85 protein-coding genes (2 of these 85 cut by a window edge) are annotated in these 115,343 nt (G+C 72.3%); 40 read left to right on the top strand and 45 right to left on the bottom strand.

The window, feature by feature from the left end:
- The 5 genes from OV090_RS08140 to OV090_RS08120 all read left to right on the top strand — a co-directional run.
- Positions 1 to 663: the 3' portion of a hypothetical protein gene (locus OV090_RS08140; protein ID WP_267702953.1), read on the top strand. Its footprint begins 213 nt before the window's first position; 663 of the gene's 876 nt are visible here — the last part of the coding sequence; its start codon lies beyond the left edge, outside the window; its stop codon occupies positions 661 to 663.
- 462 nt (positions 664 to 1,125) lie between these two features.
- Positions 1,126 to 2,103: an Ldh family oxidoreductase gene (locus OV090_RS08135; protein WP_267702952.1), complete on the top strand. Its 978-nt coding sequence runs from the start codon at positions 1,126 to 1,128 to the stop codon at positions 2,101 to 2,103.
- Positions 2,100 to 4,505, top strand: coding sequence for an AMP-binding protein (locus OV090_RS08130; RefSeq protein ID WP_267702951.1), 2,406 nt, complete (start codon positions 2,100 to 2,102; stop codon positions 4,503 to 4,505). The genes OV090_RS08135 and OV090_RS08130 overlap by 4 nt, the downstream gene beginning before the upstream one ends.
- Positions 4,502 to 4,750: an acyl carrier protein gene (locus OV090_RS08125; RefSeq protein ID WP_267702950.1), complete on the top strand. Its 249-nt coding sequence runs from the start codon at positions 4,502 to 4,504 to the stop codon at positions 4,748 to 4,750. Before OV090_RS08130 ends, OV090_RS08125 begins: the two co-directional genes overlap by 4 nt.
- 6 nt (positions 4,751 to 4,756) lie before the next feature.
- Positions 4,757 to 6,472: a hypothetical protein gene (locus OV090_RS08120; protein ID WP_267702949.1), complete on the top strand. Its 1,716-nt coding sequence runs from the start codon at positions 4,757 to 4,759 to the stop codon at positions 6,470 to 6,472.
- A 65-nt stretch (positions 6,473 to 6,537) separates the two neighbouring features.
- On the opposite strand, the gene OV090_RS08115 is transcribed toward OV090_RS08120, so the two are convergent.
- From OV090_RS08115 to uvrA, 4 genes are all read right to left on the bottom strand, one after another.
- Entirely contained in the window at positions 6,538 to 6,873 is a 336-nt protein-coding gene (locus OV090_RS08115) for an STAS domain-containing protein (protein WP_267702948.1), read from the bottom strand.
- 31 nt (positions 6,874 to 6,904) lie between these two features.
- The gene (locus OV090_RS08110) at positions 6,905 to 7,339 is read right to left on the bottom strand and encodes an ATP-binding protein (protein ID WP_267702946.1); all 435 of its coding nucleotides are present in this window, start codon (positions 7,337 to 7,339) and stop codon (positions 6,905 to 6,907) included.
- 338 nt (positions 7,340 to 7,677) lie between these two features.
- The gene (locus tag OV090_RS08105) at positions 7,678 to 8,397 is read right to left on the bottom strand and encodes a hypothetical protein (RefSeq protein WP_267702945.1); all 720 of its coding nucleotides are present in this window, start codon (positions 8,395 to 8,397) and stop codon (positions 7,678 to 7,680) included.
- A gap of 304 nt (positions 8,398 to 8,701) precedes the next feature.
- Positions 8,702 to 11,359: an excinuclease ABC subunit UvrA gene (gene uvrA / locus OV090_RS08100; protein ID WP_267702944.1), complete on the bottom strand. Its 2,658-nt coding sequence runs from the start codon at positions 11,357 to 11,359 to the stop codon at positions 8,702 to 8,704.
- A gap of 884 nt (positions 11,360 to 12,243) precedes the next feature.
- On the opposite strand from uvrA, the gene OV090_RS08095 reads away from it, so the two are divergent.
- The 3 genes from OV090_RS08095 to OV090_RS08085 are packed head-to-tail and all read left to right on the top strand — an operon-like array spanning position 12,244 to position 14,752.
- Positions 12,244 to 13,371: a hypothetical protein gene (locus tag OV090_RS08095; protein ID WP_267702943.1), complete on the top strand. Its 1,128-nt coding sequence runs from the start codon at positions 12,244 to 12,246 to the stop codon at positions 13,369 to 13,371.
- 7 nt (positions 13,372 to 13,378) lie between these two features.
- Positions 13,379 to 13,759 (top strand): hypothetical protein, encoded by a 381-nt coding sequence (locus tag OV090_RS08090; RefSeq protein ID WP_267702942.1) that lies wholly within the window; start codon positions 13,379 to 13,381, stop codon positions 13,757 to 13,759.
- 18 nt (positions 13,760 to 13,777) lie between these two features.
- The gene (locus tag OV090_RS08085) at positions 13,778 to 14,752 is read left to right on the top strand and encodes a hypothetical protein (RefSeq protein ID WP_267702941.1); all 975 of its coding nucleotides are present in this window, start codon (positions 13,778 to 13,780) and stop codon (positions 14,750 to 14,752) included.
- A gap of 136 nt (positions 14,753 to 14,888) precedes the next feature.
- On the opposite strand, the gene OV090_RS08080 is transcribed toward OV090_RS08085, so the two are convergent.
- Together OV090_RS08080 and OV090_RS08075 are read right to left on the bottom strand one after the other, a co-directional pair.
- On the bottom strand, positions 14,889 to 15,257 hold the full coding sequence (locus tag OV090_RS08080; RefSeq protein ID WP_267702940.1) for a hypothetical protein: 369 nt from the start codon (positions 15,255 to 15,257) through the stop codon (positions 14,889 to 14,891).
- Between the two features lie 317 nt (positions 15,258 to 15,574).
- Positions 15,575 to 16,384, bottom strand: a complete 810-nt coding sequence (locus OV090_RS08075) for a peptidylprolyl isomerase (RefSeq protein WP_267702939.1) — start codon at positions 16,382 to 16,384, stop codon at positions 15,575 to 15,577.
- A gap of 207 nt (positions 16,385 to 16,591) precedes the next feature.
- Here OV090_RS08075 and OV090_RS08070 point away from each other — a divergent pair, with 207 nt between their 5' ends.
- From OV090_RS08070 to OV090_RS08055, 4 genes are all read left to right on the top strand, one after another.
- Entirely contained in the window at positions 16,592 to 16,963 is a 372-nt protein-coding gene (locus OV090_RS08070) for a hypothetical protein (RefSeq protein WP_267702937.1), read from the top strand.
- Positions 16,964 to 17,153: 190 nt separating this feature from the next.
- Positions 17,154 to 18,362, top strand: a complete 1,209-nt coding sequence (locus OV090_RS08065) for an MFS transporter (protein WP_267702936.1) — start codon at positions 17,154 to 17,156, stop codon at positions 18,360 to 18,362.
- Positions 18,331 to 19,644 carry a glycosyltransferase gene (locus OV090_RS08060; protein WP_267702935.1) on the top strand — a complete coding sequence of 438 codons (1,314 nt, stop codon included), beginning with the start codon at positions 18,331 to 18,333 and terminating at the stop codon, positions 19,642 to 19,644. Before OV090_RS08065 ends, OV090_RS08060 begins: the two co-directional genes overlap by 32 nt.
- Positions 19,645 to 19,711: 67 nt before the next feature.
- Positions 19,712 to 20,776, top strand: coding sequence for an ABC transporter substrate-binding protein (locus OV090_RS08055; protein ID WP_267702934.1), 1,065 nt, complete (start codon positions 19,712 to 19,714; stop codon positions 20,774 to 20,776).
- 58 nt (positions 20,777 to 20,834) lie between these two features.
- Here the strand turns inward: OV090_RS08055 and OV090_RS08050 are convergent, their stop codons facing one another.
- The 9 genes from OV090_RS08050 to OV090_RS08010 form a co-directional block, all read right to left on the bottom strand.
- The gene (locus OV090_RS08050; RefSeq protein ID WP_267702933.1) at positions 20,835 to 23,630 is read right to left on the bottom strand and encodes an ADP-ribosylation factor-like protein; all 2,796 of its coding nucleotides are present in this window, start codon (positions 23,628 to 23,630) and stop codon (positions 20,835 to 20,837) included.
- 37 nt (positions 23,631 to 23,667) lie between these two features.
- Positions 23,668 to 24,801, bottom strand: coding sequence for a response regulator (locus tag OV090_RS08045; RefSeq protein WP_267702932.1), 1,134 nt, complete (start codon positions 24,799 to 24,801; stop codon positions 23,668 to 23,670).
- A 67-nt stretch (positions 24,802 to 24,868) separates the two neighbouring features.
- Positions 24,869 to 25,234 carry a hypothetical protein gene (locus tag OV090_RS08040; RefSeq protein WP_267702931.1) on the bottom strand — a complete coding sequence of 122 codons (366 nt, stop codon included), beginning with the start codon at positions 25,232 to 25,234 and terminating at the stop codon, positions 24,869 to 24,871.
- Positions 25,235 to 26,206: 972 nt separating this feature from the next.
- Positions 26,207 to 28,024, bottom strand: coding sequence for a hypothetical protein (locus OV090_RS08035; RefSeq protein WP_267702930.1), 1,818 nt, complete (start codon positions 28,022 to 28,024; stop codon positions 26,207 to 26,209).
- Positions 28,021 to 29,136 (bottom strand): class I SAM-dependent methyltransferase, encoded by a 1,116-nt coding sequence (locus OV090_RS08030; RefSeq protein WP_267702929.1) that lies wholly within the window; start codon positions 29,134 to 29,136, stop codon positions 28,021 to 28,023. Before OV090_RS08030 ends, OV090_RS08035 begins: the two co-directional genes overlap by 4 nt.
- A gap of 91 nt (positions 29,137 to 29,227) precedes the next feature.
- A complete protein-coding gene (locus OV090_RS08025) occupies positions 29,228 to 30,274 on the bottom strand; it encodes a methyltransferase (protein ID WP_267702928.1) in 1,047 nt (348 codons plus the stop codon).
- Complete coding sequence (locus OV090_RS08020; RefSeq protein ID WP_267702927.1) at positions 30,255 to 31,211, bottom strand: iron-containing redox enzyme family protein; 957 nt, start codon at positions 31,209 to 31,211, stop codon at positions 30,255 to 30,257. Before OV090_RS08020 ends, OV090_RS08025 begins: the two co-directional genes overlap by 20 nt.
- A complete protein-coding gene (locus OV090_RS08015; RefSeq protein WP_267702926.1) occupies positions 31,208 to 32,101 on the bottom strand; it encodes an aminotransferase class IV in 894 nt (297 codons plus the stop codon). Before OV090_RS08015 ends, OV090_RS08020 begins: the two co-directional genes overlap by 4 nt.
- A 180-nt stretch (positions 32,102 to 32,281) precedes the next feature.
- The gene (locus OV090_RS08010) at positions 32,282 to 33,382 is read right to left on the bottom strand and encodes a Glu/Leu/Phe/Val dehydrogenase dimerization domain-containing protein (protein ID WP_267702925.1); all 1,101 of its coding nucleotides are present in this window, start codon (positions 33,380 to 33,382) and stop codon (positions 32,282 to 32,284) included.
- A 213-nt stretch (positions 33,383 to 33,595) separates the two neighbouring features.
- Between OV090_RS08010 and OV090_RS08005 the strand changes: the two genes are divergently transcribed.
- Positions 33,596 to 34,798, top strand: a complete 1,203-nt coding sequence (locus OV090_RS08005) for a pyridoxal-phosphate dependent enzyme (RefSeq protein ID WP_267702924.1) — start codon at positions 33,596 to 33,598, stop codon at positions 34,796 to 34,798.
- Here the strand turns inward: OV090_RS08005 and OV090_RS08000 are convergent.
- Positions 34,773 to 35,207: a VOC family protein gene (locus tag OV090_RS08000; protein ID WP_267702923.1), complete on the bottom strand. Its 435-nt coding sequence runs from the start codon at positions 35,205 to 35,207 to the stop codon at positions 34,773 to 34,775. The genes OV090_RS08005 and OV090_RS08000 overlap by 26 nt on opposite strands.
- 227 nt (positions 35,208 to 35,434) lie before the next feature.
- Positions 35,435 to 40,606, bottom strand: a complete 5,172-nt coding sequence (locus OV090_RS07995) for an AAA family ATPase (protein WP_267702922.1) — start codon at positions 40,604 to 40,606, stop codon at positions 35,435 to 35,437.
- A gap of 107 nt (positions 40,607 to 40,713) precedes the next feature.
- On the opposite strand from OV090_RS07995, the gene OV090_RS07990 reads away from it, so the two are divergent.
- Positions 40,714 to 41,433 carry a gamma-glutamylcyclotransferase family protein gene (locus OV090_RS07990; RefSeq protein ID WP_267702921.1) on the top strand — a complete coding sequence of 240 codons (720 nt, stop codon included), beginning with the start codon at positions 40,714 to 40,716 and terminating at the stop codon, positions 41,431 to 41,433.
- A 178-nt stretch (positions 41,434 to 41,611) separates the two neighbouring features.
- Positions 41,612 to 42,529: a hypothetical protein gene (locus OV090_RS07985; RefSeq protein WP_267702920.1), complete on the top strand. Its 918-nt coding sequence runs from the start codon at positions 41,612 to 41,614 to the stop codon at positions 42,527 to 42,529.
- Positions 42,530 to 42,568: 39 nt separating this feature from the next.
- On the opposite strand, the gene OV090_RS07980 is transcribed toward OV090_RS07985, so the two are convergent.
- From OV090_RS07980 to surE, 3 genes are all read right to left on the bottom strand, one after another.
- Positions 42,569 to 43,678 carry a pectin acetylesterase-family hydrolase gene (locus OV090_RS07980; protein WP_267702918.1) on the bottom strand — a complete coding sequence of 370 codons (1,110 nt, stop codon included), beginning with the start codon at positions 43,676 to 43,678 and terminating at the stop codon, positions 42,569 to 42,571.
- A gap of 86 nt (positions 43,679 to 43,764) precedes the next feature.
- Complete coding sequence (locus OV090_RS07975) at positions 43,765 to 44,388, bottom strand: hypothetical protein (protein ID WP_267702916.1); 624 nt, start codon at positions 44,386 to 44,388, stop codon at positions 43,765 to 43,767.
- Between the two features lie 229 nt (positions 44,389 to 44,617).
- Positions 44,618 to 45,376: a 5'/3'-nucleotidase SurE gene (gene surE, locus OV090_RS07970; RefSeq protein WP_267702914.1), complete on the bottom strand. Its 759-nt coding sequence runs from the start codon at positions 45,374 to 45,376 to the stop codon at positions 44,618 to 44,620.
- Positions 45,377 to 45,574: 198 nt separating this feature from the next.
- Here surE and OV090_RS07965 point away from each other — a divergent pair, with 198 nt between their 5' ends.
- From OV090_RS07965 to OV090_RS07955, 3 genes are all read left to right on the top strand, one after another.
- The gene (locus tag OV090_RS07965) at positions 45,575 to 46,303 is read left to right on the top strand and encodes an SDR family oxidoreductase (protein WP_267702913.1); all 729 of its coding nucleotides are present in this window, start codon (positions 45,575 to 45,577) and stop codon (positions 46,301 to 46,303) included.
- Positions 46,300 to 47,046 carry a dihydroneopterin aldolase gene (locus tag OV090_RS07960; protein WP_267702912.1) on the top strand — a complete coding sequence of 249 codons (747 nt, stop codon included), beginning with the start codon at positions 46,300 to 46,302 and terminating at the stop codon, positions 47,044 to 47,046. The genes OV090_RS07965 and OV090_RS07960 overlap by 4 nt, the downstream gene beginning before the upstream one ends.
- A 146-nt stretch (positions 47,047 to 47,192) precedes the next feature.
- Positions 47,193 to 50,108 (top strand): serine/threonine-protein kinase, encoded by a 2,916-nt coding sequence (locus tag OV090_RS07955; RefSeq protein WP_267702911.1) that lies wholly within the window; start codon positions 47,193 to 47,195, stop codon positions 50,106 to 50,108.
- A 157-nt stretch (positions 50,109 to 50,265) separates the two neighbouring features.
- Here the strand turns inward: OV090_RS07955 and OV090_RS07950 are convergent, their stop codons facing one another.
- The gene (locus OV090_RS07950; RefSeq protein ID WP_267702910.1) at positions 50,266 to 51,198 is read right to left on the bottom strand and encodes a protoglobin domain-containing protein; all 933 of its coding nucleotides are present in this window, start codon (positions 51,196 to 51,198) and stop codon (positions 50,266 to 50,268) included.
- A gap of 331 nt (positions 51,199 to 51,529) precedes the next feature.
- Here OV090_RS07950 and OV090_RS07945 point away from each other — a divergent pair, with 331 nt between their 5' ends.
- Complete coding sequence (locus tag OV090_RS07945) at positions 51,530 to 51,913, top strand: nuclear transport factor 2 family protein (RefSeq protein WP_267702909.1); 384 nt, start codon at positions 51,530 to 51,532, stop codon at positions 51,911 to 51,913.
- A 110-nt stretch (positions 51,914 to 52,023) separates the two neighbouring features.
- Here the strand turns inward: OV090_RS07945 and OV090_RS07940 are convergent, their stop codons facing one another.
- From OV090_RS07940 to OV090_RS07915, 6 genes are all read right to left on the bottom strand, one after another.
- A complete protein-coding gene (locus OV090_RS07940; protein ID WP_267702908.1) occupies positions 52,024 to 52,827 on the bottom strand; it encodes a M57 family metalloprotease in 804 nt (267 codons plus the stop codon).
- A 414-nt stretch (positions 52,828 to 53,241) separates the two neighbouring features.
- Positions 53,242 to 54,381: a PAS domain-containing protein gene (locus tag OV090_RS07935; RefSeq protein ID WP_267702907.1), complete on the bottom strand. Its 1,140-nt coding sequence runs from the start codon at positions 54,379 to 54,381 to the stop codon at positions 53,242 to 53,244.
- A gap of 378 nt (positions 54,382 to 54,759) precedes the next feature.
- Positions 54,760 to 55,815: a DUF4215 domain-containing protein gene (locus OV090_RS07930; RefSeq protein ID WP_267702906.1), complete on the bottom strand. Its 1,056-nt coding sequence runs from the start codon at positions 55,813 to 55,815 to the stop codon at positions 54,760 to 54,762.
- 41 nt (positions 55,816 to 55,856) lie between these two features.
- A complete protein-coding gene (locus tag OV090_RS07925) occupies positions 55,857 to 56,744 on the bottom strand; it encodes a hypothetical protein (RefSeq protein WP_267702905.1) in 888 nt (295 codons plus the stop codon).
- The gene (locus tag OV090_RS07920) at positions 56,741 to 57,343 is read right to left on the bottom strand and encodes a sigma-70 family RNA polymerase sigma factor (protein ID WP_267702904.1); all 603 of its coding nucleotides are present in this window, start codon (positions 57,341 to 57,343) and stop codon (positions 56,741 to 56,743) included. Before OV090_RS07920 ends, OV090_RS07925 begins: the two co-directional genes overlap by 4 nt.
- A gap of 17 nt (positions 57,344 to 57,360) precedes the next feature.
- A complete protein-coding gene (locus OV090_RS07915; protein WP_267702903.1) occupies positions 57,361 to 58,383 on the bottom strand; it encodes a hypothetical protein in 1,023 nt (340 codons plus the stop codon).
- Positions 58,384 to 58,598: 215 nt separating this feature from the next.
- Between OV090_RS07915 and OV090_RS07910 the strand changes: the two genes are divergently transcribed.
- Both OV090_RS07910 and OV090_RS07905 read left to right on the top strand, forming a co-directional pair.
- A complete protein-coding gene (locus OV090_RS07910) occupies positions 58,599 to 59,540 on the top strand; it encodes a DUF1524 domain-containing protein (protein ID WP_267702902.1) in 942 nt (313 codons plus the stop codon).
- Between the two features lie 352 nt (positions 59,541 to 59,892).
- Positions 59,893 to 60,642, top strand: coding sequence for a hypothetical protein (locus OV090_RS07905; protein WP_267702901.1), 750 nt, complete (start codon positions 59,893 to 59,895; stop codon positions 60,640 to 60,642).
- A 46-nt stretch (positions 60,643 to 60,688) separates the two neighbouring features.
- Here OV090_RS07905 and OV090_RS07900 read toward each other — a convergent pair whose 3' ends face one another.
- On the bottom strand, positions 60,689 to 61,447 hold the full coding sequence (locus OV090_RS07900) for an MBL fold metallo-hydrolase (RefSeq protein ID WP_267702899.1): 759 nt from the start codon (positions 61,445 to 61,447) through the stop codon (positions 60,689 to 60,691).
- 412 nt (positions 61,448 to 61,859) lie between these two features.
- Here OV090_RS07900 and OV090_RS07895 point away from each other — a divergent pair, with 412 nt between their 5' ends.
- On the top strand, positions 61,860 to 63,677 hold the full coding sequence (locus tag OV090_RS07895; RefSeq protein WP_267702898.1) for a hypothetical protein: 1,818 nt from the start codon (positions 61,860 to 61,862) through the stop codon (positions 63,675 to 63,677).
- Between the two features lie 4 nt (positions 63,678 to 63,681).
- On the opposite strand, the gene OV090_RS07890 is transcribed toward OV090_RS07895, so the two are convergent.
- Positions 63,682 to 64,263 carry a HutD family protein gene (locus OV090_RS07890; protein ID WP_267702897.1) on the bottom strand — a complete coding sequence of 194 codons (582 nt, stop codon included), beginning with the start codon at positions 64,261 to 64,263 and terminating at the stop codon, positions 63,682 to 63,684.
- Positions 64,264 to 64,719: 456 nt separating this feature from the next.
- On the opposite strand from OV090_RS07890, the gene OV090_RS07885 reads away from it, so the two are divergent.
- Both OV090_RS07885 and OV090_RS07880 read left to right on the top strand, forming a co-directional pair.
- Positions 64,720 to 66,288 carry a hypothetical protein gene (locus OV090_RS07885; protein ID WP_267702896.1) on the top strand — a complete coding sequence of 523 codons (1,569 nt, stop codon included), beginning with the start codon at positions 64,720 to 64,722 and terminating at the stop codon, positions 66,286 to 66,288.
- Entirely contained in the window at positions 66,285 to 67,448 is a 1,164-nt protein-coding gene (locus OV090_RS07880) for an aminotransferase class I/II-fold pyridoxal phosphate-dependent enzyme (RefSeq protein WP_267702895.1), read from the top strand. The genes OV090_RS07885 and OV090_RS07880 overlap by 4 nt, the downstream gene beginning before the upstream one ends.
- A 52-nt stretch (positions 67,449 to 67,500) precedes the next feature.
- Here OV090_RS07880 and OV090_RS07875 read toward each other — a convergent pair whose 3' ends face one another.
- The 4 genes from OV090_RS07875 to OV090_RS07860 form a co-directional block, all read right to left on the bottom strand.
- On the bottom strand, positions 67,501 to 68,373 hold the full coding sequence (locus tag OV090_RS07875; protein ID WP_267702894.1) for an MBL fold metallo-hydrolase: 873 nt from the start codon (positions 68,371 to 68,373) through the stop codon (positions 67,501 to 67,503).
- Positions 68,361 to 68,681 carry a hypothetical protein gene (locus tag OV090_RS07870; protein WP_267702893.1) on the bottom strand — a complete coding sequence of 107 codons (321 nt, stop codon included), beginning with the start codon at positions 68,679 to 68,681 and terminating at the stop codon, positions 68,361 to 68,363. Before OV090_RS07870 ends, OV090_RS07875 begins: the two co-directional genes overlap by 13 nt.
- A 183-nt stretch (positions 68,682 to 68,864) precedes the next feature.
- Positions 68,865 to 71,627, bottom strand: a complete 2,763-nt coding sequence (locus tag OV090_RS07865) for a serine/threonine-protein kinase (protein ID WP_267702892.1) — start codon at positions 71,625 to 71,627, stop codon at positions 68,865 to 68,867.
- Entirely contained in the window at positions 71,624 to 72,013 is a 390-nt protein-coding gene (locus OV090_RS07860) for a hypothetical protein (RefSeq protein ID WP_267702891.1), read from the bottom strand. The genes OV090_RS07865 and OV090_RS07860 overlap by 4 nt, the downstream gene beginning before the upstream one ends.
- A gap of 89 nt (positions 72,014 to 72,102) precedes the next feature.
- On the opposite strand from OV090_RS07860, the gene OV090_RS07855 reads away from it, so the two are divergent.
- Positions 72,103 to 72,726 (top strand): sigma-70 family RNA polymerase sigma factor, encoded by a 624-nt coding sequence (locus tag OV090_RS07855; protein WP_267702890.1) that lies wholly within the window; start codon positions 72,103 to 72,105, stop codon positions 72,724 to 72,726.
- A 58-nt stretch (positions 72,727 to 72,784) separates the two neighbouring features.
- Complete coding sequence (locus OV090_RS07850; RefSeq protein ID WP_267702889.1) at positions 72,785 to 73,807, top strand: trypsin-like peptidase domain-containing protein; 1,023 nt, start codon at positions 72,785 to 72,787, stop codon at positions 73,805 to 73,807.
- A gap of 12 nt (positions 73,808 to 73,819) precedes the next feature.
- Here the strand turns inward: OV090_RS07850 and OV090_RS07845 are convergent, their stop codons facing one another.
- Together OV090_RS07845 and OV090_RS07840 are read right to left on the bottom strand one after the other, a co-directional pair.
- Positions 73,820 to 74,239 carry a VapA/VapB family virulence-associated protein gene (locus OV090_RS07845; RefSeq protein ID WP_267702888.1) on the bottom strand — a complete coding sequence of 140 codons (420 nt, stop codon included), beginning with the start codon at positions 74,237 to 74,239 and terminating at the stop codon, positions 73,820 to 73,822.
- A gap of 175 nt (positions 74,240 to 74,414) precedes the next feature.
- Positions 74,415 to 74,852: a VapA/VapB family virulence-associated protein gene (locus tag OV090_RS07840; RefSeq protein ID WP_267702887.1), complete on the bottom strand. Its 438-nt coding sequence runs from the start codon at positions 74,850 to 74,852 to the stop codon at positions 74,415 to 74,417.
- Positions 74,853 to 75,250: 398 nt separating this feature from the next.
- Here OV090_RS07840 and OV090_RS07835 point away from each other — a divergent pair, with 398 nt between their 5' ends.
- Together OV090_RS07835 and OV090_RS07830 are read left to right on the top strand one after the other, a co-directional pair.
- Entirely contained in the window at positions 75,251 to 75,790 is a 540-nt protein-coding gene (locus OV090_RS07835; RefSeq protein WP_267702886.1) for a hypothetical protein, read from the top strand.
- Positions 75,791 to 76,436: 646 nt separating this feature from the next.
- The gene (locus tag OV090_RS07830) at positions 76,437 to 78,188 is read left to right on the top strand and encodes a DUF4215 domain-containing protein (RefSeq protein WP_267702885.1); all 1,752 of its coding nucleotides are present in this window, start codon (positions 76,437 to 76,439) and stop codon (positions 78,186 to 78,188) included.
- A gap of 94 nt (positions 78,189 to 78,282) precedes the next feature.
- Here OV090_RS07830 and OV090_RS07825 read toward each other — a convergent pair whose 3' ends face one another.
- Together OV090_RS07825 and OV090_RS07820 are read right to left on the bottom strand one after the other, a co-directional pair.
- On the bottom strand, positions 78,283 to 82,812 hold the full coding sequence (locus OV090_RS07825; RefSeq protein ID WP_267702884.1) for a serine/threonine-protein kinase: 4,530 nt from the start codon (positions 82,810 to 82,812) through the stop codon (positions 78,283 to 78,285).
- A complete protein-coding gene (locus OV090_RS07820; RefSeq protein WP_267702883.1) occupies positions 82,813 to 84,165 on the bottom strand; it encodes a sigma 54-interacting transcriptional regulator in 1,353 nt (450 codons plus the stop codon).
- 460 nt (positions 84,166 to 84,625) lie between these two features.
- On the opposite strand from OV090_RS07820, the gene OV090_RS07815 reads away from it, so the two are divergent.
- Positions 84,626 to 86,377: a hypothetical protein gene (locus OV090_RS07815; RefSeq protein WP_267702882.1), complete on the top strand. Its 1,752-nt coding sequence runs from the start codon at positions 84,626 to 84,628 to the stop codon at positions 86,375 to 86,377.
- A gap of 132 nt (positions 86,378 to 86,509) precedes the next feature.
- On the opposite strand, the gene OV090_RS07810 is transcribed toward OV090_RS07815, so the two are convergent.
- Complete coding sequence (locus tag OV090_RS07810; RefSeq protein WP_267702881.1) at positions 86,510 to 89,767, bottom strand: VWD domain-containing protein; 3,258 nt, start codon at positions 89,765 to 89,767, stop codon at positions 86,510 to 86,512.
- Positions 89,768 to 90,067: 300 nt separating this feature from the next.
- Between OV090_RS07810 and OV090_RS07805 the strand changes: the two genes are divergently transcribed.
- Complete coding sequence (locus tag OV090_RS07805) at positions 90,068 to 91,531, top strand: hypothetical protein (protein ID WP_267702880.1); 1,464 nt, start codon at positions 90,068 to 90,070, stop codon at positions 91,529 to 91,531.
- Positions 91,532 to 91,586: 55 nt separating this feature from the next.
- On the opposite strand, the gene OV090_RS07800 is transcribed toward OV090_RS07805, so the two are convergent.
- The gene (locus OV090_RS07800) at positions 91,587 to 92,381 is read right to left on the bottom strand and encodes a glutathione S-transferase family protein (RefSeq protein WP_267702879.1); all 795 of its coding nucleotides are present in this window, start codon (positions 92,379 to 92,381) and stop codon (positions 91,587 to 91,589) included.
- Positions 92,382 to 92,611: 230 nt separating this feature from the next.
- Between OV090_RS07800 and pssA the strand changes: the two genes are divergently transcribed.
- Positions 92,612 to 93,223, top strand: coding sequence for a CDP-diacylglycerol--serine O-phosphatidyltransferase (pssA, locus tag OV090_RS07795; RefSeq protein ID WP_267702878.1), 612 nt, complete (start codon positions 92,612 to 92,614; stop codon positions 93,221 to 93,223).
- Between the two features lie 13 nt (positions 93,224 to 93,236).
- On the opposite strand, the gene OV090_RS07790 is transcribed toward pssA, so the two are convergent.
- Positions 93,237 to 94,349: a tRNA-uridine aminocarboxypropyltransferase gene (locus OV090_RS07790; RefSeq protein WP_267702877.1), complete on the bottom strand. Its 1,113-nt coding sequence runs from the start codon at positions 94,347 to 94,349 to the stop codon at positions 93,237 to 93,239.
- A 54-nt stretch (positions 94,350 to 94,403) separates the two neighbouring features.
- Between OV090_RS07790 and OV090_RS50550 the strand changes: the two genes are divergently transcribed.
- The 7 genes from OV090_RS50550 to OV090_RS07755 all read left to right on the top strand — a co-directional run bounded on the left by OV090_RS50550 (position 94,404) and on the right by OV090_RS07755 (position 101,706).
- Positions 94,404 to 94,805, top strand: a complete 402-nt coding sequence (locus tag OV090_RS50550; RefSeq protein ID WP_267702876.1) for an FHA domain-containing protein — start codon at positions 94,404 to 94,406, stop codon at positions 94,803 to 94,805.
- A gap of 41 nt (positions 94,806 to 94,846) precedes the next feature.
- Entirely contained in the window at positions 94,847 to 95,320 is a 474-nt protein-coding gene (locus OV090_RS07780) for a hypothetical protein (protein ID WP_267702875.1), read from the top strand.
- Between the two features lie 361 nt (positions 95,321 to 95,681).
- Complete coding sequence (locus OV090_RS07775; RefSeq protein WP_267702874.1) at positions 95,682 to 98,186, top strand: DUF4157 domain-containing protein; 2,505 nt, start codon at positions 95,682 to 95,684, stop codon at positions 98,184 to 98,186.
- A gap of 85 nt (positions 98,187 to 98,271) precedes the next feature.
- A complete protein-coding gene (locus OV090_RS07770; protein WP_267702873.1) occupies positions 98,272 to 99,036 on the top strand; it encodes a hypothetical protein in 765 nt (254 codons plus the stop codon).
- 31 nt (positions 99,037 to 99,067) lie between these two features.
- Entirely contained in the window at positions 99,068 to 99,925 is an 858-nt protein-coding gene (locus OV090_RS07765) for a hypothetical protein (protein ID WP_267702872.1), read from the top strand.
- A gap of 124 nt (positions 99,926 to 100,049) precedes the next feature.
- Complete coding sequence (locus OV090_RS07760; protein WP_267702871.1) at positions 100,050 to 100,817, top strand: hypothetical protein; 768 nt, start codon at positions 100,050 to 100,052, stop codon at positions 100,815 to 100,817.
- 124 nt (positions 100,818 to 100,941) lie between these two features.
- Positions 100,942 to 101,706 carry a hypothetical protein gene (locus OV090_RS07755; RefSeq protein WP_267702870.1) on the top strand — a complete coding sequence of 255 codons (765 nt, stop codon included), beginning with the start codon at positions 100,942 to 100,944 and terminating at the stop codon, positions 101,704 to 101,706.
- A gap of 23 nt (positions 101,707 to 101,729) precedes the next feature.
- Here the strand turns inward: OV090_RS07755 and OV090_RS50545 are convergent, their stop codons facing one another.
- The 3 genes from OV090_RS50545 to OV090_RS07740 all read right to left on the bottom strand — a co-directional run bounded on the left by OV090_RS50545 (position 101,730) and on the right by OV090_RS07740 (position 106,460).
- Positions 101,730 to 104,057 carry a membrane dipeptidase gene (locus OV090_RS50545; protein ID WP_267702869.1) on the bottom strand — a complete coding sequence of 776 codons (2,328 nt, stop codon included), beginning with the start codon at positions 104,055 to 104,057 and terminating at the stop codon, positions 101,730 to 101,732.
- Between the two features lie 344 nt (positions 104,058 to 104,401).
- Positions 104,402 to 105,658: a peptide-N-glycosidase F-related protein gene (locus OV090_RS07745; RefSeq protein WP_267702868.1), complete on the bottom strand. Its 1,257-nt coding sequence runs from the start codon at positions 105,656 to 105,658 to the stop codon at positions 104,402 to 104,404.
- Between the two features lie 286 nt (positions 105,659 to 105,944).
- A complete protein-coding gene (locus OV090_RS07740) occupies positions 105,945 to 106,460 on the bottom strand; it encodes a hypothetical protein (RefSeq protein WP_267702867.1) in 516 nt (171 codons plus the stop codon).
- Between the two features lie 877 nt (positions 106,461 to 107,337).
- Between OV090_RS07740 and OV090_RS07735 the strand changes: the two genes are divergently transcribed.
- On the top strand, positions 107,338 to 109,026 hold the full coding sequence (locus tag OV090_RS07735; protein ID WP_267702866.1) for a DUF4403 family protein: 1,689 nt from the start codon (positions 107,338 to 107,340) through the stop codon (positions 109,024 to 109,026).
- Positions 109,027 to 109,118: 92 nt separating this feature from the next.
- Here OV090_RS07735 and OV090_RS07730 read toward each other — a convergent pair whose 3' ends face one another.
- Entirely contained in the window at positions 109,119 to 110,171 is a 1,053-nt protein-coding gene (locus OV090_RS07730; RefSeq protein ID WP_267702865.1) for an NAD(P)-dependent alcohol dehydrogenase, read from the bottom strand.
- An 86-nt stretch (positions 110,172 to 110,257) separates the two neighbouring features.
- Here OV090_RS07730 and OV090_RS07725 point away from each other — a divergent pair, with 86 nt between their 5' ends.
- A complete protein-coding gene (locus OV090_RS07725) occupies positions 110,258 to 111,154 on the top strand; it encodes a LysR family transcriptional regulator (protein ID WP_267702864.1) in 897 nt (298 codons plus the stop codon).
- A 64-nt stretch (positions 111,155 to 111,218) separates the two neighbouring features.
- Here the strand turns inward: OV090_RS07725 and OV090_RS07720 are convergent, their stop codons facing one another.
- Positions 111,219 to 115,343: the 3' portion of an AAA family ATPase gene (locus OV090_RS07720; protein ID WP_267702863.1), read on the bottom strand. It continues 891 nt past the right edge of the window; the window shows 4,125 of its 5,016 coding nt (coding positions 892-5,016); the start codon falls outside the window, past its right edge — the gene reads right to left on this strand; it ends in the stop codon at positions 111,219 to 111,221.

Below are 115,343 nucleotides of genomic sequence, written 5' to 3'. Positions count from 1 at the left end.
CAGGCGACCTGCGACCAGTACCTCGAATGTCTGGCCGCGACGGCGCCGGCGATGCTGCCGGACGCGCAGGCGGGCTTTGGGCCGATGGGCACCTGCTGGCAGGGCTCGCCGGAGACGATTCAGCAGTGCATCGACGCGTGCGCGACGGGGCTCGCACAGCAGCACGCGCTGTTCCCGGACGAGCCGAAGTGTTTCGAATGCCTCGAGACGGGCGATTGCCCGCCCGGGGAGCGCTGCACGTCCGGCACCTGCGATCCGCCAAAGTGCGGCGACGGCATCGTCGACGCCGACGAGGTGTGCGACAACCCTGCGGGCGGGTGCCAAGATTGCGACGCGGTCGCGTGCAATCCGTTGACCAACGTGGGCTGCCAGGCGAACGAGGCGTGTCAGCTGCTGCACCTCGGGGATTCGGAGACATTCGTAACGTGCATCCCGGGCGAGCCGCTGCCTCCCGGCGCCCCGTGCCCGGACCTGGGCGACAACTGCGGCCTCGGGAACACCTGCGCGCTGGCCGAGTACGTGCCGGACTGCGACAGCACGTTGTGCTGCGCACTGCTGTGCAACCTGCAAGACGGCAATGTCTGTCCCGATGGACACGTCTGCGTGGAGTACGTCGAGAATTCGCCGCTGGGCAATCTCGTCGGCCTGTGCGCTCCGGAGTGAGCGCGCAGAGCCGGGTCGGCGCGGGTCGGGATCCGTCCGAAGGGGCATGACTGAAGAGACATGTTTCAAGTCATGTTCCAGGGCTGATCGGACCCGGCGGCGTTCGCCACGCCGGCTCGACGTGCGCCCGTATCCCCAGATCGCACGTCGACCTCGGCGGACTGGCGGCGCGGCTCGCTTCGGCGCGCCGGGCATCCCAGGGGCGCGGAATACCTGTCCTCGAGGACATGTCGTGGCGCGGCGTCGGCGAGCGCCGGCGGAGCGGTCGCACTCGGCCGGGACCCCGCTCGACCCGCATGCTCGCGGTGGGTGGAAACCCTCCCGGCCGCGCGTCGCGGCGCCGACGTCTCCGCCGCGCTGGTTGACAATCGGGCTCGCGGCCGGATAAACCCCCCCAAGGAAATTGAACTTCAATTTCTCCCCAGAACGCGCGCAGCGGCTCCTCCGGGGCGGGGTGGGCGCGTGAGCGCGCAGACGGTCGCGGTCCTGGCGGACGAGCTGCGGCGCGGGATTGCGCGGCGGCTGGTGCAGCGCCTCGGCCTCGACGCCGGCGACGCGGCGATCACCGTCGAGCACTGGCTGCGCACCGAGCAGGCCGGCAAGCCGTGCCACGGGCTCGTGCGCGCGCTGTACGTCACGCAGTCGGGCGAGTTCGGGCCGTACGACGGGCGGCCGGCGCCGGCGCCGACGCGGGTGCGGGCGGGGCGGCTGCACGTCGACGGGCGCGGGCACCTCGGCTACCCGGTGGTGCAGCGGCTGGTCGAGGCGGGCTGCGCCGAGGCCGAGCAATGGGGGATGTGCGTGGCCACTGGCGTCGGCGTGTACCCGAGCGGCGCGCTCGGCGATTGGGCCCGGCTGGCGTGCGCGCGCGGGTGCGGGGTGATTGTCATGAGTGGGTCGCCAGCCCGGGTGGTCGCGCCGGGCGGGCGAGTGCCGCTGGTCGGCACCAACCCGATCTGCGTCGGCCTGCCGACGCGGCCGCACGCGTTCGTGTGCGACGCCTCGACCAGCGCGATCACCCACGGCGACCTGCTGCTGGCCCGGCACGCCGGCGCGCCGCTGCCAGCCGACGCGGCGGTCGACCGCGAGGGCGCGCGCACGCGGGTGCCGGAGGAGGTCGCGGCGCTGCTGAGCGTCGGCGGCTCGCACAAGACGTTCGCGCTCGGCCTCGCGGTCGAGCTGCTGACCAGCCTGGGCGGCGGGGTGCCGGGCTCGCCGCGACACGACGAGCACGGGGTGTTCGCGGTGTTCCTCGGGCCCGAGCTGGTGGAGGCGGCGGGACCTGTGCTTTCGGACAGGCTGGCGGCGTTCGCCGCGACGGGGGCGCGGATCCCCGGCTGGGACTCGGAGCGGCGCGCGGCGGCGGCGGGAGAGATTGTACATATGTCCCGAGAGACATACGAGGCGCTGCGGCCGCTGCTGGCGGAGGTGGACGCGTGAGCGCGCGGGCCGAGCTGCGCCGGCTGCTCGCGGGGCCGCGGCCGCTGGTGATCGCCGGGGTGTCGGACGGGCTGTCGGCGCGGATCGCCGAGCGGGCCGGGTTTTTCGGGCTGTGGGCCAGCGGGTTCGCCATCAGCGCCAGCAAGTGTCTGCCCGACGTCGGCCTCATCACGATGCACGAGCACCTCACCGCGACCGCGGCGATCGTCGCGGCCGCGCGGGTGCCGGTGGTCGCCGACATCGACGACGGCTTCGGCGACGCGATCAACGTGGTGCGGGCGGTCCGCGAGTACGAGGCGGCCGGGGTCGCGGCGGTCTGCCTCGAGGACAATCAGCATCCCAAGCGCAACAGCCTGTACGCCGGGCTCGACCGCAAGCTGGTCGATTGCGAGGTGTTCGCGCGCAAGATCGAGGCGGCGCGCGACAGCCGGCGCGACCGCGATTTTGTCATCATCGCCCGCACCGAGGCGCTGGTGGCCGGGCTCGGCCAGGCCGAGGCGTACCGGCGCGCGCGCGCCTACGCCGAGGCCGGCGCCGACGTGGTGCTGGTCCACTCGAAGGCGACCACGCCGGCGCCGATCCTCGAGTTCGGGCGCCGCTGGGACTCGCCGGTGCCGCTGGCGGCGGTGCCGTCGACCTACCCGGGCGTGACCGAGGACGAGCTGTTCGCGGCCGGCTATCGCCTGATCGTGTTCGCCAACCAGGGCCTGCGCGCGGCGGTGGGGGCGATGGAGCGGACCTTCCGCGCGCTGGCGACGACGCGCTCGCTGACCGCGGTCGAGGCCGAGGTCAGCCCGCTGTCCGACATCTTCGCGCTGGTCGATTACGAGGAGATAAACCGGCTCAACGCCCGCTACATCGATCCTTCTCCGCCGGGCCGCGAGAACCTGCTGCAGCAATTGCTCGTGGCGAACCCCGAGGCGCGGCCGGAGCGGCCGGCGCTGCGCACGGGGTCGCTGCAATTGAGCTACGGCGAATTGCTCGACGCGGTGCGGGGCATCGCCCGCGGACTCTTGGCGGCCGGGGTCGGCCCGGGTGACCGGGTGGCGCTGCGCTTGCGCAACTCGATCGAGTACGTGGCGCTGTTCCTCGGCATCACCGCCATGGGTGCGATCGTGGTGCCGATCGATCCGGGCGCCGGCAGCGAGCGCTCGCAGTGGATCGTCAAGGACACCGCGCCGCGGCTGTGCTTCGTCCACGACGACGACCCGGGCCCGGGCGAGGTCGCCCGCCACGCGGTCCGCATCGACCCCGCCAGCAAGCACGCGGTGTTCGAGCCGCCGCTGCCGCGGATGGCCGCCGAGGGCCCGCTGCCGGCGGTGGCCGAGAACGCCGACGCGTGCGTGCTGTACTCGGCCGGCTCGACCGGGCGGCCGAAGGGGGTGGTGCTGGGCCATCGCCACTTCCTGGCGATCGCGCGCTCCCTGTCGCAGGTGATCGGGATGGGGCCGGAGCACCGCGACCTGATCCTGAGCCCGATGACGCACAGCGGCGGCTGGCAGCGGGTGACGTCGACGCTGCTGCGCGGCGGCACCGTGGTGATCTTCGAGGGCATGTTCTCGGTGGCGGCGCTGGTCGAGGACGTCGAGAAGTTCGGGATCACCGGCTTCTTCACCACGCCGCCGGTGCTGCGCACGCTGCTGCGCGCCGATCCGGGCAAGTTCGCCGGCAAGGCCGAGACGCTGCGGTCGATCGAGATCGCCAGCGCGCCGGTGACCGCGGCCGAGCTGGCGCAGCTCGGGGCGCTGTTCCCGAAGATCGACATCTACCTGCAATACGGGCTGACCGAGTGCTCGCGGGCGCTGATCCTCGACGCCCGCAAATATCCGCACAAGCTGCACACGGTCGGGCTGCCGACGGCGGGCGTGGAGGTGGCGATATGCGGCGAGGACGGCCGCGCGCTGCCGCCGGGGCAGGAGGGCGAGATCTTGCTGCGCGCGCCCCAGCGCACCGATCATTACTGGAACCTGCCCGACCTCAACGCGTCGCGCTTCCGCGACGGCTGGCTGCTCACCGGCGACTTCGGGGTGCGCGACGAGGACGGCTTTGTCGCCTACCGCGGCCGCCGCGACGATATGATCAATTGCGGCGGGATGTCGTACTTCCCGGCGGAGGTCGAATTGCTGCTCGGGGCGGTGCCCGGGGTCAAGGACGCGCTGGTCGCCGGGGTGCCCGACCCGCAGCGGCTGCTCACCGACGTGCCGTGGATCTTCGTGGTGCCGCACAACCCGGAGACGTGGTCGGCGCGCGACTTCACCGCCCACGCGCGCGCGCGCCTGCCGGCGCACATGGTGCCGCGCCAGGTGGTGATCGTGCCGGCGATCCCGCTGACGCCGTCGGGCAAGCCGGACCGGCGCGAGACGGTCCGCCGCCACGGGCCGGGACAGGCAGGGGCGTCGTGACCGAGGCCGAGATCGCCAGGACGATCCACGCCTATTTCACGGCGAGCTATCCGCACCTCGGGCGCACTCTCGAGTATGACACGGACCTTCTCAACGAGTGGTTCGTCGATTCGCTGGGGATCGTGCAGACGGTGCAATTCCTGGAGGACACGTTCGGGATCGACGTGGCCCGCGCGGACGTCCAGGTCGACAATTTTCACAGTGTGCGGGCGCTGGCGGCCTACGTGCGCCGCAAGCTGGGGTAAGCGCGCATGGCCGGGGTGCGCCTCCGCGGCAGCAAGCCGGCGCCCGAGGCCCTGCGCGCGCACGACCGCCATCGCCCGTGGGTGATCGCGCCGGTGCTGGCGGTGCTGCTGCTGTACTGCTGGTGCTACACGCACCTGGCGGCGTGGCTCGGGGTGCCGACGCCGGCCGAGGTGTTCCACGCCCTGGGCCTGTCGGGCGGGCGGATCCTCGACGGCGACGGCAACGTCGATTCGAAGCTTTACGTGTCGCTCACGGCGATCTTCAGCAACGACGACGAGCGGCTGATCGTGTTCGCCGGGCTGTTCGGCTGCTTTCTCAATGTGTACTTCGCGCCGCTCCGCTACAAGAACCAGGCGATCGTCGGCTGGTTCGTGCCGCTGTTCGCGGTGCTGTACGGCCTGCCGGCGACGGTGCTGTTGATAGCTGCGCATGTGGCGGTCTGGCTGGCGTTCCACCCGACTGCGCGCGGCAGCGTGGCGGGGGCAGGGGCGTTCGGGGCGCTGGTGGGCTGGCTGGCGGCCGGGAGCGCGGCGCTTCCGGGGCAGGCGCTGGCGATCGCGGGCGGCGCAGCAGTGGCGGCCGGGCTGTATCGGTGGATCCGCCCGGCGGTGATCCGCGGCGGGCGAATCGTCGCGGTCGTCCGCGCGTGCCTGATCCAGACCTGCATGATCATGATCGTCGCGGCGACAGTGCGCCAGGCGATCACCGGCCACGTATGGGTCATGCCGGTCGGCCTGGCGTTCTTCTGCTTCCAGTGGGCGCGGCTGATGGTCTACCACGCCGATTACAGGGACGGCGAGGTGCCGCGCGACCTGCCGCTCGGCGACTATCTGGCGGTGTTCCTGACGCCGGTGGCGATCCCCAACCTGGCGTACGCGCCGTATCTCGGCCAGGGCTACGCGTTCCTGCAGGAGCGCCGGCTGACGGAGGACAAGAGCGCTCTGGTGCTGTCGGGGGTCAAGCTGTGGTGCCTGGCGCTGATGTACATGGTGTTCGCGGAGTACGCGACCGCGCGCTTCGTGGTGTTCATGCGCGAGGTCTGCGGGGTCGAGGTCTATAAATTCACCAGCGAGCTGGTGCAGGCCCACCTGGCCGGGGCGGAGCTGTCGACGCCGACGGTGCTGGTGTCGACGATCGTCGATCAGGCGCGGATCTTCCTCATCTACGGCGGGGTGACGCACTTCCGCGTGGGCGCCTGGCGGGTCCTCGGTTATCGCATGGAGACGCAGTACGACCGGCCGTGGCTGGCGACCAACCTGGCGGCGCTGTGGAGCCGATGGGCGTTCCACTTCCGCGAGTTCCTGGTGCGCGTCTTTTATTATCCGGTGTTCTTCGCGTGGTTCAAGCGCCGGCGGACCCTGCGGATCTTCGTCGCCACGATGGTCGCGACGGTGGTCGGCAACTTGATCTGGGGGCACATCCCGCCGCGCACGATCCTCGACCTGCGCGGGTCGACACTCGCAGCCGGACTATCGACGTGGCCGTACTTCCTGCTGCTGGGGCTCGGGATCTCGATCACCCAGGTGGTGCTGCTGCGGCGGCCGCGGACGCGCAAGCCGTGGACCCGCGATCGCCGGATCGTGCTCGATGTACTTTGCGCGTACTTGACGTTCCAGTTCTTCGCGCTGATCCACGTGTTCATCCGCCCGCAGGAGGGCGGGTCGCTGTGGGCGTACACGCGGCTGTTCCTGCGCGGCTTCGGGATCCACGTCGACGGGTGAGCCCGGCGCGCAGGGGGGGTTCACGTCGGCGGCGCAGGACGTCGCCGATGCGCGTCAGGAGCGGCCTATTCGAACGACTTGACCGCCTCGTCCTCGGTGGCGAAGGTCTCGAACACGGTGGCGAGGCGGGTGATCATCAGGATGTCGTTGACCTTCGCGGGGACGTTGCTGAGCTTGAGCTTGGCGTTGCGGTTGCTGGCGGTCGTGTAAGAGCTCACCAGCTCACCGAGGCCGGAGGAATCGATGGTGGTCACCTCGCCGAGGTTGAGCACGATCTTGGTCGCGCCCGACTCGAGGGCAGCGCGCACGGCCTCGCGCAGCTCGATGCTGTTGTCGATGACGAGCCTGCCCGAGGGCTGAATGACGGTGACGTCGCCGATCTCTCGTGTCTTGATGCTCATGGCTGTCTTCCTTGTCTGTTCGTGGTTCTCGCTACTCGGAAATGGGCCCCGCGGTGCGGGCGTGCATGACGACGGTCGTTCCACCGCCCGGGCTCGGCACGAAGCGGACTTCGTCCACGAGGTGGCGGATCAGGAACACCCCGCGCCCGTGCGGCCGCAGTCGCTGCTCAGGGTCGCGCGGATCTGCCAGTTCGGCCGCGTCGAAGCCGGCGCCATGGTCTTCCACCTGCACCACGAGCCAGCCGTCGCGGGCCTCTGCGGTGAGCGTGACCGATTTGCCCGGGTCCTCGCGGTTGCCGTGGACGACCGCGTTGGCCACTGCCTCGCGCACTGCGAGGTCGATCGCCCACTGCTCGTCGGCGTGGATGCCGAGGCGATGCATGAATTCGCCCAGGTGGTGCTGCACCGCGGTCACGCTCGAGCGACGGCTGGCGAGGGTCAGCCGCAGTGCGGGGAGCTCGTCCAAAGGCCGCCGACAATAGCATGAGTTGTCGGCACGGCCAGGCGCATGAATGCGCTTCACGAGCGTTTAAGACGATACCAGGGACGCGCGGCTCGAATCAAATCAGCAGAGGCAGGCCGGGGTTTTTTGAACCTCACGCACCGGCACTCGAGCGGAATATTCGAACGATTGCGAGCGCTGCCGTGAATGGCCGAGTCCGGCGCGTGGGGCGCAACTGCTCGCTCGGGCGTGCATTCGCCGCGAGTCCGAGGCGCCGCTGTATGCGTATGTGCGGCCGAATCCGGCGGAATTTCACGGCCGCGCGTCGACGGGCGCGCGGCCGCTTGCGCGGCCCGGAGCGGCTATTCGCAGCTGGGGCCCATGGCGACGCAGTCGGTCCACCACTTCTCGATCTTCATGCATTCGGTGTAGTGCGTCCAGTCGTCGTGGTTCTCGAAGCAATTGTCGAAGAACGCCGCGTCGACGATCGTGCAGGTCTGGGCCGGCTCGAACACCTCGGTGTTGCTGTCGGTGTCGTTGTCGAAGAAGCCGCCCTTGAAGTGGGTGGCGAAGGTGACGGTGCGATCGGCGTGGACGATGATGTTGGCCCGGTCCAGCGAGCCGCCGTTGGCGACCTGGGTGTTGATGCCGTAGACGTAGCGGCCGGGGGTGCCGTCGCGCAGGCCGGTGAGGATGCAGCGCTCGACGTCGAGGAAGCCTTCGGGGCCGTCCCAGTGGCCCTGGATCTCGCCGTCGCCGTGGAAGAACTCCTCGCACACCATCGGCACGGCGCACTCGCCGAGCTGGTCGAAATCCTCGGAGTCGCCGGTGGTGCCGATCGTCGTGGTGGGCTCCGCGGTGGTGCTCGAGTCGGTGGTGCCGGTGGTGCCGGTGGTGCCGGTGGTGGTCGTGTCGGTGGTGCCGGTGGGCGGGTCCCCCGTGCCAGTCGTGGTGCCGGTGGCCGGCGGATCCGTCTCGGTGGTGGCGGCGGTGGTCGGCTCGCCCGTCTCGGTGTCGTCGGACTTTCCCGGGCCGCAGGCGGCCGTCAGCGCGATCGCAAGGGTAATGCTTCGGCGAATCATCGGCGGACCATACCGCGGATGATTCGCCTCGACGAGCGCGCATTGCGGTGAGGCGCACCGGGGGCCGACCGATGGCGCGAGGCCTCGCGCGCGCCCGCCCGGCGCGCATTCGAGGTCGAGGCCGCCGGCCGCTCGGCGTATACGCGGTGGGCGTGGCAGAGCGGGGCGTCACGGGCGAGACGCTGGCGGACGCGACCGCGAACCGGCGACGGCGATGACGAACCAGACTTCGGCCCTGCGGCTCGGCGATGGGGTCTGGTGCGCCGCGCTTCACCTCACGCGTGCTCGGAGCGGGCGCGAGGGTTCACGCGTCGCGGGCGTCGTCGGCGAATTGGCGCCGCAGATAGGGGGCAGTGCGGCTGTCCTTCACCTCGCACACGCTCCGCGGCGGGCCGCTGGCGACGACGCGGCCGCCGGCCTCGCCGGCGCCGGGGCCGATGTCGATGACCCAGTCGCTGGCGGCGACGATCCGCAGGTCGTGCTCGACGAGCACCACTGTGTTGCCGGCGTCGACCAGGCCCTGCAGGCGCGCCATCAGCTTGTCGACGTCGGCCGGGTGCAGGCCGGTGCTCGGCTCGTCGAGGACGTAGAGGGTGTCGCCGCGCTGGGCCCGCTGGAGCTCGGTGGCCAGCTTGATCCGCTGGGCCTCGCCGCCCGACAGCTCGGTCGCGGGCTGGCCGAGGCGGAGGTAGCCGAGGCCGATGTCGTGAAGCAGGGCGAGGGGGCGATGCACCGAGGGCTCGTCGGCGAAGAAGTCGCGCGCCTCGTCGACGGTCATGCGTAATACCTCGGCGATGTTCTTGCCGCCCCAGGTGACTTGCAGGGTCTTCTCGTTGTAACGCGCGCCCTGGCAGGTCGGGCACGGCGCGTACACGCTGGGCATGAACAGCAGCTCGACGCTGACGAAGCCCTCGCCCTCGCAGGTGTCGCAGCGGCCGCCGGCGACGTTGAAGGAGAAGCGACCGGCGTCGTAGCGGCGCGAGCGAGCCGTGGGGGTGGCGGCGAACAGCTTGCGCACGGCGTCGAACAGGCCGGTGTAGGTGGCGAGGTTGGAGCGCGGGGTGCGGCCGATCGGTCGCTGATCGACCCGTACGAGCCGCCGCAGGTGTTCGATGCCGCTGTGGATCCGCCCGCTCGTCGTGGTAGCGACGCGCGGGCCGGCGGTGACGTCGTCCTCGTCGTCCTCGGCGCTCGCGGCCTGGCCGAGGCGCTCGCCGACCAGCTCGACCAGCGCTTGACTGACGAGGCTCGACTTGCCCGAGCCGGACACGCCGGTGACCGCGGTCAAGGTGCCGAGAGGGAAGCGGACGTCGAGGCCGCGCAGGTTGTTGCGAGTGACGCCGCGCAGCTCGAGCCAGCCGCTCGGGGCCCGCGAAGTGCGGGTCTCGGCGCGCGCCGGGGCGAACAGGTAGCGGGCGGTCTGCGAGGCGCTGACGCGCTCGAGGCCGGCGGGCGGGCCGCTGTAGAGGACCTCGCCGCCGTGCTGGCCGGCGCCGGGACCCACGTCGATCAGCCAATCGGCGCGGCGCATGGTGTCGAGGTCGTGCTCGACGACGAACAGCGAATTGCCGGCGCGGCGCAATTGGTCGAGGGCTCGCAGCAGGGCCTCGTTGTCGGCAGGGTGCAGGCCGGCGGTCGGCTCGTCGAGCACGTAGACCACGCCGAACAAATTGGAGTGGAGCTGGGTCGCGAGGCGCAATCGCTGCAGCTCGCCGGAGGACAGCGTGGGGGTGCTGCGATCGAGGGACAGGTAGCCGAGGCCGAGCTCTTGCAAGGTGGCGATCCGGCCGAGCAGATCGTGGGCGATCCGCTGGGCCGCGATCCGCTTCTCCGGCGAGAGGTCGGGGGTGCGGCGCACGTCGGGCGCGCCGGCGTGGGCCGAGCCGCCGGCGGCGACGCGTCGGGCGGTGTCGCGGCGCGCGGCGGCCCGGCTCAGCGTGGCCTTCTTGCCGGCGATGGGTTCGTCGAAGCGCCCCTCTGCAGCCGGGGTCAAGACCTCTGCGAGGCGATCGAGGGACAGCTGTGACAGCGCGCCGATGTCGAGCCCGGCGAAGGTGACCGCCAGCGCCTCGGGCTTGAGGCGCTTGCCGTGACACACGGGGCAGACGGTGCCGGTCATGAACCGGGCGACGCGCTTCTTCATCAGCGCGCTCTGGGTGGTGGCGAAGGTGTGGAGGACGTAGCGGCGGGCGCCGGTGAAGGTGCCCATGTAGCTGGGCTCCGTCTTCTTGCGCAGGGCTGCGCGCGTCTCGGCGGGCGTGAAGCCGGCGTAGACCGGGACAGTCGGCTGCTCCTCGGTGTAGAGGATCCAGTCGCGGTCCTTCTTCGGCAGGTCGCGCCACGGGCGGTCGACGTCGTAGCCGAGGGTCACGAGGATGTCGCGCAGGTTCTGGCCGTGCCAGGCCGGCGGCCACGAGGCGATCGCGCGCTCGCGGATCGACTTGCTGTCGTCGGGCACCATGGCCTTCTCGGTGACGTCGTAGACGTTGCCGAGGCCGTGGCAGTGAGGACAGGCGCCCTGGGTGGTGTTGGGCGAGAAGTCCTCGGCGTAGAGCATCGGCTGCTTCGGCGGATAGCTGCCGGCGCGCGAATACATGAGGCGCACCTGGCTCGAGATCGTGGTGACGCTGCCGACCGAGGAGCGCACGCTCGGGGCGCCGCGTTGCTGCTGCAGGGCCACTGCGGGCGGCAGGCCGTCGATGCTGTCGACGTCGGGGACGCCGACCTGATCGATGAGGCGGCGAGCGTAGGGCGCGACCGATTCGAAGTAGCGGCGCTGGGCCTCGGCGTAGAGGGTGCCGAACGCGAGCGAGGACTTGCCCGAGCCCGAGACGCCGGAGAAGACGACGAAGGCGTCGCGCGGGACGTCGACGTCGACGTTCTTGAGGTTGTGCTCGCGGGCGCCGCGCACACGGACGCAGCGCGTGACGGAAGAGGCGGCGGGATCGTCGGGCGGTTGCATCGCGAGCGGGAGCCTAACCGCGAACGTCGACGCGGCCGAGCGGGGCGGGAAGATGTGCGGGCTGCCGGCGAGGATGAAAAATTTTGAAGGACGGGGTCCGCGCGGCGGAGACCGCGTACCGCGCTTTGCAGGTCGCGCAGGGGCCGGCGGAAGGTGACGGCGGATCTCGCCGAGAGCGGCGCGGCGAGGGCGATGGCGGCGGCAGGGGCCGATTCGCGGTTGGCACGCTTGATGTAGTGGCTCGCTCGAGGCGCCGACACCTGGCGCGACACCCTGCGAGCGTTCGTATGAAGACAGGAATTCCCGAGGTCGATCGAGGCATCGCCGCGGTCGCGGCCGCCGCTGCGGACCGGTACGGGGCCGCGGCGGTGGCCCGCATCGCCGCCAGCACCCTCTCCAGCTTCGAATCGCCGAAGTTCGCCGACGAGCGCCAGCGACCGACGTGGGTCTACACGCCGGGGCTGACCGCGCGGCCGTTCTGGACCCGCGAGCAGTGCGGGCGCCTCCGTGATCCACCGCGCCCTGTGCCGGCTGGTCGATCGCCTCGACGTCGCGAAAATGGCGGGGATGTGCGCGGGCACGGGGGCCGGCGGCGGGCCATTGTCGTGAGTCCGGGTCGTGGGATTGCGAATGGGGGGTGTCGGCGACTGGGCGAATCGCGGTCGATCGAAACGTGACGGCCTCGTCATGCGCCCGAAGAGGCGGCGCCGGCCGGCGAGTCGTGCGAAATCGCTCGTATCGGTGGTGCGGCGCGGCGTTGTGAGCTTGGCTGGGGCATGGCAGAGAAACGCCGCGGAGCGGGCCTCTGTGGCCATCGCCGGCAGGTCCTGCGGACGCGTCGTGCTCGACATCCGGCGTGACTCGTGGATATGGTGCGGGGGACCATGCGCCACTTCTTTACTGCATGCATCTGCACCGCGTTGCTGCCCGCGTGCGGCGACACCGACGAGATCCGGGATACGCAGCAGACCTCGGTATCGTCGATCGGGACGCTCCCGCAGATCACTGCGTCGTCCAACCCGGGGACCGGGGGCGAGTCGACGACCGAGCAGGGGGGGAGCGAGACCGCGGGCGGGAGCGAGACCGGCGAGGCGTCGACGGCGAACCCCACCGGCAGCGGCGGCATGGACGGCCCCAAGTTCGACGTCGGCGAGGACACCGGGCCGATCGATCCGACCAATGACACCAGCGAGCAGAAGGGCTGTCAGAAGATCGACTTCCTGTTCGTGGTCGACAACTCGGGCTCGATGGCCGAGGAGCAGGAGGCGCTGGCGGTCAGCTTCGACGGCTTCATCTCGTCGATCCAGAACACCGTGATGGCGGAGGACTACCACATCATGGTGACCGACACCGACGCGGGCAACGCGTTCTTGCAGGAGTGCCTGGTCCTCTGCACGTTCTTCCCCGAGTGCGAGGGTTACCCGTGCAACAACCTGCCGCAGCCGGAGGGCTGCGACGCGACGCTGGGGGTCGGCCTCACCAAGGACCCGAGCGACAGCGATTGCGGGGTTGTCGGCGGCAATCGTTACATGATCAACGGCCAGCCGAACCTCGCCAGCACCTTCGAGTGTCTGGCCAAGGTCGGCACCAACGGCGACGGCAGCGAGCGGCCGATGGAGGCGATGGTGGCGGCGACGGGGCAGCTCACCAACGGCGGCGCGTGCAACGACGGGTTCCTCCGCAAGGACGCGCTGCTGGTCGTCACCTTCATCACCGACGAGGAGGACGACGAGGAGTCGAACGGCAACCCGGTCGGCTGGAACGCGTCGCTGGTGGCCGCCAAGTACGGGCTCGAGAAGAACATCGTGGTCCTCGGCCTCATCGGCGACCCCGACCAGCCGAACCCCGTATGCACCGGGCAGGCCGAGGCCTCGCCGCGCCTGCGCGAGTTCGCCGAGTCGTTCACCTACGGCAGCTGGGGCTCGATCTGCTCGCCCGACTACGCGCCGTTCTTCGACGCGGCGGTCAGCGTGATCGACACCGCCTGCCAGACGTTCGAGCCGCCGGGCTAGCGCTCACATGTTCTTCAAGCCGCCCTCGGAGGAGGCCACTCGGGCCATCGAGGCCGCGTACGCGCGACCGGCCGCGCCGACGTCGCCGCCGACCGAGGCCGACTGGCGGCGCCTGGCCGCCACCGTCGAACGAGTGTGCCCGGGAGAGCGGCGCGCGCCGCTGCCCGAGGCGGCGCTGGCCGGCTTCGAGGCGCATCACGGCGTGGTCCTGCCGGCCGAGTTTCGCCGGTTCAAGCGCACGATCGGCGACTACGGGGCCAGGATTCGCTGGCCGGTGCCATGGGACCAGGCGATCGCGTCGCCGTGGGGCGCGCGCGTCTTCGACGACGCTCCGGGGTGGGGAGACCTCCGGGGCGGGACGCTGGGCCTCGATGGGCATTCCGACTGAGGTTATTACGCGCTCGCATTGACGGGACCCGCCCCGGGCACGGTGTGGCTGGTGCTGTCGTTGCGCGAGCACATGCTGCCGACCGGCCTGGGATTCTTCGCCTGGTACGAGGCCATGCTGGCCCCCAAGCTCGCCGCGTTGGAGGCGGCGGACGCGGTGCTGGCGGCCAGGGAGCAGGCGTTGACCGGCACGGCGGCCGACGGCCCGGAATTGCTGCAGCTCGCGCGCGAGTGGATGTTGCGCGGCGACCTGGAGCGGACTCGCGACGCGCTGGCGCGGGCGCGCCGATTCGGCTGCGAGCCGGGGCGCGACGCGCTCGCCGACTTCATCGTCCCGGCGACCGCCGGCGACCATGCGCGTGTGCGGGAGCCGCGGCTGCGGGTCCTGCTCGGCGCTGGCTTTCCGCTGCCGCCCCTGTCCAGGCCGGCGCTGCGGCTGCGGCTGGGCCAATGTCTGATGGACCTCGACCGCGACGAGGAGGCGATCGAGGTGCTGACGCCGCTGCTCGACGATGGGTCCTCGGTGCAGGCGGCGGTGCGCCGTGCGCTGGCGGTGGCGCTGTTCGAGGCGGGGCGGGCGAGCGAGGCGCTCGCGCTGGTCCAGGCGAAGCCCGATCGGTGGCTCGGCGGCCCGTTCGTGTGTCGCTGCCTGCTCGCGCTCGGGCGCAGGGACGAGGCGCTGGCGACGCTCGAGACCGTGCCGGTCGAGGAGCGCAGCGCATACCTGTTGTTCAAGTTCGGCGCGCTGGCGGAGGCCGAGGCGTTGCTCGAGCGCGAGATCCAGCGCGAGGCCCCGTATCTGCGTTGGGTCTACCAGCTGGCGCTGGTCCTCGCCCACCGTGGGGAGGCGGCCCGGGCTGACGCCGCCCTGCAGCGGGCCCTGCAGCTGGGGTTCCCGATCGCCGAGGTGGTGGCCGACGCGGACGCGCTGCCGCTGCGCGCGACGGAGGCGTACCGCCGGTGGACCGCGCCCGATCCGCCGTTGGACCCGTGAGGCGCAGAAGATGTCCGCGGGGACATGTCGGGCGGACGCGCGGTCGGCGAGCCGAGGGGATGGATCGGGGGCCCGACGCGAGACATGGCTCGAAGGACATGTCTCGCGCGCCGTCGCCCGCGTCGAACCCGGACGACTATCGCCGCGCGGCGCCGAGGCGCATGCTGGCCGCGGTGACGCCGGCGCTGCGCTCCGTCGCGAGCGTGGCAGCGGCGGGGACAGGGGCGGACGACGCGAGCGCTGCGGCCCGCAAGTCGGCGCGCACGGGGGCGTCGTCGTGCGGGGCGGGGGCCCGGCGGTGCACGGAGAAGGCGCGCCGCGCCTCGAGGGCCGCGACCGGCATCCGCGTGCTCTTCGCCAGGGACTCCTTGCTGGCCGCCAGCGCGCGGCTCGCCTCGGCGATGTTGACGATGGTGCCGTAGAGGGCGAAAAAGACGGCGATGGTGGCGAGGAGCGCGCCGCACGAGAATCCGCGGACGCTGGGACGAGGGGACCGGTTCGACATGGCGCTGATTCCTTCGAGGCGTGGCGAGGCTCCGGACGGCGTGCTCCGGGCGGGTGAGGACGAGGACCTCCGGCAGAGGAAGCCTGGACTTTTGAGGGTAGTCGGCCGCCTCCGCCTGTCAGCTAAAAGTTGCATCAACGCGGCGAGCGGACCCGGCCGTCGCAGATCACGGCGCGATGCAGGGCCGGGACCCGGCGGGCGCAGCGCAAGCCGCGGGGGCGGTCCGCGGGGTCCTTCGCAGCGACGATCGATGGGATGCAGATGAACAAAGGGACATGCCCGTTGGGGCATGTCCCTTCGCGCAGACGGAGAATGGATCACTCGCAGGTGGCCGAGTTGACGATGACGTCGGTGACCGGGACGTCGTCGTAGCCGTTCTCGCTGGCGGTCGGGACGGCGGAGATGGCGGCGAGGACGTCGAAGCCCTCGATCAGCACGCCGAAGGCGGCGTACTGGCCGTCGAGGAAGTCCTGCGGGCCGTCGCAGATGTAGAACTGCGAGGTGGCGCTGTTCGGGTCGTTGGTGCGGGCCATCGAGATCGCGCCGTCGACGTGGGTGAGCGCGGGGCTGACCTCGAGCGGGATCGGCGGGTCGGTCGGCTTGCTCGACAGGTCGGGCAGGAGGCCGCCGCCCTGGATGACGAAGCCGTCGATCACGCGGTGGAAGATGGTGCCGTCGTAGAAGCCCGTCTCGACGTAATGCACGAAGTTGGCGGTGGTGATCGGGGCGTTGACCGCGTCGAGCTGGACGACCATGTCGCCGAGGGTGGTGGAGATCCGGATCCGCGGCGCGTCGCCCTCGCAGGAGCCGGGCATGACCCCGGTGGTGGTGGAGGTGGTGGTGCCGTCGGTCGGGTCGACGGTCGGGTCGACGGTGGTGCCCTCGCTGGTCGGCGCCGCGGTGGTGGTGGTCTCGGTCGCGGTGGTGGTCGAGGTCGGCGCGGTCGTGGTCGTGGTGCCGGTCGAGGTCTCGCTCTCGCCGTCGGTGGTGGCGGGCGCGGTGGTCGTCGCGTCGGTGGTGGCCATCGTCGCGGTGACGTCGGCGGTGGTCTTCTCCTCGCCGTTGCAGGCGGGCAGGAGGGCGAGGAGGAGGAGGGGCGAGGCGAGGGCGAGCGCGCGGGAAGCCATGGCGGCCACGATGCCCGGCGCGCGACCGCGGCACAAGCTCGGCGCAGCGGCGCAGCGGCGCGCGGACGTCGCGGACGGGCGCGGACGCGAGGCCGCGGCGACGCCACGCACAACGGGGGCGCGCCGACGGCCCGCGGGGTGCGACGTGGATCGCAGCGGGCGGTCGCCGCGCTCGCGGCCGATGGGGCCGGTGCTACGTTCGCGAGCATGTCCTACGCGGTACGTGCATTCCCGTTGCGCCGACCGGTCGGCGAACTGATGGCATTCGTGGCGGCCCTGCGGGGGACCCGGCGCGCCGAGGCCGAGGCGGCGTACCGGCGCTACGGGGTGCTGCTGGACACCTGGCACATTCAAGACACGCCGTTCGGGCCGTGGGTGCTGGTGGTCACGCGGATGGACGATTGCGCCGACGTCGAGGCGTACGCCGCGAGCTCGGGCGAATTCGAGGTATGGTTCAAATCGACGGTGCTCGCCCTGTCGGGCTCCGATCCGAACAAGGCGCCGCTCGGGCCGCCGACGACCGAGCTGTACACGTGGACGGGCGCGACGATCGTCGGCGGCGAGGCCGGTCAATCGTGACAGGGCGGCGCCTCCGCAGATTCGCCTGCGCGTCCGGAGACTCCGCGGGCGCCCGACCCCGCGCTGGTGGTGCTCGCCGGCGTCCCGGCGCCGGCGCGGGCGTTCTCGCCCCGGCTCGCGTCGGCGCCGGGGTCGTGCGAGATTGGCCCGAGAGGGCCCGAGCGGGGTGGGAGCGGTCGAAGTCGCGAATGTGGCCAGGACGTCGGCGCTGCCGTGGCGCGACCCACGCTTCGCCGGCTTCTTCGCCGCGGCCGCGCTGGGCCCCGTTTCCTCGATGGCGCTGCGCTTCGTGCCGGGGCACCTCGAGGCCGCGGGCCACTCGCCGGCGACGATAGGCGAGGTGATGGCGGCGTCGACCCTCGGCGGGGTGCTGGCGCTGCCGTTGGCGGGTTGGCTGGCGCAGCACCGCCTGCGAGGGATGCTGATCGGCGGGGCGCTGGTGCAGGCGGTCGGGCTCGCGTGCGCGAGCGTGGCGGCGGACAGCGTGGCCGGTCTGGCGGCGAGCGTGGCGCTGATGAGCCTCGGCACTGCGCACCTCGACGTCGGGGTGGTGGCGGCGGTGGTGGCGTCGGTGCAGGCGGAGCGGCGGCCGCAGGTGCTGGCGTATTACTTCGCGTTCGTCAGCCTGGCGCGCAACGTGATCGGCTCGGGGCTGGCCGAGGGGCTGCTGGGGCGCTGGGGCTTCTCCACGATGTGCCAGGCGCTGGCCGGCCTGGCGGCGCTGCACGTGCTGGTGCGGACGATCGCAGCGGCGCCGACGCCGGTGAGCGAGGAGCCGGCGCCGCCGTACCGCGAGTTCCTGCGGGACTTCGCGCGGCCGCGCGTGCTGGCGCTGGTGCTGGTGTTCACGCTGCTGTCGATCCACTTCGTGGCGCAGGAGTCGTTCATCACCGCGCTGGCGACCCACCGCGCGATCGGCAGCGTGACGCCGCTGTTCACCGCGTACTTCGCGGTGATCGCCCTCGGCCGCGCGGCGGCGGGGCACCTCGTCGATCGCCTGGGCCGCGGGCCGGTGGTGGTGGCCAGCGCGCTGCTGCTGGTGGGCGTCGGCGCCGGGCTGGCGGAGGTCCGCACGCAGCCGGGGATGATCGCGCTCGGGATCGCCACGGGGCTGGGGCACCTGCTGTTGTGGCCGGCGCTGTACTCGACGTTTTACGACCGGGTCCGCGGCCGCGGGATGGTGAGCGCGGCCCTGAGCGCGGCGCTGGCGGTGGCCGGCTTCGCGGCCGAGCTCGGCCTCGGCGCGGTGGCGACGCGGGCCGGGTACGCGGCGCTGTACTGGTCTGCGGCAGGTTGTGCGGCGCTCGCCGCGGTGCTGGCATTGCCGCTGTCGCGCTGGATGTCGCCGAGGAACGAGGGGGCTGGCGATGGCACGGATCCTGATCCACACGCTGCGTGAATACGGGCACGTGCTGCCGACGCTGAAGCTGGCGCGGGCGTTGACTGCGGCCGGCCACCGCGTCGAGTACCTGCTGACGCCGTGGTGGCGCGAGTTCTGCGAGGCGCACGGTCTGCAGCTGCGGCCGTACCTCGAGGACGTCTTTCCGGCGGCGGCCGAGGCGGCGTGGTCGCGCATGGATCAGGCAGCGCGCGAGGCCGACGCGGAGCAGCGCCGCGACGCGCGCGTGCGCTGGCTGCTGGCCGGCGGGCTCGACGAGGTCTACCGCGCGGCGGCGCCGGATCTGATCCTCGGCGATGCCTACGACGTGTCGATCCCGATCGTGGCGCGCAAGCTGGAGATCCGGGCGGCATCGTTGTCGCCGTCGTGCTTCCAGGGCCGCGAACCAGGGGTGCCGCCGCTGGTGAGCGGGGCCCGCTGGGGGACGGACGCGGAGGCCCGCGCGACGGCGGATGCCGAGTGGGCGCGGCTGGCCGAGGAGCGCCGGCGGGCGGCCGGTGAGTGGTATCCGCGTTATGTGGAGGAGCTCCTGCGGGTGTATGCATTCCCGCGCGAGGAGTTTTCGTGGGAGGGGGCGATCGCGCCGGACTTTCCGCGCCTGCCGCAACTGATCCTGTGCCCGCGCGCGTTCGAGTTTCCGCGCGAGTTGCCGGCGCGCTGTCACGACGATGTGGCCAGCGTGACCGTGATGGAGTCGCCGGTGACGCCGGAGCTGGCGGAGTTCCTGCTGCGGCGGCCGCTGGTGTACTGCGCGCTCGGATCGCAGGGCCTGTGGCGGCCGCAGCATCATGAGCTGCTGGCGCAGGTGTTGACATTGGCGCGGCGGCGGCCGGAGCTGTCGTTCGTGATCGCGGGCGACGCCCACTCGGCGAGCAGCCTGGCCGCGGGGGCGCCGGACAACGCGAAGGTGGTGGCGTGGGCGCCGCAGCACGCGGTCTTGCGCGCGGCGTCGGCGATGATCTCGGTCGGCGGGATGGGAACGATCAAGGAGTGCCTGTGGCACGCGGTGCCGCTGGTGCTGGTGCCGCAATTCAACCCGTACGACGCGCAGGGTAACGCTGCGCGGGTGGAGCATCACGGGCTCGGCGAGGCGCTGACGCCGGCGGAATTCATCGAGACGGGGCGGCTCGAACGGGCGCTCGAGCGAGCGCTGGCGGGGACGTACGCGGCGGCGCTGGGGCGGATCCAGGCGCAGCTCCAGGCGATCGAGGCCGGGGATCGCGGGGTGGTCCTGGTCGAGCGCTGGCTCCGCGGGGAGTCGTGGCCCGGGGATGCGGTCTGATGCCGACAGCCGGAGCGAAATGGTGTGAGTCGTGCGCGCGCAGGTCACGGAGGCGGGAGGGATGAGTATGAATGCGGATATCGCGTTGCGGCCGGGCGAGCCGATCTGCTTCGGCTGCCACGCGCCGCTCACCGGGACGATGGCGATGTTCGGCGAGATCGCCGTCGCGGCCCAGGCGCTGTTCGCCGAGGTCAACGCGGCCGGCGGCGTGCACGGGCACCGAATCGAGCTGATCGTCGGCGACGATCGCTACGATCCCGCGCAGACGCCGGCGGTGGTCGAGCGCCTGCTGGCGGAGCACGAGGTGTTCGGCTTCTTGATGTGCGTCGGGACACCGCCGCACTTGACCGTGATCGATCGACTGGCAGCGGCGAACATCCCCGATCTGGCGGTGGTCACGGGGGCGTCGTCGATGGCCGACGCGCCGCTGACGAACATGTGCGTGGCCAATGTGCCGTATCACAGCAACGGGCGCGCGCTCGGGCAGCACGTCCGCGGGCTCGCGCGGGTCGGGACGATCACGTACGACACTGCGTTCGGCCGCGATTGGGTGGCTGGCTTCGCTGCGGGGCTGGAGCGGGCGCCGGAGCGATCACGCTGGCTGGGCCCGGAGGAGGCGATCGAGCCGGCGGTCGCGGCGATGCAGGCGGAGGGGATGGAGGCGGTGCTGGCGGTGGTCCGGCCGGAGCAAGAGGTGGCGGCGATCCTTCACGCGCAGCGCCGCGGGTTCCGGCCGCGCTGGCTGGTCGGGTTCGTCGACGGATTGACCGCGATGCTCGGGGCGGCAGGCGAGGGGGTGATCGGGTCGCACTGGCTACACATGGCCGAAGGGTCAGATTCTCCGGCGATCGCCGAACACCGGGCATTGATGGCCCGGCAGGCGCCGCAGATCGAGGTGACGGGGACGAGCGTGGGCGGGCAGGCGCTGGCAGAGCTGACGGTCGAGCTGGTGCGCCGGGCGGGGCCGTGTCCGACGCGCGCGCGCCTGCTGGCTGCGCTGGACGGGCTCGACGGGCGCTGGCGCAGTCCGTTGATGCGGGTCAGCCCGCGCAAGCAGCCGGGGCGGCCGGTGATTTTTGATGAGGTGGCGCTGCTGCGGCTGACGGCGGAGGGTTGGGTCGAGGAGGAGTGACGGCCGCGGACGCGCGAGGGCGAGGCGGCCAGGGCCGACCTCGAGTTCGCCGGCGGGTTCAGGCGCAGCGCTCGAGGATCGCGCGCAGGCGGGCCTCGGGGGCGGCTTCGGAGCCCGCGAGCGCGCTCTCGAGGCCCAGGGCCGCGACGTCGTCGCGCGTGAGTACGGTGGGCAGGACTTGTTCGAGGGCGTCGAGCCAGGCCGTGAGCGGCTCGGCGGGCGGGCGCAGGAGGGCGTGGATCAGCGCCGAGGATGGGGTGGGCTCGCCGAGGCGGTCGCCGAGGTAAACCCACCGGCCGTCCTGTTCGGCGAAGGCGTGGGGGTCGAGGTCGAGCGCGAGGCCCTCGCGGGCGCCCAGGCGCAGGGCCGTGGCGTAGGCGGAGGCGAGGCGGGCGAGCTGGTGCGGACGCTCGGGCCCGGCGGCGTTGCGCAGCTCGGCGCCGAGGGCGGGCAGGTCGGGCACGATGTGCCACAGGACGTGGTCGCCGTCGCCGACCGCCAGGGCGACTGCCGTGTCGACGGGCAGCAGCGGGCCGAGACGCGCGGCGCGTCGGACATGCTCGCGGAGGGCGGCCCGGCCGGGCTCGTCGTCGCCGAAGCGCCACTCGGGGCGGGTGCGCAGGCAGAAGCCGCCTGTCTCGTAGAGCATGTTCGAGGGGGCATGTCCGGCAGATCGGGCGCGGACGAGCGGGGCGCCGGCGAGTCGCTCGAGCACGTGGCGGCCGGCCGGCACCGGCCAGACGTGGCCGGGCGGGAGGCCCGGGCGGGGAACGGCGAGGTCGTCGGGCTCGGGGTCCGGGGCGGGCGACGGCTGGGTGTCCTCGGAGACGGACGGGGAGGACTCGGTGGCGCTGTCCTCGGGGGCAGGTGGGGTGGTGGCGACGTCCTCGGCTGCCGGGGAGGATGAGGGGACGCTGTCCTCCGGGACAGGTGGGGCGGTGACGTCGCTCTCGGCTGATGGGACGCTGTCCTCGGGGACGGGTGAGGCGGTGACGTCGCCTTCCGCTGCCGGGGGGGACGTGGCGAAGCTGTCCTCGGGGATAGGTGTGGAAGAGAGGGGGTCGGTCGCGGCGGTGTCGTCTTCGGCGGGCGAGGGCTCTTCCTGGACTGTTGCGGAGGGGGTCCGTTCGACAGAGGAATGGCGGACCTCGAGGAGGTTGGCGGGCGGGGACGCGGCTGTCGTGGCTGCGTTGTCCTCCTCGGTGGAGAGGGAGGGCGGGGGCTCACTCGAGGAGTGACTGCCCTCGAAATCAGCTTCGGACGGGGCCGGCGCGGGCGAGGAGCTGCCTGGGCCAGGCTCGGAGGAGACCGGCGCGTCGGCAGAATGGCTGTCCTCGGGGACATGTTCGGGCGACGTGGCGGCGGGGAGGTCCTGCGGGGCGGTTCGGTCTCGCGATTGGCTGTCCTCGGGGACATACGCGAGCGGGGTGGCCGCGGCTGAGCTGTCCTCCTGGGCAGGCAGGCCGGGAGGATGGCTGTCCTCGGGGACATGTGCGGGCGGCATGGGAGCGGCCGCGGCTTCCTCCTGGTCAGGCGTGGAGGAGGCCAGGGGGAGGCTGTCCTCGGGGACATGTGCCAGCGGAGCGGGGCTGGCAGCTTCGGCCGGGTCGCGGTCGTCGCCGGGCGCCGGAGATGTTTCGCCGGGCTCTGGCTCGGGCGTGTGGTCCAGGGCGACGGATGAGGGCGCGGCCTCGTCGGCGTCTTGCGGCGGAGCTGCAGCGTCGGGCGGCTCCTCGTTCAGGGGCAGCGCTTCGGTCGGCCAGCGGTCGCGGAGGCTCGTGGGGGCGAAGGTCGGGAGGGCGTGGCCGGGCGGGTCGGGCTCGGAGCGCACCTCCTCGGGGTCGAACGGCTCGGTGACTGCGATGGGCGCGTCGGCGTGCGCGAGCACGGGCGGCGGCGGGAGGCGGACGGTGGGGGCCGGGGGCGAGGGGATGTCGGGCGGCTCGACGTGCGGGGTCGGCTCGATGAACATGGCCGACACGGGGACCTTCAGCCGCGGCGGACGCTCGGTGGCGGGCCTTTCGGACATGTTCTCGGAGACAGGCGTCGTGCGCGAGCGGGCCGGGGCGTCGGCGTCGCCGGCCAGCGGCGTGCTCCGCTTGGCCGAGCGGATGTAGACGACGCGGCCCTCGTCCGGCTGCGAGCGCGACGGGGCGCGGCGGGCGTCGTCCTCGGCGCTGCGGTGGGTGCCGATGCTCTCGATCGTCTGCAGGGCGGCGCGCAGCTGTTCGGCGGTCCCGGCCTGGCCGGCGAGGGCGTCGAGGCCCTCGCGGGCGGTGCTCTGCTTCATCTGCCGCACGGCGGCACGGATCGCGCCGACCGCGGTCTCGCGCACGCCGATGCCGGCGGAGGCCTGCGCGCCGATCACCGGCACGTCGGGCCCGAGGCGGAGCGCGGCCCCGAGCTCGTGCGGCAACATGGCGTTGGGCAGGTCCTGCTTGTTGGCCTGGACCAGCAGCGGCACGTGCACGGCGCTCTTGCCGAGGTGCTCGCGCAGGCTGTCGAGCATCTCGCGCGCCGAGTCCTGGCCGGAGACGGCGCTGTCGCACACCAGCACGACGACGTCGGCGCCGCGCAAGATGTGGGCGCGCCGCGGCTCGAGGCTTTTGTGGCCGGGCACCGTGACGACCTGGACTTGCAGCTGTTGGCCGTCGAGCACGCCGCCGTCGAAGCTGAACCAGTCGAAGAAGATCGTGCGACCGGTGGCCGCGGGGTGGACCTGCAGCTCGTCGCCGGGCCTGGTGCCGAAGATGCGCGCGAGCTGCTCGACGTTGGTGGTCTTGCCGGCGCGGCCCGGCCCGTCATAGACGATGCGCAGGACGATCCGCGCGCGGTCTGGTTCGAAGACTGCCATGTCCGGATCCTCCCCTGCGTCCCCTTCGTCCCCTTCGTCACGGTGCCAGCGATTCGACCAGCCCGATCTGCGCGCGCAGCTGCGCCCATCCGAGGCCGATGCTGATCGACCGATCGGTGCAGAGGAGGAGCGCCCACTCGCGGCTGGCGAGGCGCCTGGCGAAGATGTAGTGCTCGCCGGCGGTCAGCTGGACCTCGTGCAGCCGGCCGAGCGCGATGCGGCCGCCGAACAGGTCGACGCCCGCGGCGGCCAGGGCAGGCTCCGTCAGCGGCACCGCGCCGCGGCGGCGCTCGTGATGACCGACCAGGACGCCGCGCGCGAGGTCGACGACGCTGCAGGCGAGCGCGCCGTCGACCGACTCGGCGAGGCGCCGGCACGCGGCGTCGACGACGGGGAGGCGCGCGGCGCTCTCGGCCGGCGGCGGCGCGGCGGGCTCGTCGTCGACGATGCTCTCGAGCTCGAACACGGTCTGGCCGACCTCCGCGCGGCGGTGCTCGTGCTGCTCCTCGTCGAGCTGGCTGAGGCTGGCCAGGAGCAGCTGATCGAAGGGCGCGTCGATGGTGGGGACGACGTCCGCTTCGAGGCTGGTGGTGTGCAGCGTGCCGGACGAGCTGGCGAGGATCGCCCGCAAGGCGGCGCAGCCGGAGGCGGAGCCGTGGGCGGCGTCGATGATCTCGCCGCGGCGGAAGTGGATCTTGCTGGGCGGCTGATCGGCGTGCGTGACGACGATCGTGACCGAGCGCTGCGAGAGGTGGAACATCTGCGCCATGTCGATGAGCGACAGGCCGTGGACGCTGCCCTGAAACCCGGTCTCGCAGTCGATCGCCTTCTGGATCGATCGCAGCAGCTCGGCGGAGGAGAACGGCTTGAGGAGGATGTCGACCGCGCCGAGCTCGGTGGCGATCTGGTGATCGCGGGCGGAGGCGTGGGCGCTCATGAGGATCGTGCGCGTCCGTCGCGACACGCTCGGCAGCAGCTTGAGCAGGTCGAGCCCGTCGGGGCCGCCCAGCCGCAGATCCGTCAGCACGACGTCGGCCGGCTGCTTCGCCAGCGCCGCCAGAGCCGAGTGGACCGAGGCCGCCGACGCGACCTGAAAGCCGCGCCCTTCGAGCTCGCGCGTCAGCGCGCTGCGGAACTGCGAATCGTCGTCGACGATGAACAGCGAAGCCAAAATACACGCCTCCAGTGCCGGCGCCGACGCACGAGCTCGGTGCGCCGACGCGTCGTTTCAGGCCGGGCTAGAGCGTCGTCGCCTGCTCGATCTCGGCCAGACTGCGGCGCGCCATCGCCAGATTGGTCCGGCTGCGCTCGCAAGCGAGGTAGTAGAAGACCGCCGGCGTGCGCCGCAGCGGGCGGATGATGTGGTACTGCTTGCCGAGCGTGATGAGGATGTCCTCGAGCTCGTCGGCGAGCCGCAGGCTGCTCATCGCCTTGAGCTTGGCCTGGACGACGTTCGTGTTGGCGGCCGCCGCCACCTCGATGTCGAACGCGGCGCTTCCGCCGGCGGTCGCGAGGGTCATGCCGCTCTCACTATCGACAATCGCCGCGGCGATCGCCCCGTCAATCTCCATCGCCTTCTTGACCTGATTCGCTGTATTACCCATGACAAATCTCCTTGGCGGGACCGCTCGGCGTGAGCGGTTCCGGTGCGATCGCTATCGGATTCGACGCGCTGTCATCATCGCAAGGACGAGCTTGGAAGGCAACCAAAAAGAGAGCAGGTGTCCGGTCGCCGATCGCCATACACATGTGATTAGGAAAAACGATGGGAGTGACCTTGCGGCAGGATTGAAGCGCCTCGCTGCCGCCCCCGCAAGCGACAATGAGGGGCGCCCAGCGCGGGTCCAGACATTGTGGGGACGGGCGAACTGGCCTTCGGCAGCGATTTTCGCGCGGACAGGATTGGTGGCATCCGGCGGACGCGCGCGTCCGCGGCCGCCTGCGCCGACGGGCGAAACAGCTCGCAGTCTGCCTTGGGCCGCGCAATCGTCGTCCTGACGGCGATTTGTCGGCGGCCGGGGCGCCCGGTGATTGTTTCGCGCCTTGGGCGGCGATCGTTCGCGCCGGCGATCGCGGGGTGTTGTGAACACCGAGGGGCGGGCAATGCGGGCGGCGAGATGTGGGCAGAGCGCGAGGCGTGCCCACATTCCTCGCACCAGGCGATCGCCTCGGGCGCGGGTGGCGGCGCGGCCTACACCGGCGTCGCGGCCGCGAGACGACGCTGGCGGGGGCGGCGGCGCTGCGCCGTCGCCGTCGCTGCTGCGGTCAATGGGTGCGATGATTCCCGGGCGCGGGTCGGAGGGCACGGGGGTTGGACCGGGCGGTGGCGGCGATTTGCAAGCCGACGAGGCCGCTCCGGCGCGCAGGGCGGCCGGGTGCGCGTATTCGCAGATCGGCGCGACGGCGAATTCGCTCGCGCGCGCTGCTGCGATTCGCTGCAGTGCCCTCATGGGCGGGAGAATGGTGCGGGCCGCGGGCGACGCCGTCGGCGCGGAGCTTTGTCCGCCGCTGACATCGTTTTCGGGCCGACGCGAGGTGCGCTGCGAAGGCCGCGGTAAGGCCGCAGACGCGGCGATTCACGCGAGCGTGACGCCGAGCCGGTGGCCGGCGTCGGCGAGCTCGGCGGTGGTCCGCTCGATGTCGGGCCAGGCGACGAGCAGCTCGCCGAAGCGGGCGACGAGCCGCTGGGCGCGAGCGAGGGCGTGATCGGGATCGCCGCCCTCGCCGAGGAGGTCGCGCGGGGCCGGATATTCGCGGGTGGCGGCGTGCTCGGCGAGGGCGTCGAGGTGACGCCGGACGTCGTCGGCCCAGTACGCCGGGCCGCCGCCGTGGCGCGCCAGCAGGGTCTCGAGGTGGCGGGCGTAGAGCTCCTTCTGCCGCCACAGCCGCAGGGCGACGAAGGCCCGGAAGTCGGCGGGGGCGAGCCGGCCGAGCTCGCGCAGGTGGGCGCCGAGGGCCGCCATGGTGGTCGGCGAGGCGGCCGCGCGCACGCACTGGACGACGATCTCGCCGAGGCGGGCCCAGCCGCCCGGACGCCAGACGTCGCCCTCGGCCCAGGCCCGCTCCGCGACTGGCTCATGGACCAGGGCCGATGGGACATGTCCGAAGAGCGCTGTCTCGTCGAGGGCGCGCAGGGTGGTGCGGAACACGCCGTCCTCGTAGCGACCGACGGGGAAGAAGGGCGGCAGGAGGTCGCGGTGGTCGAGGCCGAGGACGGCGCCCTGGCAGTAGCGGCCGTCGCCGATGGTGGCGCGGCGGACGAGGCGGAGGGCCTGGCGGGTCGAGGCGAGCGCGCGCCGGTAGGTGTCCTCGGAGGCGAGCAGGCGCTCGCGGTTGGCCCGGTCGAACAGCAGGCACCAGGTCGGGGCGTACCAGCCGAGGTCGCCGAGGAGGCCCTGGAAGGTGACGCGCACGCGGCCCTGGCCGGCGCGCAGGCGGCGGAGGATGGCGCGATCGAGGCAGTCGTCGAGCTCGATCGGTTCGCCCGCGGGCACTGCGGCGAGCAGCGCGGGCAGCGGTCGGCCGAGCATCTCGGCGTGACCTGCGAGGGCCTCGCCGGCGGACCAGCGGGCGGCGGCGTGGGCGGCGGCGCGGTCGGGATAGAACCAGATGTCCTGCGGCTGGTAGTTGTCGTAGCCCTCGCCGTCGCCGGTGAACAGGGTCAGGCCGGGCAAGGGATCGGGCGGGGCGACGGGGCGGGCGATGACGTCGTCGTCGAGGCAGACGACGCGGCGGCCGACGGCGCGGAGGAGGAGGGCGTTGCGACCTGTCCCATAGGCCATGCCGGTGCGCTCGGGATCGGCGAGGGCGAAGGCGAGGAGCTCGGGGTCGTGGCCGCGGGCGGCGAGGCGAGCGATGAAGTCGCGGCGCTCGTCTTCGCCGACGTAGACGAGGCGGGCCGCGTGCGCGCGCGCGAGGCCGGCGAGGCGGGCGCGGTAGTCGGCGCGGACTGCCGGATCGGCCGAGCCGTCGGCGACGACGACCTCGCGGTCGCGCGCGAAACGACGGGCGTCGGCGAGCAGCGAGGCGACCGCGCGCTCGGCCGCGGCGGGGCGATCGGCGCTGGGGATCGCCACGAGATCGATCGGCGGGGGGTCGTCGTCGCGCAGGCACACGCGCCGGAGGTCGGTGAAGGAGACGAACATGCCGGCGTCGGCGAGCGCGAGCAGGCCGCTCTGGATGTTGGCGGCCTCCTCGGCCGGACAGCCGCGGGTGGCGAGGTCGATGTGCTCGGCGAGCGGACGGAAGCGGCGCGCGGCCACCAGAGCGTCGGCGGCCGCGCGGGCGACGACGCGGGCCTCGCGGCTGTGGACGCCGTAGACGAGGACGTTGTCGCGGGCGAGGTCGCGGCAGACGACGTCGCAGCAGCGGACGGGGGTGGAGTCGAGGGTCACTTGCGGGCCTCGACGAGGGCGAACGGGGGGACGACGCTGCGCGTGCGGATGTCGTGGAAGCCGACGCGCGCGAGCAGGCGGGCCAGCTCGTCGCAGCGCCACGGCGGGTTCCAGCCCCAGGCGTGGCGGTCGTCGCTGGGATCGGTGAGGGGGACGCGCTGCAGCTCGTGGCGGTTCCAGGCCATCCACTGGGCGACGAGGGCGGCGAGAGAGCGGTCGTGGGCCGGGTCGCCGGTGGCGAAGAAGTCGACGAGGGCGAGCGTGCCGCCGGGGGCCAGCGCGGCGTGGAGGCGCGCGGCCCAGCCCTCGGCGCCGCTGCGATCGAGCCCGGAGAACAGGCGGTTGGCGGTCAGCAGATCGATCTCCGGCGGCAGCGGCTCGTGCAGGACGTTGACCGCGTGCAGGGCGACGTCGAGGTCGGCGGCGTGCAGGTCGTCGGCGGTGGCGGCGAGGTAAGCAGGATCTTTGTACGTGACCTCGGCGGCGTGGACCTGCAGGTGCGGCGCGGCTGACTTGAGGATCGCGGCGAAGGCCGCAGGCCCGGCCCCGACGTCGCAGACGATGCGGTGGGCCTGGAGGTCGCGCCTGCAGTGGGCGCGCGCCAGCAAGGAGGCCGTGTCGCGGAAGTAGTCGCGGCTGGCCTCGTTGAAGGCGGCGCGGGCGCGGAAGTAGTCGGCCTGCGCGCTGGCATCGGCCGCCTGGGACCACACGCGGCGATCGGCGCGCTTCGTCTCGCGCAGGGCGGCGGGCAGAGCGCCGATCGCGTCGACGTAGCGGCGGTGACGATCGACGAGGCCGAGCAGGCGCAGCGGCGAGTTTTCCAAAAAGAAGGTGCGCGCCAGGACGGTGAGCTCGTAGCGGCGGTCGCGGACGGCGAACAGGCCGAAGCCGCAGCCGAGCTCGAGGAGCATCTCGAGGGCGACGTCGCTGACGCGATCGGCCTGCTCTGCGGCGAGCCAGTCGAGGCTGGCGGGGCCGCGGGCGAGGCGGGCCGGCAAGTCGAGGTCGAGGGCGCCGAGCAGGACGGGCAGGGCGGCGGCGTCGAGGCACAGCGCGACGGCGGCGGCGACCAGGTCGTCGGGGACCTGGGCGATCGCGGCGAGCGTGGGCAAGGCGGGCGGCATCAGTGGCTGGCGAAGAGCGACGAATTTTTGCGAGGAGGCGAGGGAAGGAGGGGCATCATTGGCGGGCGAAGATGCGGCGTCACTTGCTGGCGACGAGGATCCGCATCGACTGGAAGAACTCGTAGGGGGCGCGTGGGGGCTCGAGCTCCTCGGTGGCGGTGAAGCCGGCGGCCTGCAGCAGGGCGACGTGCTCGCGCGGCGAGCGGTAGCGGGTGCTCTCCGACTTGGCGAGGAAGTAGACGCCGCGCAGGTACATCGGCAGGGCCTCGGGCAGGACGCGCTCGGGCAGCATGCGCTCGATGACGAGGAAGCGACCGCCGGGCGGGAGGGCCTCGTGGGCGCGGCGGTAGACTGCGACGATCTTGTCGTCGCCCCAGTCCATGGCGGAGCGGCACATGGTGATGATGTCGTAGCCGGCGGGCAGCGGGGTGCGGAACACGTCGCCGGCGATCGCCTCGACGCGGCCGACGAGCTCGGGGCGCGCTTCGAGCTGGCGGCGGCCGATGGCGACGCAGGCCGGGACGTCGAGGAAGGCGCCGTGGAGGCCGGGGGTGGCGGCGACGATGGCGGCGCAGAAGCTGCCGGTGTTGCCGCACAGATCGAGCAGGCGGCGGTGCTGTCCGAAGGGATAGGTGGCGAGGACGACCTCGACGATCCTGGCGATCGTGGCGTCCATGTAGCGCGAGTACTCGGCGGCGACCTGCGGGTCGATGGCGTCGACGTCGTCCTTGAAGTAGTCGCGCAGCTTGAACGGCGAGGCGGCGCCGTCGCTGCGCACGAGCGCGTCCATGTCGGCGAGGGCGCGGTAGACCTCGTCGTAGTACTCGAGCAAGTAGGTGGTGGTCTGGAACGGGCGGTCGGGGGCGCGCACGAGGAAGGGCGCGAGCGCGGCCGGGGTGGCGACGCCGCGCTCGTCCTCGTGAAGCAGGCCGAGGGCGACGCAGGCGTCGACGACGATCTTGAAGGCGCGCTCGGGCAGGTCGAGCGCGGACCGCAGGGCGTCGCGGGCGATCGGCTCGCGGGCGGCGGTGAAGAGGTCGAGCTTGTAGGCGGTCATCAGCAGCTTGCTGCCGAGGAAGCCGTCGAGCAGTTCGAGGAGGAGCTTCTCACCGGTCGCGGTGGTCATGCGTCGCCTGCATCTCGCGCCAGATGGCGTCGAAGTAGCGCTGCCCCAGGGCGCGGTGGTAGCGGAGCGAGGCGAACAGGATCGCCTGATCCGCGGGGCTTTGAACGACGGAGCCGATCAGCTCGGCGGTCTCGCGCGCGTGCTCGACGTCGGCGCTCATGTGGATCCGGTGGAACTCGCGCGCGTGCTCGGGGACGTCGAAGCGCTGCAGCAGCGCGTGGATGTTGCCGTGGGTGGCAGGGGTGCCGGCCTCGAGCGAGAACAGGACGGCGAGGCCCCACGCGAGGTTGGAGTGGCGGGCGCAGCGGATCCGGTTGTTGAGGTAGGCCTGGGCCTCGGGCAGCTCGGGGCGGTCGTCGAAGCCGTGCGGGAGGTCGAAGTGCTGGAGGAGGCGCTGCAGCAGGACGGGGTGGGCCGCGCTCGCGTCCTCGCCGCCGGTCTCGTCGTAGAGGTTGCGGTGGAGGACGCTCGCATGGCCCAAGGGACAGCTCAGCGCGAGCTCGGTCAGCTCGCGGTAGAACAGGCGCGAGCGGTGCCAGTGGTGGCGCAGGTAGATCTTGAGGTCGGCGAGGCTGGGGTCGCCGTGGAACAGGTGCGCCGACATCGGGTGGCGCAGGCCGGTGCGCTGGTTCTGCTCGGCCTGCAGGCGCGCGAGCAGGTCCGCGGGGGCGAGCAGCGGCTCGATTGCGACGGGTGGGACGTGGGCCTCCTCGACCGCGTAGCCGGCCTCGACGACGAAGCGGCGCATGGCGTAGGTGCGCGGGTCGGGGCTCGAGTGCAGGTCCCAGACGAGGCCGTGGTAGGCGGCCGCGGCGTAGTCGTCGCCGGTGAAGGCGAGGGCGGCGAGGCGGCCGAGAGAGTGGGCGGCGTCGGCTACGGCTTTCGGCGTGCGATCGTCGAGAGCGGCGCGGACGTTGGCGACGAGGATGGCGATCACTCGAGGTCCTCCACGCGGGCGATCCACGGCCGACGTTGCGGGTCGTCGCCGCGGACCACGGCGCTGTAGCGGGCGACGAGCGCGGCGGTGACGGGGCCGGGGGCGGGCAAGCGCCGGCCCTCGAGCAGGACGACGGGGCGCAGCTCGGCGGCGCTGTTGGCGAGGAAGACCTCGTCGGCGGTGACGAGGTGGTGGCGCGGGATCGGGGCCTCGAGCGCGGGGATGCCGAGGTCGGCCGCGAGGGCGAGGACTGTGGCGCGGGTGATGCCGGGCAGCAGCGGCTCGTGGTCGGGCGGGGTGACGAGGCGACCGTCGCGGACGATGAAGAGGTTGGCGCCGGTAGCCTCGACGACAGTGCCGTCGTCTCCGAGGAAGAGGGCGTCGTCGTGGCCGGAGGCCTGGGCCTCGCGCAGGGCGAGGAAGGCGCGGCCGTAGTGGCCGGCGTGCTTGGCGGTGGGGATCCACCCGGCGCCGTGACCGAGAGAGGCGATCCGCACCTTCACGGGAGCGCCGGGCGGGCCACCGGGCTCCCAGGCGACGACGGCGACGTGGACGGGGTTGCGCGCGCCGAGGCCGATCCGCTCGTCGCCGTAAAAGGCGAGCTGGCGGACGTAGCCGCCACCGCGGCCGCTGGCGCGCACGACCGCGAGGGTGGCCTCGCGCAGCTGCTCGACGACCCAGGGCAGGGACATCCACAGGCTCTCGGCGCTGGCGAGGAAGCGGCGCAGGTGGTCGTCGAGGCGGAACACGCCGACGCCCCCGTCGGTCAGCCGGTAGTGGCGCCCGCCGTCGAACACGGCGGTGCCGTAGTGCAGGGAGTGGGTGAGGAGGCCGAAGCGCGCGGCCTCGGCGGGGACGAGCTGTCCGTCGAGCCAGACGAGGTCGGTCATGGCCGGGCTCCTCGCGCGCGGAGGATGTCCTCGGGGACAGGTGATGCGGGGGGCGGTGATACCGCGGGGTGGCGCATGGGGCAGGTGAGGTGTCCCGAGAGGCAGATCGAGCAGGGGACGAGGATGCCCCGATCGATGTGTCTCAATGGACATGTGATGTGTCCTTCGGGACATGCCGGATCAGCGGCCATCGATCGCCTCCGTCAATACGGCGCGCGGGGACCGGCCGGTCGCGCGGCTGTCCGCGAGGACATGTTCGATGCGGGCGGCGACGCGGCGCTCGACGTGGGCGAGGACGTCGGCGGGGCCGTCCGGAGCGCCGGCGTAGAGCGCCTCGACGGCGAGGGAGCCGCCGGCGCTGGCGAGCAGGTCGGGGATGACGAGGACGCCGGCGGCGTGGAGGGCATCCTCGACCTCGGGGGCGAGCGCGAGGTTGGCGGCCTCGACGACGCTGGCGCAGCCGAGCCGCGGGATGTCGTCGATGGCGAAGGCGCGCGACACCGCGGCGAGGATCAGGACGTCGCAGTCGGCTTGCAGGACGGCGTCGGAGGGGCGGAGGTCGGCGGCGAGCTCGGGGAGGCGACCGTCGCGGCGGCCGGCGAGCAGCGCGGGGACGTCGAGGCCGTCGTCGGCGACGAGACAGCGGACGTCGTCGGCCCAGGCGACGACGCGGCAGCCGACGCGATCGAGGAGATACGCGGCGCCGCCTCCCATCGCGCCTGCGCCCTGAATCGCGATCCGAAGGCCGGACGGGCGGGCGAGGGCGCGGCCGAGCGCGAGGGTGGCTGCGCGCACTGCCGCGGGGGCGCGCAAGGCGTGCACCGACCAGCCGTCGATCGCGGCGTCGAGGAAGGCGTAGCGGCGCAAGAATTCGTGGTCGGCGAGGCCGCGGCTGCGCCCGACCGCGAGCTTGAGGCAGGGCAGGCCGACGTCGTCGGCGGCCCGCTGCAGCTCGGCCATGGTGGTGTTGAGGTCGGGGCCGACGGACCAGCTGCGCTCGATGAACGGGGCGACCGCGGCGAGGAAGCGGCGCAGGACCGCGGCCCGCGCGGGGTGGTCGGGCGCCATGCGCAGGCCGGCCTTGGCGCCGCCGACCGGCAGCGCGAACGCGGCCTGCTTGCGCGTCATGTTGCGAGCGAGCGCCGCGATCTCGTCGGCGTCGACGTCGGCGGCGATCCGCAGGCCGCCGGCGCACACGCCGTCGACGAGGCGATCGATCACCAGGACGCCGGTGACCGGCTCGAGCGGATCGCGGTATTCGATCTTGAGCAGCGCCGCCATTCCACCAGCCGCTGTTCACAGCGTAGCGGAGCGAGCGACGCGTGGCCATGCGCGAGGCAGTCGCTCGCATCATCCTCCGCGACCTGAGAGGACTCCTCGCGCGCCGATGTCGCTGTCGCGATCTCGCTCGTGCGTCGGTGTTTGACAGCGCGTCCGGCGACGCGGAGGATCGAGGCGGCGGTGGGTGCGGGGATGGCAGAGGACTGGCGATCCTTGATCGATCGGCGATTTCCGGCGTCGCAGAGCCTGCTGCTGCGCTACCACAAGGTGCTCGCGGTGCCGGGCCTGGCGCTCGATGTGGCGCTCGCGGACCTCGAGGCCTGCTCGCACGGCGAGGGCGCGACGACTTTCGCTCTGGCAGGCACCGAAGCGCGCGAGGTGATCGTCTGCGACGAGTCGAGCCGGATGTGCACCGGCACGTACAAGGCGCTCGACGCGTGCGTGACCGTGGCGCTGCTGCGGCGGGCCGGGGTGAAGCGGGTGGTGGCGTCGTCGGGCGGTAACCTGAGCGCGGCATTGGCGACATACGCGGGGCGCGCGGGGCTCGAGGCGTTCCTGTTTCAGCCGCGTCGCACGCTGTACAAGCAGCGCGGCGATCACTTCGGTCCCGGGGTGCAGCTGATCGCGGTCGATCTGCCCGAGCCCGAGGTCAAGCGGATCGCGCGCGCGTTCGCCGAGCGGTTCGGGCTGGCGCACGTGCCGGACGTCCGCTGGCGACTGGCGGCGTCGGCGGTGCGGGCGATGTTCGTGCTCGAGAGCGCGGCCGAGCTGGGGCGCGTCGACTGCCTGGCGCAGACGGTGTGCGCGGGCTTCGGGCCGGCGGGGATCTACCAGTGCTTCGCGGCGCTGCGCCGCCACGGCCTGCTGCGCCGCAGCGAGGTGCCGCGCTTCCTCGGGTTCCAGCAGGAGGCCAACGCGCCGATCGTGCGCGCGTGGCAGGCGGGCGAGCCGGCGCTGGCGCGCGAGCACGTGCGACCCGAGCCGGACCGTTACCTCGAGCCGGGGCTCTACAACACCGACCCCGCCCGCGAGTACGCGCGCCTGGCCGCGCTCCTGCGCGAGGTCGGCGGGGAGATGCTGGCGCTGTCCGACGACGATCTGGCGCGCCACCAGGAGCCGCTGCTGTCGCGGATGCGGGCGGCGGGCTTCGAGTTCTCGCGCCTGCCGGGGACGGACGAGGTGGTCGAAAAGACAGGTCTGCTCACCGGCGTCGGGGTGCTCAAGGCGATCGACGAGGGCCAGTTGGCGGCCGGTGAGCGGGCGATGCTGATGTTGACCGGCGGGGTGCGCGAGCTCGCCGGGGCGGCGCCGCCGAGCCCGGCGCTGACGATCGACGCCAGCCGCAGCGAGGCCGAGTGGCTGGACGAGCTCGGGCGGACCTTCGGGCTCGCTACATGTGCACGAGCTCGAGCTTGATGCCGTCGGGGTCGCTGAAGAAGACGGCGTAGTAGCCGGGGGCGTAGGGGTACTCGGCGGGGGCGTCGAGGATCTCGACGCCGGCCTCGACGAGCCGCCGGTGGACCTCGTCGATCGCGGCGCGCGAGTCGAGGGCGATGGCGAAGTGGTGCAGGCCGACGCTGTAGCGATCGAAGGCCCGGCCGCGGTGCTCCGGGGCGGCCTCCCACACGCCGAGCATGAAGGTACCGGCGGCGAGCAGCATCATGCGGCAACCCTCGTGCTTGTGCGGGGCGCCGACGACGTCCATGACGACCTGGCCGCCGAGCAGCTCGAACAACCTGGTGTAGAACGCCCGCGAGCGCTCGTAGTCATTGACGGTGATCGAGACGTGGTGGATCCCGGTGGCCTTGGGCGAGACAGCGGTCATGCACAACCTCCTATGCGAGGCCTGATGCTACGCGGAGGCGGGGCGAGGCGACCATCCGGCGCGTCCGTAGCCGCGAACGACGACGCCGGGGTCGCAGGGGTCACGAGGCGGCGCCCGCACCTGCGGGTCACGTGGCCGTGACCCGCCGGCGGTCTGATTGGACATGGCCGTAAGGACAGGCGGGTGCGAGTCGTCGGTTCGGAACCGCGCCGGCGGGGGCGCGGCGCTCAGCGGGTCGGGCCGACGACGAGGGGCAGGTCGATGGTGAAGGTGGAGCCGGTGCCGAGCTCGCTGACGACGGAGATCGTGCCGCCCATGCGCTCGCACAGCTTGCGGCAGATGGCGAGGCCGAGGCCCATGCCGCCGACCTTGCGGGTCGGCGAGTCGTCGACCTGGCTGAAGGCGTCGAAGATCTTGGTGCGCTGCTGCTTGCTCATGCCGATGCCGGTGTCGGCGACCTCGACGACGAGGCGATCGCCGCGGCGGACGACGCGGAGGTCGATGGTGCCGCGCTCGGTGAAGCGGGCCGCGTTGCGCACGACGCTGCCGATCACCTGGGCGAGCTTGGTCCGGTCGTGGACGACGTCGAACTGCGGCGGGTCGACGTGGACGCGCAGGGTCGAGTGGTTGCGCTCGACCTCGGGCAGGTGGGCCTCGACGACCTCGCGGACGACGTCGGCGATCGGGAAGCTGGCGGCGGCGAGGACGAGGCGGCCGGACTCGAGCTGGGTGATGTCGAGGACGTCGGAGATGATGCCGAGCAGGCCGCGGCCGGCCCGCGAGATCTTGTCGAGGTCGCGGGCGATGACGTCGAGGCCGTCGTCGGCGGCTTCCTCGCCGAGCATCTCGGCGGCGCCGATGATCCAGTTGAGCGGGGTCCGCAGCTCGTGGCTCATGTTGAGCATGAAGCGGCTCTTGGCGACGCTGGCCTCCTCGGCCGAGCGCCGGGCCTCGTCGAGCGCGGTGAACATGCGCGCGTTCTCGATGGCGATCGCCAGCTGCGTGGTGAGGAGGCGCAAGATCTCGAGGCGGTGCGGGGTGAAGGCGCCCCAGATCGCGCGGTTCTCGAGGTAGAGCGCGCCGATCCGCTGGCCGCGGCTGAGCAGCGGGAAGCAGGCCAGAGACAGCGGGCGCACGCGCAGCAGGTAGGCGCCGAGCAGGCTGGGGTTGTTGTCGACGTCGTCGGGGAGGAGGACCCGGCCGCTGCGCTGGCACACGCGCACGAGGCCGGCGGGGACGTCGGCCTCGCTGATCGGCAGGTCGTCGTGGAGGACGACCCCGTGCTCGGCGGCGTAGCTGGCGACGACGACGAGGCCGCCGCTGCTGGCGAGGGCGAGCGCGCCCCGATCGGCGCCGGCGTTCTCGACGAGGATCGCCATGAACTTGCGCAGGAGGGCGTTGCGGTCGACCTCGACGGCGAAGGTCTCGGCGGCCTTGATCGCGCTCGAGAGGTCGAGGCGCGGGTCGACGGAGGTGGCGGTGACGATCGAGGCCTCGAGCGACTCGCCGCCGAGCAGCGGGCGCGCGACGGCCCGCGGCAAGTAGTTGCGCAGCAGGTTGCCGTGGACTGCCAGCAGCGCGTCGGCCCGCGGGGCGGCGCCCCAGCGGCGGTAGACGGCCTCGGCGTCGGCGATGGCGGCTGCCGCCATGCTGTCGCGGCCGGCTCGCAGGTGGAAGGCGCCGGCGAGCTCGGTGGCGAGGGCCTCGGTGGCCATGCTGCCGCCGCGGTGCGAGCCGGCGATGGCGGCGTCATAAGCGGTGAGCGCGGCGAGGCCGTCGCCGGCGAGGTCGGCCCGCTCGGCGTCGACGAGCGCGAGCTTGTGGGCGAAGTTCTCGGGGCACGAGGCGGCCCACACGGCGTAGCGCTCGCGCAGCGCTTCGAGGCGCTGCCGCGAATCATCGAGGTCGCCGCCGCCGCGGCGGAGCAGGGCGGCGTGGACGAGCGCCGAATAAAAGGCGAGCTCGGTGGTGAGGAACCACGACGAGTTGAGGAGGCGCTGCTCGGCGGCCCGCATCCACCGCCGGGCGGCGTCGAGCTCGCCGTGCAGGAAGCACAGGTAGAGCCGGGCGATGCAGTACCAGAGGGTGGCGAAGGTCAGGCGGCCCTGCTCGGCGGCGGCGAAGAAGGCGTCCTCGTCGAAGCCGTCGCCCTGCAGGCTGGTCGGGCCGGCGGTCTCGCCCTGCAAGCAAGCGACGAGGCGCCGGACGACCCGCAGCGCTGCGGTCGAGGAGGCGACGCGGGTGCGCTGCATGAGGTGCAGGTACTCGTCGGTCTGGGCGGCGACCGAGCGCAGCGGGGTGCCGGCGCCGAACTGGACGATCGCGGAGTGCGAGCAGGCGTAGGAGACGAAGATGTAATCGCCGGTCTCGAGGCCGTGGTAGCGCGCGCGCTCGAGGTACTCGAGGACCTCGGGCAGCGGGCGGTAGTAATGCAGGATCGAGCCGAACACGAACGAGAGCCGCGGGACCTGGTCGGTGTTGCCGAGGCGCTCGTTGACGACCAGGGCGGCCTCGCCGAAGTCGTGGGCCTCGCGCACGGAGCCGCGCGAGGTGGTGAGGTAGAAGGCGTAGACGAGGTAGCCGTACGGCGAGGCGTCGGCGTGGCCGTGCTCGAGGCTGAGGTTGATCTGCTTGAGGCAGAGGTACTCGAACAGCGCCTGCCGGGTGAGCTGGGCCGGGGCGAGCAGGTCGGTGATCAGCTTGATCGTCGAGCAGAACTCGGGGCCCGTGTTGCGCGGGCGATCGGCGAGGGCGGCGATCGGGGCGCCGGCGAGGCGGCGCTGCAGGTCGGCGCGCTCGCGGGCGGCGGCTTCGCGCAGGGCTTCGTCGCCGTCGGGGACGTCGAGGCCGGCGAGGCGCAGGGCGTCGACGCCCATGGTCAAGGCGTCGCTCGAGCGACCGATGGTGACGTAGAGGACGACCCGCAGCGAGCGCGCGGCGAGGGCGTCGCGGCGCGAGGCGGCGTGGGTGAGCAGGACGTCGAAGGCCTGTTCGGCGCGGGCGAAGTCGCCGCACAGGTACTCGCACTCGGCGAGCTCGAGGTAGAGGGCGTGGACGAGTCGGTCGTGGCTGCGCCAATGATCGGGGCCGAGGAGCTCGGCGCCGACGCGGAGGAAGCCGACGGCGGCGTCGTAGGCGGTGGCGGCCTTGGCCCGCCGGCCGGCCTCGAGGTCGAGGGCGGCGAGCTCGGTCTGCTCCTCGGGGCCAGCGAGGCCGGCGCGGCCGAGGTTGAGGTGCGAGACGGCCTCGAGCAGCTCGGAGCGGTCGCGCGAGGCCAGAGTTGCCAGCAGGTGGCGGCCGATGGCCAGGTGGATCTGCGGCCGCGCGTCGGCGTCGACGAGGGTGTAGGCGGCCTGGCGCACGCGGTCGTGGAGGAAGCGCAGGCGGACGTTGGGCAGCTGGCCGCCGTGGCCGTACGGGAGCAGGCGGTACTCGGGGTCGATCGGGACGACGAGGCCGCGACCGATCGCCTCCCACAGCGCGGGGCCGATGTCGCTGCTCGGCTTGCCGGCGGCGGCGGCCAGGGTGTCGAGGTCGAACTGGGCGCCGATGCAGGCGGCGCAGGTGAGCAGGGCGCGGACGTCGGGGCCGAGCCGGCGGATCCGCTCGAGCAGCAGGTCGGCGACGTCGTCGGGGATGCTGGCCGCGCGCAGGGCCGCGAGGTCCCAGGTCCAGCGGCCGAGCTCGGGCGAGAAGCGGATCAGCTCCTCGCCGTGGATGACGCGCAGGAACTCGCGCACGAACAGCGGGTTGCCCTCGGTGCGCTGGTGGACCTCGGCGGCCAGGTCGGCGACCGCGGCCGGGGTCTCGGCGAGGGCGTCGGCGACGATGGCGGCGACGTCGGCGCGGCCGAGCGGGGCCAGCTCGATGCGCTCGATGCTGGCGCCGGCCTGCTCGAGCTCGGCGAGGGTCTTGCGCAGCGGGTGATAGGCGTCGACCTCGTGGTCGCGATAGGCGCCGATGACGAGGACGTGGCGCAGGTCGTGGTCGCCGAGCAAGGCGCCGAGCAGGCGCAGGGTCGCGCCGTCGGCCCACTGCAGGTCGTCGAGGAAGATGACGAGCGGGTGGCCCTTGTCGGCGAACACGCCGATGAAGCGGAGCACCGCGAGGTGCAGGCGGTTCTGCGCCTCGGTGCCCGACACGGGGGGCGGCGGCGGCTGCTCGCCGACGACGTGCGCGAGGTCGGGGAGGGTGTCGACGAGCACGGCCATCTGCGCGCCGAGAGCGTCGGCGAGGCGACGACGCCAGCGCTCGACCTCGCCGAGCGGGCTGGCGAGGACCAGCTCGACCAGCTGGCGCAGGGTCTGCAGCAGCGAGGCGAACGGGACGTGGCGGTTGTACTGGTCGAACTTGCCGGCGATGAAGTTGCCGCGGCGGGCGACGATCGGCTGGTGGAGCTCGTGGACCAGCGCCGACTTGCCGGTGCCCGACCAGCCGGCGATGAGGGCCAGGGCGCGCTCGCCCGCGGCGGCGTGCTCGAAGGCGGCGAGCAGGCGGGTGCGCTCGGCGGCGCGGCCGTAGAGGCGCTGCGGCAGGCGGAACTCGGCGCTGCGACGCGGGCGCGCGGTGCTGGGGGTGGTGTCGCCGCCGAGGGTCGCGCGCAGGTACTCGAGGTCGGCCCGCAGGGCGTGGGCGCTGCGGTAGCGCTCGTCGACGTTCTTGGCCATCAGCTTGAGGACGATGGCGGACAGCTCGCGGCCGATGCTCGGCTCGAGGGTCGCAGGATCGGGCGGGGTGCGGGCGAGGTGGGCGTGGACGAGCTCCATCGCGTCGCTCTGGGCGAACGGGCGCCGGCCGGTGAGCAGCTCGAAGAAGGTGACGCCGAGAGCGTAGAGGTCGGCGCGCTGGTCGATGCCGCGGCCGACCCGGCCGGTCTGCTCGGGCGCCATGTATGCGAGCGTGCCGACCAGGCGCTCGGGGGCCGCGAGCGCGACGGACTCGGTGGCGAGCGCGGAGGCGATGGCGAAGTCGGTCAGCTTCACCTCGCCGGTGCGCGGGTTGAGGATGATGTTGGCCGGCTTGATGTCCTTGTGGATGACGCCCTGCTCGTGGATCGCCGCCAGCGTCTCGGTCAGCTGGAGGGCGATGGCGAGGAAGCTGCCGACCCCGACCTTCGACGGGAAGCACTGCGTCAGCGACAGGCCGCCGAAGTCCTCGAACACGAGGAAGGGCAGGCCGTGCTCCTCGAGCGCGAGCGCCTGGACGACGCCGCTCAGCTTGAGCCGCGCGGCGACGTCGTACTCGTGGCGCAGCTCGGCGAGCCGCTGGTGCGTCACCGCTTCGGCCCGCGGGACCTTGAGGATGACGAGGCGACCGTCGCTGGCCCGCGTGGCACGGCGCACCTCCGACTTCATCCCCTCGTGGAGGACCTCGACGGTGATGTAGCCGTGGAGCGACACCTGAAACATGATACACGCGCCGCGATCGCGGGTCAGCGCGCGGCGAGGGCACAATCGCGCCGGGGCGCGCAGGCCGTGCTGCGGCCAAAGCTGATAGCATCGGGGCGGTGGTGAAGCGGGTAGTGGTCGACACGACATCGCGATCCTCGGGAGATGTCTGGTACTTCGCCTACGGCTCCAACCTGCACCCGCAGAGGCGCGCGACGAGGGCCGGGTTGTCGCCGCTGGACACCACGCCCGGGACGCTGTGCGGCTGGCGTTTGGTGTTCGACATGCCGGGGGTGCCGCCCGCCGATCCGGCGATGGCGAGCATTCGCCGCGAAGCCGGCGGCGAGGTCCACGGGCTGCTGCTCCGCCTGACTGCGCACCAGTTCGCGGCGCTGGTCGGCAGCGAGGGCGGCGATCGCTTCTATGTGCGCGAGCAGGTCGAGGTGATCGCCTATGACGATCGTAAGGTGATCGCCGAGGTGTTCATCGCAGCCCCCGGACGCAGGCTGCAGCGCGAGCGCACGCCGTCGCGGCGCTACCTCGAGCTGATCCGCGAGGGGGCCCGGCTCAGCGCGCTGCGCCCGGAGTACTGCGCCTGGCTCGAGGCGCTGCCGCACGCGGAGGCGTCGCCGTCGGCGCGCTGGGCCTCCGACGTCTTCTTGGAGGTGTTCATGCGCGCGAGCCGGGGGCCGCTGCGGCGGCTGGCGCAGGGCTGGCTCGACGTCCTGCAGCGCACCGAGGACCTCGCCGCGCTGCCGCGACGCGTGGCCCAGGGAGTGCTGTTGGCGCCGGTGCTCGGGGTCGGGGTCGGGCTGCGGGCGCTGGGCCGGAAGGCCTGAGTGCAGTCATTGGGCTCGGTGGCGGTAATGACCGTAGATGTCCATTCGGACATGTAATTTTAAAGAGTGTCAGCGGCAGAGCGGGTTCTGCGGGGCAAAACGTGGGGACGCGGGAGGCCGCGCGGCGCTCGGGCGCGCGGTGTTGCGGTGGGGTCGCGGGGCGCGGTACGCTCGGGCGATGGCCCGTCCGCCGCTCGAGGCGCTGCGAACGCTCGACGACCAGATCGTCGATTGTTATGACCCCGCGCTCGGCTTGACGCTGCCGGAGAAGATCGCGTGGGCGGTGTCGGTGGTGCGGCGGCTCGACGACGGCGGCGCAGGCGACGACGACGACACGGGCGCGACCTGGCTGCGGCTGCTGACGGCGCTGCTGCGCGACCCGGCGGCGCCGCGGCTGCGCACGCTGATCCTCGCCGACTGGACCGAGCACGCGTACGACCCGTGGGACGTGGCGTTCGAGGAGGGCGATCCGCTGCCGCTGATGAAGCGCCACGCGGGGCGGCTGGCGGGGCTCGAGCGGCTGCACATCGGCGCGTTCCCGGGCGAGCTGCCGCCGGCGCGCGGGGTGTGCCAGGGCGTCGGCCCTGCCCTGGCGAAGCTGCCGGCGCTGCAGCGGCTCGACTTGCACGGAGGGCAGGGCTGGGAGCTGGTGCCCGCGGCCGGGCACCCGCGGCTGCGCACGCTGGTGATGCACGTGGGCGAGGCGGACGACGATCCGCTGGCGGCCCTGATCGCGGCGCCGTTCCCTGCGCTGGAGCGGCTCGACCTGTGGCTCGGGCCCGGCGTGGCGGAGGATCTGGACGAGGCGGCGTTCGCCGCGGCGCTGGCGAGCAAGCGCTTGCCCGGGCTGCGGGACCTGAGCCTGCGAGGATTCGCGGCGCCGACGCTGCTCGACGGGCTGGTGGGGCACGCGCTCCCGTTGTCGTCTCTGGCGATCACGCACGCGCCGGAGCTGGGGGACGAGGGGCTGGCGCGCCTGCTGGCGGCGCCGTGGCTGCCGCGGCTGCGGCGGCTCGAGCTGCGCGGGACGGGCGTGTCGGCCGAGCTGGTGGCCGAACTGGCGGCGCAGGGGCCGGCGCTCGTCGGCGGCGATTGAGGCGAGTCGCGGTCGCGTTCGGAGTGAACGCGCCGCCGATCACGGCTTTAGACAGGTCATGCTGGTCCACGCCGGATCGTCGCTCTGCATCTGCGCGAGGAACTCGGATAGGCGCTGCGGCTCGTCGCCGTCGCGCTCGACGACGATCGCGTCGCTGTCGAGCGGGTGCTGCAGCAAGATGTGCTCGTCGCCGTTGGCGACGTAGTACCGGAGGTTGGGGAGGTCGTCGAGGCGCATCTGCAGGGCCTCGAGACCCGGGGTGTATTTGAATCCGGTCACCAGATCGAGGGTCCAGTTGTTCTCCGAGTCGAGCACTGCGATCCGCGAGTCCGGGGCGAGGCTCGCGTTGAAGTCGTAGACGGTGCGGTAGTCGCTGGCGCACGTGGTGCAGCCGGGCGGCTCCTGCGGGTCGTGGAGCTCGTAGCGCCACTCGGGCCCGTCCGCGAACACGAACGCGAAAGCGTCCGAGACGAGGTCGACGCGCGTGTCCGGGAAGGCCTCGAGCCATTGCCAGTAGTTGAGCATGGCGCCCACCGAGCCGGCGCTGCCGCCGGTCAAGATCACGCGCGACGCGGCAGGGAACGAGGCCGCGAGCGCGGCGGCGAACAGCCTTTGGTTGCGCGAGCCGTGGAACTGCGCGGTCCAGCCCGTGAAGGCGTGGTCGTTGTCGCCGACGTAGTAATCGCCGGCGCAGTTCGAGATGAAGACGAAGGTGGCGTCGGCGAACGGGTTCACCGCGGCGGCGCGATCGAAGATGCTCTCGTTCGGGAAGGTGACCGAGCCGTCGCAGTCGCCCGCGACGCACTCGGCGAGCTCGGCCGCGCCGAAGCCGCCGTCCTTGCGCATCGACGGGGTGCCGATGCTGCAACCCTCGTCGAGGCAGGCGCTCCCGCCCGACAGGTAGACCACCAGGCGGTCGCCGGTGCCCTGATTGACGCCGATGCCGGTCGGCGTCCCGTTGGCGCAGATCGCCCCGGGCACGTCGTGCCACACCCATTCGCCGACGGGGCCGTGAATGTCGCCAGTGCCGGCTTCATTCGTCGTACCACCGCCGGCGCCGTCGGTCTCCCCGTCGCCCGCCGTCGCGTTGCAGGCGAGGACGCCCAGGAGCGCGGCGAGCAGGGGTTTGGGGGCGGATCGAAGGAGCATGCGATCAGCGTAGCCGATATCGCCGGCTCGGGCGTGAGGCCCCGGAGACCTGGCCTCGAGGACAGGTCGCCGGAGCCTGCAGACCCCTATTGCAGGTTTTTAAACCGCGCGCCGGAGAACCACGCCTCGATCGCGGCCGACTCGGCGTCGAAGACGTCCGGCAAGCCCTCGGCGCTGACGACGAACACGTGGTTGCCGGCGGTGTGGACGAGCTCGCGCTTGCGGATCTCGCCCATGCTGGCGTGGACGGCGGAGATCCGCAGCTCGTGCCCGGGCTTGCCGTCGCGGGTGGTCGGCTTCGAGTCGGTGACCTCGAACTTCTGGAACAGCTTCTGGTAGGTCGCGGGGAACACGTCGGTCGCCAGCTGCTCGGCGCTGCGGACCTGGTCGGGCGGGACCGCGTAGTCCTTGGCCAGCAGGAAGAAGAAGCGCGCCTTGTCGGTGTGCCGGCACTTGATCAGGGTGGTCTCCTGACCGGGCTCGGCGGCGGTCTGCTCGACGCACTCCCAGCCGTCGCCGGGCGGGCGCGGGGCGGCGACGAGGCCGTCCTTGCTGGTGAACAACGAGGCGTCGCCGGCGGCGGGGGCGTCGGCGGGGGTGGCAGCAGGCGGTGTCTTGGATGTCTCTGCGGGCATGTTGGAAGGGCCAGGTTGTCCGCCGTCGCAGGCGGCGGCCAGGAGGACGGGGAGGAGGACGCGGAGAGGACCCATGAACGACGATACTGGCCCGCGCGGTCGCAGCGGGTCAAGCGGGGCGGGTCCGAGTGGGTCGCGTCGCGGACGGTGTGGGCGGAGATCGACACGAGGTCGCGCTCGCTGAGCCGCGATATGGCAGAGCCCGGTCGACACCGCGCAGTTCGTGGAGGTGCCCGCGAGGTTCGTGCAGCGCGTGGCGCGACGCAGTCGCGGTCGATGGAAGGGAGCGCGGCGCCGCGCTCGATCAGGGCGCGCCGCGGCGGCCGTGCAACCACTCGCGCAAGGTCGGTAGCATCTGCGTGTGGGTCAGGTCGAGCTGCAACGGCGTGATCGACACGCAGCCGTGCGCGACCGCGTGGAAGTCGGTGCCCTCGCTGGCGTCGAAGGCCTCGCCCGAGGCGCCGATCCAGTAGATCGGCTCGCCGCGCGGATTGGTCTGACGCACCACCGGCTGCGACGGATGGCGCTTGCCGAGCCGGGTGACCCGCCACTCGCCGAGCGACTCGTAGGGCAGGTTGGGGATGTTGACGTTCAGCAGGGTGTGGCCCGGCAGCGGCTGGCGGGCGAAGTGCTCGACGATGTCGGCGGCGACCCGCGCGGCGGCGTCGAGGTGGGCCCAGTTCTTGTGCGCCAGAGAGAACGCGATCGAGGGCACGCCGAACAAGAAGCCCTCGGTCGCGGCGGCGACGGTGCCCGAATAGAGGGTGTCGTCGCCCATGTTCTGACCGTTGTTGATGCCGGAGATCACGAGGTCCGGCTTGTGGTCGAGCATGCCGGTGAGCGCGACGTGGACGCAGTCGGTCGGAGTGCCGTTGAGGTAGTGAAAGCCGTTGGCCGAGGTGTAGACCGACAGCGGGCGCCACAGGGTGAGGGAGTTCGAGGCGCCGCTGCAGTTCTGTTCGGGGGCGATCACCGTGATCTCGCCGAGCGGCTTCAAGGCCTGATGGAGCGCCGCCAGGCCGGGTGCGAGGTAGCCGTCGTCGTTGCTGAGCAGGAGCCGCATCGGCCGGCATTGTAACGCGGGCCGGCGAGCGCGGCAGGTGCGGCGGCCCGGGTCGAAGTCGCGAGGACGAGCGCGAGCCGCAGCTCGCCGCGGCCTGTCCTTCGCGGGGCGGCTGCACCGGCGCGAGCAAGTGTCGCCGCGAGGGGGCGCACGCGGCGGCGAGTCGCGCGCGCAGGGCCTTGGGTGTATACGAGCGCGGTGCCCCTCGCGCTCGTCACAGGCGGCGCCGTGCGCCTCGGCGCGGCGACCTCGAAGGCGCTGGCGGCGGCCGGGTTCGACGTGGTCGTGCACACCCGCCGCTCGCTCGCGGAGGCCGAGGCGCTGGTGCAGGCGCTGCGCGACGGCGGGCGCCAGGCGTGGGTTGCGGTGGCCGACCTCGCCGATCCGGACGGGCCCGAGGAGCTGGCGGCGCAGGTCCGCCGGCGCGGCGCGTCGCTCGAGCTGCTGGTCAACAACGCGGCCAGCTACGAGCACGTGGCGTTCGAGGCGATCACGCGCGAGCGCCTCGAGGCGATGCTGGCGGTCAACCTGCGCGCGCCGTTCCTGCTGACCCAGGCGCTGCTGCCGTGCCTGCGCGCGGCGGCCCCGGGCTGCGTGGTCAACATCACCGACATGGCCGTGTCGCACCCGTACACGACCACGCACGCGTTCTCGCACTACCTCGCCAGCAAGGCGGCGTTAGAGCAGCTGACGCGCGCGTGGGCGCTCGAGCTGGGCCCGCAGGTGCGCGTCAACGCGGTCGCGCCCGGGCCGGTGGCGATGGCCGGCGAGACGACCGACGAGCAGCGGCAGGACATCCTCCGGCGCACGCCGCTGCGCCGCGAGGGCTCGCCGGAGGACATCGCCCGCGCCGTGGTCTTCCTCGCCACGGCCCCCTATGTCACCGGCCAGACGCTGCGCGTCGACGGAGGACTGTCGGTAGCATGACCCGAACCCTCGATCGCCTCTCTCTCCACGACATGCGCTTCGACTGCATCGTCGGCCTGTTCGGCCACGAGCGCAACACGCCGCAGCCGGTCCGGCTCGACGTGACGCTGCACTTCGACGCGCGCACGGCGGCCCGCGACGGGCGCCTGACGAGCACGCTCGACTACTCGCGGCTGCTCGGCGAGCTGCGCTTCGTGATGGTGGCGGCCCGCTTCCGCCTGCTCGAGAGCGCGGCCGAGGCGGTCGCCGCGTGGCTGCTGCTGCCGCCGAGCGCGGACGTGCCGCGGCCGCAGGTCGAGGCGGTCGACGTGCGGCTGTCGAAGCTGGTGGCGCTGTCGGGCGCGGCGGTGCCGACGCTCGAGATCCACCGCGAGCGCGGCGACCTCGAGCTCGTGACCGAGACGAAGTCGTTCGGCTACGTCGACGTGGTGTTCGAGACGCGCGAGTCCGGGGTGTACCGCGAGCGCCTGCACCCGCACACGGTGCTGCCGACGCACGTGCATCACCACCTCGACGAGACGGAGCTGGTGCTCGGCGACGGCCTGCTGCTGCAGGGCGCGCCGGTGGCCGCCGGCACGGCGCACACGTGGCCGCGCGGGTTCCCGCACCGCTACGAGAACGTCACCGACATCGAGCAGAGCTTCCTGTGCATCGACCGGCCGGCGTTCATCCCGACCGACGAGGTCGAGGTCGACGTGCCGACCGCCGCGCTGACGCGCACCGAGCCGATGCGGTTCTTCTGAGCCGGCGCGGGTGACTTTCGAGATGGCGTGAAGGACATGTCTTGAAGGACATGTGATGGGCCGTCGCCGGCGCCGCGGGCGCCCGCGCGGAGGCGCGCGTCGGGTTCGATCGATCAGTTCGCGGCCCGTCGGCGTACCCTGGTCCGGTGCAGGGCCACGACACCACGATCGCCGACGACTCGCTCGGCGCGACGCTCCCGGGCGAGGCCCAGGATCCGCTGGCGGCCACAGTGGCGACCGGGGGCGGCGCGCGGCCGCGAGAGCCGGTGCGGCTGCAGCGAGGGGCGACGCTCGGCCGCTACCTCGTGCTCGGGCCGCTCGGCGCCGGCGGCATGGGGGTGGTGTACGCGGCCTACGACCCCGAGCTCGATCGCAAGGTGGCGATCAAGCTGTGGCACGCGGAGGCCGGCGCGGCGACCAGCGCCGACCTGGCGCGCGGCCGGCTGCAGCGCGAGGCGCAGGCGCTGGCGAAGCTGCAGCACCCGAACGTGGTCGCGGTGTACGACGTCGGCACCCACGACAATCGCGTGTTCGTGGCGATGGAGCACGTCGACGGCTGGACGCTGACGCAGTGGCTGGCGGACAAGCGGCGCGGGGTGCCCGAGATCGTCGAGGTCTTCGTGGCGGCCGGGCGCGGGCTGGCTGCGGCCCACGCGTGCGGCCTGGTGCACCGCGACATCAAGCCCGACAACCTCATGATCGGCCGCGACGGGCGGGTGCGGGTGATGGACTTCGGCCTGGCGCGCAGCCACGGCACGCTCGAGCCGCAGGCGGGGGACGAGGCGCCGGAGCTGCAGCGGTCGCTGCTGTCGCTCGACCTGACGCGCACCGGCGGGATGCTCGGCACGCCGGCGTACATGTCGCCGGAGCAGTTCCACCGCCAGGCCACCGACGCGCGCAGCGATCAGTTCTCGTTCTGCGTGTCGCTGTGGGAGGCGGCGTACGGCGAGGGGCCGTTCGCCGGCGAGACGCTGCTCGAGCTGGCGCACAACGTCGTGAGCGGGTACGTGCGGCCGCCTCCGCGCGGCGCGGCGGTGCCGGGGCATCTCCATCGCCTGCTGCTGCGCGGCCTGCGGGCGGCGCCGGAGGAGCGCTGGCCTTCGATGGACGCGCTGCTGACGGCGCTGGTCGACGATCCGCGGGCGCGACGGCGGCGCTGGTGGATCGGTGGCGCGCTGGCGGCGGTCACGAGCGTGGCGATCGCGCTGGCGCTGACGGGCGAGCGCGTTGATCGTTGCGCTGTGGGCGAGGCGCGCTGGGCCGAGGTGTGGCCGGCGGAGCGCGCGGAGCAGGTGAGAGCCGCGCTCTTGGCCACCGGTCGGGCCCACGCGAGCGGCACCGCGACGCGCGTGCTGGCGGCGCTCGAGCAGTACGGGCAGGCGTGGACGGCGATGCACCGCGAGGCCTGTCTGGCCACGCACGCGCGCGGCGAGCAGTCGGACAGCCTGCTCGACCTGCGCATGCGCTGCCTCGGCCAGCGCTTGCGCGAGGTCGACGCGCTGGCCCGTCAATTCGCGGCGGCCGACGCCGAGGCGGCCGACCGCGCGATCCAGGCGACCGCGGCGTTGACCCCGGTGGCCGTCTGCGGCGACGTCGACGCGCTCCTGGCCGCAGTGCCGCCGCCGACCGACCCGGCCGAGCGCGCCGCGGTCGACGCGTTGCGCGGGCGGCTGGCCGAGGTCGACAGCATGTACGAGCTCGGTCGCTATGCGGAGGGCCGACGCCTGGCCGAAGCTGTCCTCGAGGACAGCAAGGCGCTGGGCCACCCGCCGCTGGTCGGTGACGCGCTGCGGACCGCCGGCGAGCTGGCGGTGCTGGCCGGTGACCCGTCGACCGGCGAGGCCCGGCTGCAGGCGGCGATCGAGGCGTCGGCGGCGGCGCGCGACCTCGAGGGCCACGCGCGGGCCTGGGTCGCGCTGACGCGGCTGACCGCGACCAGCCTGCGGCGGCCGCAGGAGGCGCTGCACTGGTCGCGGGCGATGGCTGCGGCGGTGCAGCTGCTGCCGGCGTCGCCGTCGCTGCGCGCGCGGGCCCGCAACGCCGCGGCGCAGGCGCTGCGGACCGACGGGCAGGTGGCCGCGGCCGTGGTCGCGCTCGAGGAGGCGCGCTCGCTGTTCGTGGCGGCCCACGGCCCCGAGCACCCCGGCGTGGCCAACCTCGACGGCAGCCTGGGCTCGGCGCTGCGCGAGCTGGGCCGCCAGGACGAGGCCCGCGCGGCGTTCACTCGCGCGCTGGAGCTCGCCCTGCGGGTGCTCGGCGAGGATCACCCGTCGGTCGCGTCGGCGCGGATGAACCTCGCCAACCTGGCCACCGACGCCGGCGACTACGAGACGGCCCGCCGCGAGATGGTGGCGGCGCTGGAGCTGCGCGAGGCGACGCTCGGACCGCAGCACTTCCTGGTCGGGCAGACCCGCTACAACGTGGCCCACATCGACATGCTGCGCGGCGATAGCGAGGCGGCGCGCCGCGGCGGCGAGGCGGCGCTGGCGAGCTTCGAGCAGGCGCTGGGGCCCGAGCACGCCGATGTCGCGTACCCGCTGAACTTCCTCGGCGTGCTGGCCATGAACGACGGGCGACTCGACGAGGCCGAGCAATTGCTGACACGCTCGCTGGCGATCTCGACGGCCGCGCTCGGCGAGGACAACCCGGAGCTCGGCTCGTCGCTCAACAACCTCGGGCAGATCGCGCTCGACCGCGACCGCCCGGCCGAGGCGACGCCGTGGTTCACCCGGGCGCTGGCGCTGTGGGAGAAGGCCTACGGGCGCGAGCACGTCGAATTGGCGCACCCACTGCTCGGCCTGGCCGGGGCGGCGCTGGGGCGCGACCAGCCGGCCGAGGCGCTGGCGCTGGCCGAGCGGGCGCTGGCGCTGGTCGAGTCGCTGCCCGAGCAAGTCGGTCCGCGCGCGGCGGCCCGCTATTATATCGCCGCGGCCCTGGTGGCCCTGCGTCGCACGCCCGAGCGGGCCCGCGCGCTGGCGGAGGCGGCCCGCGCCGAGCTGCCGGACGACCCGTATTCTCGAAAGCTGCGCGGGCTGGCCGACGCGCTGCTGGCGAAGCTGTGAGTGAATGATGGCATGTCCGACGGGACATGTCTTTTAAAGTGCGGACAATCATAAAATGTCCTTCGGGACATGTCATGAGTGCGCCCGTGCTCGGGCGGGGCGCGCGACGATTGCCGGCGGTCCGGCGGCGTGTGCATGGGGACACGTCGTTCGGCGCTCAGGCGCGCTCGGCGATCTGCTTGCCGACCAGCGCGAGGGCGAGCTCGATGCCCTCCTGCAGGTGCGCCAGGGTCGGCACCGCGCCGATGTCGACGCCTGACTCGGTGAGCGTGCGCGCCACCTGCGGGCTGATGCCGGTGAGGATCGCCTGGGCGCCGACGAGGCGCATGGCGGCGATCGTCCTGACGAGATGGTCGGCGACGCGGCCGTCGACCGCGGCCACGCCGGCGATGTCGAGGATCATGACCCTGGCGCGCTCCTCGACGAGCCGGAGGAGCACCGCGTCCATCACCTGCTGCGCGCGCTGGGCGTCGAGGGCGCCGATCAGCGGCAGCAGCAGGACGCCGTCGTGGACCTTGGCGATCGGCGTCGAGAGCTCGCGGAGCGCGGCCTGGTGGCGGCCGATGGTCTCGAGGTTCGCGGCGATGTACGCGTCGATGGCCAGCGACACGTCGAACATCACCAGCTTGAGCAGGCTCGCATGAATCGCGCTCGCCTCGGCCGGATCGGCGAAGTCCGCAAAAAGCTTGTCGTGGAGGATCGAGAGGTAGTGGCGGTAGGCGCCGATGTACCAGCGCGGCTGCATCCCGATCGCCTCGTGGGCCGCGCCGACCCGCAGGCGATCTTCGACGTACTCGAGGTCGCAGCACCCGGCGAACAGCTGCAGGAAGTAGTCGCGCTGCAGCCGCTTGACGCGGCGAATGGTGGCCTCGTCCGCGAAGAAGCCGCGCGGCACGGCGTGGCCGAGGAGCAGGCGGTAGAAGTCCTCCACCACCTCGTCCATGTGCTTGTGGGCGAACTGTTCCAGGCGCCCGAGCCGCTCGAGGTCGGCGTCCTCGATCTCGAAGTAAGCGCGTCGGGTCGCCAGCTCGCGCTCGTCGAAATCGATGCGGGCCCGGAGCGCCTGGGCCGGGGGCAGGTCACGTGTCATTCGCGGGCACGATAGCAGATCCGGCCCGGCCTCCGGCAGCATTCGCTTGCGATCGGACTCGCGTCCGTCGTGCAGCGATTGCCGGCGCGCGAGGCGCCGGAGCGGCGATCGTCGCACTCGCGGCGGTGCACGTACACGAAGGCCTCACGACCTCGCACAATGACCTTTCGTCAGCTTTGGACTGACGTCATTCGCGTGCGTCTTCGAGGGATGTTTCGCGGCCGGGTCAGCCTGGTGCGAGGACTCGCCGCGCGCGCACGGCATCGGCGCCGCCGAGAGTGTCGAGCACGTCGGCGAGGACGGCCTGGCAGGCGGCGAGGGCGGCCTCGCCGTGGCGGGCGACGAGGCGGCGCTGCAGGCGGTCGAGGCCGGCGCCACCGGCGAGGCGCTCGCTGCCTTCTTTCACCCCGACCCGGTCCAGCACGAGCTGCCCCACCGCCTGTTCCCCGCCGGGGTCCGGCGCGACCGCGAGGCGGTGCTCGCCAGCGCCGCCCGCGGGGCCGGGTTGATGCGGTCGCAGCGGTACAGTCTGGTCGACGCGCTGGCCCAGGGCGATCGCGTCGTCCTGGAGGTCGACTGGGCGGGCACGCTCGCGGTGCCGCTGCGCGACCTGCCGGCCGGCCACGAGCTGCGCGCCCGCCAGGCGCTGTTCCTCGAGCTGAGTGACGGGCAGATCGCCGGAATGCGCAACTACGACTGCTTCGAGCCGCTCTGAAACGGCTCGCCGCCCAGCCGCGGGCGGTCCTGCGGGGGCGGCGATACGAGGAGGCCGCGCGAATCATGGCAGCCGGCACGCGGCTGCGAATCGGCGCGGCCAGCGTGCTGTCAGTAAAGAGTGTTCAGCGCGGTGAGGTCGCCGGGCGTCCACTGGCCCGTGCTGCCCTGATTGAAGCACGAGTTCATGACCGAGCCGTTGAGGACGGCGTCGGTGGGGGTGCCGGGGATGTGGATCGCGCCGACGCCGGCGTCGCCCTCGTTGCCGCCGGTGCCGCAGCTGATCGCGCGGTTGTAGTAATCGGTGTGGCGGAAGCCGATGCAGTGGCCCAGCTCGTGCGTGATGACGTGGGTGGCGACCGCGAGCCCGTAGTTGGCGGTGGACTTGCCGACGTTGACCGTGTGGTAGGGCAGCCCGCCCTCGGGGAAGCCCGACGAGCCGCCGGCGCCGCCCTTGGCGGTCATGACGATCTCGGCGTCGCAGCCGGCGTCGGAGCCGTTCGTCCGCACCATGTCGAACGACAGGTTCAGGCTGGTGTAGTTGGCGATCGCCTTGTCGAGCGCGGCGCCCATCGTCCCGGTGTAGGCCGAGCCGTCGATGCAGATGACTGCGACGTCGGGGGCGACCAGGTTGGTCGTGCGGTACTGACGAAACTGGGTGTCTCCGTCGTGACCGTCGTGGCCGTCGAGGCCGATCATCTCGCGCGAGGCGGCCAAAGTGACGACCGCGTCGCCGCCGACGATGACCACGCCGTCGTCGCCGACCTCGATCTCGCTGTCCGGGTAGCCCGCGGCCAGCAGGTTGTCGACGATCTCCTGATTCACCGTCTCGAGCTCCGCCCCGTCGATGACCTCCGATTCGCCACAGGCGAACAGGAACATCGCCGATACCACACACGCCTTCCGCAACATCATGGGTGACTCCTGGTTTTCGGGGGACGAACCTACGGGTATTCGTCCTCGTCTTCAAGGGCCTTTCTTCGCCCGTCCAGGGTGTCGGCATTCATGGACAGCGCGTCGACAGCGGCCATTTCGGAGGATCGTCAGAGCGATGAATTGGCCGTCGCTGACGAAATTCCAAAGTCCGGGTCCCATGATTCGCCGACCGGTTCGTGAGATCGGTCGTGGGGGGGCCTCCCCGATCGCCGCGCGGCCCCGAACCAGCTGCTACGCGTTCTATTCGCGGACATGTGCGACGCGCCCGCTGCATGTGCGAGTCGGCTGCGCGAGCGCCTTGAGCGCGGCGACGCGTCACGCAACATCGCCGAGAGCAGCGAGCTCTGCGGGCGTGAGCGGGCCGGCGCTTCGAAAAGGCTCGTGGACGAGCCGCTAGGACTGCTTGCCGGCGGGGGCGCGGGTTCCGTCCATCGCGGCCAGGCAGTGCTTGAGGGCCTGGCGCAGGGTCGCGTGGACGACGAAGCCGCGCAGGTCGACGCCGAGGGTGACGATCGTCTGGGCGATGCCGGGGTGGATGCCGGTGAGGATGCCCTCGGCGCCGAGCAGGCGGGCGGCGCGGATCATCGCTATCAGGTGGTTGGCGGTGGCGGTGTCGACGACCTCGATGCCGGTGAGGTCGAGGATGGCGAACTTGGCCCGCATGCGGCCGAGGCTCTGCAGCAGGCTGTCCATGATCTCGGAGGTGCGCATGCTGTCGACGAGGCCGATGATCGGCATCACCAGCACGCCGTCCCACACCTCGATGATCGGGGTCGAGAGCTCGCGGATCACCCGCTGCTGGCGCTCGATCAGCTCGAGCCGGGCCCGCAGCTCGCGCTCCTGCGCGTGCGACTCGGTGACGTCGAGGGACATGCTGACCAGGGCGGCGCGGTTGTCGGGCGGGGCGGGGATGTGCCAGCTGTCCCACCAGCGGCCCATCGACTCGATCGTCATGCGGGTCGGGGTGCCCTCGAGGCCGCGGCGGATGAACTGCACCGAGTCGGGGTTGTCGGCGAACATCACGAGCGGGTTCTGGCCGATCATCTTCTCCGCCGTGAGCGGGGTGGCGGCGAGGCCCTGGCCGCCGACGTACAGGTAGGTGCCGTCGGAGGCGTAGGCGCAGACGACCAGCGGGAGGTTGTCGACGAGCACGCGCAGCATGACGTGCTCGAGCTCGGCCGTGCGGGCGGTGGTGGCGCGCGCGGTGACGTCGGCGCCGTAGCAGGCGACGCCGACGACGCGCTCGCCCTGGCGCACCGGCGCGACGGTCCACTCCCAGGTGCGGCCGTCGGCGTGTTCCAGCCACACCGGGGGGACGTCGTCGCGCTCGGTCCACAGGTCGCGCCAGTCGCCGGCCGCCAGCGGCAAGAGCTCGGCGACGCCGTGACCGCGGGCGTCGGCGGCGCTGCGGCCGAACTGCCGCTCGGCGCGCTCGTTCCACTCCGAGATCCGCAGGTCGCGGTCGAAGCCGACGAGCACGAACGGCACGCGGTGGGCGACCGCCGGCCCCCCCTCTTCACCAGGCGTGTGCATGGCGGCAGTGAAGCACGTCGGCTCGCGATTGTCGAAAGTCCGCGAATTGAGCCGCGGACGGGTTGTCGCACCCGCGAGCGCCGGCGCTGCGATGAATCACTGCGGCGCGCGCCGGTGAATCACCGATGAATCGACGGCGGCCGCGGCGGGCCGGTGATTTCGGGTCGCGTCGAAGTGTCCCCATTGCCGACGGTGCGGCGGCGGACGCGACATTCCAGGGCGACGGGGGGCGAGCATCGAGGTAGCACGTGGGGCGATGAGGTACACCTGAAGAGGGATTCATCGGCGACGGCCGGGCCTCGCTCGTTGTCGAGCGCTCCGCGCGGCCGGCCGAAGGTTGAAGAATTTTAACTGGACAGCCGATCTGCGGACGCGGGCTCAGCCCTCGAGCAGGCAGGTGACCGTGCAGCCGTCGCCGTCGACCGCGTTGCCGTCGTCGCACTGCTCGCCGGGCTGGACGATGCTGTCGCCGCACAGGGGCTGGGCCTCGAGGGTGCAATTGGCGGTGCAGCCGTCGCCGTCCTGGCCGTTGCCGTCGTCGCATTGCTCGGGGGGCTGGAGGACGCCGTCGCCGCAGGCGCCCTGGCCCTCGAGCATGCAGGTGGTGGTGCAGCCGTCGCCGTCGATGGCGTTGCCGTCGTCGCACTGCTCGAGGGGGTGGACGATGCCGTCACCGCACAGGGGCTGGGCCTCGAGGGTGCAATTGGCGGTGCAGCCGTCGCCGTCCTGGCCGTTGCCGTCGTCGCATTGCTCGAGGGGGTGGACGATGCCGTCGCCGCACAGGGGCTGACCCTCGAGCATGCAGGTGGGGGTGCAGCCGTCGCCTTCGACTGCGTTGCCGTCGTCGCACTGCTCGCCGTTCTCCGGCTGGACGATGCTGTCGCCGCAGGCGGGCTGATTATTCTCGAGGGTGCAGTTGGCGGTGCAGCCGTCGCCGTCCTGGCCGTTGCCGTCGTCGCATTGCTCGGGGGGGTGGACGATGCCGTCGCCGCACAGGGGCTGACCCTCGAGCATGCAGGTGGGGGTGCAGCCGTCGCCGTCGACTGCGTTGCCGTCGTCGCACTGCTCGCCGTTCTCCGGCTGGACGAGGCCGTCGCCGCAGGCGGGCTGATTATTTTCAAGAGTGCAGTTGGCGGTGCAGCCGTCGCCGTCGAGGCCGTTGCCGTCGTCGCATTGCTCGCCGGGCTGGAGGATGGCGTCGCCGCAGGCGGGCTGATTATTCTCGAGGGTGCAATTGGCGGTGCAGCCGTCGCCGTCGACGCCGTTGCCGTCGTCGCATTGCTCGTCGGGCTGGACGACGCCGTCGCCGCACAGCGCTTCGTCGCCGTCGGTCATTTGGCCGAGGTCGCCGGGCTGCTGATCGCAGGCGCCGAGCGCAAAGGCGAGCAGGGTCGAGAGGAAGAGGGTGGAGGTCAGGCGTGAGGAGAAGGTCATGTCATCGCTAGAGATGCAGGCTCGCAGATCGATCTGTGATGCTATTCGTCGTCGCGGCAGATCTGGCGCATGCGCTCGGCGAGGTGCGAGCCCGGGCGCTCGCGCAGGAAGCGGCGGCGAGCGTCGCGGGCGGCGTCGACGCGGCCCAGCTTGCACAGGGCCGTGGCGCGCGAGACCTGGCGCTCCTCTTCGAAAAGACCGCCGGCGAAGCGCAGGCCGTGGGCGTCGAGGGCGTCGAGGGCCTCGTCGTAGCGGCCTGCGGCGAGGGCCGCCTGGGCGCGCTGGAACGAGGCGACCTCCTCGGGGCGCAGCGAGGGGCTGTCCGTCGGGCGGCGTCGCGAGGGCGCGGCGGGGCGGGCGGGTTCGGTGCCGGGCGATGCGTGGTGACCGGCGGAGGATCCGGGCGAGCCGGCTTGCGAGGCATCGAGCTGGGATTTTGGCGAGCCGGCTTGCGAGGAATCGGGCTGAGATTCGGGCGCGCCGGCGTGCGAGGAATCGGGCTGTGATTCCGGCGAGCCGGCGTGCGTAGAATCGAGCTGTGCTTCGGGCGAGCTGGATGAATCGGACTGCGGTGATTCACCGGGCTTCCCGCTCGTCGCGGGCTGTGAGGATTCGGCCGCGCGGAGCGGGCGCGGCTCGACGGCCCGCGGCGTGGACTCTGGTGAATGCCGGTCGACGGCCTCGACGCTGGCTCGTTCGGCCTCGCGCCAGGCGGTCGCGGCGGCGAGGCCGAGGGCGAGCAGGAGGGCGGCGGCCAGGGCGGCCAATGGCCACGACACGCGGGCCGCGGTTCGGCGCGGGGCTGGGCCTTCGGCGAGGCGGGCGTCGATGGCGGCCCAGGTGGCCGCGCGCGCGGCCTCGCCGGGCCGGTCGACCTCGCGCAGGGCGCCGACGAGGCGGCGCAGCTCGTCGTCGAGTGGTTCGATCACGGGGTCCTCCGGTGCGCGCGGGCGTGGTGGCGGGCGATCGCTCGCTGCAACAGCTGACGGGCGACACGGACCCGCGAATAGGCGGTGTTGAGGTTGATCTCGAGGCACTCTGCGACCTCGGGCATGGGCATGCCCTCGATGTCGGCGAGCACGAAGGCCATGCGCTTGTCCTCGTCGATGCCGGCGAGGGCGTCGCGGAGCACGGCGGCGGCCTGGCGGCGCGCGAGCTCCTCGTCGAGGCCGGGCCCGGCGGGCTCGCGCGGTTCGTCGACGAGCTCGACGTGCCGCGCGGCCCGCTCGCGGTAACGGCGGGCGACCCGACGCGTGATGCCGTAGAGCAGGGCGCGCACCGAGCCGCGGACCGCGAACTCGTGGCGGCGCTGATGAAGGACGACGAACACGTCCTGGACCGCGTCGTCGACCACGGCCGCGGGCACGCCGAGGCGGCCGGTCAGGCGCCACACGAACTCGTAGTGGTCGCGGAACAGCTCGGCCACGGCCGGCAAGGCGGCGGCTTCAGGGCCGTCGTGGGCGCGCGAGGCGGGGTCGCCGAGGGCGGCCGGTGGGGCGAGGACCGGAGGGATGCTCCCGTCATGCAACGAGGCCGGCCGATCTGTCAGGGAAAACGCAGCTCGATCGCAAACGCCCCGCGGAACGCGACCGGCGCGGCCCGGTGGAGGTCGTCGTCCTGGCCGCGCAGGCGAAACCGCGCGGCCAGCAGCGGGGCGGCCAGGCCGAGCTGGAGGCCGAGCGCGAGGCGCGGGACGGGGACCCACTGCACGCGGGCGTCGGCCAGCGCGGCCAGCCAGACCACGCGGTCGACCGTGGGGGTGGTCACGCCGACGCCGCGGCCGTGCATCGCCCCGATCTCGAGGCCGGCGCACACTGGGAACTCGACGCGACGCAGCGCCAGCCGCGGACACGCGGCCAGCTGCGCCGCGGTGAGCCGCAGGTCGCCGCCAGTGCCGGTGCCGGGCACGCGCACCGATTGCTGGGGCCAGTGGACGGCGCCGACCTCGGCGCGCACGCGGCGGGCGAGGAGGCCGAGGCGGACCATGAAGCCGGGCGCAGGACGGGGCAGGGCGCCGACGTCGAGGCCGGTGGCGACCGCGAGGGTGGCCAGCAGCGCGGGCGCGCTCGCGGGCGCGGGCTCGTGCGTGGGGGCGGGCGCGCTCGTGGGCGCGGGTGCGGCCGGAAGGCGTGCGAGCGCGGCGGGGGCCGTGAGGTCGCGGACGACGGGGACGGCGAGCGGGATGTCGCCGGGCTCGCGCGTCGCAGGAGCGGCAGTGAGAGGAGGACCGGCGAGCAGCTCCGGATCGATGGCGACGGCGATCATCAATGCGGCGGCCTCGACCAACAGTTCGCAGCGCTCGGCGACGACGGTGCGGGCGACGGGAGGAGCGTCGCGCGGCTCGAGGATGAGCCCCAGCTCCCAGCGTCGGTCGGGGCGGCGCCGCGCGGTGGCGCGGGCGGTCACCGCTGCGGCGTCGGCGGGCGTCAGCGAGCGCCCGAGATCGGCGGCGACGGCCCGCTCGAGCACTTCGCGCGAGGGACACGCGGGCGGCGCGTCCCACCGCAGGAGCTCGTCGGGCGCGGCCGGGGCCAGCTCCAGCGCCAGAGCCGCGAACAGCCGGTGCACGCCGCGAGTCTATCGCAGTTCGCCATCCGACGCCCACGCGCCCACGCGAGCGGCGCGGGTCCCGGGTCAGGCACGATTCGTAGCGACGGTGCCATGATTGCGGCGCGGATGTGATGATTCGCGGTCCGCGGCGAATGGCGCGAGATTGCCCCGCTCCGATGGCGCCGCCTCGGCGAAAATTGGACGGCCCGGCGTGGGTCGGCGAGGGTCCGGCCGTGCCTGCGTCCTCGCGTGTCCCGCTCGCCGCGTTCGTCGTCCCGCTGCTCCTCGGCTGCGTGCCCGGCGAATCGGCGACGCACACCGGTTACCTGCCCGCGGCGATGACGGCGAGCCGCGGCGACGACGGGGTCGCGGACGCGAGCGGGACGCCCGGTGGGCGGCTGGCGGCGCCGCTCCTGGCCTCGCTGCCGGTGGGGCCGCGCGAGGCCCGGACCGGCTACGCGCGCGAGCAGTTCGGGCACGCGTGGGCCGACGTCGACCGCAACGGCTGCGACACGCGCGACGACATCCTGCGCCGCGATCTGCAGGCGGTCCGCCTCGAGCCGGGCAAGCGCCCCTGCGTGGTCACTGCGGGCGAGCTCGCCGATCCGTACACTGCGATGCACGTCGAGTTCGCGCGCGGCGGCGGGCCGGCGGTCGACATCGATCACGTGGTCGCGCTCGCCGACGCATGGGCGACCGGCGCGGCCGGGTGGCAGCCGGCGCGGCGGCTCGCGCTGGCCAACGATCCGCTCAATCTGCTGGCGGTCGGCGCTTCGGCCAATCGCGCCAAGGGCGGCAGCAACGCTGCCCTGTGGCTGCCGCCGAACCCGGCCTACCGCTGCGCCTACGTGGCCCGCCAGATCGCGGTGAAGGCGAAGTACGGCCTGTGGATCACCGAGGACGAGCGCGAGGCGATGAAGAAGGTGCTGCAGGGCTGCCCCGACGAGGTGGTGCCCGAGGGCGGCGGGCCGATCGACGCGCCCGAGGCGGTGGTGCGTACGACGAAGCAGAGCGAGGCGCCGGCGCGCGGTCCGAAGCCCACGGGCGGGGCCGGCCCGGATTACGGTACCTGCAAGGAGGCGAGGGCCCACGGGGCGGGGCCGTATCGCCGCGGGGTCGATCGCGAGTACGAGTATTATCGAGACGTCGACGGCGACGGGATCGTGTGCGAATGAGGTAATGTCCTTGGGGGCATGTCTGAATGGACATGCCCTCGTGTGCATGTTTGGGTGTCGCGGTCCTGGCGCCCGACGCGTCGCGCACACCGCAGGCATGAAGCTCAGTTTCGCCCGGGCAGCTCGGAGGGGCGCTGGCCTGCGGCAAAAGAGCGATTGGCACGCGAGAGCCGCGGCCTGTCAGGCCGGACCGCAGCGCGGCTCCGGGGCCTGCCCGGGGCGGGAGCAGGGTGCTCGGACGCTTCGCGCCGGAATGGTCTGTCGCTTGACGCGAGGCGGCGGGCCGGCAAGGATCGCAGACATGATGCATTCGCGTAACTTGGTGTCGGCCCTGGCAGCGGGGCTCCTATCGATGGCTGCTTGTACGATCTCGAAGCTGCCGCAGGACGAGACCTCGTCCGGCGGCGGTGACAGTAGCGAGTCGGAGTCGACGAGCGCCGGTGAAAGCACGGCGGGCGAGAGCACGACGAGCGCGGGCGAGGGCACTGCGAGCGCTGGCTCGACGAGCGCGGGCGAGGGCACGACGAGCGCAGGATCGACGAGCGTCGGCACGACGAGCGCGGGGGAAGGTTCGACGAGCGCGGGCACGACGAGCGCGGGCAGCGGCGGACCGGAGGAGCTGCCCGAGGGGTGCGTCGGCCTCGACCATCCGACCTGCTTCGGCGCGATGGTCGACGCCTGCGTCGGCCAGGGCAATTGGAACGTCACGCCGGCGTGCGTCGACGCGGTCGCGAACTGCTACCCGATCGGCGCGCCGGTGCTCGCGCCGTCGGACGTCGTCCAGGCTTGTTCGGCGGAATTCGACGCGGTGTGCCTGCACTCGAGCGCGCCCGGCTGCGGCGAGACGTTCTGCACGTGCACTGCGGGCGGCTATCCGTTCGACTGGAACAACTGCTGGCACTTGCTGCTCCTCGGCTGCTACCCCGGCGTCGCCAGCGATTGCGAGGCCGCGCTCGCCGGCTGCTACCCCGGGGTGAGCGTCGAGGCATTCTCGACGTGCCAGGACCAGGTGATGGAAGACGTCGGTCAAGGGTGCAACTGCCCGATGTGCAGCATCCACGAGGAATGCGAGGACGCGCTCGAGGTCTGCCTCGGGGTTTGATGCGAGCGCGCGCGTGAAGCGTCGCCGAGCACGGCGGCGCTCGCCTTCAGTACCAGTCGCGGCGGCGGACCTCGACGCCGCTGCCGGCCAGGCCGGCGTCGAGCTCGTCGAGCTTGGAATCGCGGTAGTGGTAGGGGTAGAGGACCTTGGGCTTGAAGGCGGCGACGCACTCGGCGGCCTCGGCCGGGGTCATCGTGTAGGGCAGGTTCATGCACACGAAGGCCACGTCGATGTCGCGCAGGGCCTTCATCTCGGGGGTGCACTCGGTGTCGCCCGAGAGGTAGACGCGGCGCTCGCCGAAAGTCAGGACGTAGCCGTTGCCGCGGCCCTTGTCGTGGAACAGCTTGCCCTCCTCCGGGCCGCGCACGAGGTTGTACATCGGCACCGCCTCGACGCGGACGAAGCCGAGGTCGCGCGCCTCTCCGTTGGCGAGGACGACCGCGCCGGCGAACTTCTCGGCGACGACCGCCGGCGCGATCACCAGGGCGTCGTCCTTGCGCACGCTGGCGATCGCGGCGGCGTCGAAGTGATCCTGGTGGATGTCGGTGACCAGCACGAGGTCGGCCTTGGGCCCGGTGAGGTCGGCCTTGGACCACGGATCGACCCACACCACCTTGTCGCCGATCGTGAAGTACACGGTGCCGTGGTGGACCGGGTGGATCTGCACGCGGCCGGCGCTGGTCTCGAGCACGTCGTCGCCCGCAGGCGCCGGAGAAGCGGCAGGAGTCGGCTCCGGCGCGGCTCCGGTCGGGGTCGACGGACGGCTGCAGGCGGCGAGCGTGAGGACGAGGAGCGGAGCGCGCATGGTCGCGAGGATACGCGGCCGGGCGCGGAGTCGCAACGCGGACCGGAGCGGCGAATCATGCGAGTCGGAGGGGGCCGTGAGCGAACGCGCCGCCGACGCAGGCGATCGCTGCACCGCGAGCGGGGTGCGCCAGCAGGCGAGCGCGGCGTGTCGATCGACATGTCCCGAGAGACATCTACTCGAAAGCCGCGCACCGGTGGCGCGCGGATGCGGCTCGGTGGATTCATGCCAGGCGCGTCGGGGAGCGTCCGGCGGTCCTCGTGTGCCATCATGGGGCGCCGGGGCCTCGTGTGGCCAATGACGTGAGCTCGCCCGGGTGCCGCGCGGCAATTCGCGGGAGCTGGGAAGATGGGCGACGGCTCCGCGATCGTCGACGGTGGACGCGACCCGTCGTGTTGGTCACCATCGCCGCATGTCGGCCCCGTACGCGCTCCGCCTCGCTCCCTGGCTCCTGTGTGCCCTCACGAGCTGCGTCGACGCCGGCGGGGACACGGGGGCGACGGGAGGACCGGCGAGCACGAGCATGGGCACGGGCGCGAGCGACGGCGGGCCGACGACGGGCACGCAATCCACGAGCAGCGGAGGGCCGACGACTTCGACCGATCCGTCGACGGCGACGTCCGCGGCGGCGACGGGGACCGACAGCGAGAGCACCTCGACCGGGGAAGACACGGGAGGCTTCGTCGATCCGGTCGAGAGCCCGTGGGGCATCGCCAGCTCGCACTCGTCGTCGCAGATCCTCGACGTGTGGGCCGCGCCGATCGCAGCGACCGGCGTGACGTGGTTGCGCGGGATCGACAACAGCAACCCGGAGGCGCGGCTCGACACCGCCGAGGCCAACGGCTGGCAGGTCGCGGGGATCCTCTACTATTCAAAGCAGTCGCCGGGGACGTTCCCGGTCGACGACCTGCCGGGCTGGACGGACTTCATCACCACGCTGCTCGGCAAGACGCTCGGCCGCGTATACCACTGGGAGGTGTGGAACGAGCCGCCGAACTTCACCGAGAACAAGTCGCCGGCCGCCTACGCGACGATCGTGCAGGCCGCCTACGACGCGGTCAAGGCGGTCGACCCGGCGGTGCAGGTCGGCCTCGCGGCCCAGAGCAACCACGTCAACTGGCTCGAGCAGACGATCCTCGCCGGCGCTGCGGGCCACTTCGATTACGTCACGGTGCACCCGTACGAGATCCTCGACCTCGTGGAGGACGGCTGGGAGGCGGAATACATGAGCATCGTGCCGACGCTGCGCAAGATGCTGGCGGCGCGCGACCCGGGCAAGGCTGCGGCGCCGGTGTGGTTTACGGAGATCGGGCAACCGGTGACTGCCGAGATCACGCCGGAGCAGCAGGCGAACACTTTAATAAAGGCGTACACGATGGCGATCGCGCAGGGGGTGACGCGGGTCCACTGGTTCGAGGGCCGCGACGGCGATTCGGGGCCGTTCGGGCTCCTCACCGGCGACGACGAGCCGCGGCTGTCGTACACCGCGATGACGACCCTGGTCGCGCGGCTCGGAGCGCTCCCCAAATACCGCGGCTGGCTGGTGCCGGACGGGCAATACCACGGCTTCGTGTTCGCCACCGACGATGGCCCGACGATGGTCGCGTGGGCGCGGCCGGGGTTGACTGTCGACCTGACGTTCCTGGCGCCGGTGCAGATCGTCGACCCGCGCACCGGCGAGGCTTCCGAGGGGACGGTGCATGCATTGACCGGGGCGCCGATGCTGTTCGTCGGCGTGGCCGAGGCATCGCTGGCGGAGGCGATCGCCAACCGCACCCAGCCGTTCCCGTGGGGCGGCGACTTCACGGCCGCCCCGGCGATCACCTATTCGGCGGCCGACGGCGACAGCGGCCTGCACCCGCTCGGCAAGGCCGAGCTGGTGACGATCGACGGGGTGCCGGCGCGCGACATCGGCAGCCGCCCCGCGCAGTCGTTCACGGTCGACCCCAACTTCATGTCCTACGATACGGCGCCGATCCGCATCGAGGCGGTGCTGCGCCGCAACGGCGCCCAGTCGGCCGGCTTCAACCTCAAGTACGAGGCGGTCGGCGGCTACAATTCGACGGGCGCCTGGTACACGATCCCGGAGGGCGAGGACTGGGTCACCGCGACCTGGGACATCGCCGATCCGCAGTTCGTCGGCAAGTGGGGCTATAACTTCGCGTTCGACTCCGACTCGACGCAGCACAGCCAGTACAGCATCCGCGCGGTGACCGTGACGAAGCTGTGAAGGCTCACGCGTGTTCGAGGCGGACGAGCACGAGGTCGCCGGCGAGGGCGACGGGGGACATGTCCCCGGGGACATCTTTTAAAATGACACAATCGCCGGTGGTCGCGGTGAGGCCGGCGATCGTGGCCTCGCCCTCGGCGACGTAGGCCACCCAGGTCAGGCCGGGGCGGCGCTCGCGGGTCGTCGGCGCCTGCGAGCGCGTGAGGACGTGATCGATGCGGCCGCGGCGGGACATGACGTTGAAGTCGCGGGTGGGGCCGCCGACGAGGGTGCAGGTCGCGCCGCGATCGCCGGAGAAGGCGTGGGCGGGGCCGCCGAGGCGCAGGTGCGCCGGGGCCTCGCCGTCGACGTGGAGGTCGAAGCCGGCGCCCGCGAGCACGAGGATGCTGCGGTCGACGCCGGGGAAGTGCGAGAAGGTGCAGTCGGCGTCGACCTCGGCGACGCTGACCCGCCAGTCGAACTCGCTGGCGCCCTCGGGCTGCACCGCGAGCTCGGTGGTCCAGCCGCCGTCGTTCTTCCATCGCACGCGTCGTTGCGCCGCGCGAGGGACGAGGACGATGCCGGGGTGCGAGGTCGGGTCGCTCACGCCGGCAGGGTATCACGACGCGGGGGAGGCTCGTAGCGGGTGGCCGCGGGGGTTCTGCAGGCGAAAAGGCGGGGCCGACTGCCACCCGTGGTCGGCGGATTGCGAGGTGGCTTCGGCGAGACGACGTCTCGGACTCGAAGCAGCGCGGGCGCGCGGCGTCAAGAGGGAGCGGCGCGCGTGGAGATCCCCGACGGCCAGGGACGCATGATTGCGCGGAGCGGGCGCCGGACAGCGGCGCAGGGCTCGCCTTATGGCCGCTCGCCGCAGGGAGGCGCGGCGGCGCGACCGCCGGGTGGTGGCATTGCGCCGCGATTGCGGCGACGCGAGAAAGTGGCGGTTGCCGCGCGTTCGCTCGCTGCGCCTATCATCGCACTCGACATGACACGATGCCTCGCAATCGCGGCGGTCGTCCTCGGTCTCGTCGCGCCGGCGTGCAAACCTGAGAGGACCGCGACCGTGACGCCCACCGCTTCAGCGCCCGCGAACGAGCCGGCGGCCGCGGTGGGGCCGCTCGGGACGGCGGAGCAGCGGGCGCGCCTGTTCGCGGAGATCTGGGACAAGACGGCGCGGCGCGAGGCGTTCTCGCCGGTCAAGAATCAGCGGCTCGCGCTCGACGTGCGCGTCGGCATGGAGGCGTTCGCGCCGGAGCTGCTGGCGGCGAACACGGACGTCGCGCTGTTCTACGCGCTGGTCAAGATCAGCAACGCGCGCAAGGATCGCCACCTCAAGGTCCGGCCGGTCGACGGCGGCCTGGTGGTGCCGGGCTGGAACGAGCGGGCCGAGGTACCGCTGCGCTTCGCGGTCGACTACGGCCAGCGCGAATACTCGCTGTTCGTGGCCGACCTCGACGAGTCGTTCTTCGCCGGCGGCGCAACCTCGCGAGTGCCGCGGCGCGGCGATTCGGTGGTGGCGGTCGATGGCCGGCCGCTCGCCGAGTACGTGGCGGGCGTCGAGCCGTACTACCCCTATTCGACGCGCGAGAACTTCTGGTGGCACGTGGCGGCCCAGCTGGGCGTGCGCAGCGGGCAGCTGCCGCCCGAGCGGTTCGGCGAGCGGGTGACCTACGAGCTGCGGGCCGGCGACGGCTCGACCTACGAGGTGACGTTGCCGTGGCTGCCGCCCGAGCAGCTGCGCTGGGCGGGGCCGAAGCGGCCCGAGTACCCGGGCATGACGCTCGAGTTCGCGACCGAGACCTACGAGTTGTTCCGGCCGACGAACGGGCGCAAGGCGGTGCTGCTGCGCTGGCTGGGGTTTCGGCGCACCCTGGTGGCCGACGTCGAGCGCTTGATGGCGTACGCGGAGAAGGAGCGGCTGCTCGAGCACGCGCTGATCGTCGACGCGACCGGCTCGCGCGGCGGCTCGCTCGGGGTGTACGCGATCCAGCGCATGACGAGCCGGCCGTTCAAGACCACGCTCGGCAACATTCGCCTGAGCGACGTGGTGGTGCCATTCGTCGACCAGAAGCGGGCGGAGATCGTGGCCGGCGGGCCGAGCGACGCGGGGGTGTTCGAGAGCGACGACGGCGGGGTCCGGCTGCTGGCGTGGCTCGAGGGCTCGGTGATCCCGGCGCTCAGGGCGGGGCGCAGCTTCAGCGAGGCGGTGCCGTTCAAGCTGGCGCACCTGCCGGCCGACTCGGACGGGGTGGTGAAGCCGGCCCCGGTCCACTTCTCGGGCCCGCTGGTGTGCTTCTTCGGCCCCGGCGGCGGTTCGCACCTCGACCAGTTCGCGGCCACGATCGTCGACAACGAGCTCGGTCACACGATCGGCATGCCGACCGGCGGCTTCAGCAACACGTGGGAGTGGTCGGAGGTGCTCAGGATGCCGGGCACGGACCGGCCGCTGGTCGAATTCATGTGGTCGATCGGTCATACGATCCGCCCGAACGGGGAGATCCTCGAGGGCAACCCGGCGCAGGTCGCCGAGCGCCTGCCGCAGACCGCCGCCAATTATTCGCAGTACCCCGCGCTGCTGCTCGAGCGCGCGTACGCGTACCTGGACGGGCGCGAGGAGCGGGGCCGGCGATGAGGGCGATCGACGCGGTCGAGGCCTCGGCGACTGTGGCGATCGCCGACGCGGCGGCGGCCCGGCGGGCCGACGGCGAACCGGTGATCGATCTGTCGGCCGGGCGCGCCCCGGAGCCGACGCCGGCGTTCATCGTCGAGGCGGCAGTCGCGGCGATGCTCGCCGGCCACACGCATCAGGCGCCGGCGCGCGGGGTGCCGTCGTACTTGCACGTGATCGCGGAGCGGCTGCTGCGGGTCCACGGATTGCGGGTCAACCCCGCGTCCGAGGTGGTGGCCACCGCCGGCTGCAAGCAGGGCCTGATGCTCGCGCTGCTGGCGGTGCTGGAGCGCGGCGCCGAGGTGATCGTCGAAGATCCGTGCTTCGTCAGCTACGCGCCGACCGTCTCGCTGCTCGGCGGCACGCCCGTGCGGGTGGCGGTCGATCCGGGGCGGCGCTGGTGCATGAAGGAAGAAGCGCTGGCGGCGGCGATCGGGCGGAAGACGCGGGCGATCATTGTCTGCAGTCCGCACAATCCCGCGGGGGTGGTCCACCGGCCCGAGGACTTGGGGCCGCTGGCGCGGTTGGCCCGCGCCCATGATTGCATCGTGATCGCCGACGAGGTGTACGAATCGGTGGCGTGGGGCGGGCGCCGGCACACCGCGATCGCGTCGCTGCCGGGGATGCGCGAGCGGACGATCGGCCTGATGAGTTTGACCAAGAGCCACGCGATGGGCGGCTGGCGGATCGGCCACGCCTACGGGCCGGAGCACCTGATCGCGCGCATGGTGAAGGCGCAGCAGCACCTCTCGACCTGCGCGAGCTCGATCGCGCAGCACGCGGCGAGCGCGGCGCTGGAGGCCGCCGGGGAGGCGCGGATGAAGGGCATGTGGGCGACCTGGGAGCGCCGCGTGGTCGGCTTCACCCGCGACCTGGCGGAGGTCCCGGGGCTGCGCGTCGAGCCGGTCGAGGCCGGCTTCTACGCGTGGGTCGACGTCCGCGGGACGGGGCTCGGCGGGGACGAGTTCTGCCGCCGGCTGCTGCGCGAGGAGCAGGTCGCTGCAGTGCCCGGGAGCGCGTTCGGGCCGCGGTCCGCGGGCTACGTGCGCTTCACTGCGGTCAAGGACGAAGACGAGCTGGCCGAGGCGCTGCGGCGGATCGATCGCTTCGCCCGCGGGCTTTGAGATGTCCTTTCGGACAGGTGGCATGAATCGCGGGCGGCGTGATTGGCCGTGATCACGGCACTTCCATGCGCTCGAAGTGGCGCGGGATCACCACCCGGGTCGCGGGCGCGCAGCGCTTCACCTCGGCGACGAAGGCCTGGAGGTCGTCGTCGGCGGGCTCGTCGACGGGCGGGGCCTGCCAGTCGTCGAAGTGGTTGGTGTAGACGAGCGGCGGCTGGCCCAGCGCGCGCATGAGGCGGCAGGTGTAATCGTCGACCTTCTCGCGCAGGCCGGTGGCGATCACTGCGATGTCGGGGCGCAGGCCGGCGACCTCGGACTCGATGAAGTTGGCGGTGCCGAGGAACAGGACGCGGCGGCCGGCGACCTCGACGAGATAGGCGAACGTGCCGCCCTCGGCGTAGTCGGCGAAGCGCATCGGCAGCTGCGGTTCGGCGGCGATCTCGCCGCCGAGGTGTTGCTCGCCGATCTTCGAGTGGAGGCTCGGCACGACCTGCACCGACCAGCCGTCGCCGGCGATCCGCTCGCGGCCGTGGACGGCGACGATCTTGCTGTCCGGCAGGCCGCTGGCGCGCGCGAGGCGGGCGGTGCTCTCGCTGCCGATGAGCTGCGCGCCGGTGGCGGCCGCGACCGCAGGGGCGTCGAGGACGTGGTCGACGTGCGAGTGACCGATGACGATCGCGTCGGCGCGCCCGGGAGCGTGGGCGGCGATGGCGGCGGGGTCGGGCACCACCGGGCCGTCGAGGTCGGGCCGCGAGAAGTAGGGGTCGACCAGGATGGTGGTCGGGCCGGCGTCGAGCTGCCAGCCGGCGACGCCGAGGTAGGTCAGGGCGATCGGGGCCCGCGAGGGCTCGGGGGCGGTCGAGGGGCGCGAGTCGTGGCCGCCGCTGCAGGCGACCAGCGTCAGGGCGAAGATCAGGGCACGCATGGGGCGCGTGTACGCGCAGCGGCGCCGCCTTGTTCCTCGGCGAGGATCAGCGCGCCACACTCGGCGCAGGCCGGCACCTCGCGGACGATCGACAGCACCGGGCCCATGCCGACCATGTACGACATCATCAGCGGCAGGCAGATGACATAATCGGAGGCGAGGAACGGCGAGGCGGGCAGCAAGAATATCGGGATCAGGAAGTACAGCCGCCACCAGCGGCGCGCGGCGGCGGAGTTTTGATATTCGACCGCGACGTCGCACGCGCAGCGGGCACAGTGTTTTTTCAAAAAAGAAGGCGAGCCGGCCATATGCGGGGAACGCTAGCACGGCGGCCCGGGGGGCGGACCCGGGTGCGGCGCCGGGACGCACCCGCAGCCGCAAATGCAGCAGGGAGCGGCGCGGACAGCGGCCGGGGCCCGGCGAATACATCACCCGCGGGATGTCGCGTCGGCGAGGGCCCTGGTGCGATCCGATTGCTGCCGGCCTGCGTGTCAGCCCGGGTTGCCGGGAGCGAACGCCGCTCGCTCGGCCTGTCGCGGCTCGAGCGTGCGGGCCTCGGCTTCCAGCGCGCGGACCCGCCGGGGCTCGCGGCCGAGCGATCGCAGACACTGCGCGAGCAGGCGAGCGGTCTGCGCGGCGATCGCCGGCGACGTGGCAGGGTGCGCTCGCAACTTGCGGTGGGCCTCCTCGAGCAAGGGGAGCGCCTGCGACGGCGCACCGGCAGCGAGGTGGGCCCGGGCGATGCCCTGCAACGAATAGGCGAGGAGGCCGGGATCTTCGGGCGGGTGCTCGGCGAGCGTCGCGGCCAGGCGCGCGTAGTACGGCAAAGCTTCACCGCAACGGCCCAGCAGGCACAGGTAGTCGCCGATGTTGACGAGCAGCCCCGGGAGGTCGAGGTCGAGGCCGTGGGCGTCGGCGACGGCCAGCAGGCGCCGGTTCACGCGCAGCGCGTCGGCGTGGCGCTCGGTCAGCCGGTAGAGCTCGGCCAGCTCCGCGAGCGCGGTGAGCCGATCGGAGTACGCCGGGCCGAACGCGGCCTCGAGCCCGGCGAGCGCCGCCTCGGCGGACACGATCGCGGCCTCGAAGTCGCGGGCGGCCGCGGCGGCGCGGGCGAGGAGGAGGTCGATGGTGGCGACGCGAAAACCGGTCGGGCCGTCGATGGCGAGCAAGATCCCGCGGGCGTGCTGCAGTAGCGAGGTGCCCTCGGCGAGCTCCCCGCGGGCGAGCTGGACGCGCGCGAGGCTGTGCTCGAGCCACGCCACCGCCGGGCTGTCGCGGCCCCGTTCGACGCGCGCCTCGTCGACGCAGGCGCCGAGCAGGGCGGCGGCTTCGTCCAGGCGGCCCGCCTCGGCGGTCGCGTTGCCGAGGAGCATGCGCGAGGTCAGGCGCTCGGGGTCGTCGGGACGGCGCAGCGCGACGGCCTCGCGGGCGCTCCGGACGGCCGCCTCCGGGTCGGACTCGGCGAGCGCGACGAGGGCCTCGGTCTCGCGCAACGCGGCGTCGATGCGTGCGTCGGGGCCGGCGTCGGCGCGGGCGCTGCGGGCGTTGGTGAGCCACAGGCGCGCGCGCGCCGGGTCCTCGCGATCGAACGCCTCGACGCGCGCGAGCTCGTTCCAGATCGCCCACACCAGGTCGTGCCGGTCCGCCGCGACCGCGCGGGCGTGGGCGTCGTGCAGGGCCGCGGCGGCGTGCTCGGGGTCGTGGAACAGTCGGCTGTGGATCACGCCGATGCGGAGCCGCGCCTCGGCCGCGAGCGCAGGCTCGCCTGCGGTATGGCTGTCCTCGAGGACATGTTGCGCCCGGACCAGCGCCGCGGGCCCGCGGTGCGCGAGCTGCAGGAAATGGGCGAGGTCGAGGCCGCGTCGCAAGTCGGCGACCCGCGGTCCGGCTGCGGCCGCGTGCGGGTCACGTTCCAGCGCCTCGCGGTCGTGACAGCCGGCAGGGTCGGGCAGCGCGGCCAGCAGCTCCGGCGCGGCGGCGAGCTGGGCCGGATCGGGCCGGGAGAGCAGCGCGGTCAGCTCGGAGAAGCGCTGCAGGCCGCGGTCGAGGCAGGCCGCGCTGCGGTCGAGCCATTGCTCGGACTGCTCGCCGCGGACCCGCGTGGCCTCGCAGGCGTCGATGCGCGCGCGGTGCCAGCGGCGGGCCCAGTCGTCGAGGCCGGCGAGCACCCGCTGCGCCTGGGCCGACGCGTCGGCCCCGGGCAGGCCGGCCAGCGCGCCCGCGATCCTGTCCCTTCGGTCCTGTGACCACAGAGCGACGAGCGGCGCGCCCAGCCCGGCGCACGGCGGCGACGGGGCCGTGACGAGCGCGCCGGCGGCGACCGCTGCGGCGATCGCAGCCCCGGCGAGGGCGATGCGGAGGCGGCGACGCGGGCCGTCGCGGCCGCGGGCGAGGGCGGCGAGCAGCGGCTCCATCGCCGCGAATCGTCGCTCCGGATCGACGGCCGTCCCGCGGCCGAGCGCGCGCTGCAGCCACTTGGGCGCCGGACCGGGCGGCGCGCGGCCATCGATCGCCTCGGCCAGCGCGACGCAGAACGAGAACTGATCGCTGCGCGCGTCGGCCCGACCGGCGCGCTGCTCGGGGGACATGTACCCCGGCGTCCCGGCGGCGGAGCTGGTCACGGCGGCGCGCCCCGACGAGTGCGTCGCGGCGGCGTCGCCGAGCGGTCGGGCGAGGCCGAAGTCGAGGATCCGGACGCGGCCGTCGTCGCCGACGATCACGTTGTTGGGCTTGAAGTCGCGGTGGGTGATGCTCGCGCGGTGGGCCGCGGCCAGCCCGCGCCCGGCGGCGATGAAGACGTCGAGCACCTCGGCGAGCGTGCGCGGTCCGGCTGCCAGCCAGCGGTCGACGGTCAGCCCGGAGACGTGCTCCATGGCGACGAAGATGTCCTGCTCGTGTTCGCCGACCTCGTAGACCTGGACCACGTTCGGATGCGACAGTCGGGCGAGCGCGCGGGCCTCTCGCAGCAGCCGGTCGCGCTCGCCCGAGGCCCGCGCGGCGCTGTCGGGGCGGATGACCTTGACGGCGACCAGGCGCTCGAGCTGGTGGTCTTCGGCCGCGTAGACGCGACCCATGCCGCCCTGACCGAGGAGGCGGACGACGCGGAAGCGCCCGAGGAATACCGGGTCCTCCGGCACGCCGAACAGCTGCGCCTGGAGCCGTCGACGCGCGGCCTCGGCGGCGAGGTCGCCTGCGAGGTCGCGGGGATCGTCGCCGATGAGGGAGGAGCGCGGACCGGGAGCGAGCGTGGTCACTGCAGCGGCGGTGGCGGCTTGACCTTGACCTTGAGCTTGAGCGGCGTCGGCTGGCTCTGGCCGACGAACTCCCAGAAGTACGACTGAGACGTCGGGCTGCCCGGCACGGGGAAGGTGAGCGTGACGGTGGAACCGACGCAAGGATTCCAATCATTGACCGGGGTGCCCGGGCTCCGCCGCACCGTCACCAACGATTCGTCGAGCGGCAGCACGTCCGGCGTGCGCGGCTGAAGGACGATCTGCACGGACGCGCCATTGTACGTGAACTCGGCCTCGCACACGTATGTGCCGCTGGTGCCCGCGCCGGTATACGTCAGCCCCTCGGCGTTGTAGTAGAGCGTGGCCGATGCGGACGAATAGGGCTGTGTCGGACAATCATCACTCATGGGTCCTCCGCGCCCGCGGCGACGCCGGACGCGAGTTCAGCGTACACTCGATTCGGCGCGAGCGGGGACTTCTGTGGTAGAACAGCCGCGTGTCGACGCCGCGCGATAGCGAACTCCTCGAGGCCTGGCGCGCCGGCGATCGGGCCGCAGGGAACGTCCTGTTCGGCCGCCACTTCGCCGCGATCTATCGCTTCTTTCGCAACAAGACCGGCGACGAGGCCGAAGACCTCGTTCAGCGCACGTTCATGGCCTGCGCCGCCGGCCGCGAACGCTTTCACGCCGACGCTCCCTTCCGCGCATACCTGTTTTCGGCGGCACGCAACGTGCTGCGCGAACACTTTCGCGGCCGCCATCGCGGCCGCGAGCCGGTCGACATCGACGCACTCAGCGTCGCCGATCTGGCCCCGGGTCCGAGCACGTGGTTGGCCGCGCGCGCGGAGGAGAACGTCCTCCTGCGAGCGCTGCGCAAGATCCCGCTCGCGTCGCAGATCGTGCTCGAGCTCTACTACTGGGAGCGTTTCACCGGCGTCGAGCTGGGCCGCTTCCTGCAGGTCTCCGAGGAGACGGCGCGCGGCCGGATCCGGGCCGCCAAGCGACAGCTCGAGCAGGCGATCCGCGAGGTCGAGACCGATCCGGTCCTCGTGTCCACCACGCTGTCGCATATCGACGCGTGGGCCGAGGCGCTGCGCGAGCAGGTCGTCCCGTCGCCGTGATCCTGGCCAATCGTACGTCGCCGCATGAGCGCTTCGGGCCGCGCCCGGGAGGAACTCGATGAACGCGATCGCCGATCCCGCGACATTCTCATATGAGGAGCTCGTGCGCGAGCTCGACGCCCGTCAGCGCGCGCGCCGGCCGGAAGCCGATCAGGGGCTCCCTGCGCCGGACCCCCTCACCCGCGAGGCGCTCGCGCGGGCCGACGACGCGCAGGTGCTGGCGCTCGCGCGGCGGCTCGAATTCCGCGGGGGCGGCGACCCCGGCGGACCGCTGACGATCTACGGTCGTGACAATCGACGCGACATCTATACCCTGCATTCGGCGGCTCGCAGGCGGGCGGCCGCCACGGCGGCCGCGTTCGTGCCGGTGGCGGCGCTGCAGCGCCAGGGCTCGCGCTTCGTACTCGCCACGCAAGTGTACGGCCCGAGCCTGCAGATGTGCCCGTGGGTGCGGTTCTATCGCCAGCCGACGGCCGCCGTCGGGACGGGGTTTCTGGTCACCGAGGACGTGCTGGCGACCGCCGGCCATCTCGCGGTCGAGTCGCGCCTGTGGGGGCCCGATCACGAGCCGCTGGTCGCGTTCGTGTTCGGCTTTCAGATGCTGGGCCCCGAGCGTGCGTGCACCGAGATCGACGCCGGCGACGTCTATTTCCCGCGCCGGATCCTCCACCGCGCATATACGGCGCACGGGCCCGACTGGGGGCTGATCATGCTGGATCGATCCGCCCGCGGGCGGCCGATCGCCGCGGTCCGCCACCACGGCAAGGTGGCGGACCGCGCGCGGCTGTACATGTTGGGGTATCCCTGCGGCCTGCCCGAGAAGTACGTCGGCGGGGCGCGGGTGCACGAGAACTCGGCGTCCGCCTATTTCGACGCCGACCTCGACGCCTACGAGATCAATTCCGGATCGCCGGTGTTCAACGCCGACGACGACGTCGTCGAGGGCGTCGCGGTCCGCGGCGACCCCCGCGGCGACTTCCGCTTCCTCGGCAAGGACGATTGCTTCGTCTCGCTGCGCCTGCCCGATTGGGTCGCCGGCGAGGCGTGTACGCGGACGACCGAGTTCGCGCGGTTCCTGTGACGCGCCCTGCGGCTACGACCAGGAGCCGACGCCGCCCCCGATCCCGCTGATGATGGAGGGGGCGGCGCCCTGAAAGACGCCCAGGACCCCGCCGCTGTCGTCGAAGAACACGACGCTGACATAGACCGGAGTCGCGGTATACTGATAGTTCCGGGTGGTGCGGTACAGCAGGTCGAGGTCGTCGGTGTAGACCTGGCCGTTGGCCGGCGGGCCGTCGAATTCGCACGGGCCCGGCTCGCTGCGGAAGGTCTTGCCGGCGGGCGCGGCGATCCGGACGCAGACGCAGGGCGTGACTTGGCCGTAGGCCGGGTGTTCGTCCGAGGCCTCGCTCACGAGCCGGCAAAGCGCGTCGAGCTGCGCCGGGGCGAGCGCGCCCTGCAGGGCGCGGCGGAGATCCTGCGCGACGGAGCCGCGCGAGAGGGTGCTGTTCATGGTCCTGTCTCCTTGCAGATGATTGGCAACACGGTGAGTCGCCGCGGACCCTCGCCGCGGTCGTTTGATTCGATGCATCGAGTGCACGCGGCGACGCGCCCGCGCAGCGGTCGTCGTGCCCGAGGCCGGGCCCCGGGCGACCGGGGAGCGTCGCGCGCGTGGTCGGGAGCCGGGGCTACGACCAGGAGCCGGTGCCGCCGCCGATGCCGCTGACGATGGAGACCGCGCCGGACTGGAAGTTGCCGAGGACGTTGCTGCTGCCGTCGAAGAACACCAGGCTGAAGTAGACCGGGGTCCCGGTGAACTGGAAGCTCTGGGTCGCGCGGTACAGCAGGTCGAGGTTGTCGGTGTAGACGTCGCCGAACAGGGCGCCGCCGCCGGGGGTGCTGGCGCCGCCGGCCTTGCCGTTGAACGTCTTGCCGCCCGAGGTGGTGATGTTGACCTGGAACTGCAGGTAGAAGATGAAGCTCGCCACGCTGCCGTTGGCCGAGTACGAGGTCGAGGTCGCGCAGATCTTCCGGCACGCCTCGTCCAGCTTCGCCGGGTCGAGCTTGTCGTGCAGCGCGCTGCGGAGGTCGTGGGCGACGATGTCACGCGAGATGATGGTGCTCATGGTCCATTCTTCCTATCGGTGGGTTGTCACGCGCCCGATTTGATTCAGGCGACAATGACCATATCATCGCCGAAGGTTCGAAGGCGCGCTGCTGCGATATTCGGCGATCGGCAATTCGCACGACAGTCCGCGGCGATTCTTCGTTCCGCTTTTCGCCGGCTCCGTCATGCACGTCGGCGGGGAGCTCGTGGGAATCGTGGGGGCCTCCGTACGCCGAGGTGTGTCGATTTTTCGATCCGGTTGACGCTGTCACTGTCATGCACTCCGGACCCAAGCGGGGGTCGGCTCGCCCGGGGAGCGTCGCCGCGCGCGGAGGCATGTGAGCTCGCGCAAGAGCCGAAGCGTGCGACCGCTGCGACGGCGCGGTTCGGCCGGCATCTCGGTAGCGAGACGAACCAATGCCCACGATTTACAGCTCCACCGTCCTCCGCACCACGACCCTCGCCGCGCTGCTGCTCGCGCCCGCCTGTGGCGAACCGGACGACTCGACCACCGGCACCACCGAGGAGAGCGAGACCGGCGGGGACCCGAGCGGGGACCCGAGCGGGAGCCCGACCGGCAACCCGAGCGGCGACACCAGCGGCGACACCAACGACACCAACGCCACCAGCGACAGCACGCCGACCACGACCGGCGGCGAGGCCTGCTACGGCGACTTCTCGCTCGGTTCGGTGCCGTTCTCCGGCGATCCCAGCCTCGGCCAGGCCTGCGACGACCCGGACGTGCCGAAGAACTGCGCCGACGGCACGTACATCAAGTTCGCCGACACCGGCGAGTGCATCTGCATCGCGGCCTGCTCGAGCGGCGACAAGCAGGTCGGCGAGGCCTGCATCGACGGCACCAACTGGGTGTGCCAGGACGTCGAGGCGACCAACGCCGGCATGAACGGCGGCAAGCTGTGCGTCAACTCCGAGTGGAACCTGTGCCAGAAGCAGTAGGTCGCGCCGCGACCGGTGGCCGAGGCCCGGCGCGCGTCGCCGCGTCGCCGTGATCTGTTCGAGCGGACATGTCACGCCATTTCGCCCGGGGCCGGGCTCGCCCCGGCTCGGGGCGGGAGCACGGCGGGGCCGGGGCGCGAATGACGTCAGCGGGACGCGAGCCGCGGCGTGCCGGCGGCGGCGGAAAATCATGGCACCACGCGGATGCAGTGATTCTTCGGCGCGGCGGCCGCGGCGCTAGCCGTGCTCGTTTTCGCGCCGGTTCGACGGACCCCTCCGACGGGGATCGCGCGAATCACCCCACGGCTCGAAAATTCTCACGGCGAAAGGCCGGACGGCGGCGCAGGCCCGGCACCGATTATTAATATCGGGGTTTGTCCGATGTCCTTGAATCGGGGTCAACAGACGAATGCCGCGTGTGCGCCCCGCGGGGGGAATCGCGCCAGAAGACGAGGATTCCGTCGCCCGCTCGCGGCCTCGCAGCGTGGAACGGCGCACATCGTGACCTCGTTGTGGCCTGTGAGTCTCGTCTCTCGGGGGCGACCGACCCCGCAGATCCTGTGCGGTACCGTGGGGGTTGCATGCGCGATCGCGGCCACCGCGCGATCGACGGACCCCACAAGGATTACCCATGAGGAACAGCCGAATGACGACTCGAACCCTGAGCATTGGACTGAGCACCTTGTTGCTGGCGGCGTGCGGCGACGACGGCGACAACGTGACTGGCACCGCCACCGACGGCGGGAGCGCCTCCGAGGCGACCACGGACGACAGCGGGACGCCGACGACGACCCAGACGCAGGCGTCGGAGTCGGCGTCGGCGCCGACGACCACCGATTCGGCCGGCACGGACTCGGATTCGGGGGACTCCACCACGGTGGCGACCACCGACACCACCGCGGGCGTCACCGACACCGACGGCACCACCCTCCCGGACACGACGGGCACGCCGGACCCGGTGTGCGGCAACGGCGAGGTCGAGGGCGGCGAGGAGTGCGACGACGGCAATGACGTCGAGGGCGACGGCTGTGAGCCGAGCTGCGTGCCGACGCCGCAGTGCGGCAACAACCAGATCGAGCAGGGCGAGGTGTGCGACGACGGCAACACCGAGGACGGCGACGAGTGCAGCGCCGACTGTCAGATCGCCACCCCGGAGCCGGAGTGCGGCGACGGCACCGTCCAGGAGCCGGAGATGTGCGACGACGGCAACCAGGAGCCGGGCGACGGCTGCGAGCCCGACTGCACGCCGACGCCCCCGGAGTGCGGCAACGGCGTCGAGGAAGGCGACGAGCAGTGCGACGACGGCAACGACGTCGACGGCGGCCCCGGCGACTTCTGCAAGAACGACTGCACCCCGTTCTTCCCGGCCTCGTGCAACGCCCCGGCCGACTACGTCGTCTGCGACGACGCCCTGAACCTGGCCGACAAGGCCGACAAGACCCAGGCGCACAAGGCGATCGGCATCTGCAACGACAGCCCCGCCAACTCGATCCAGATCACCGACTGGAGCTTCAACGCGACCGACAACGCGTCGTGGCAGATCGCCAAGGGCTTCGGCTCCTACACGTACGATCACGACATGGACCCCGTCACGCCGAACAAGCTGCTCTACAGCCCGCGTGAAGGCGACACCATGCTGATCATCAGCACCGGCACGATCTCGGCGCCCAACGGCAACGGCGTCGTCACCCAGCCGCCGAACTCGCAGTCCGGCTTCGTCGGCAGCAACCAAAACCCCGACCTCCCCGACACGATGCCGGCGCCGATGGTGCCCATGAACGGCAGCGGCGGCATGCCGTTCAAGGACTGCGACGGCATCAACGACTGCTCGGACACGCTGCAGCACCAGTGGTTCGACATCGCCGACGCCGACCCGAACGACAAGCTGTGGTTCACGTTCAAGACCAAGGTCCCGGCCGGCACCTTCGGCTACACCTTCGACTTCGTGTTCTGCTCGGGCGAGTGGCCGACCTTCGTCGACACCTCGTTCAACGACCTCCTGGTCGCCTGGCAGGTCGACCCCACGCCGGCCGACCCGAACTCGAACCCGCCGGTCCAGCCCTACACCGGCAACGTCACGTTCATCCCCGACCCGAACGACCAGACCAAGGGCCTGCCGCTGACGATCACCGCGCTCGACCCGTACTACGACGGCCCGGGCTACACCTACGCCGAGCCGCAGCTGCAGGGCACCGGCTTCGAGCAGCACGCGTGCTCCGACTGGTTCACCGCCAAGGGCGGCGTCCAGCCCGGCGCCGACATCACGATCGGCTTCTTCATCACCGACATGGGCGACTCGTACTACACGAGCACCGCGCTCCTCGACAACTTCCGCTGGGACTGCGAAGGCTGCGTCCCGAGCGAGGTCGACGACTGCGGCGTCATGCCGCCGATGTGAGCCGTGACATGACGCCGCCGCGCGGCGTCTGAATCATGGGACGAGGCGGAAAGGACATGTCCATTCAGACATGTCCTTTTCGCCTTGGGGCGACTCACAGCGCGGGGCCGGCGAGGGCGACGCGCTCCAGGCAGGCGGCGCGCGCGGCCGTGGCCGCGGCCTTCGAGACGTTGAGCAGGGCGACCCGCCGATCGACGTCGACGCAGTGGCGGGTGGCGCTCCACAGCTTGGGGTCGTCGACGCGGGTGAGCGTCTCGAGGTCGGTCCACAGGCGCACGCTGCCGTCGTGAGAGGCGCTGACGATCCGCCGGCCCTCGCGGTCCCAGTGGGCGGTGTTGACGGTGGCGTCGTGGCCGCGCAGGACCAGCGGGTCGCCGGCGCCGTCAGCCGGCCAGACGCGCACTGTCCGGTCCTTGGAGGAGGTGGCGATCCAGCGGCCGTCGCGGGTCCAGGCGCCGCGGGTGACGCCGCCGACGTGGCCGCGCAAGACCGCGAGCTCGGCCCCGCTGCCGGGGTCCCACAGCCGCGCGGTCATGTCCTCGGAGGTGGTGAGCACGCGCCCGCCGTCGGGGCTCCACACAGCCGACATCACCGACTCGTGATGGCCGCGCAGGACGACCTGCAATTCGCCGCGATCGCTGCCCCACACGCGCGCGGCCTTGTCGAGCGAGGAGGTGAGTATCCGGGCGCCGTCGGGGCTCCACTCGGCGGTGTTGACGGCCTCGTCGTGGCGCAGCACTGCGAGCTCGCGGCCGTCGGCGAGGTCCCAGAGCCGCGCGGTGCGGTCGCCCGAGGCGGTGGCGAGGCGGCCGCCGTCAGGGCTCCAGCCGACGCCGGCCAGCCAGTCGTCGTGGCCCCGCAGCACCCGCGGCTCGCCGCCGCCCGGGTCCCAGACGCGGGCGGTGGCGTCGGTCGAGGCGGTGGCGAGGCGGCGGCCGTCGGGGCTCCAGGCGAGGCCGTAGATCGCGTCGGTGTGGCCGCGCAGGACCGTGTCGGGGCCGTCGCGGGACGGATCCCACACGCGCACGCGGTCGTGCTCGGCGATGGCGATCCGGCCGTCGGGGGCGAACGCCGCGGCGTGCATGGACACCCCCTCGGCGCGCACGGCCCGCGGCAAGGGCCGACCCTCGGGGCGCCACACGCGGGCGCTGCGGTCCCACGAGCCGGCGAGGATCCGCCGGCCGTCGCGGCTCCACGCCAGGGAGTGGATGGCGCCCTCGTGGCCGCGCAGCACCTGCGGCGGGCCGTCGCCGTCCAGCGGCCACACGCGGATGGTGGCGTCGTACGCGCCGGTGAGCACGCGCCGGCCGTCGCGGCTCCACGCGACCGCCATCACCGGGCCGTCGTGGCCGGCGAGGAGCCGCGGCGGACCTTCGGGCCGGGCGAGGTCGTGGATCCGCGGGGTGTCGTCGTTGCAACCGACGACGAGCCGGGCGCCGTCGGGGCTCCAGTCGACGGCGTAGCAGGTGTGACCCTCGACGAAGGTCGCCAGCGGTTCGCCGCCCTCGGCCGACCAGACGCGGGTGGTCGCGTCGTAGGCCGTGCTGGCGATCCGCCGGCCGTCGGGGCTCCACGCGGCGAAGCTGACGGCGTCCGAGTGGCCGCGCAGGACCCGCGGTTCGCCGCCGCCGTCGACCGGCCACACGCGCACGGTGTGATCGGAGGAGGTGCTGACGAGCCGCCGGCCGTCGGGGCTGAAGGCGGCCGAGGTGACCGCCCGGTCGTGGCCGCGGAGCACCCGCGGCTCGCCGCCGTCGACGGGCCACAGGCGGATGGTGCGATCGGCGGAGGCGCTGACGACGAGGCGACCGTCGGGGCTGAAGCCGACGGTGCAGACCTTGGCGCCGTGGCCGGCGAGCACGCGGGGCTCGCGGTCGTCGTGCCACAGGCGGACGAGGTGGTCCTCGCCGGCGGTGGCGACGCTGCGCTCGTCGGGGGCGAAGGCGGCGTACTGGACGCGGACAGGGTGGGGCAGGACGGTGGTGTACAGGCCGCCGTCGCGGGCGCGCAGGGCCAGGTCGGCCCACTCGCGCGGGAGGTCGGGCGGCTCGAGCTCGCGCACGAGGGCGAGGGCGGTGGTCGGGTCGGAGACCTCGAGCTCGCGCGCGGCGGCCATGCGGGTGGCGTTGCGGGCCTGGCGGGCCTCGTCGTCGGCGCGGGCGGCCAGGGCCTCGGCGCGGGCGGTCTGGTCGTGGGCGCGCAGGGCCTCGGCGCGGGCCCGCACGGCCAGCCAGGAGACGACCGCGGCGATGGCGACGAGCGCGGCGATGACGGCGAACAGGCGGCGCCGGCGGCGAGCCTCGGCGCGCCCGAGGCGGGCGACGACGGCGGCGAGGTACTGCTCCTCGTCGGCGCCGAGCGGCAGGCGGGCGGCGATCTCGGGGGCGCGGCGGCGGCGGTCGAGCCACACGCGGGCCTCCTCGGCGGCGTGCTCGCGCCACAGGGTGCCCTCGGCGCGGCCGCTGGCGCGCCACTGCTGGGCGGCGGCGCGCACCCGGGCCAGGAATTGGGCGTCCTGCCGGCTCTCGTCGAGCCACTGGCGCAGCCGGGCCCAGCGCTCGACCAGCGACTCGTGGACCAGCTCGACCGTGGCGCCGTCGCGCTCGTCGCCGGCGCCGATCAGGAGGAGGCGCGCGGCCGCGAGGCGCTGCACGACCTGGACCGCGGCGTCGCCCCCGGGCGCGAGGGCGCGCAGCTCGGCGAGGCTGACGACTGCGCGCGTGCGCTCCGGGGTGACCAGGCGCAGCAAGATCGCGCGCGCGAGCTGCTGCTCGCGCGGGGCGAGGGTCGAGAGGACGGCGTCGGCGTGGGTGGAGAGCGCGCCGGCGACCCCGCCGAGGGCGCGGTAGCTGGCGCGGGTGAGCAGCCGGCGCGCGCCGTCGCGCGTGTCCCACAGGCGGGCGGCCGTGAATTGCAGCAGCGGCAGCGGGCAGCGGGTGCTGGCCAGGGCGGCCAGCATCTCGTCGACGAGGTCGGCGCCCTCGAAGCGGTAGCCGGCCGCCTCGACCGGGCGCACGAGGGCGTCGCGCAGGGCGTCGGGCCCGAGCGGCGGCAGGAGGACGAGGCCGCGGGTGACCTCGCTGGTGAAGCGCCGGTCCTCGGCGACCCGGTCGAGGAAGTCGGAGCGGACGGCGAGGACGACCCGCACCGGGGAGGAGGCGTCGTCGGCGGCGCTCTCGAGGCAGGCGAGGAAGGTGGCCCGCTCGTCGGCGGCGGCGCCGAGGGTGTAGAGCTCCTCGAACTGGTCGACGAACAGGAGGAGGTGGCCGCCGCCGGCGCGACAGTGCGCGCGCAGGAGGGCGCCGGCGTGGCCGGGACGGTCGGGCAGCAGGGCGGCGAGGGCGTCGGCGTCGGGCGCAGGGGCGGAGTCGCGCGGTGGCGAGGCGAGCTGGGCGAGCACGTCGGCGAGGGCGAGCAGGGGGCGGCGGCCGGGGCGGAGGATGAAGGCGTCCCAGCGGGCGCCGGAGCGCTTGAGGGCGGGGATCAGGCCGGCGCGCACCAGCGAGGACTTGCCGGCGCCGGAGGGGCCGGCGATGACGACGAGCTGCTGCTGGCGCAGGCGGGCCAGGACGGCCGCGGTGTCGCGCTCGCGGCCGAAGAAGCGGGCGGCGGCGGCCTCCTGGAAGGCGGCCAGGCCGGCGAACGGGGCGGCTTCGAGGCCGGAGGGGGCGTCGTCGGCGACGAGGGCGACGAGGGCGCGCAGCAGGAGGTCGGCGGAGGCGAGCCGGCGCTCGGGGTCCTTGGCCAGGCAGGCGTCGACGAGGTCGGCGATCGGGCCGAGGTCGGGGCGGGCGGCGGCGAGGCTCGGCATCGGCGTGGCCAGGTCGCGCACGCCGGCCAGCCGCGCGGCGGACAGGGGCGCGAGCGGGTGGACGCCGGTGAGCAGCTCGTGGAGGACGACGCCGGCGGCCCAGATGTCGGTGCGGGCGTCGACGGGGCGGCCGAGCCACTGCTCGGGCGACATGTACGCGGGCGTGCCGACGCCCGCGCCGTCGAGGGTGTGGCCGTCGCCGGGGCCGCCGGCGCCGTCGGTCACGAGCCAGCTCGCCGGGTCGCCGGCCAGCCGCTTGGCGACCCCGAAGTCGAGCACCTTGACCTGGCCGGCGTCGCCGACGAGCACGTTCTCGGGCTTGAGGTCGCGGTGGACGATGCCCATCGCGTGGGCGCACTCGAGCGCGCGCACGACCGGCAGCAGGCGCTCGGCGGCCTGGCGGGGCGACAGCGGCTCGCGCTCGTCGAGCCAGGCCCGCAAGGTGCGGCCGTCCAGGTACTCGAGGACCATGTACGGGCAGCCCTGGACCTCGTCGACCTCGTAGACGCCGACGATGTGCTCGTGCTGGCAGCGGGCGGTGGCCCGCGCCTCGGCGAGGAACCGCCCGGCCCGCTCGCCGCCCCAGGCGTGCAGCAGCTTGATCGCGCACAGGCGGGCGAGCCGGGTGTCGCGGGCCAGGAACACCCGGCCCATCCCGCCGCGGCCGAGCTCGCGGATGATCTCGTAGTGCTTGAGCCAGCGACCTGGCCCGAGAGACAGCTCCGCCGCGGCCTCGGCCACAGCCAGCGGCTGCGTCAGCGGGGCCGTCGCGCGCCCGAGCCCCGCGCCGGTGTCGTCGCGCTCGCGGTCCATCTACGGCTCGATGCGGTGGCGTCGCAGCAGGCGGTAGAGATAGGCGCGATCGATGCCGGCGGCGTCGGCGGCCCGCGCCGCCTTGCCGTCGTGGAGGCGCAACAGGCCGGCGAAGTAGCGCCGCTCGAAGTCGGCGAGGGCCCGCACGCGCTCGGCGGCGTAGGGCGCCGCAGGGTCGACGACGAAGCCGTCGTAGCTCGCGTCACCGGTCTCGGGCTCGGGCTGGCCGGTGCCGAGGACGACGCAGCGCTCGAGGTAGTTGCGGAGCTCGCGGACGTTGCCGGCCCACACCGCATGACGCAGTCGGGCCAGGAACGCGGGGTCGCGCAGCGGCTCGACCTGCGCCGGCGAGGCGTGCAGGGAGGCGAGGATCTCGTCGACCAAAGCCGGGATGTCCTCGGGCCGCTGGCGCAGCGGCGGCATGCGGATGGTGACGACGGCGAGGCGGAAGTAGAGGTCGGCGCGGAACTTGCCGAGGTTGACCTCGGTCCGCAGGTCGCGGTTGGTGGCGGCGACGAGGCGCACGTCGACGGGGCGGTGCGTGTTGGAGCCGACGCGCCGGACCTCGCGGGCCTCGAGCGCGCGCAGCAGCTTGGGCTGGAGGTCGAGCGGGAGCTCGCCGATCTCGTCGAGGAAGAGGGTGCCGCCCGAGGCCTCCTCGAAGGCGCCGATCCGCCGCTCGGTGGCGCCGGTGAAGGCGCCCTTCTCGTGGCCGAACAGCTCGCTCTCCAGCAGGTTGCCGTGGATCGCCCCGCAGTCGACGACGACGAACGGGCCGTCGGCGCGCGCGCCCTCGCGGTGGACCGAGCGCGCGGCCTGGCTCTTGCCGGTGCCGGTCTCGCCCTCGAGCAGCACTGTGGCGTTGCTCTCGGCCGCGCGCGCGAGCAAGGCGAAGGTCGCTCGCATCGGCGCCGAGACCCCGGTGAGCGCGCCGAAGCGCGGCTCGCTGGCCAGCGGCAGGCGGTTGACCTCGGCCCCGAATTCGAAGCGGATCACCGTCTTGCCGAGGCGCAGCAGGCTGCCGGCGCGCAGGAACGCCTCGAGCACGCTGACGCCGTCGAGCACGGTGCCGTTGCGGCTCTTCAGGTCGCGCACGCGGGCGCCGGCCTCGTCGACGACGATCTCGCAGTGGAACCGCGAGACCGTCGGATCGTCGACGATGCAGTGATTGCTGCGATGCGAGCCGATCGAGCAGCGATCGGTCGCGGACTGCCAGGTCGCGCCGGCGGCCGGCCCCTCGACCACGGTGAGGCCGAAGCGCCGCACGCTGGCCCGGCCCGCCTGCGGCTCGGCGCAAGTGAGGGTCGCGGCCACGGCGGCGGGCACCGGCTCGCGGCGGTCGTCGGTCGGCATCCGCCTACGGATACAACCGTTCGCCCCGCCCGGCAACGGCCCCGGCGCGGACCGTCGGCGACGGCGAGGTATCACCGGCGCGCACGAGCGGGTTCGCCCGCCGCGAATGGGGGCATGACATGTCCCTCGGGTCATGTTTGGATTGCGCGCGGTCGAGGTCGCTGGCGGGTCCGGTGCGGACAATCGTCGCAAGTCCTTTGGGGCATGTCCGAAGATAGGCGCGATCGCATGGGAGGTATGTCCCGAGAGACAGATCGGCCGCCGCGGCGATACCTGTCCGAACGAGCATGTGGCCAAAAAGCCCCGGCTCGCGGCGCGCCGGCTCCGGGCGACGAGGTTGGGCGACCCCTCGGACCTCGATCCGACCTGATCGGCCGGCACCGCGCCGCTACGCCGCTTGCCGGCGCTCACGGCGGGAGCGGCCCGTGCGTGGGCCTGTGCGCCCGGCTACGGTGACCGCATGCGAATCTCAGGGGCGCTGATCATCCTCGCCTGTGCGGCGTGTCCGGGCGGCACGGGCGGGACCACCGAGACCACCGACACCGCGGCGACGACCGAGCCGAACGGGACGACGAGCGGGTCGGAGACCGCGGACCCGCCGACGGGCACGACGACCGCGCCGGCGCCGACGACCAGCGCCGGGACGACGACCGAGGACCCGACCACCGGCGACCCGACCACCGGCGAGCCGGCGCAGCCCAGCGCGCGCGTGGTGTATGTGACCGCGCTGGCGCCCCGCGAGCTGTTCTTCGTCGACTGCACCGGCGAGACCCCCGGCGCACCGATTCGCATCCACGAGCCGCTGGCCGAGGGCTGGGAGGCGGCGCCGGGGGCGTGGACGTCGCCGTCGGGGCGCTGGCTCGTCTACAACCTGGTCCATCCGGAGCTGGGCAGGGAGGCGTGGCTCGTCGACATGTCCGGGCCGCTGCCGGGGGTGCCGAAGCGCGTCGAGCTGCCGGCGGGCATGTCCCTCCTGTTCCGGCCCCAATTCTCGCACGACGAGACCCGCCTGGCGCTGTGGGGCGAGGACGCGGACGGGTCGGAGTTCCATCTGTGTACGATCGAGCCCGACGGGACCTGCGTGCCGGAGCGCTGGGGCGTCCCGTTGCAGCCGGGCGGGATTCACCGGTTCTCGTTCGAGTTCTCGCCGGACGACACGCGCGTGGCCTACTTCGCCGATCCGGAGGGCGACGGGTCCGACCAGCTGTTCCTCGGCGGGACGGCGCCGGGCGAGGCGGGCGTGGCCGTGCCGGTGTCGGGCGACATGCCGCCCGTCGACCAGATCGAGACGCTGTGGTTCAGCCAGGACGGCGCGACGCTTTATTATGGGTTCGGTCCCGACCCGAGCCGACCGGGGGTGCGCGCGGTCGATGTCGCGAGCGATCCGCCGAAAGCGCCGGTGACCGTGGTGCCGATCGACGGGCTCTTCGCAGTCCACCCGGACGAATCGGCGATGCTGGGGTGGAGCAGCGAGGACGACAGTTCGAACGGCGACCTGGCGGTGTTCGCCCTCGACGGCACCAAGGTCGGCCCGGGCGCGCCGATCCACGACGCGCCCGGGCGCGTGTCGGATCGGCTGTTCCAGTGGTCCGCCGACGGCCGCTTCGTGATCTACGGGGCCCACGGCGGCCAGGTGGAAAACGCCTACGCGCTGTTCGGCGCCGATGTCAGCGGGCCGACGCCGACGCCGCCGGTGATCCTGAGCGCGCCGATCACCACCAACGGGACGGTCGATCGCGTGCTCGTCGGCCCCGATCCGTCGGTCGTGTTCTACGTCGGCCGGCCCGACCTCGAGACCGGCGACCAGGTGTGGAGGGTCCCGCTCGAGGCGCCCGGCGACCGCGTGCTGCTGGCCGAGATGGCCGAGTTGGGCACGATCCTGGACGTCAGGCTCGGCCCCGATGGGTCTCAGGTGCTGTTCTCCGCCTTGCCGGAGTGGAAGGGCCAGCACCAGCTGTTCCTCGCCGACCCCGCGGCCCCGGGCGCGCCGGTCCACCTGAGCGAGCCGCTGGAGCCGGACGAGGGGGTGCGGCAGCCGCAGTTCAGTCAGGACGGCGGCCGCGTGTTCTACTTCGCACACCGGGCGGTCGACGACACGCTCGCGCAGCGGCTGCTGCAGGTCGACGTCGACGCGCCGGACGCGGTGGTCCAGGTGTCCGACCCGGCCCACAGCGTCGGGCAGGCGCTGTACTTCGCGCCCGTCGCCGAGTGAGCGCGCGAGGGCGGATGCGCCGGCAGGCGTCGGCGCTGGCGGGGCGCGTGTGTAATAATGTCCTGAAGGACATGTCCATTCGAGCATGCATGCAATGCTGCGCTCGCGCGACATGTCCTCGGGGACATGCGTTCATTCGTCGGACGGGGTCGTGAAGTAGGCGACGTCGTGGAGCTCGGCCTGCTCGGGGGGCGGGACGACCTCCTGCACGGCGAAGCGGAACAGGGTGAAGGCGATCGGGTTGTTGCAGGGGCTGTCGGTGGGGTCGAGCTGCAGCGAGCATTCGCCGTAGCCGTCGTCGCCGATCGCCACGCAGTCGAAGCGGGCGCCCCAGTCCGAGGCGGGGGTGCCGGGGCCGGCGGGCGGGCTCGTGGTGTCGAGCCAGTCGATGCCGAAGAACCCCGAGTCGTAGTTGAAGCCGGCCTCGACGCGGACCGTGAGGTCCTTGCCCTCGGGGTACTGGTCGGCGGTGGCCAGGTCGGGGCCGCGGAACACGACCTTCTCGTCGGCGCAGTCGATCGCGGCGCCGTAGCGCGGGGCGAGGGCCACGTAGTCGTCGGCCGGGTACATCGTCTCGGCCGGGGTCGGGGCGACCTCGTGGCAGGCGTCGGCGAACGCGGGGTCGCCGGTGAAGGCGACGTCGAGCATGCAGGTGTCGCGCAGGGCCGCGGGGCACTCGTGGCACTCGGCCTCGGCGAGCTCGATGTCCTCGGGGTTGGGCGGGGGCGTGCTGACCGGCATCAGGCCGTAGGGCGCGTCGCGGTAGGTCTGGGGGCCGGTGTCCGGGGCGTAGACGAACAGCGACTGGCCCTGGGGGACGCGCCAGGCCTCGCTGAAGCTGCCAGGGCCGCGGTAGAGCGCCTCGAAGCCGACCGGCTGGGCGAGGAAGACGCCGCCGCCGAGGCCGATGTCGTTGCTGCGGTCGCCGTCGGCGTCGCCGAGCACGCCCTCGACCGCGCCCGCGCGCGCCGGGGCGAGCGAGACCTGCAGGTCGAGATGATCGGCGAACACGCGCACGCTCAGGCGGTCGCCGCCGGGCCAGTCGAGGAGGTAGCGGTCGCCCGCGAGCTGCAGGACGCCGCCGCCGACCGCGACGGGCACGCCGGGCTCGAGGAGCTCGACCTTGCCGTCGACGTACACCTCCGCGGGCATGTCGGCGTGGAAGCTGACGCGCTGGTCGCCGATCTTCGCGGCCGCTGCGGTGTTGTAGGAGAGGCTCAAATTCTGGCCCAGCGGGGCCTGGCGGGCCTGGATCTCGAGCGGCGCGCCCGCGGTCGCGCGCACCAGCACGAACTCGCCGCCGGCCTGGAAGTCGAACAAGAGGCCGTCGTGGCTGATGACGTGGACGTCGCCCCAGGTGCCGCCGGGGCCGCCGGGCGGCTGCGGGTCGTCGCACTCGTCGTTGTACTCCTCGCAGCGCTTCTTGAACTCGCGCTCGCCGAGAGTGACGACCAGCGGCTCGAGCAAGGTGCCGAGGCCCCACGGGGCGTCCCAGCCGAACTCGCCGCCGACCTCGCCGAACACCGCGACGCAGAGCTTGCAAGTGCCGGGGTCGACCGTGGCCTTGAGGCCGAGCGCGCCGAACGGGGCGACGTGCGGGCCGTAGAGGAAGCCGAGCGCGAACCCCAGCTCGTCGACGAGGGTGAACTTGGACTCGAGCGCGAACTCCATGCCGAGGCCGGTCTCGAGCAGGTCGGCGTCGCCGGAGATCTGCGGCGCGAACTTGTGGTTCCAGCCCTTCTCGTCGTGCGTGAGCTGGAACGGGGCCGCGGCGGTGAACTTGCCGGCCCACTTGAACGCCATGGCGAAGTCGATCCGCGGCCGCATGTGCAGGGTCACCGGGATCGGCGTGGGCAGGCCGCCGAGGATGATGTCGCCGAGGTGCAGAGAGTCGGCGATCTCGGCCTTCACCGAGACCGAGGCTTCGATCGTCGGCGCGACGTCGATGTCGACGCGCAGGTCGCCGAACACGAGGCCGTCGACCGAGAACTTCTTGACGACGATGCCGGCGAACACCTCGGCCTCGCTGGCGGTCCCGGGCGAGGTGCCCTCGGCCAGCGGGATGGTGATCTTGATGCCGAGCTTGTCCTCCTCGCCGCCCTTCTGCAGGGTGGCGGCGGCGGCGTCGAGCGCGAGCGCTTTCTTGGTCGCGAAGATCCCGCCCGGCGGCGCGGTGACGGGGGTGATGGTGCCGATGCAATCGCCGACGCAGTAGGCGTCGGCGGTCGAGAGCGGGACGTCGCGCACGCCGAAGTAGCCGCCGGCGATGGTCTCGTCGAGGCCGACGGGGTGGCCGTAGAGGGTCAGGCTGCTGCCGCTCTGGAAGCGCTTGACCACCCGCAGCATGTAGCCGGCGCCTTGCTGGCCGACCACGACGTCGCCGGCCTGGATGCTCGGCATGCCCTTCATGGTCGAGTACTTGAGCTCCAGCAGGCTCAGCGTCGGCGCCTCGGCCGGGGTGAGCTTGGCGGCGACGAAGTTCGGGTGCTGCTCGGGGAAGCGGACGTCGGGCTTGTAGTCGAGGTGGTTGGCGAGCACCGTGGTGCCGGCCCACAGCCGCCGCCCGCCCTCGGACACGACGAGCTCGGGCCGGTGCTCGCCGAGCTGGTCGAAGGTGTGGACCGGCAGGCCGTCGACCTTGATGTCGCCGGTGGAGGTCGGACACGGGTTGAGGATCTCGTCGACCAGGCCGTCGCCTTCGAAGTCGAGCTCGCAGGTGAGGTCGCCGGTGCCCTTGCCGGCGAGGATGTTCCAGCCGAAGTGGGTGACGAGCGGCGCGTCGCCCCAGCCGCGCTCGACGGTGTCGAACGCGTCGACCGCGAGCGTCGGCACGTCGCCGCAGCCGGCCTTGCCGCCCTGAGTCGAGGCGATCAGGCGCTTCTCGGCCTCGTAGGTGTGCGGCGCGCTCAGGACCGGCAGGGGCTCGCCGAAGGCGAGCGCGACATGGAAGAAGCAGTCGGGCAGGCGCACCAACAGCGGGCCGCCGGCGCCGCCGCCGTCGACGCGGGTGGTGTGGACGTCGTAGGCCTGCGGCGGCTGCACCGGCACCAGCGATTGCATGGTGATGCCCGGGGTGGTGTACGAGGCCAGGGTGACGCGCGGACCGTGGTCGGCGAGGCAGCCCGGGGTGACCGCGTAGCTCAGCTCGACGATGTCGCCGGGGCGAGCGAACTGCTCGAGGCCCTGGCTCACCGCGTCGGTGAAGTCGGTGGTCCCGTCGGTGTGGAAAAAGCTGATCTTGGTGTCGGTGAGGCACGATTCGAGCGGCGGGTCCCACAGCGACACGTTGCGGGGGGCCGCGGCCTCGGCCTCGGGCCGCGGCTCGGCGGCCTCGCAGCCGTGAAGGCCGGCCAGACTCAAGGAGGTGAGGATCAGGTGACGTTTGCGCATGTTCGTTCCCAAGGTCCGGGCGGGGCGCGGGGGCGCGGGCCGGCCGGATGCGCGGCGCCTGTGCAGTCGCCGTGCCACGCTGGCCGCGAGGTCCTGGCGGCCTTCCGGGCGCGGGCGTGGCCTGGGAGGACACGCCCGGTCGCCGGAGTGACCTGCGAGGCCACTGCGGGCTCGCGGTCGCGCGCTGAGGTGGAGCGATCGAGAACGCTGTTGATATGCTCTTTGGGGCATGTCCTTGCGGCCATGCGGAGGCTGTGGGCGGTGCTGTCTCGCCGGGACGCGGCGTGGTATGCAGGTCCGATGAAGAGCTTCGACTTGAGGGTGACGCTGCGCGAGGCGCAGGTGTTGGCGGCGCTGCTGCGGGCCGCCGGGGTGGCTCCGCTGGCGCTCGCGGGCGCGTGCGCGGACCGGCCGATCGGCGCGACGGAGGGCCAGGTGTCGGGGGTCGGCACGACCACCGCGGGCGACGAGACGAGCGCGGAGACGACGCAAGGCACGTCGCCCGGGCCGGTGACGGGGACGGTGCCGGGCACCGCGACGGAGACGGAGCCGGGCACTGCGAGCGCGACGGAGCCGGGCACCGCGACGGAGACGGAGCCGGGCACCGCGACCGCGACGGGGCCGGGCACCGCGACGGAGACGGAGCCGGGCACCGCGACCGCGACGACGGGGGAGATGACGGGCCCCGATCCCGACGAGACGACCGCGTGGAGCGACAGCGATCGGACATCGGACTGCCCGATTGACTATTATGAGACGGTCGAATGTGTCGACCCGCCCGGTGACACGACGACCGGTGATACGACGACGGGCGACGGCACGACGACCGGCGACACGACGACCGGCACGACCGGCGACAGCGGGCTGTGTGACGGGGTCGAGGTGCCGATCGCCAGCGATTGCGGACTCTACGGGATGCCGCTGTCCGAGGTGTTCGAGCAGCGCGGGCAGTGCTGCATGACGGTCAGGTGGGAGGAGGCGTGCTGCGGGCGGCCCTTCCTGGTCGAAGAGACAGCTCGCACGGCGCGCCCGGTCGCCCGCGCCGACTGGAGCTCGCCGGTCGCGCCCACGCTGGCCGGGCTGTCTTCGACCGAGCGGGCGGCGCTGGCCGCCGAATGGCTCGAGGACGGCCTGGCCGAGCACGCGTCGGTGGCCGCGTTCGCCCGCTTCGCGCTGCAGCTGCTGGCGCTCGGGGCCCCGGCTGCGCTGGTCGAGGCGGCACAGCAGGCGATGGCCGACGAGATCGTGCACGCGCGGCTGTGCTTCGGGCTGGCGGCGGCCTACGGCGGCGAGGCGCGGGGGCCGTCGCCGCTGCCGCTGGCCGGCGCGCTCGCGGGCGCCGACGATCTGGTGGCGGTGACCGTGGCGACGCTGCGCGAGGGCTGTATCGGCGAGACGCTGGCGGCCCTGCAGGCCGAGGCGGCGCTGGCCCGTGCGCAGGACCCGGCGGTGCGCGCAGCGCTGGCGCAGATCGCCGCCGACGAGCTGCGCCACGCAGAGCTGGCCTGGAGCTCCGTGGCCTGGGCCCTGGAGCGCGGCGGGTCAGAGGTCCACGCGGCCTGCGCGGCGGCGCTGGCGGCGGCGGAGGCGAAGGTGGGGAGAGCTTTGGGACATGTTGAAGAGGACATGTCCGAAGGGATGCTCGCGCACGGGCGCCTCGGGGCGGCCGGCCGCGCGGCGGTGGCCCGGCGGGCGATGGTCGCGGTCATCGGCCCGGCCGGCCGGGCGCTGCTGGCCCGCCATGCGCCGGCGGCCGCTGCGTGAATTTCGGGACATGCTCGAAGGGGCATGTCCGAAAGTGCATGTGTCGGGCTCGGCCTCAGACGAGGCCGAGCTCGGCGTCCGTCGCGTTCCGGCCGTACTTCTCGCGCGGGGGCATCGGCCGGCGCGACCAGTGCGGCTCGAACGCGACCGACGAGACAGTGCGCCCCTCGGGCAGGGCGCCGTTGCCCACGCCGCGCGAATAGTCGTAGTAGATCTTGACGATCTCCTCGCGCGTGACCTGCTGCGCGGACGGGTGCGCGAGGCAGGCGGCTTGCCAGCGCCGGACCCGCGCGTACTTCGGCTCGTCCGGGAGCGCGAAGTCTTCATAGTACTCGACGAACCAGAAGCGCATGAACATGGGGGTGAAGACCGCCTCGGCCCAGCCGAATTCGTCGTGGAGGAAGGTGCGGTCGGGGCTGTAGCGGGCGAGGAAGGCGTCGATGCCGGCGTAGTGCGCGAGCAGCCGGTCCCGCAGCGCCTCGCGCTTGCCCGGGTCCTGGTTCATCACGTAGCCGTAGCCGGCGTTGACGAAGTCGCTGCACAGGGCGGTCAGCATGTTCTCGACGGCGCGCGCGAACGGGTCGCTCGCGGCGACGCGCCGCTCGGGGAAGCGATCGTCGAGGTACTGCATCAGGACCAGGCTCTCGCGCAGGACGCCGCCGGTCTCGGTCTCGAGGATCGGCAAGCTGGTGCTGCCCGGCGTCTTGGCGAGGAGCGCGGGGTCACGCGGCCGGGTCACGTCGACGACCTCGAACTTCACCGCCCCGCCGAGGCCTTTGAGCGCGAGGAGGATCTCGAGGCGCTGGCTGAAGGGGCAGACGGGGATGTGATAGACGCGGAGCTCGCTCATCGCGCCCGAGCTTATCGGGGATCGCAGGTCCGTGCCGCGCTCGCCCGCGCGGCGCGGCCGGCGAGGCGCGCAGGGCCCGGGCTTTTCGCCCGGATCAGGTCGGTGCCCGGCCTCGTGTGCGTCCCGCGGGGCGTTTCTGAACTTCTTGCGCGGGGGCTCGCCGGCGGCCACGGTTGTCTGCAATCGAGGCCGATCTTTGGCACCCTGACCGGCGAGCGAGGCAGACCACGATGAAGCGCCACTTCTCCATGATCCGCGAGTTTCACCTGGCCGACTGGTTCACGCTGGCGAACGCGTTCTGCGGCACCGGGGCCGTGTTCGCCGCGATGCGCTTCCTGCAGGACGGGCGCCCGCACGCGCTGCTGCAGGGCATGGCCCTGATCCCGCTGGCGTTCCTGTTCGACGCGCTGGACGGCCGGATCGCCCGCTGGCGGCGCAAGTCGTCGAGCATGGGCCGCGAGCTCGACTCGCTCGCGGACGTGATCTCGTTCGGCGTGGCCCCGGCCGCGCTGGCCTACGCCTGCGGCATGCAGGGCGGCTGGGACTGGGTCGTCCTGTCGTACTTCGTCTGCTGCGGCGTCAGCCGCTTGGCCCGCTACAACGTCACCGCGGAGTCGCTGTCGGGCGACGACGGCAAGGTCCGCTACTTCGAGGGCACGCCGATCCCGACCAGCCTCGTGCTGGTGGTGGTGCTGGCGCTGGCGGCCTGGAACGGCCGGCTCGGCGACTCGCTGTGGTTCGGCTCTGTCGACCTCGGCTGGCAGCTGCACCCGCTGGTGCTGATGTTCGCGCTGTCGGGCTCGTTGATGATCAGCAAGACGCTGCACATCCCCAAGCCGTGATGAGGACCGAGGGTCACGCGTCGGCCAGGAGCGCGCGCAGGGACTGCTCGAGCGCGGCGATCCGGCGGGGGGCGCGGCCCTGGCCGTCGGGGAGGTTCTCGGCGCGGCCGATGGCCCGCTGCCACAAGGCGCGCAGGTCGAGCTCGGGCGCGATGGTCCAGCCGGGCTCCACGCGCAGCAGCGACAGGGCGTGGTAGCCCCAGATCCCGAGCACCGCGTCGGGGCCGAGGAACTCGCGCCATGCGGCCTGGGTGGCCGCCAGCGGGGCGCCGGCGCGGATGTCGGCCTCGGGCAGATCGAGGTTGAAGGTCACGCGCGGGGACAGGCGCTGGCGCGGGGCCAGCAAGGCGGTGAAGCGCTCGCCGGTGGCGACCCGCACGGCCCGCAGCTCGATGGCCTCGACGGGCGGAGCGTCCGGGGTGGCGTAGGGCCAGGCGTTGGGCTCGACGTGCAGGAGCACCAGTCGGTCGGCGACGGCCCGCAGCGGGGCGCGCAGATCGACGGCGGGCTTGGGTGCGCGCGGCGGCTTGTGCTGGCGGTGACGGTCGGCGCCGGCGCCCGTGGCGACGTAGGCGAGCTGCATGTCGACCATGCGCTCGAAGGCCGAGAGGATCGGCGTGTAGCGGCCCGGGGCGCGCTCGAGGCGCTCGAGCACGTGCGCGGTGGCCTCGATGGTCGAGAGGCAGTGATCGTCGGGCTCGCGGCGGATGCGGTAGTTGCTGGCGAAGTCGGGGCGGAAGAACAGCCGCGGGAGCCCGCGCAGCAGGGCGCTGCGGCCGACCAGCTTGCGCGCGTTGGCCCAGGTGCCGTCGACGACCACGAGGGTGTGCGGGGCGCGAGTGAGGGCGTCGACGTCGGTGGCGTCGGCGGAGGGGAACAGCAGGTGAGTGTCGGGCGCGGCGAGCAGCTCGGCGAGCGCGGGCTGGCGGTCGGGGTCGAGGGTGACGTGCAGCTGCGAGCCGGGCAGCGACAGGTGAGCCATGCGGCAGGTGCTGACGCCGACCCTGAACTCGCGCGGGTGCTGCAAGAACACGACGCGGGTGCGGCTGGGCACCGGCACGACTGCGCTGCACCAGCACACCTGCCGGGGGCGACGACACCGCGGACAGTGTTCTCGAGGCTCCACGGCCGGTCGTCTACCACGAGGCGCGAGGCGCGGGGCGCGTGCTACCCTGGTGGCGTGGTCGAGGAGGCGTTTTGCTGCGGTGCGTGTGCCCACCTGGCAGCGGCGGGAGATCACGAGGCGGCGCCGGCAGGCCCGCCGCTGCGCTTCGCGCTCGCCGAGGACGGGCGCCCGCGGGGCGCGTGGGTGGTGTTCGGCGGTCGCGCGGTCGCCCTCGAGCGGGCGGTCACGGTCATCGGTCGCGCGCCGGGCTGCGACCTCGTCATCGACGACGTGACGCTGTCGCGCCGGACGTGCTCGATCAGCTTCGACGGCGCCGGTCATTGCATCGTCACCGATCTCGACAGCGCCTGCGGCGTGGTCGTGAACGGCCGCAAGGTCACCCGCGCGGGCCTGCACGCGGGCGATCGCGTGTATGTGGGGAGCGTCGTGTTCTCGGTCGCGCCGCGGCCCGAATGACGCCGGTGGATCAGCGGCTCTTTTGCGGATATCCTGCGCCGATGGCCACGCAGAGCGACCTGCTCGGGACATGGATCGAGGACACCTACGATCCGGACGAGGACACCGAAGATCGCCACGACCACATGATGGAGCTCCACGTGCTCGTGCTGAGCCGGGACGCTGCGGGGCGGAAGATCGCGCGCTACGGGCAGATCTACGCGTCGAATTACGGCACCGACGAGAAGTTCGGCGAGGGCACGTTCCGCGCCACGAAGGACCGGCTGGTCGTCGAGCTGCCGGAGCTGCGCGATCGCAGCAATGCGGCAGGGATGGGCTACGAGAGCCGGCGCTGGCAGGTGCGCGCGTGCACGCTCGAGTTCCGGCGGGTCGACGAGGATGAGGAGCCCGTGCTGACGAGCCACCTGGATCCCGGCTCCCCGACGGTGCCCGAGGCGCGCTTCGTGCGAGTGACGGACCCGAGCCGCGAGCTCGCGCAGCTCGACGAGCTGTCGGCGCGCATCCGCGGCGGATAGGCGCGCGCGAGCGGGCGGATAGGTGCACCCGGTAGCGCGGAGTCCTGGCGAGCTCTGCGTGGGCGACGGGGCGGTCGCGTGCTGTCGTCGGTGAATCTGAAATCGCTCCCGCGACGCGAGCGGCCTCGCAGCCGGTGTTCAGAGCCGAGCCGATGGTGTCGACGAGTCATTGGGGCAAAGCGAACCTCTCCTCGGTAAAGGCGCGAGGCTGCGGAGACGAACGCATCTTCGCTGCGCGACCAGCGGCATGCGTGTTCATCGCAGAGGCGCCCGAATCGACCACGGGCCCAGCGGCCGCGTCGACGATCGCTCATTCAATTTCTCCGGCTCGTGGATGACGCATTCGATATACTGCGGACAGATGGGCTATACCTACGCGAGACGCGCCCCGGCGAACGCTGCGAACGCCAACGTCAAGGAAAAACCGTATGCGAGGAATGGATCCACGCATTGCCGGGTCGGCCGCGCTGCGGCCGATCCGGACGGCGCGCCTTCCTCGCTGCAGAGCATGGCGCAACGCGGCGCCGCCGAGCGGGAGGCCGCGAGCGCGGTTGCGTCGGAATCGATCGCCGGCCTCGGCTTCCGACTCCAGGCCAAGCTGGAGGTCTCGACGGCCGACGATCCGCTGGAGCGCGAGGCCGACAAGGCGGCCGAGCGGGTGATGCTCGCGCAGGAGCAGCCGCAGGCGAGCGGCTCCCATTCGAATCGGGCGCCCGCCCGTCGCATCGTGAGCCTGAAGCGGGTCGAGCCGGTCGCGCGCGCCGCCGCGGAGCCGCGAGCGCCCAGCGATGGCTCGCCGTCCGCACGATCGGACGAGTTCGCGGGGCGGATCGCCGCGCTGCGCGGGCGCGGTTTGCCGCTCGCACCTCGTGACCAGGCGTTCTTCGGGCAGCAGCTCGGCAGCGACTTCAGCCGCGTGCGCGTCCATGCCGACGGCGAGGCCGGCGCGATGGCACGATCGCTGCGCGCGCGCGCCTTCACCGTGGGACCCGACATCGTGTTCGCACCGGGCCAGTATGCGACGGGCTCGCGGGAGGGGCGACGGCTGCTGGCCCACGAGCTCACGCACGTGGTGCAGCAGGGGTACGCCCGCGATCCTTCGGCACCGTCACCCGCCGGTCGCGCCGTCCCGGGCATGATCTATCGGGCGCCGGCCGGCCCCACGGCCGACGATCCGGCCCACGCTGCCGATCCCTTCGACGAGAGCGCCTATGCATCGATGGGCTACTGGTGGCGATCGACGGCGACCCAATCGACCAAGCCCACGCTCGCCGAGGTGCGCGCCGCGATCGTGGCGTCCGGGCAGGTGGACGAGACGACGCTCGCCGAGAGCGCAGAGACCTGGGTCCTCCGCGGTCCCGACCAATATCCCTACTGGTCCTTCCGCCACCCGTCGAAAGGTGTTGTGGCGCGAGCAGCCGTCCTGGTCGCCGGTTGGAGCCGCGAGGAGGGCACGCTCTTCGACATCTGCCTCTTCGCCCCTCCATCGCGGACGAGGCGCGCCGTCCGGGTCGAGCCGCCCAGCGCGATGATGCTTCAAGCCTCGCACCAGGTCGCCGAGGACGCCGTCCCTTGCATTCCGGTCGACACGAAGTCAGACATCGACTGGGGGATCGCCGGTCGCTCCTTCGCCAGCACGGCCGCCACGGGGCTCGCCGTGGTCGCAGGTGCGGGCCTCCTGGTCGGCCTCGAGGTGCTGACGCTGGGACAGGTCACCTGGTTGCTGGTCGGACTCGGGCTCGCGTCCGGCGGCAAGGCGCTGGTGGACCGGCGACAGGAGGCGCAGGACGCGGGCGTGGAGGTGCCATTCGAGAATTCCGTGATCCATGCGGCGGGTGACGTGGTCGGCGCGAGCCCGCTGGTCGAGGGCCTCTCGGGCACGCGGCTGGGGACCGAGCAGACGCTCAGCACGGAGGACCGCTCGCAGCTGCTCGGCAGCGGGCTCGGAGGGGTCGCCACGGCCTGGGGAGGGCCGAAGACGTTCGCGGGAAGCACCCAGATCGGTCTGCGGCGGCCGGGTGGAGTGCCCGCGAGTCCCGGAGGCGCGACCCCGCTGCCGCGCATCGTGCCCGTGCGCACGCCGGCGCCGCACCCCGCGGCCGGTCCGGTGGAGCGAGCGATGGCCGAGGCCCTCCCCGCGGAGGTGCGGCTCGGGTTCTACCGATGGATGGAGGAGACCCATTCCACTCGCAAGACTCAGGACGTCGAGGCGATGCTCTCCAAGATGCCGCCACATAAGATCGAGGCGACCTTGAGAGAGCAAACTAAGGCATATAGAGCCGAGCTCGACGACGCGGACGCCGCGGTTCGGACGCACAGCGATCCGCTGGATCCCGCCCTCAAGTACGAGTTCGAGGAGGGCGGCGTGAAAGTGAAATTTTCTCGCAAGGTGATGTCCGACGGCGAGATCGACCAGGCGCTGGAGATCTCCGCGAAGACTGGAGAGACGTTCGTGCTGTTCAGCGAGACGCCGATGGGTGGAGATTATCCGGGGATCGACGGAGTGAGCGAGACGAGCGGCCGTCCGGTGTCCCTCAAGCGATCCCACGGTTCAGCGAAGGTCAACCTGGTGCGCGTGCATGCGGTCGACGCGCTGGTGAAAGCTCGGGATGCCGGTTACTCACACGTGGAAGTGCATATCACGATGCACGGTTCCACGATGGCCCAGGTCAAGGCCGCCTGGAACGGCACACCAGGACATCACCGGGGCAGCGGGCCCATCTTCGACGACAGGGGTACGATCGCCCGCTACGTGATCCACGCCGGCAAGGAGGTCTTCGTTGTCGCGCCGACGCCGAAGCTGATGGTACCCTTGCAAGTCCCGAGCGCGCTCTCGGACCAAGAGGAAGCGAAGTCGAGTGAGTGAGACCCCGTCGTCATCGTGCATCGTGGGCGAGGTGGGGCCCGGCCGGGCGGCCGAGGTGGTCCGTGGAGCAGCCCGCAGGCTCGGGATGTCGGTCGCCGCGGGCGATGCTGCGACGCGCAATCTGCCAACGGGAGTCTCCGCCTTCGAGCTGTCCTGGGTCGGCAGCTGTACGCCGATCGGCGGCACCGGCGAGCTGACCGTGCGCTTCCGCGGGCCGTCGGCGACCGCGGCCGCCGTCTTCGCCGCGCTGTCCGCAGAGACCGGCGGGTTCGTGCTGAGCGAGTCGGTCGGCGCGTGGTATGCGGGACACTCCGTGGCGTTCGATCCCTTGGTCCGCGACTCGTCGCTGGCGAAGCTCGTCCTGCGATTGAGCGGAGGTTCGGATTTCTGGGAGCCGCATCCCATCACCACCGAGCGCACGACGTGGACGCTGCTCGGCGTCCCGAGGTTGCCGCGTATGCCGGATCCGTTCGCATGCGCGGTCTTTCCGCTGGTCAACGCCGACGAGTTCGCCGGGGCCTGGGCGCGCGAGGCCGCGACCGCCACGGCAGGCTGGGCCTGGCGGGAGTTGCTCGCCCCGCCGCTCGATGTCGCGTGCGCGTTCGTGATGCTTCGACGCGGCGGCCGCGGCGATCCCGAGCTGATCGAGCGGCTCGTCCGGTCGCTCGACGCGCTGCCTGCCGCAGCCTTCGAGCTCTTCGGCAATGGGGGCATGAGCTGGTGGATCGCCCCCTCGCATCCGTGTGACACGGAGCCCCTCCATGACGTCGCCGCGCTGATCGAATTCCTCCGCAACGCCTCCATCATGATGGGAACCTGGCCCGCGGCGATGGCCTGGCCGATGGACTGACGCGCACGACATCAGGAAGAGGCGAAGTCGAGTGAGTGAGACCCCGTCGTCGTCGGGCATCGTGGGAGGGGTCGACGCCGACCGGGCGGCCGACGTGGTTCGTGGCGCGGCCCGCAGGCTCGGGATGTCGGTGGTCGCGGGCGACGACGCGACGCGCAAGCTGCCGGCGGGAGTTCTCGCGTTCGAGCTGACGTGGATCGGCAGCCGCGCGAGGCTCGGTGGCGTCGGCGAGTTGACGGTGGACGTCCACGCATCGTCCGCGACTGCGGCCGCTGTCTTCGCCGCATTGTCCGCCGAGACTGGCGGGTTCGTGCTGAGCGAGTCGGTCGGCGCCTGGTACGCGGGCCACTCCATGGCCTTCGATCCATTGGCCCGTGAATCGTCGCTCGCCAAGCTCCTCCGCCGCCTGAGCTGGGCGCCGGATCTCTTGGAGCCGCACGCCATCACCACCGAGCGCATGACGTGGACGCTGCTCGGCGTCCCGAGGTTGCCGCGTATGCCGGATCCGTTCGCATGCGCGGTCTTTCCGCTGGTCAACGCCGACGAGTTCGCCGGGGCCTGGGCGCGCGAGGCCGCGACCGCCACGGCAGGCTGGGCCTGGCGGGAGTTGCTCGCCCCGCCGCTCGATGTCGCGTGCGCGTTCGTGATGCTTCGACGCGGCGGCCGCGGCGATCCCGAGCTGATCGAGCGGCTCGTCCGGTCGCTCGACGCGCTGCCTGCCGCAGCCTTCGAGCTCTTCGGCAATGGGGGCATGAGCTGGTGGATCGCCCCCTCGCATCCGTGTGACACGGAGCCCCTCCATGACGTCGCCGCGCTGATCGAATTCCTCCGCAACGCCTCCATCATGATGGGAACCTGGCCCGCGGCGATGGCCTGGCCGATGGACTGACGCGCACGACATCAGGAAGAGGCGAAGTCGAGTGAGTGAGACCCCGTCGTCATCTTGCATCGTGGGCGAGGTGGGGCCCGGCCGGGCGGCCGAGGTGGTCCGTGGAGCAGCCCGCAGGCTCGGGATGTCGGTCGCCGCGGGCGACGACGCGACGCGCAACCTCCCGGTGGGAGTCGCCGCGTTCGAGCTGTCGTGGGTCGGCAGCTGTACACCGATCAGCGGCGGCACAGGCGAGCTGACGGTGCGCTTCGATGGGCCGTCGGCGACCGCGGCCGCCGTCTTCGCCGCGCTGTCCGCAGAGACCGGCGGGTTCGTGCTGAGCGAGTCGGTCGGCGCGTGGTATGCGGGACACTCCGTGGCCTTCGATCCGTTGGCCCGCGACTCGTCCCTGGCGAAGCTCGTCCTGCGATTGTGCGGGGATTCGGACTTCTGGGAGCCGCATCCCATCACCACCGAGCGCACGACGTGGACGCTGCTCGGCGTCCCGAGATTGCCGCGTATGCCGGATCCATTCGCATGCGCGGTCTTTCCGCTGGCCAACGCCGACGAGTTCGCCGACGCCTGGGCGCGCGAGGCCGCGACCGCCACGGCAGGTTGGGTTTGGCGGGAGTTGCTCGTCCCTCCGCCCGACGACAAGTGTCCGTTCGTGATGCTGCGACGCGCAGGCCGCGGCGACCCTGAACTGATCGATCGGCTCGTCCGGTCGATCGACGCGCTGCCGGCCGCGGCCTTCGAGCTCGTCGGCAATGGGGGCACGATGTGGTGGAGCAGTCCCCCGGATCCGCGGGAGACGGAGCCCCTCACCGAGGTCGCCGCGTTGATCAAGTTCTTCGGCCGCGCCGCCGTCATGATGGGGACCTGGCCCGCGGCGATCGCCTGGCCGATGGACTGACGCGCACGACACCAGGAAGAGGCGAAGTCGAGTGAGTGAGACGCCGTCGTCATCGTGCATCGTGGGCGAGGTCGGGCCCGACCGGGCGGCCGAGGTGGTCCGTGGAGCGGCCCGCAGGCTCGGAATGTCGGTCGTCGAGAGCGACGGCGTGACGCGCAGCCTGCCGGCGGGAGTTCCCGCGTACGAGCTGTCCTGGGTCGGCAGCTGTACGCCGATCGGCGGCACCGGCGAGTTGACGGTGCGCTTCGACGGGCCGTCGGCGACCGCGGCCGCCGTCTTCGCCGCGCTGTCCGCCGAGACCGGCAGCTTCGTGCTGAGCGAGTCGGTCGGCGCGTGGTATGCGGGCCACTCCGTCGCCTTCGATCCCTTGGCCAGGGACTCGTCGCTGGCGAAGCTCGTCCTGCGATTGTGCGGAGATTCGGACTTCTGGGAGCCGCATCGCATCACCACCGAGCGCACGACGTGGACGCTGCTCGGCGTCCCCAGATTGCCGCGTATGCCGGATCCGCTCGCATGCGCGGTCTTTCCGCTGGTCAACGCCGACGAGTTCGCCGGCGCCTGGTCGCGCGAGGCCGCGACCGCCACGGCGGGCTGGGTTTGGCGGGAGTTGCTCGTCCCTCCGCACGAGGCCACGTGCCCGTTCGTGATGCTTCGACGCGGCGGCCGCGGCGACCCTGAGCTGATCGAGCGGCTCGTCAGGTCGCTCGGCGCGCTGCCTGCCGCGGCCTTCGAGCTCGTCGGCAATGGGGGCACGACCTGGTGGATCGACCCCACGCATCCGCGGGAGACGGAGCCTCTCACCGACGTCGCCGCGCTGATCAAGTTTCTCGGCTACGTCGCAGTCGTTATCGGGACCTGGCCCGCGGCGTTCGCCTGGCCGATGGACTGACGCGCGCCGGTCGGCTGGAGCGCTCAGCGGCCGAGCTCGGCCGATCGCGCCTCGGCCAGCTCCCACATGCGAATGTAGCCCTCGGCCGAGCGGAACAGCGGCTCGAGGTCCGCCTCGTCGACGGCGTCGCGGCGGGCGTCCTCGATGAGCTCGGGCAGCAGGCCGATGTGGGCCAGGCCCTCGGTGTTGAAGTCGATCTCGCGGTTGCCGACAGCAGGCGGGGTGAACTCGATGTCGCCGGCGAACGACGAGAAGGGATAGGTGACCGGGTCGGTCTGCGGGAGCGGGCACACGCCGTCGCCGAAGCGCGGGCCGCGGGCGCCGGCGAAGCCGTTGAGGTCGAAGCCGAAGCCCTCGGCCGGGTAGCCGCCGTTGTCCATGATGAACTGGATCTTGTCCTTGAAGCCCTGCACGGTGGTGCCGGGGGCGTCGCCGCGGCAGACGCCGAAGCCGCCGGCCGAGACGCCGCCGAGCTCGTACAGGACGCCGCCGTTGTTGCGCCCGTGGCTGCCGATCGGCGGGTAGTCGGCCGCCTGCAGCATCTCGTAGGCGCGCACGTAGGACCACTGCGGGAGGTGGTCGACCTCGATGATCATGCCGCGCGCCATCATCTGGCCGATCATGTGCTCGCCAAGCGCGGTGAGGGTGGCGTTCTGACAGTAAGGGCCCTCGAGCGCGGGCTCGGTGATCTGGCCGAGGTACATGCCGGTGGTGGTGAGCGGGGCGGTCGCGAACTTGCTGTTGTCGATCGGCGCGGGCGAGTCGTAGACGTCGCGCGGCATGTTGAGGCCGCCGAAGTTGACGTTGCCGCTGTCGAAGCCGCCGACCTGCGGCTCGGGGCAATCGAGGGTGAAGTTGGACCAGTGGCCGCTGTTGGCGAAGTTGCCGAGCTCGATGAAGGCGCGGTCGCCGTCGCCGGGCGAGAACTTGTTGTCGTACTTGTGGACCGGGAAGACGGCCCGCACGCCGAGGTCGTAAAAATGGTCGAGCTGGGCCTCGACGTAGGCCTCGTCGCAGGTCGGGTCGCCGTCGTGCGGGGTGAGCTTGCAGTCGAACAGGTTGGAGGTCTCGATGCCGAGGATCACCGCCAGCTTGCCGCCGGCGATCACCTCGCGCGCCTCGGCCGGGGTGTGGACGACGCGGAACCACCCGAGCCCGGGCCCGCCCGACTGGGCGTCGATGTAGCGCTCCATCGCGTAGGTCTCGTCGATGATCCGGTCGACCGCGGTCATGTCGTCGCAGCCGTAGCGGCTCTTCTGGATGCCCTCGCCGATCATGAAGTCGCAGATGATCGCGTTGGTGGTGGCGTGCTGGACGACGAGGCGCAGGCCGGCGAGGTAGGCCCGCTGCAGCCACAAGTAATATTGCGTCTGATGCGTCGAGCGCCGCGGGCCGTCGGGCCACTCGGTGAAGTCGGGCCAGCCGGCGGTGGCGTGGGCGTCCTCGCTGAGCTGCTTGGCGACGAGGTCGGGCAGGAGGCTGGCGAGGTCGGCCTCCTCGTTGCCGGAGTTGTCGAAGATGTAGCCGAAGAAGTCCTTGCGCCCCATCTCGCCGTGGGAGATCGAGCAATCGGGCAAGGCGTGCTCGACGCCGAGGCGGTGATAGGCGCCGCCGTGGAACAGGCCGCCGCCGCCGAAGGCGTAGTTGGAGTGGATGTGCGAGTGGGTGTCGACGATGCCGTAGAGGTCGCCGTCGTCGAACATGGTGCGGGTGATCTGGCCGCTGGCGTCGAGGCTGAGCTCGGGGTGCTGCTTGCAGCCCTCGGCGGGCTCGAAGCTGACGGGCACGCCGTCGTCGGCGAGGGCGTCGGCGCCGAGCAGGCGGTCGTTCCGCCGGTTGCGCAATTGATACTGCGACCATTCGACCGTCGAGGTCTCGAGCGTCCATTCGGCGCCCGAGACGTAGGCGTCGTCGATGAGGGTGACGTCGGACTGCAGCGCGGTCTGGCGTAGCAGCGGGCCGTCGTCGGCGACGAGGTAGCCGCCGTCCTGGTCGTAGAGGAGGTAGGTGCCGAGGTCGGCGGCCTTCATGGTAAAGCGGGCGGCGCCGGCCTTGTCGGCCGCGAAGGCGAAGCTGGCCGGGTCGCCGGCGGCCAGGTAGCGCTCGCCGCTGCGCAGCGAGAAGCAGCCGCCGGCGAACTTGTAGGTGTCGAGCATCGGCGGCTCGCCGGTGGTCTCGGTCTCGCCGGTCATGCCGACGGTGGTCGTCGGCACGGTGCTCTCGCCGGTCTCGCTGGGATCCGTGCCGCTGCTCGTATTCTGCGTGTCGCTGGCGGCGTCGGTGGCCGCCGGATCGGTGGAGCAAGCAATCAGCGCAGTCAGGCCAAGCGGAACGAAGTAGAGGTGGCGCACGATGGCCAGTGTATCCGAGCGGCCTCAGCCGGTGGCTGGCGTGGTCGATGAGCCTTGGTTCATGCTGCGGGCGCGGCGTGAATTTGCGCATGGCTGCAGACAGCTCGCGGCGCGTGGACCTCGACCCGTCCGAGAGAAGGCTGGGCGCCGACGCTGGCGGCAGACGCGGTTCGCGGGGCCGCGGCGATGAAAGGAGGGCCGGCCGGAGGGGCCCGCTGCGGGCGCGAGGCCGGGGAGACCTCCGCGGGCGGGCGCAGGAGATCGCGCGATGCTGCCGTGCCGCGGTCGCGGCACGGCCATCGCGTTTTAAAGAGGCGAGGTCCGGCGGCCCCGAGGCGGTCTCGCTACTCGGCCTGCACGTAGAGCGAGAACGGGAAGTTGCCCTGCATGTCGACGAAGGTGGCGTCGGGGACGTCGATCACGAACTCGTGCTGGCCGGCGCTGGCGGCCCCCCAGGGGATGATGCGGGTGTCGATCACGTCACCCGGGCACCAGTTGCTGAACGACTGCCAGTCCGCGTCCGATTGCGGGTAGGGGCCGTAGATGCCGTTGGGCTGGGTGTTGAACGGGCGGAACGGCTCGCACGAGGTGCGGCCGGGCTTGTATTGCAGGACCATTTCGCCGTCGACGTAGACGTAGTGCTCGCGGCGGATGTACTCCTCGCCGCCGGCGTTGGCGCCGTGGTTCGAGGTGATCAGCACGAGCTGGGCGTTGGCGGTGTCGGCCGGGAGCTCGAATTGGACGGTCTTGCGGGTGGTGCCGAGCTCGTCGCTGGCGCCCTCGGTGTAATTGTTGAAGTCCTGGCCGATGGCGACGGGCACCAGGTGCGTGAAGGTCGGGGCCGGCTGCTTGCTGTCGGTGTAGAGCAGGAGGGTGCCGAGCTGGGTGTCGTTGCGGCCGGCGCAGCCGTCGACCTCTTCGTTGGCGGCGTAGGGCACGCCGAAGATGTTGAGCTCGAACCAGAAGTCGTACTCGGCGAGCAGCTCCGGGTCCTTCAAGATCGGCACGAGGTCGCTGGCCTGCCATTCGTAGGGCACCGTCATCGGGTGCTTGTTCATGTCCATGAACGGAGTGATGAATCGCGCGACCTCGATGCGGTCGACGTCGGCGGGGACGTAGGTCTGCGCGCCCTTGGGGACGAGCGCGAGGTTGACCCCGCCGAGCCGATCGTAGTTGTCGCACAGGGCGCCGACGATGACGCCGAGCGTCAGGGTGGTCTGGACCTTGGCCTGCATCTCCTCGGTGAAGCGCGTGGCCACCAGCGCGTTGCTGTGGCGGATCACGCCGTCGGGGATCGGCTCGTCGACGGTGGCGGCGTAGCCGTCGTAAAACACGATGTCCTGCAGGACGGGGAAGGCCTCGGGCGCGGGCGGCGGTTCGTCAGGGCCGGTGGTGCTGACGTCGCTGGTGCCGGTGGGCGGCTCGGTGGCGGTGGTGTCCCCGGTGGTGCCGGTGGGCGCGTCGGTGGTGCCGGTGCTCTCGGGACCGCCGGTGTCGCCGGTCGTGCTGGTGCCTGTGCCGTCGTCGGCGCCGCCGGAATTGGTACACGCCGCGAGCAGGGCCAATAGACAGACACACGAGGTCACGCGAAGCAGGCTCATCGTCCGAGCGTACCAGAACGCGGGCGCGGGAGCGCGCGCGAGCGAGGCGTCAGGCGGTGGCCGGCGCACCTGGCGACGGCGGAGGGCCGCGCCGCCGGCTGCAGCGGCGCTGGCTCACGCGCCCGCGAGACCGGAGATCTGACGCGCAGCGACGGAGCTGATGGGAGAGCCGGTGGGAAGAGTAAAGAAATGGTGGCACTCGTGCTCGATGGATTCGTCGCGGCGCGCTGAAGCACTGCCGCGAATCGTGCCGGGCCGCGGCGCGGGGCCGCGGGCCCGAGCGCGGTCAATCGAGGGCCGAGGAGAGGATCTGCAGGTCCTCGCACAGGCCGATGCAGTCCTCCCCGCCGTTGGTGGGGTTGCATTCGTCGTTCGGATCGTCGATGCACACCTGGCCGGGGGCGCATTCGAAGCCCTCGGGACCGCCGCAGTGGGCGATGGGCGGCGTCATGCAGACGCCGAGGCAGTCGGCGCCGCCGGCGTCGGGGTCGCAGCTGTCGCTCGGGTCGTCGACGCACGGCTGGCCTCCCGGACAGTCGAAGCCCGCGACGCCGCCGCAGGAGACCGGATCGTCCGGTTGGCAATGGCCGGGGCAGTCGCTGTCGCCCTGGGCAGGATCGCAGTCGTCGGCGCCGTCGTCGCGGCACTCCAGCCCCTCGGGGCAGAGCAAGCCGACGGCGCCGGCGCAGGGGATGAGGTCGGACGCGTCGCTCTTGCGGGCGTCGGTCGATTCTTGATCGCAGGCGAAGCCGAAGGCAAGGGTGAGCGCGATCCAGGCGAGGTTTTGGTGCTTGGTACGCATGTTTTTTCCCTGACCCGGCCGAGGGCATCGGCCACGCGAAAAGCGAGCGGGCATCGCCGCGAGCGGGGCGTATCGCGGCGATAAGCCGAGATAACGGCGATCGAGCGCGGGCCGGCCGAGGCGAGGTGGCGCGGATACGCGTGTCCACAATGGGGTGAGCGCAAAACACGCGCGTGGGATATCGATGCACATGCAGCAGGCTCGAGCGCGCGGCGAATGATGCGTCGAAGCGAGACTGCGCAGTCGCCGACCGGGGAGAGAGATGCGAGTGCTGTGATTGCGAGACTCGCGGTGTTTGCCGCGAATGCCGGCCATCCGACGCTCACGCGGCGCCGAGCTCGGGCTCGCGTCACGTGGACGGCCGTCGGGGCGCGAACGCGGCGGAGACAGGTCGAGGCTGCCGGTGCGACCTGGTCGCCGAGACAGGTCGCGGAGGGCGGAGCGACGTGGTCGAAGAGACAGGTCGAAGAGGGGGGAGATGACGAGGGGTTCATGATTCGGCCGCGCGGGGCGGATCGCTTCGCCGCGAACTCGCGCTTTGCCGGATCTGTGCGCGGCGTGAGCACGCTCAGGTCGTTGGCGTCGCGCCGAGCTCGAGCACCGCGTGCCCGGCGCGTTCGGGGTGCTCCGCATGCTCCGGCCGAGGCCGGCGCCTGCTGCGCGAGCGCCTCTGCTTGCGAGCTGGGGCGCCCGGAGGGCTCCACGCGGCGTGGCGGGGTTGCGGGCGCGCATACGCGGGCGCGAGGGGCAGGGGCGATGGCGCGCCGGTGCGGGACGGCTTCCCTGGCGGGGCCGTGCCGGCGATGCTCGGCCGGCCCGAGGTCCGCGACCGCGCGAGGTGAAGCGCGCCCGGATTTCGGAGTCTGAGGACGGCACGATGCTCCCGACACCCAAGCTCACCTTCGCGACGCTGCTCGCATTCCTCTGCAGCTGCACCATCGTTCGCGTGCCGTATTCAGGGCCGAGCTCGCCGCCGCGGGGCGCAGCGGGCAAGCCCAAGCCGGCGAAGGGGAAGCCGAAGCCGAAGCCGTCGAGCCAGGCCCCGACCAAGCAGCCGACGCCGAAGCCCGCCAAGCCGTCGGGCCCCGGCAAGCCGGCCAAGCCGAAGCCGCAGCCGAAGCCGCCCACGCCGCGGCCGGCTCCGAAGCCGGAAGAGCCGCCGCCGAGCGTGCGCGAGGGGACCCAGATGGTGGTGCCGCTGCGCGTCGCGTTCGACGAGTCGGTGAAGAAGGTCGACAGCCTGATCCAGAAGACCATCACGCAGGACTGGCAGGTGGTCAGCGACCCGAAGTCCGCGACCAAGATCGAGGTCCGCTACACGGTCTGGCGCGACCCGATCAAGGCCAAGTTCGACGACGGGCGGCTCGATGTGAACGTGAACGTGCGCTACGCGGCGGACGTGCGCGCGTCGACGAAGATCGGCAAGCGCGTCATCTGGATCACGAAGGGCGAGACGTGGGGCACCAAGGCCGAGCCGCAGCGGGTCGCGGCCAAGTTCCACGCCGACTTCAAGATCCAGGACGACTTCCGCGTGACCGCCGAGGCGAAGCTCGACGACATCGACTTCGGGCCGGCGCCGAGCGGGCAGGTGTGCGTCAAGGCGCTGGCGAAGGTGTGCATCACCAAGGAGACCGTCGCGCCGATGGTCAACAAGAACCTGCAGAAGCAGCTGGTGCCGAAGATCGAGCAGGCGCTGGACCAGGCCGACGCGCAGTTCGAGAAGCAGCTCAACCTGAAGAAGCAGGCGCAGACGCTGTGGACGGCGCTGCAGCAGCCGCAGTCGCTGCAGCAGCTCGGTCAGGGCCGCTGCCCGACCGAGGCGGGGGCGATCTGCTCGACCCCGGCGTGGCTGGTCGCCAAGCCGACGGCGATCGGGGTGTCGCAGCCGCGCATGGACGGCGACGACCTCCGCGTCGACCTCGGCCTCGCCGGTCAGCTGGTGGTCCAGCTCGGCGACAAGCCGGCGGTCAAGCCGACGCCGCTGCCGAAGCTCGAGCCGGTGACCGGTGCGCCCGGGTTCGCCTTCAAGTCGCGCCTGCACCTGCCGCTCAGCCAGCTCAACGAGGAGCTGAGCAAGCGCGTCGCCAACGTCAAGCTCGACGGCCGCAACACGTCCGACATCGTGATCACGTACGTGAAGCTGGTCGACGCGTTCGAGGGCCGGCACCCGCACCGCCTGTCGTTCGCGGTCGGCGTCGGCGGGGCGCTCCGCGGCGAGCTCAAGCTGCAGGGCGACCTCGAGTGGGACCCGAGGGCGCGCGAGCTGTCGATCGAGAACTTCGACTACACGGTCGACACCGACAACGAGAAGCTGCAGAAGCTGTCGCAGTCGCAGTACGCGGCGCTGCGCAAGCTGGTGGCCGACAAGGCCCGCTGGAAGCTCGACACCAAGGCGGCCGCGCTCACCGAGTCGGTGACGAAGGCGCTCGGCGGGGTGCTGGCCGGCAAGCTGCAAGTCAACGGCGAGCTCACCGACTTCCAGCTCGAGAACTTCAGCGTGAAGGACGGGGTGGTCGACGCGGCGGTGGCCCTGGCCGGCAAGCTCGACATCGCGTACACGCCGTGAGCGTGGCCCGCCCGCGTCGCGCGGGCGGCGAGTGAGATGACTGAACGGACATGTTCGTACGAGCATGTCCGTTCGGACGTTTCGGCGCGGCGCTACGGCTCGCGGTCCAGCGACTGCATGTCGATGACGAAGCGGTAGCGGACGTCGCCGCGGCCCAGGCGGGCGTAGGCGGCGGCGAGGTCCTGGATCGGGAGGAGCTCGATGTCGGCGGCGATGCCGTGGCGGGCGCAGAATTCGAGCATGCGCGCGGTCTCGGGGATGCTGCCGATGGCCGAGCCGGAGATCGACTTGCGCTGGGTCAGCAGCTCGAAGGCGTGCACGCTGCCGGGGGCGTCGGGCATGCCGATCAGCACGAGGGTGCCCTCCCGCCGCAGGAGCCGCAGGTAGGCGTTCCAGTCGAGGGTGGCGCCGACGGTGACGAGCACGAGGTCGAATCGGTCCGCCAGCCGCGCGAAGGTCTCAGGATCGGAGGTCGCGTGATAGTCGTGAGCCCCGAGCGCGAGGGCGTCGGCCCGCTTGGCGTCGGTGCGGCTCAGGACGGTGACGTCGGCCCCGAAAGCGCGCGCCAGCTTGACGCCGAGGTGACCGAGGCCGCCGAGGCCGACGATTGCGACCCTGCTGCCCGGGCCGACGCGCCAGTGGACGAGCGGGGAGTAGAGCGAGATGCCGGCGCACAGCAGCGGAGCGGCGGCATCGAGCGGCAAGGCGTCGGGGAGCTCCAGCACGTAGGGGCGCTTGACGACGATCGAGCGCGAGTAGCCGCCGTAGGTCGGGGCGCCGTCGTGCTCGCGGCCGTTGTAGGTGGCGACGAGGTCGGCGAGGTCGCGGTGCTCGTGCTCGCGGTCGCAGCGGCCCTTCGAGCAGCCGCCGTCGACGAAGCAGCCGACGCCGACGCGCGCGCCGACGGCGAGGTCGGTGACCGCGCTGCCGACGGCGCGGACGATGCCGGTGATCTCGTGGCCGGGCACCATGGGGTATTCGGCGCCGCCCCACTCGTTGCGGACCTGGGACAGGTCGGTGTGGCAGATCCCGCAATACGCGACGTCGATCACGACGTCGTCGGGGCGGGGCTCGCGGCGGACGATGGTGGTCGGCGCGAGGCCGCTGGTGGCCGACTGCGCGGCGTAGGCTCGGACTTCGGGCATGAGGCTCCTTCGCCGCCAGGCTAGGCACCGCGGCGGCGGTCGAGTAGAGAGGCCCGGCAGGAAGGGCCGATGAGCGAGGTTCAACAATGAGGCGCGAGGACTGGCCGGACCTGGCGGTGTTCGTGGCGGTCGCCGAGGCGCGCAGCTTCACCAAGGCGGCCTCGCGGCTCGGGCTGTCGACGTCGGCGATCAGCCACGCGATGACGGGGCTCGAGGAGCGCCTGGGCCTGCGCCTGCTCCACCGCACGACCCGCAGCGTGGCGCCCACGGCCGCGGGCGAGCGCCTGCTGGCGACGCTGGTGCCGGCGATGGAGGGGGTGGCCGCGGCCGTCGACGGGCTGGCCGAGCTGCGCGACGAGCCGGCCGGCTCGGTGCGGTTGACGGTCCACCGCGACGCGGCGCTGCGTCTGCTGGCGCCGCGCCTGCCCGAGCTGACGCGCAAGTACCCGCAGGTGGTGCTCGAGATCGTGGCCGACGACCGGCTGGCCGACATCGTGGCCGACCGCTTCGACGCAGGGGTGCGCCTCGGCGACCTGGTCGACAAGGACATGGTGTCGGTGCGGATCGGTCCCGACGAGCGGGCGGCGATCGTGGGCTCACCGGAGTACTTCACGCGGCATCCGCCGCCGACGACGCCGCAGGAGCTCCGCCAGCACCGCGCGGTGAGCTATCGCCACTCGTCCGGGGTGCTCTACAAGTGGGAGCTCGAGAAGGACGGACGCGCGCTCACCGTGGCGATGGAGTCCGCGCTGGTGACGAACGAGCCGCAGCTGATCGTCGAGGCGGCGCGCGCAGGGGTCGGCCTGGCCTACGCGCTCGAGAGCCACGTGGCGGCGCAGGTGGCCGCGGGGGCGCTGGTGCCGGTGCTGGCCGACTGGTGCCCGCGGTTCCCCGGGAGCTTTTTGTACTGGCCGAGCCGCCGCCACGTGACGCCGGCGCTGCGGGCGGTGATCGAGGTGCTGCGGATCGATCGCGGGCGCTGAGGGCCGAATCAGCGGATGATCCTCGGGACATGCTCATTTGGGCATGTCCGATGAGACATGCGAGTCAATGGGCGGCGCCGCGGGGCTTGCCGGCGAGCTGGCGCATGGCGAAGGCGATGCCGTCCTGCAAGGTGCCGTGCGTCGCGATGTCGCGCAGATCGATGCCGAGGTCGACCAGCAGCGAGGCCGTCGCCGGGTTGACGCCGGTCAGCACCGTGCGGGCGCCGAGCAGGCGCAGCGCCGAGGCGGCCTGGATCAGGGCGATCGCGCCGCCGGTGTCGATGCCCTTCATGCCGGTGACGTCGAAGATGACGACGCGCATGCGCCCGGCCTCGGTGCCCTGGAGGGCGGTGTGCAGCAGGTGCTCGCAGCGGGCGGTGTCGAGGGTGCCGATGAGGGGCATGACGACGATCGCGTCGGTGATCGGGATCATCGGCGTCGACAGCTCGGCGAGCATGGCCTGCTGCAGGCGGATCATCTCCTCCTGCATGGCGGCGCGGGCCTGCTCGGCCCGTTCGCGCTCGCCGAGCTCGGCCGACAGGCGCTCGTTGGCGGCCTGCAAGTCGGCGGTGCGCTGGGCGACGTCGGCCTCGAGGCGCTCGTTGGCGCCGACGACGTGGCGGTAGAGCAGGGCGTTCTCGACGGCGGTCACCGCCTGGGCGCACAGCACCTGCAGCAGCTCGACGCGGCCGCGGCTGAAGGCGTCGCGGATCAGGTCGTTCTCGACGACGAGGATGCCGCTGGTGCGCCGGCGGTGGGCGAGCGCGAGGCACAGCACCGACTTGACCTGGCGAGCCGCGAGCGCGGGGTCGGCGGCGAAGCGGGCGTCGCGGGCGACGTCGCCGAGGACCAGCGCCTCGCGGGTGCGAGCGACGTAATTCACGAGGGTGGCCGGGACGTCGGGCCGGGCCGCCAGCGGGGTGCCGGGGACGACCTCGACGACGTCGCTGTCGGCCGCGGCGACCGCCGCGAGCTCGAGCGCGCCGTCGCGGTCGAGCAGGAGGTACACCCGCGTGCCGCCGGCGTTCTGCATGACGATGCGGACCAGCCGGTCGAGCAGCTTGTCGAGCTCGATCTCGCCGACCAGCGCCTGGCCGAGCCGCACCACGGTCGTAAGATCGAGCGCGGCCCCGCCGTCGGCCCCGCCGCCGTCCTCCGGCGCGGGAGCGGGCGGCGCGAAGGGGGCGGTGGCCGCCTGCGGGAACTCGCGGGCGATCAGGGCGGCCTTGGCCGAGGCGCCCCAGCGCACGAAGCCGTCGTGAGCGGACCGCATGTACACCGGGGCGATGACGTGGCGCTGACGCTCGCGGTAGAACTCGCCGCACAGGGCGTTGGCCAGGGCCTCGTACTGGGTGAAGCCGTGGCGCCGCGCCGAGGCGATCGCCTGGTCGTACAGCTCCTCGGCCTCGAGCGGCCGACCGGTGACGCGCGCCTCCTCGGCGCGCACGAGCAGGTACTTGTGCTCGAAGTTGTCGGGGCAGTCGTCGGCCCAGCGCGCGAGCTTGAAGATGCTGTCGCGCAGCAGGTCGCGGTCGCCCAGCGCCTGGCTCGGGTCGACGACGCGGGCGCGCGCGCACACTGCCAGCGCCTCGTAGAGGTGGAAGGTCGCCTCGATCGGCATCGCCATCACCGCGCCGAGGACCTCGCGCGCGGCGGCGGCGGCGGTCAGGGCCTCGTCGTGACGGCCGTAGGTGTAGAGCAGGATCAGGCGGATGATGTGATGGAAGGCGATGCCGCAGCCGAAGCTGGCGCGGCCGAGGACGGCGAGGCACTCGCTGGCGTCGAAGTCGTCGCTGTCGAGCAGGGTGCCGGGGCGGACGCGGCCGTCCAGGCTGTCGAGGAATTGCTGCTGCAGGCGGATGGTCTGATAGACGGCCTCGTTGTTGCTCTCGCGCGCGAACGCGGCGAACCGCTCGGCCGCCCGGCGGGCGTCGCTCAGCGGGTCGCCGACCTCGATGTGCTGCCAGACTGTCTCGAAGGCCAGGAATGAGGCGTACACGAGGTCGCCGGCCGACACGCAGGCGTGGAAGGCCTGCTCGAGGATCGGGAAGTCGGTGCGCAGCGGGCGGCGCCAGAAGTTGATGTGGTCGCCGTGCAGGTGGAGCAGGGTGCCGCGCAGCTTGGTGTTGCCGAACCGCTCGTTGAGCTGGATCGACATCTCCGAGAAGGCGTAGCCGGCGGCGGCGTCGGCGAACACCGCGACGAGCATGAAGCCGTACACGCTGTAGGCGAAGCACGAGTCCTCGGCGTTGCCGTGGCGCAGCGAGAAGTTGACGGCCCGCAGCGCGAAGTACGGGAACACCTTCGGCCGGCCGATGTAGGCGCACGGCATGATGCCGACCATCAGCGAGAGGATCGCGCGGTGGGTCGGGTCGGTCATCAGGGGGGCGTCGAGCAGCGAGGGGATCGGGCGCCCGGCGAGGTTGCCGGCGATCGCGGAGGCCTCGTCGCTCATGGCGCTCTGCAGGGCGGCGTCTTGCTCGGGCAGCTCGACGCCGAACAGGGCGAGGCCCCGCACGCCGAGGTCGACGCCAGCGTCGTAGCGCCCGGCGACCTGGTAGAGGCGCATCTGCAGGATGTAGACGTTGGCGCGATCGACGTGGTCGCGCGCGCGGGCGTGAATGACGTCGAACAGCTGCTCGGCCCGCTCGAAGGCGCCGGCCAGCGACTCGCACTCGGCGAGCTCGCAGTGCAGGGCGTAGGCGTGGGCGTAGTCATGATCCCAGGCGCCGGGGGCCAGCAGCTCGATGCCGACGCGCAGGTACTGGGCCGCGGCCGCGTAGGCGGTGGACCTCTTGGCGTGGCGGCCGACGACGAGGTCGAGCGCGGAGACGTGCCGCCGCTCGTCCGGGTCGACCATCTGCTCGCGGCCGCGGCCCAGGTGGTCGACGACGTCGAACAGCTCGTCGGGCCGCGGGTCGGCGCCGAGCCGCGCCAGCAGCAGCCGACCGATCTGCAGGTGCGTGGCGGGCCGCTCATCCTCGGGGACGAGCGCGTAGGCGGCCTGCTGCACGCGATCGTGGGCGAAGTGGTAGCTCAGCCCTAGGGCGCCGTCCTGCGCGGGCGCGGGCGCGGCGTGGTGGACGAATCGGTAGTCGTTGCTGTCGGGCAGGACGAGGTTCTCTTCGAGCGCCTCCCACAGCGCGGCCGCGGTCGCCTCGGGTGATTCGCCGCAGATGGTGGCGAGGGCGGCGAGGGTGAACTCGTGGCCGATGCAGGCGGCGAGCCGCAGCGCCCGCTGGGTCGCCTCGCCGCAGCGGCGCAGCCGCTGGCCCATGAAGTCGACGACGTTGGCGGTGACCTCGCGCGCCTCGATCGCGGCGAGGTCCCAGGTGAAGCCGCCGTCGCCGGCGCCGGGGTGGAGGAGGCCGTCCTGATAGAGGCCGCGGAGGAACAGGCCGACGAAGAACGGGTTGCCGTCGGTCTTGCGCCACACGACCTGCGCGAGCGGCATGGCGCGCAGGGCGGTGCCGCCGAGCACGTCGGCGAGCAGCTCGCCGACGTGCTGCGGGGCGAGCGGGCCGAGCGCGAGCGAATGGACTGCGAGGCCCTTGCCGCGCAGCTCGTCGGCGGCGAGGGTCAGCGGGTGCGTCGGACCGACCTCGTTGTCGCGGTAGGCCCCGACCACCAGCAGCCGCCGCGGCGAGGGGGAGGTCAAGCACAGCTGCAGCAGCTTGAGCGAGGCGAGGTCGGCCCACTGCAGGTCGTCGAGGAACAGCACCAGCGGGCCGGCCTCGCCGCCGGCGAAGGCCTGCACGAATTCGTCGACCAGGCGGTTGAAGCGGTTGAGCGCCTCGGTGGGCCCGAGCTCGGGCGCGGGCGGCTGGGGCCCGAGCACGTGCGCGAGCTCGGGGACCAGATCGACGAGGACCTGGGCGTGGCCGTCGGCGGCGCGCAGGAGGTCGTCGCGCACGCGGGCCAGGCGATCGCCGCCCTCGCCGAGGGTCTGGCGCAGGAGGTCGCGGAAGGCCTGCACGAACGGGGCGTAGGGGGCGTTGCGCGCCAGCTGGTCGAACTTGCCGGCGACGAAGGTGCCGCCGTCGCGGGCGATCGTCTTGTGCAGCTCGTGGACGAGGGCGCTCTTGCCGATGCCGGAGTAACCGGCGACGAGCAGCAGCTCGCTGGCGCCGCCGCGCACCCGCGCGAACGCGGCGAGCAGGGTCTGCAGCTCGTCGTCGCGGCCGTAGAG

The organism is Nannocystis sp. RBIL2, assembly GCF_026626745.1.
Lineage (GTDB): Bacteria > Myxococcota_A > Polyangia > Nannocystales > Nannocystaceae > Nannocystis.
The sequence above is the reverse complement of the archived record's forward strand: the minus strand, read 5'-3'. Positions and strand labels throughout refer to the sequence as shown.

Excerpts from the sequence above, each read along its gene's own strand:
- OV090_RS08120 (WP_267702949.1), top strand. The coding sequence starts at position 4,757 with ATGGCCGGGGTGCGCCTCCGCGGCAGCAAGCCGGCGCCCGAGGCCCTG.
- OV090_RS08115 (WP_267702948.1), bottom strand. The coding sequence starts at position 6,873 with ATGAGCATCAAGACACGAGAGATCGGCGACGTCACCGTCATTCAGCCC.
- OV090_RS08105 (WP_267702945.1), bottom strand. The coding sequence starts at position 8,397 with ATGATTCGCCGAAGCATTACCCTTGCGATCGCGCTGACGGCCGCCTGC.
- uvrA (WP_267702944.1), bottom strand. The coding sequence starts at position 11,359 with ATGCAACCGCCCGACGATCCCGCCGCCTCTTCCGTCACGCGCTGCGTC.
- OV090_RS08095 (WP_267702943.1), top strand. The coding sequence starts at position 12,244 with ATGCGCCACTTCTTTACTGCATGCATCTGCACCGCGTTGCTGCCCGCG.
- OV090_RS08090 (WP_267702942.1), top strand. The coding sequence starts at position 13,379 with ATGTTCTTCAAGCCGCCCTCGGAGGAGGCCACTCGGGCCATCGAGGCC.
- OV090_RS08080 (WP_267702940.1), bottom strand. The coding sequence starts at position 15,257 with ATGTCGAACCGGTCCCCTCGTCCCAGCGTCCGCGGATTCTCGTGCGGC.
- OV090_RS08075 (WP_267702939.1), bottom strand. The coding sequence starts at position 16,384 with ATGGCTTCCCGCGCGCTCGCCCTCGCCTCGCCCCTCCTCCTCCTCGCC.
- OV090_RS08070 (WP_267702937.1), top strand. The coding sequence starts at position 16,592 with ATGTCCTACGCGGTACGTGCATTCCCGTTGCGCCGACCGGTCGGCGAA.
- OV090_RS08060 (WP_267702935.1), top strand. The coding sequence starts at position 18,331 with ATGGCACGGATCCTGATCCACACGCTGCGTGAATACGGGCACGTGCTG.
- OV090_RS08055 (WP_267702934.1), top strand. The coding sequence starts at position 19,712 with ATGAATGCGGATATCGCGTTGCGGCCGGGCGAGCCGATCTGCTTCGGC.
- OV090_RS08050 (WP_267702933.1), bottom strand. The coding sequence starts at position 23,630 with ATGGCAGTCTTCGAACCAGACCGCGCGCGGATCGTCCTGCGCATCGTC.
- OV090_RS08040 (WP_267702931.1), bottom strand. The coding sequence starts at position 25,234 with ATGGGTAATACAGCGAATCAGGTCAAGAAGGCGATGGAGATTGACGGG.
- OV090_RS08025 (WP_267702928.1), bottom strand. The coding sequence starts at position 30,274 with ATGACCACCGCGACCGGTGAGAAGCTCCTCCTCGAACTGCTCGACGGC.
- OV090_RS08015 (WP_267702926.1), bottom strand. The coding sequence starts at position 32,101 with ATGACCGACCTCGTCTGGCTCGACGGACAGCTCGTCCCCGCCGAGGCC.
- OV090_RS08010 (WP_267702925.1), bottom strand. The coding sequence starts at position 33,382 with ATGGCGGCGCTGCTCAAGATCGAATACCGCGATCCGCTCGAGCCGGTC.
- OV090_RS08000 (WP_267702923.1), bottom strand. The coding sequence starts at position 35,207 with ATGACCGCTGTCTCGCCCAAGGCCACCGGGATCCACCACGTCTCGATC.
- OV090_RS07985 (WP_267702920.1), top strand. The coding sequence starts at position 41,612 with ATGGCCCGTCCGCCGCTCGAGGCGCTGCGAACGCTCGACGACCAGATC.
- OV090_RS07980 (WP_267702918.1), bottom strand. The coding sequence starts at position 43,678 with ATGCTCCTTCGATCCGCCCCCAAACCCCTGCTCGCCGCGCTCCTGGGC.
- OV090_RS07975 (WP_267702916.1), bottom strand. The coding sequence starts at position 44,388 with ATGGGTCCTCTCCGCGTCCTCCTCCCCGTCCTCCTGGCCGCCGCCTGC.
- surE (WP_267702914.1), bottom strand. The coding sequence starts at position 45,376 with ATGCGGCTCCTGCTCAGCAACGACGACGGCTACCTCGCACCCGGCCTG.
- OV090_RS07960 (WP_267702912.1), top strand. The coding sequence starts at position 46,300 with ATGACCCGAACCCTCGATCGCCTCTCTCTCCACGACATGCGCTTCGAC.
- OV090_RS07950 (WP_267702910.1), bottom strand. The coding sequence starts at position 51,198 with ATGACACGTGACCTGCCCCCGGCCCAGGCGCTCCGGGCCCGCATCGAT.
- OV090_RS07940 (WP_267702908.1), bottom strand. The coding sequence starts at position 52,827 with ATGATGTTGCGGAAGGCGTGTGTGGTATCGGCGATGTTCCTGTTCGCC.
- OV090_RS07935 (WP_267702907.1), bottom strand. The coding sequence starts at position 54,381 with ATGCACACGCCTGGTGAAGAGGGGGGGCCGGCGGTCGCCCACCGCGTG.
- OV090_RS07930 (WP_267702906.1), bottom strand. The coding sequence starts at position 55,815 with ATGACCTTCTCCTCACGCCTGACCTCCACCCTCTTCCTCTCGACCCTG.
- OV090_RS07905 (WP_267702901.1), top strand. The coding sequence starts at position 59,893 with ATGGCTGCTTGTACGATCTCGAAGCTGCCGCAGGACGAGACCTCGTCC.
- OV090_RS07900 (WP_267702899.1), bottom strand. The coding sequence starts at position 61,447 with ATGCGCGCTCCGCTCCTCGTCCTCACGCTCGCCGCCTGCAGCCGTCCG.
- OV090_RS07895 (WP_267702898.1), top strand. The coding sequence starts at position 61,860 with ATGTCGGCCCCGTACGCGCTCCGCCTCGCTCCCTGGCTCCTGTGTGCC.
- OV090_RS07880 (WP_267702895.1), top strand. The coding sequence starts at position 66,285 with ATGAGGGCGATCGACGCGGTCGAGGCCTCGGCGACTGTGGCGATCGCC.
- OV090_RS07875 (WP_267702894.1), bottom strand. The coding sequence starts at position 68,373 with ATGCGTGCCCTGATCTTCGCCCTGACGCTGGTCGCCTGCAGCGGCGGC.
- OV090_RS07870 (WP_267702893.1), bottom strand. The coding sequence starts at position 68,681 with ATGGCCGGCTCGCCTTCTTTTTTGAAAAAACACTGTGCCCGCTGCGCG.
- OV090_RS07860 (WP_267702891.1), bottom strand. The coding sequence starts at position 72,013 with ATGAGTGATGATTGTCCGACACAGCCCTATTCGTCCGCATCGGCCACG.
- OV090_RS07850 (WP_267702889.1), top strand. The coding sequence starts at position 72,785 with ATGAACGCGATCGCCGATCCCGCGACATTCTCATATGAGGAGCTCGTG.
- OV090_RS07845 (WP_267702888.1), bottom strand. The coding sequence starts at position 74,239 with ATGAACAGCACCCTCTCGCGCGGCTCCGTCGCGCAGGATCTCCGCCGC.
- OV090_RS07840 (WP_267702887.1), bottom strand. The coding sequence starts at position 74,852 with ATGAGCACCATCATCTCGCGTGACATCGTCGCCCACGACCTCCGCAGC.
- OV090_RS07835 (WP_267702886.1), top strand. The coding sequence starts at position 75,251 with ATGCCCACGATTTACAGCTCCACCGTCCTCCGCACCACGACCCTCGCC.
- OV090_RS07830 (WP_267702885.1), top strand. The coding sequence starts at position 76,437 with ATGACGACTCGAACCCTGAGCATTGGACTGAGCACCTTGTTGCTGGCG.
- OV090_RS07825 (WP_267702884.1), bottom strand. The coding sequence starts at position 82,812 with ATGGACCGCGAGCGCGACGACACCGGCGCGGGGCTCGGGCGCGCGACG.
- OV090_RS07820 (WP_267702883.1), bottom strand. The coding sequence starts at position 84,165 with ATGCCGACCGACGACCGCCGCGAGCCGGTGCCCGCCGCCGTGGCCGCG.
- OV090_RS07815 (WP_267702882.1), top strand. The coding sequence starts at position 84,626 with ATGCGAATCTCAGGGGCGCTGATCATCCTCGCCTGTGCGGCGTGTCCG.
- OV090_RS07810 (WP_267702881.1), bottom strand. The coding sequence starts at position 89,767 with ATGCGCAAACGTCACCTGATCCTCACCTCCTTGAGTCTGGCCGGCCTT.
- OV090_RS07805 (WP_267702880.1), top strand. The coding sequence starts at position 90,068 with ATGAAGAGCTTCGACTTGAGGGTGACGCTGCGCGAGGCGCAGGTGTTG.
- OV090_RS07800 (WP_267702879.1), bottom strand. The coding sequence starts at position 92,381 with ATGAGCGAGCTCCGCGTCTATCACATCCCCGTCTGCCCCTTCAGCCAG.
- pssA (WP_267702878.1), top strand. The coding sequence starts at position 92,612 with ATGAAGCGCCACTTCTCCATGATCCGCGAGTTTCACCTGGCCGACTGG.
- OV090_RS07780 (WP_267702875.1), top strand. The coding sequence starts at position 94,847 with ATGGCCACGCAGAGCGACCTGCTCGGGACATGGATCGAGGACACCTAC.
- OV090_RS07775 (WP_267702874.1), top strand. The coding sequence starts at position 95,682 with ATGGGCTATACCTACGCGAGACGCGCCCCGGCGAACGCTGCGAACGCC.
- OV090_RS07770 (WP_267702873.1), top strand. The coding sequence starts at position 98,272 with ATGTCGGTCGCCGCGGGCGATGCTGCGACGCGCAATCTGCCAACGGGA.
- OV090_RS07760 (WP_267702871.1), top strand. The coding sequence starts at position 100,050 with ATGTCGGTCGCCGCGGGCGACGACGCGACGCGCAACCTCCCGGTGGGA.
- OV090_RS07755 (WP_267702870.1), top strand. The coding sequence starts at position 100,942 with ATGTCGGTCGTCGAGAGCGACGGCGTGACGCGCAGCCTGCCGGCGGGA.
- OV090_RS07745 (WP_267702868.1), bottom strand. The coding sequence starts at position 105,658 with ATGAGCCTGCTTCGCGTGACCTCGTGTGTCTGTCTATTGGCCCTGCTC.
- OV090_RS07740 (WP_267702867.1), bottom strand. The coding sequence starts at position 106,460 with ATGCGTACCAAGCACCAAAACCTCGCCTGGATCGCGCTCACCCTTGCC.
- OV090_RS07735 (WP_267702866.1), top strand. The coding sequence starts at position 107,338 with ATGCTCCCGACACCCAAGCTCACCTTCGCGACGCTGCTCGCATTCCTC.
- OV090_RS07730 (WP_267702865.1), bottom strand. The coding sequence starts at position 110,171 with ATGCCCGAAGTCCGAGCCTACGCCGCGCAGTCGGCCACCAGCGGCCTC.
- OV090_RS07725 (WP_267702864.1), top strand. The coding sequence starts at position 110,258 with ATGAGGCGCGAGGACTGGCCGGACCTGGCGGTGTTCGTGGCGGTCGCC.